Genomic DNA, 113,763 nt, shown 5'->3' on the forward strand with positions numbered 1-113,763 from the left:
GTTGCCGCCGTAGCGGTTGTAGGCCACCCAGGTGGAGTCCGAGGTCTGGAACAGGATCTTGGAGGTGCTGCTGTCGTCGCGGACGACGAACACGATCTCGTTCTCCGCGCCGGTGTCGTCGCGGTGCGCCCGCGCGTAGTACAGGCCGGACACGGCGTCCGCGGGCACGTCCCAGCTCAGCGACACGTCCCAGTTGCCGCAGTCGATCAGCGCGCTGCCGTCGGTGCCGCGCCGGCACGGGTCCTGGTTCTGCGGGCTGGTGCGGGTGATCCGCTGCTTGAAGTGCGCGCCGACGCCGCCGTACCAGCCGAGCCGGTAGATGTCGATGTAGTAGGAGGGCGCGCTGGTCAGCATCTTGAAGTCGACCCGGCCGCCGGGGTTGGCGCTGATGTCCGCGGTGAACCCGAGGATCGACTGGTCCCGGTAGGCGACCTGCCAGTCGGGGGTGCCCTGCCGGTCGTTCTCGCAGGCGACCTCGTTGACCACCGGCGCGGTGCACGGCGCGGCGGCCGCCTCGGGCGCGCGGAACGCGCTGACGACGACCAGCAGGGAGGCCGCCAGGGCCGTCACCACGAGCAGTCTCAGCAGGTCGGCCGCGAGCGCGGGCCTCGCCCGCGACGGGAGGGCGGTCATGGGTCACCTCTCGGACAAAGCTGCTGACTACTGGGAGTAACTGCCCGGACACTGCACCGACCAGCGGAGCGCCGTTGCTCCGATCGTCGTGGTCGTGCTGCTTCGCGTTACACCCCAGGGCAAGGAGGAGCGACGCCGATCGTCGAGCACCCGGTCGGCAGTCACGGAAAGTAGCCGAGGCACGACATGCCCCACCCGCGGACGGCGTGCCGCCCGCGGGTGGGGATGTCCGCCCTGGTGCGCTAGCGCGACACGAGGGGCAGGTCCAGCGCCGCCTTGAGCCCGTCGACCACCGTGCGCTGGTCGGCTTCGCCCAGGTCGTGGTAGAGCGGGAGGATCAGCGACCGGCTGGTGAACGCCTCGGTGACCGGCAGGTCGACGTGCGGGTGGCCCGCGTAGGCGGGTTCCAGGTGGGAGGCCATGATCCCGCGGCGCGCGGACACCCCGCGCTCGGCGAGCCGGGCCAGGACCTCGTTGCGGGACAGGGGCGCGTCCTCCGGGAGCACGACCCAGAACGACTGGTAGTTGGTCGTGCCGTGCTCCGGGTCGGTGACCGCGCGCAGGCCCGGCACGTCCACGAGCAGCTCGTGGTAGCGCGCCGCCAGCTCGCGCCTGCGCCGCACGATCGCGTCCAGCTTGGTCAGCTGCACCAGGCCGACCGCCGCCTGGATGTCGGTCATCCGGTAGTTGAACGCGGTCTCCAGGTAGCTCTCCACGACCGCGCCGCCGCCGCTGTGCCGCTCCGCCGCGCTGACGCTCATGCCGTGCTCGCGCAGCCGCCTGCCCCGCACGGCCCACTGCTCGTGGTTCGTGGTGAGCATCCCGCCCTCGCCGGTGGTGATCAGCTTGCGCGGGTGGAACGACCAGGCGGCCAGCTCCGCGTCCGCGCCGACCGGCACGCCCCGGTAGGTCGACCCCGCCGCGCAGGCCGCGTCCTCGACCACGGTGACGCCGCGCGGCCGGCACAGGGCGCGCACCTGCTCCACGTCCGCCGGCACGCCGGCCTGGTGCACCAGCAGCACCGCCTTGGTGCGCTCGGTGAGCACCTGCCCGACGGTGGCCGCCGACAGGTTGCCGGTCTCCGGCTCCACGTCGGCGAACACCGGCGTCGCGCCGCAGTAGCGCACCGCGTTGGCGGTGGCGATGAACGACAGCGACGGCACGACGACCTCGTCACCGGGCCCGACGTCGAGCAGGTGCAGCGCCACGTGCAGCGCGGTCGTGCAGGACGACAGCGCCACGGCGTGCAGCGCGGCCACGCGGCGGGCGAAGGCGTCCTCGAACGCGGCGACCTTCGGGCCCTGCGCGACCCAGCCGGACAGCACGGCGTCGGACGCCGCCCGCGCCTCCTCCTCGCCCAGCCAGGGCTTCATCACGGGGATCACCGGACCGCCTCGGCGGCGCCGTCGCCCAGCCCGACCCACCACTCGACCAGCCCGCGCAGGCCGTCCACGAGGCCGATCTCGGGCTTCCACCCGAGGTCGCGCGCCGCCGCGGAGATGTCGGCCAGGCGGCGGGTGACGCCGTTGACCTTGCGCTCCGGGCCGTGCTCCAGCGGCAGGTCCGAGTCCATCGCGGACAGCAGGGCCAGGGCCAGCTCCCTGAGGCTGGTCTCCTGGGCGCTGGCGATGTTGTAGACCTGGTCGGTGACCGGGGCCTTGGCGGCCAGGACGTTCGCGCGGGCGATGTCGTGCACGTGGACGAAGTCCATGGTCTGCGCGCCGTCGCCGAAGATCAGCGGCGACTCCCCGGCCGCGATGCGCTCCATCCAGCGGATGAGCACCTCGGTGTACTTGCCGTGGGCGTCCATGCGGGGGCCGTAGACGTTGAAGTAGCGCAGCGCCACGTAGTCCAGGTCGTACATGGCCTTGAAGCTGCGCAGCATGGACTCGTTGAACGCCTTGGCCGCGCCGTAGAACGTGTCGTTGTTGTACGGGTGGTGGCGCTCGGTGGTCGGGAAGGTCTCGGCCAGGCCGTAGACCGACGCCGACGAGGAGGCCACGACCTTCTTCACGCCCGCCGCCGCGGCCGCCTCCACGACCGTGAAGGTGCCGTCGACCAGGCACTCCAGCGCCAGCCGCGGTTCCTCGGCGCACTGGGTGATGCGGATCGCCGCGAGGTGGAACACCAGGTCGGTGCCCTGCGACAGCTCGGCGAGCAGCGCGCGGTCGTTGATGTCGCCCTCGACGACGGTGAGCCGGTCGCCCGCCGCGGCGGTCGCGTCGGCCAGGTTCTCCCTGCGCCCGCGCACGAAGTTGTCCAGCACCACCACTTCGGCGGCGCCGGCGGCGAGCAACTGGTCGACCACCGCGGAGCCGATGGTGCCCGCCCCTCCGGTGACGAGGGCGCGCTGCCCGCTGATCGGCTGAGCCGCTTCCGACATGGTGCTTTCCTTCCGGTGGTGCTTACGCGGTGACGAGGCGGTGGGGGGCGGGGTGGTCGACGGTGACGAACTCGCCGCCCGCGGCCAGGCTCGCGGAGGCGGCTTCGAGGGTGGCCAGCACGCGCAGGCCCGACCAGCCGTCGGTCAGCGGGGCGCGCTTCTCGGTGATGGAGGCGGCGAACTCCGCCATCACGCCGCGCAGCGCCTCCCGCTCCGGCAGCGCCGGGGCCACGGTGTCGCCGCGGCGGTACGAGATGATCGCCTGGCGGCGGTCCTCGTCGTCCTCGATGCGGTCGGCGCCCCGGTCGTGCACGGACAGGCGCTGGACGGCGTTGAGGTCGTCCCAGACGACCGTGCGGCGGGAACCGCCGACGACCATGGTGCGGATCTTGGTCGGGGACAGCCAGTTCACGTGCACGTGGGCCAGCACGCCGTCGGACAGCTCCAGGGTCAGGTGGCCGACGCAGGCGCGGCCCGCGCCGATCGGGTCCGAGCCGTGGGCGGAGACCCTGGCGACGCGCACGCCGTCGGGCAGGATCGCGTCGAAGATCGACAGGTCGTGGGGCGCGAGGTCCCAGAACACGTCCACGTCCGGCTGCACGAGGCCGAGGTTGATGCGCACCGAGTCGAGGTACTGCACGGTGCCCAGCTCGCCGTCGCGCACCAGCCGGCGCAGGTGCTGGACGGTCGGCGTGTAGACGAACGTGTGGTCCAGCATCAGGGTCAGGCCGCGGTCCTCGGCCTCGCGCACCAGCTCCAGGCCGTCCGCGTAGGTGGCCGCCAGCGGCTTCTCCACGAGCACGTGCTTGCCGGCGCGCAGGGCGGCCAGCGCGACCGGCAGGTGGGTGACGGCCGGGGTGGCGATGGCGACCGCGTCGACCGCCGGGTCCGCGAGCACGTCGTCGAGCGAGCCGGACACCCGGACCGTCGAGTAGTCGCCCAGCACGCGGCGGGCGCGCTCGGTGTCCAGGTCGCACAGGTAGCGCAGCTTGAGACCGGGGGTGGCCTGGGCGTTGCGCACCAGGTTCGGGCCCCAGTAGCCGGCGCCGACCACGGCGATGCCGATCGGCTGGTCCATCTCGTTCTCCCTCTCGCGGCCCTCGCCGGCGCTCCGGGTGGTCATGTCAGTACGCCCCCTGCCCGCCGAACACGGCGCGGAAGGTCTTCCACAGGATCAGCGCGTCCAAGGCGAGCGACCAGTCCTCCACGTAGCGGAGGTCGAGCCGCACGGACTCCTCCCACGACAGGTCGCTGCGGCCGGAGACCTGCCACAGACCGGTCAGGCCCGGCTTGACCAGCAGCCGGCGGCGCACGTCGGGGCCGTAATTGGCGCTCTCCTCCGGCAGCGGCGGCCGGGGGCCGACCAGCGACATCGTGCCGGTGAGCACGTTGAACAGCTGGGGCAGCTCGTCGAGGGAGTAGCGGCGCAGGACTCGGCCGACCACGGTGACCCGCGGGTCGCGCTTCATCTTGAACAGCACGCCCGCGCCCTCGTTGAGCTGCTGGAGCTTGGCGCGCAACGCGTCGGCGTTGGTCACCATGGTGCGGAACTTCAGGATGGTGAACGGCACGCCGCCCTTGCCGACGCGGCGCTGCTTGTAGAGCACCGGCCCCCTGGTGTCGACCATGATCGCCACCGCGACCGCCAGCAGCACCGGGCTGAGCACGGCCAGCAGCACGGCCGAGCCGACCTTGTCCACGGCCGTCTTGACCACGCGGCGGAACCCGGTGAACGACGGCTCGCTGACCCGCAGCAGCGGCATCCCCAGCACTCCGGTGACGTGCAGGCGGGGACCCGCGAAGTCCATCAGGGCGGGCGCGACGACCATCTCGGCGCCGGTGCCCTCCAGGTCCCAGGCCAGCCGCTGGAGGCGGCGGGGCGTCCAGTAGGCGTCGGGCGTGACCGCGACGATCCGGTAGCCGCCGCGGCGGACCTGCTCGGCCAGCTCGTCGAAGCGGCCGACGACCGGGACGCCCTCCAGCTCGACGCCGACCTCGGCGCGGCCGTCGACCGTGCACACCGCGTCGACGCGCCAGCCCAGGTGCGGCGCGCGGCGGGTGCGGGACACCAGGTCGGCGACCGTGTCGACGTTGCCCGCGGCCAGCACCGGCAGCAGGCAGCGGCCCTCGCCGCGGGCCCGGTGCAGCGGGCGGCGCAGGGCGTAGCGGACCGGGAACGCGACCAGCGCGACGGCGGGCCCGACCACGAACACCCACAGGCGGGCGCCGGGCAGCCCCGCCGCGAGCGCGCCCAGGCCGAGCGCGACGACGGAGCCGAACAGGCCGCGGCCGAGGCGGCGGAACTCCTCCGCGCCCTGGCCGAGCACCGTGGTGTTCCAGACCCGGTTGAGGAACAGCGAACCGAGCACCACCGCGACGGTGACCGCCTCCAGGGCGAGCATCGGCAGCGGCCCGAAGGACGCGTGCCGCGCCTGGAGCACGACGCCCGCCAGCACGACGACCAGGACGGTGCACAGGACGTCGGCGGCGATGACGCCGTAGCGGTAGGCGGGCTCCCAACCGCTGACGGTCGGGTGGGTGGCGCGTCGGGTGGCGTCGACCCGGGCCACGGGTCTGTGCCCCGCGTGCTGGACCTGCTCGCTCATCGTGGTGCTCCCCCGGTTGAGCCGGTACGGACGTGCATCGTTCGCAGGGCATCCCCGACGGACCCGCGTGTGATGTGCAGCAAATGTGCGGTCGGCGTTTTTCAACCTCGCGAACCGTCATTCGTCATGCGTCGGCCGCGCGTTACACATACCGGCAAGGTGGTCCAGATGGTGATTCATCAGTGCGGCACACGGCGCACACCGAGGAGGTTCGCGGCGTGACTTCAAGTCACCGACCGCACTGAGGCGGAAAAGCCCCACCGCACCGCACGTCCGCCGCCCCGCCGGCGTCCACAGTGGTCGGCACCGGCGTGGAGCAGGATCATCGCTCTCGGCCCGCGCCGCGTTACAGGGGTATTCGAATTCGGACCCGAGCCCACGCGGAAAGTAGCGGAAAAGGGCTCGACGAGCTACCGCCGGAGCCGCACCGCAGCGGACGGACATCACCCATTCACAGAGCGGGATCAGCTATTCGGCGCAACGGCGCGGGCACTTCGGGCGGTCACCTCGAACTATTTCCACCCACCCGGCCCAGCAAGGCGTGACCAACACCACTCCCCCGCCCGGACAATCTCCACGCCACCCGCCGCGCCCCGGCGCCCGGACCTGAACGCGGAACTCACCGGTCCTGAACGTTCGACACGGTGCACCTGAACGTTCGACTCGCGCGCGCGTCGAACGCCCGGGTCGGGTGTGTCGAACGTTCGGGCACCGCGAGTTCCGCGTTCGGGTCGGGCGGCGAGATGTGAGCGTTCGTTCACCCGGGGTCAGCGGGTGGCGATGAGGCGGGCCTTCTCGTCGCCCACGGCCACGACGTCGCCGTGCTTCAGCTGGGCGCCGCGACGGGTCTCGGTGCGGCCGTTGACCGTCACCTCCTCGTCTTCGACCAGCTCACGCGCGTGGGCGCCGTTGTCCGCCAGGCCCGCCAGCTTGAGGAACTGGCCCAGCCTGATCATGTCGTCGGAGATCTCCACCTCGCGGATGCGCACGCGCCCATCATCGCGCAAGGGTGCACATGCGTCCGCACGAGCACCCGGTTAACGAGGATTGCACGGACTCGAAACACGCCCGACATCACCCGGACGCGCTTCCGTCTAGGTTCCCGGAATGTGAGCACAGGCAGCTCGGAGCCGGAGCCCACCGGTGGCGCGGAGCGCAGGCGCCGCCGGTCGCTGCGGGGCGAGGTCGGCACGACCGGCGCGCGCTTCGGCTCGTCCACCCTCCGCCGCAGCTTGGACGACCAGCCGACCGGACAACCCGCACCGGCCAGGCGCCGCCGGTCGCTGCGGGGCGAGGTCGGCGCCACCGGCGCCCGGTTCGGGTCGGCCGCCCTGCGCCGCAGCCTGGAGGAGCGCGACGAGCACCCGGAGCACCTGGAGCGCGCCGAGGACCCGGAGCGCGACGGCTCCGGGGAACCCGTGGGCGGGTCGGGCGAACGGGAGGCGGGGTCGTGGGCCGGGGGCGCGCCGTTCCCCGAGTCGGACGCCGACACGCGGCCGATGGTCCCGGCCGGGCGCGAGCCCGAACCCGGGCCGGAACCCGAGCCCGTGGTCGAGGAGTTCTCCGGGCCGCTGGTCCGCCCCTACGCGTGGACGGGCGGCCGCACGTCCGCCGCCTACGACCTGCGGTTGGAGACGCTGGTCTCGCTGGAGGGCGGCGGCATCGCGATCGCCCTGCGCGAGAGCACCTCCGAGCAGCGGTCGATCGTCGAGCTGTGCGCGACCGGCCCGAGGTCCGTCGCGGAGGTGTCGGCGCTGCTGTCGGTGCCGCTGGGCGTGGCCCGGGTGCTCGTGGGCGACCTGATCGGCATGGGCGTGGTGGCGGCGCACGACAACGCCGCCGCGCCCGGCGGCGCCGACCTGGTGCTGCTGGAACGGGTGTTAGCGGGTCTGCGCAACCTCTGACCGCAGCTCGCCGAACACCTCGGCCAGGTCCGCCAGCCGGTAGTGCGCGTTGAGCCCGCTCGGGTTCGGCAGCAGCCACAGCCGGGACGACGCGATCGGCTCGGGCTGCGGCCCGACCGCGGCCTTCTTGCGCCCGAACGCCGTCCGGTAGGCCGTCACGCCCACCACCGCCACGAACCTCGGCCGGTGCCGCCGCGCCACCTCGGTCAGCCGCGCGCCGCCCGCCCGCAGCTCCTCGGGCGTCAGCTCGTCGGCCCGCGCGCTCGGCCTCGCCACCAGGTTGGTGATGCCCAGGCCCAGGTCGAGCAGCTCGTCCTGCTCGGACGGGTCGAACAGGCGCGGCGTGAACCCGGACAGGTGCAGCGCGGGCCAGAACCGGTTGCCCGGCCGGGCGAAGTGCCGCCCCTTCGCCGCCGACATCAGACCGGGGTTGATGCCGCAGAACAGCACGTCCAGCCCCGGCCGCAGCACGTCCGACAGCGTCACCCGATCACCACCGGCGTGCCGTCGACGACGAGCCGCCAGTCGGTGGACGAGAACGCGGCCGGGTCGATCTCGCCGCGCTCCCGCACCCACTCGATGAGCAGCTGCCGGATCTCCAGCTGCTGGTCGTGCAGCACCGGCGCGGTGGCGACGTGCGGGAAGTTGCCGCCGCCGGACTGCCGGTAGTTGTTCACCGCCACGGCGAACGCCTGGTCGGCCGCCACGGGCGTGCCGCCGTGGGCCAGACCGACCACCCGCTGCCCGACCGGCCTGGCCAGGTCGATGTCGTAGGTCAGCGGCGCGTCCAGCCCGGCGGCCACGTCGTAGAGGTAGTCGGGCGTGCCGTCGGCGTTGGTCAGCGCCTCCGGCCGGTGCGGACCGGGCGTGCCCACCGCCTTGAAGTAGGCCGCCGAGCGCTCCAGGTAGTCCTTGAGCTGCGCGCCGGTGAGCCGCACGCCGAGCAGCGTGTTGTCGTAGGCGTAGAGGCCGGCCACGTCGCGCACCGACACCTCGCCCGCCGGGATCGCCGCGGCCTTGTTGAACGGCGAGGCGAGGGACAGCACCGGCAGCGCCTCGGCCAGGGTCGCCTTGAGGGCCTCGCCCTGCACGCGGTTGACGAGGTCCAGCGCGGCGGTGTCCTCGTACCGGGAGGTCGCGGCGGACATCGCGGCCTTCGACGTGCCGATCCCGGAGTTCACGTAGGCCACGACGCGCTCGTGGTCGTCGCGCAGCTTGCGGACGATCACCGGGTCCTCGGGAACGGTGCTGGTGTCGAGCACCTGGGAGCGGGACGCGGTCGGCTGCCAGCCGTGCCGGCGGGTCCACTCCAGGTCGAACTCCACCAGGCTCAGCCGCTTGCCCCAGAACAGGGGTTCGGTCAGCAGGACCTGCTTCCCGGTGGCCCTGTTGGTGACGAACCGCTGCGCGATCTCGGTGTGCGCGTGGCCGACCAGGATCGCGTCGATGCCGGGCACCTCCTCCGCGACCAGCGCCGAGCAGTTCTCCGGGAACGGCAGCAGGTCGCCCAGCGACGAGGACAGGTCCGCGCCCGAGTGCGCGGCGACGACGACCAGGTCGGCGCCAGCGGCGCGGACCCGCGGCACCCAGTGGCGCGCCTGCTCCAGCACGCCCGGGAAGGTCATCTTCCCCTCGACGTGGGCCTTGTCCCAGATGGCGATGCCCGGGTTGGTCAGGCCGAGGACGCCCACGCGCAGCGGCGCCGCGCCCGTGCGCCACACGGTCTTGACCACGTAGGGCCGGAACGCGGGCCGGCCGGTGGCCGCGTCGACCGCGTTCGCGCCGAGCAGCGGGAAGTCGAGCTGCTTCTCGAACTCGCGCAGCAGGGGGATGCCGTAGTTGAACTCGTGGTTGCCCAGCGCGGCGGCGTCGTAGCCCAGCTCGTTCATGGCGGTGGCCATCGGGTGCGCCTTGCGGCGGCCGATGGGTTCCACCTTGGCGTAGTAGTAGGCCAGCGGGGTGCCCTGGATGGTGTCGCCCGCGTCGATGAGCAGGGTGCGGTGCGCGCCGCGCTCCTGGCGGACCGCCTTGACCAGGGTGGACAGCTTCGCCAGGCCGATGTCGTTGTGGCCGCTGTCGTCGAACTCGCGGTTGGCGAAGTAGTCCCAGTTGAACACGTTGCCGTGCAGGTCGGTGGTGCCGAGCACGGTCAGCGTGAAGCGGCGCGCGCCGGCGGACCGGTCGTCCGGGTCGGCGTGCGCCGCCGGGCGGAAACCGGCCGCGGCGAGCACGCTCGCGGCGCCGCCCGCGAGCAGGGCCCGGCGGTGCAGGGGGGATCCGGTCATGGGGTGACCGTAGCCATTGACGGTTGACCTCTCGACCGGGAGCGGCTCAGCCCGCGGTCCCGGTGTCGTCGGCCGCGTCCCGGCGACGGCGGCGGAGCGCGACCACGGCCGCCGCCGCGGCCAGCGCGACCACGATCGCGATCACGACGACCACCCACGTCGGCACACCGCCGCCCTCGTCGGCGGTGTCGGCGGTGTCGGCGACGGCGGGGGCGGACGAGGAGGTCTCGGGTGAGGACGTGGCGGCCTGGCCGGTCGTCGTCGCCACGGGTGGCGTGGTGGCGGTCGCGGCGGGCGCGGTGGGGGCCGGGGTGTCAGGGGCGCCGGTGGCGGTGGTGGCGGCGGGGACCTGGTCGGCGGGCGGCGCGGGCAGCGTGAAGGTGATCGTGCCGCTCACGAAGTCGCCGTCCAGGGACTCGACCCGCCAGTTCAGCGCGTGCGGCCCGGCGGGCGACCCGCTCGCCTTGAGCGGCACGACCAGGCTGTTGCCCTGGGCGGTGACCTCGCCCAGCGGCCACGCCGCGCCGTCCGGGCCGGTCACGGTGATGCCGGCGCTCTCGGCGGGCACCGGTTCGCTGAACGTCAGCGTCAGCTGCCGGGGCCGCTGCGGCAGCACGGCGCCGTCGGCCGGGTCGCTGGAGACCAGCTCGGTGTGGGCGAACGCCGGGGACGCGACCCCGAGCAGGGCCGACACGGCCAGCAGCGCCGAGAGCGCCAGTCGCTTCATACCGGTAGTTTCTACCGGGTCGGTGGTGCGCCCCGCCCGTCCGCGGGCGGCTGCCCGTCGGACTGCCGCCGGCCATCGCCGCCCCTCGCGGCGTCACCGACGAGGATCAGCTCGGCGGTGGAGCCGGTGGCCACGACCGTGGCGGAGTCGCCGGCGTCGAGGTCGTCCAGGTCGCCCTGACCGCCGTTGACCTGCGTGTCCCCGTCCACCCGGTAGGTCTGGACGTAGCCGTCGTCGCTCTTGACCGTGACGGACGAGTCGGTCACCTCGGTGACCTCGCCGTGCTGGAACTCGCCGTGCTGCGCGTCCCCGAACGGGCTACCCATGACCACCATGCCGGGGCCGCCGCGCATCCCGTAGCCGCGCGGACCGCCCATGCCCTGCTGGGCGGCCTCGGAGTTGCTCGCGGCGTAGATGACGCCGCCGCCCGCCGCCGCGATGCCCACGGCGATGGCGGCGGCGACGAGGGTCTTGCGGCCGTTCCAGCCCGGACCGGGAGCGGCTTGCGGCGGCGGGTCGCCCCAGGTCTGCTGCGGCGGGTCGCCCCAGGTCTGGTCCGCGGCCTGCGACGGCCGGCTGCCCGGGGCGGGGTCCGCGGCCCGCGGCGGGTGGTCACCCGGGGTGGGGTCCGCGGCCTGCGGCGGGTGGCCGCCCCGGGTCGGGTTCTCGGGTTCGTTGCTCATGGCGACCACCGTCCCGAGCCCGCCTGTGCGTGGGCTGTGCGGTTCTTGGGCGGCGGCTGTGCATCGGCCTCCGCGACCGCCACGACCGCCGTGACCTGCGGAAGCGGTTCACAGGTGGTACACAGGACCGGCACAGCAGGCGCTCATGGGTCGGGCCGACGATGGGAGCATGCGCTCAGTGTCCGCAGCAGGGGCATCCCCTGAACTCCGCCGCCCGGACGGCAGTCCGGTCCGCGTCCTCGTGGTGGACGACGAGTCCACCCTCGCCGAGCTGATGTCCATGGCGCTGCGGATGGAGCGCTGGGAGGTGCGCACCGCGCTGGACGGCACGTCCGCCGTGCGCGAGGCGCGCGGGTTCCGCCCGGACGTGGTCGTGCTGGACGTCATGCTCCCCGACTTCGACGGCCTGGAGGTGCTGCGCCGGCTGCGCGCCGACGCGCCCGGCCTGCCGGTGCTGTTCCTGACCGCGAAGGACGCCGTGGAGGACCGGATCGCCGGGCTCACCGCGGGCGGCGACGACTACGTCACCAAGCCGTTCAGCCTGGAGGAGGTCGTGCTGCGGCTGCGCGGCCTGCTGCGCCGCACCGGCGTCACCCAGGCGACCGCGGGCACCGAGCTGGTCGTGGGCGACCTGGTGCTGGACGAGGAGACGCGCGAGGTGCGCCGCGGCGGCACGTCGGTCGACCTGACCGCGACCGAGTTCGAGCTGCTCCGGTTCCTGATGCGCAACCCCCGGCGGGTGCTGTCCAAGGCGCAGATCCTGGACCGGGTGTGGAGCTACGACTTCGGCGGGCAGGCCAACATCGTCGAGCTGTACATCTCCTACCTGCGCAAGAAGATCGACGCGGGCCGGACGCCGATGATCCACACCATGCGGGGCGCGGGCTATGTCCTCAAGCCTGCGACCTAGGACGTGGTCGCTGCGCACGCGGCTGGTGGTGGGGCAGCTGGCCCTGCTCGCCGTGGTGTGCGCGGTCATCGGCGTGGTGAGCGGGTTCGCGCTGCGCGACTTCCTGATCGGCAAGCTGGACGAGGAGCTGGGCCACACCGCCGAGCGCTTCGGCCGCGCGCTGCCGCCGCTGCCCGGCGAGCGACCCGACGGGCCGCTGAACGGACCCGGGTCCGTCCCCGGCACGCTGGTGGTCGTGCTCAACCCGGGCGGCGAGCCGGCCGGGGCGCGCCTCGACGACAGCGCCGAGACCGAGGACCTGCCCGCCGAGGTGAGCGCGCTGGTGGCCGCCAGCACGGGCGCCGCGCCCCGCACCGTGGACCTGGGCGAGCGGGGCGAGTTCCGGGTGGTCGCCGCGACCACGCGGACGGGCGCCGTGCTGTTCACCGGCCTGTCGCTGGACGACGTGAACAGCACGGTGTGGCGGCTGGGTTTCATCCTCGGCGGGGTGTCGCTGGCCGGGCTGATGGCGGTGAGCCTGGCCGGGACGTTCGTGGTGCGCCGCGCGCTGCGGCCGCTGGACCGGGTCGCCGACACCGCCACCCGCGTGGCGGAGCTGCCGCTGCACCAGGGCGAGGTGGCGCTGGCCGAGCGGGTGCCCGAGCAGGACGCCAACCCCGGCACGGAGGTCGGCAAGGTCGGCCTGGCGCTGAACAAGATGCTCGGCCACGTCGGCGGCGCCCTGGAGGCCAGGCACGCCAGCGAGACGCGGGTCCGGCAGTTCGTGGCCGATGCCAGCCACGAGCTGCGCACGCCCCTGGCCGCGATCCGCGGTTACGCCGAGCTGACCCGCCGCAGCACCGACGAGGTGCCGCCGCAGGTGGGGCACGCCATGCGGCGGGTGGAGTCCGAGGCGGTGCGGATGACGTCGCTGGTGGAGGACCTGCTGCTGCTCGCGCGGCTGGACGCGGGCCGGCCGCTCGGCCGGGAGCCGGTCGACCTGTCGAGGCTGGTCGTGGACGCGGCCGGCGACGCGCGGATCGCGGGCCCCGACCACGAGTGGCGGCTCCGGCTGCCACCGGAGCCCGTCCTGGTGACCGGTGACCGGCACAAGCTGCACCAGGTGCTGGCGAACCTGCTGTCCAACGCCCGCGTGCACACCCCTCCCGGCAGCACGGTGGTGACGTCGCTGTCCACCGGTGGCGGCGCGGTGGAGGTGGCGGTCACCGACGACGGGCCCGGCATCCCGGAGGAGCTCCAGGGCGAGGTGTTCGAGCGGTTCGCGCGCGGCGACACGTCCCGCTCGCGGGCGGCGGGCAGCACCGGGCTCGGGCTGTCGATCGTGGCCGCCGTGGTGGCCGCGCACGGCGGCTCGGTGCGGGTGACGAGCCGGCCCGGCCGGACCACGTTCACGGTCCGACTGCCGCGCTGACCACCGCTCGCCCCTCCTCGCCGCTCACCCCTCCTCGCGCCTTGTCCCCTCACCCCTTTGTCCCTCACCCCTTGTCCCGCCGGCGTGCGGGCACGACGAACCCGAGTCCGGCGCGCGCGGCCGGGTCACGGCGCCGTGCACAGCCGGCTCACAGCGAGGGCACAAGGACCACCCAGCCCCGCCGGACACGCTCGGCCGCATGCGAGCGCGACTACCCCTGTTGCTGTTGTCGGCCGGGACGGCGGTGCTGTACCTGTGGCGCCTGGGCGATTCCGGGTGGGCCAACGCCTACTACTCCGCCGCCGCCCAGGCCGGGGCCCAGAGCTGGCACGCGTGGTTCTTCGGCGCGACCGACGCCCCGGGCGCCATCACGGTCGACAAGGCGCCGGCGGCGACGTGGGTGATGGGCCTGTCCGCCCGGCTGTTCGGCGTCAACGCGTGGAGCATCCTGGTCCCCCAGGCGCTGATGGGCGTGGCGAGCGTGTGGCTGCTGCACGCCGCGGTGCGCCGCACGGCGGGCGAGGCGGCCGGGTTGCTCGCGGGCGCGGTGCTGGCGCTGACGCCGGTCGCCGTGCTGATGTTCCGGTTCAACAACCCCGACGCGCTGCTGGTGCTGCTGCTCGTGGCGGGCGCGTACTGCGTGGTGCGGGCCACCGAGGACGCCTCCCCGAAGTGGCTGGTGCTCGCGGGCGCGGCGGTGGGCTTCGCGTTCCTGGCCAAGATGCTCCAGGCGTTCCTGGTGCTGCCCGCGTTCGGCCTGGTGTACCTGGTGTTCGCGCCCGCCGGGCTCGCCCGCAAGGTCGGGCACCTGGCCGCCGCGCTGGGCGCGGTGGTGGTCGCGGGCGGCTGGTGGGTGCTGGTCGTCGAGCTGGTGCCCGCCGGCTCCCGGCCCCACATCGGCGGTTCGCAGGGCGACAGCGTGCTCGAACTCGCCTTGGGCTACAACGGTTTTGGCCGGTTGACCGGCGAGGAGGTCGGCAGCGTCGGCGGCGGTGGCGGGTGGGGCGCCACCGGGTGGAGCAGGCTGCTCGGCGCGGAGATGGGCAGCCAGATCGCCTGGCTGCTGCCGACCGCGGTGGTGCTGCTCGTCGCCGGTTGGTGGGCCGCGGGACGGGGTGGAGCGCAAAGCACTGGAGCGCAAAGCACTGGAGCAGCACGCGTCGGGGCGCAACAGGACGGGGCGGAAAGCGTTGGCGCGCAACGGGTCGGTGCGGAACGCGTCGGGCTGGCGCTGTGGGGCGGCTGGCTCGTCGTCACCGCCGCCGTGTTCAGCTCCATGAACGGGATCATCCACTCCTACTACGCGGTGGCCCTGGCACCGGCCGTCGGCGGACTGGTCGGCACCGGCGCGGTCGCGCTGTGGCGCAGGCGGCGGGAACCCGCCGCGGCGGCGGCGCTGTCGGGCGCGGCGGCCGTGTCGGCGCTCCAGTGCCACCTGCTGCTGCTCGACTGGTCCGCGCTGCTCGCCTCGGTCGTGCCGGCGCTCGGCCTCCTGGCCGCGGTGGGCCTGTTCCTGGCCGCGGTCGTGCCGGCCGCGGTGGTCGTGCCGGTCGCGCTGGTCGCCGCGCTGCTCGGGCCGGGCGCCTACTCGGTCGCCACGGCCGCCACACCGCACTCCGGCGCCATCCCCAGCGCCGGGCCGGCCACGGGCGGTCGCGGCGGCGGGGCGTTCACCCTGCGGGTGGGCGGCGGCACGGGCGGCCCCGGCGGGCTGCTCCACGCCGCCGAGCCCGGTGAGGAACTGGTGGCGCTGCTGCGGAGCAGCACCGGCCACACGTGGGCGGGGGCGGCCGTGGGGTCGAACAACGCGGCCGGGTTCCAGCTCGGCAGCGGTGCGCCGGTGATGGCGGTGGGCGGCTTCAACGGCACCGATCCCGCGCCGACGTTGGAGGAGTTCCAGCGGCTCGTGGCGGACGGACGGGTCCACTACTTCCTCGGCGGCGCGGGGATGCCCGCCGAGAGCGGCAGCGACGCGTCCGAGCGGATCGTCGAGTGGGTCGAGGACAACTTCACCGCCACCGAGGTGGACGGCGTGGTCGTCCACGACCTCACAGCCGGGGCACAGCCATGACACACGGGGCGCCCAGCCCGCCCCGCGACGGTGACCCCATGACACCCGCGACGTTCACGACGACCACGGTGCTCGACGTGGTGGTCCCCGTCCACAACGAGGAAGTCGACCTCGCGCCGTGCGTGCGCAAGTTGCACGCCGACCTCACGCGGAGCTTCCCCTACACCTTCCGGATCACCATCGCGGACAACGCGAGCACCGACCGGACCGCCGAGGTCGCCGCCGGACTGGCCCGCGAGCTGCCCGGCGTGGCGGCCGTGCACCTGGCGCGGAAGGGCCGGGGCCGCGCGCTCAAGGCCGCCTGGTCCGAATCGGACGCCGCGGTGCTGGCCTACATGGACGTCGACCTGTCCACCGACCTGGCCGCGCTGGCGCCGCTGGTGGCGTCGCTGGTCTCCGGCCACTCCGACCTGGCGATCGGCAGCCGGCTCGCCCGCGGCGCGCGGGTCGTGCGCGGGCCCAAGCGGGAGGTCATCTCCCGCTGCTACAACCTGATCCTGCGCGGCGCGCTCGCCGCCCGCTTCACCGACGCCCAGTGCGGGTTCAAGGCCATCCGCGCCGACGTGGCGCGCCGGCTGCTGCCGCACGTGGAGGACACCGGCTGGTTCTTCGACACCGAGCTGCTGGTGCTGGCCGAACGCGCGGGCGCGCGCATCCACGAGGTGCCGGTCGACTGGGTCGACGACCCCGACAGCCGGGTCGACCTCGTCTCCACCGCCGTGGCCGACCTCAGGGGCGTGGCCCGGGTGATGCGCGGCCTGGCCACCGGGCGCATCCCGGTCGGCGAGCTGAGCGCCCAGCTGGGCAGGCAGCCGCTGGAACCGCGCACCCCCGGCGTCCCCGCGGGCCTGTTCCGGCAGCTGGTCCGGTTCGCCGCGGTCGGCGTGGTCAGCACCCTGGCCTACCTGCTGCTGTTCGTGCTGCTGCGCGGCGGCGTCGGCGCGCAGGGCGCGAACCTGGTGGCGCTGCTGGTCACCACCATCGGCAACACCGCGGCCAACCGCCGGTTCACCTTCGGCGTGCGCGGCAGGCGGCACGCCGGGCGGCACCAGTTCGAGGGGCTGCTCGTCCTCGGCCTCGGCCTCGCCCTGACCAGCGCCTCGCTCGCGCTGGCGCACCGGTTCGCCGCGCCCGGCGGCCACGCCGAGCTGGCCGCGGTCGTGGGCGCCAACCTGCTTGCCACCGTGCTGAGGTTCCTCCTGCTGCGCAACTGGGTCTTCCGCCCGCGCACACCCGCCACCACCGACACCCAGACCTTGGAGACCACCCGATGACCGCGACCCTGAGCGCACCCGCGCCGGCGGCGCGCCCCGCCCCCGCGCCGCAGCGGAACCGGACCACCCCCGCGCTGGTCGTGCTGCTGGCCGGCGCCGCGGTGCTGTACCTGTGGAACCTCACCGACTCCGGCTGGGGCAACAGCTACTACGCCGCCGCCACCCAGGCCGGCGCGCGGAGCTGGACCGCCTGGCTGTTCGGCGGCTCGGACGCGGGCGGCGTGATCACCGTCGACAAGCCGCCCGCCGCGCTGTGGGTCAGCGGCCTGGCCGCGCGGGTCTTCGGGTTCTCCAGCTGGACCGCGCTGGCGCCGCAGGCGGTCGAGGGCGTGCTGGCCGTGTGGCTGCTGCACGCGACGGTCAAGCGGACCTCCGGCCCGGTGGCCGGGCTGCTGGCGGGCGCGGCGCTCGCGGTGACGCCGGTGGCCGTGCTGGTGTTCCGGTTCAACCTGCCCGACGCGCTGCTGGTGCTGCTCCTGGTCGCGGGCGCCTACTGCACGGTGCGGGCGCTGGAGGAGGCGTCCGGCCGGTGGCTCGCGCTGGCCGGCGTGGCGGTCGGGTTCGCGTTCCTGGCCAAGATGGGCCAGGCGCTCCTGGTGCTGCCCGCGTTCACCGCGGCCTACCTGCTGGCCGCGCCGACCTCGTTGGGCAGGCGGTTCCTGCACCTGCTCGGCGCGGGGCTCGCGGTGGTCGTGTCCGCGGGCTGGTTCATCCTGCTGGTCGAGCTGTGGCCGGCGGGGTCCCGGCCCTACATCGGCGGCTCGTCCAACGACTCGCTGTGGGAGCTGGCGCTGGGCTACAACGGCCTGGGCCGCATCTTCGGCGGCTCCGGCGGCGGGGGCGGCGGCATGGCCAACGGCAACATCGGCTTCGGCGGCGGCACCGGCGTGGATCGGCTGTTCGGGGCGAGCATGGGCGGGGAGATCTCGTGGTTGCTGCCCGCCGCGCTGATCGGCCTGGTGGCCGGTCTGTGGTTCACCCGCCGCGCGCCGCGCACCGACCGCACCCGCGCCGCGCTGGTGCTGTGGGGCCTGTGGGTGCTGGTCAACGGCGTCGTGTTCAGCTTCATGAGCGGCATCACCCACCCGTACTACACGGTCGCCGTCGCGCCGGGCGTCGCCGCGATCGTCGCCATCACCGGGCGCGAGCTGTGGCGGGGCCGCCGGCACCGGCCGGTGCGCGTGGCGCTCGCGCTGGTGGTCGCCGCCTCCGGGTTCTGGGGCTTCGCGCTGCTCGCCCGCTACCCCGACTGGGCGCCCGCCCTCCGCTGGGCGGTGGCGGTGGCGGCCGTGCTGGTGTCCACCGCGATCGTGATGGGCGTGCGCCGGGTGGCCGCCCTCGCCGTGCTCACGGCGCTGCTGCCCGCCGCGGCGTTCGGCGTCGCCACCGCCGCCACCGCGCACAGCGGCTCCATCCCGATGTCCGGTCCCGCGCGGTACGCCGAGCAGGTGGGCGGCCCCGGCGGCGACCGCACGGCGGGCGAGGGCTCCGACGAGCTGATCGAGCTGCTGAGGAGCACCACCGGCACGTGGGCCGCCGCCACGGTCGGCGCGCAGGGCGCCGCGGGCCTGGCCCTGGCCTCCGGCAAGGCGGTGATCGGCATCGGCGGCTGGAGCGGCGGCGACCCCGCGCCCACGCTGGAGGAGTTCCGGCGCTACGTGGCCGAGGGCCGGATCGGCTACTTCGTCGCGACCGGCGGCGCGGGCGGCGGTCCCGGCGGGAACGGCGACATCCCGGAGTGGGTCGCGGACAACTTCGAGGCGACCTCGGTCGGCGGTTCGACGGTCTACGCGTTGAGCTAGCCGTTGCGGGACAGGGGCGGTGGCGCGAGATCGGGGGGCGCCACCGCCCCCGTCGACACCTCGGGCCGCCCCGTCCACGACCGGTACACGATCGCGACCGCGTGCGGGACCAGGTCGCGGCCCCGCCGCCACAGCCACGGCAGGCCCTTCAGCACCAGCCAGCCGACGTGGTGCAGGGCGGTGACCCGGGCGCCGCCCGCGCACACCTGGGACACCCGCCCCGGCACCTCGCGGCCCAGCTCCGCCAACCCCGCCGCGAACGCCGCCGCCAGCCGCCGGTGGCCCAGCTCCGAGGGGTGCAGCCGGTCCACCGCCCAGGTCTCGACCTCGTAGGCCCCCGCCAACCGGTCGAGGTCGACGCAGCCGGCGCCGTGCCGCAGCACGACCGCGTCGACCACCGCGTTCAGCTCGTCGATCCGGGCCCGCAGCGCCCGCCGCAGCGGGCCGGGCAGCCGGAACACCCGGCTGTGGTCGTGGAACCGCGCCGTGACCACCGCCGCGCCGGCCGCCGCCAGCGCGCCGACGACCGCGTCCAGGTCCGCGTGCAGCCGCCGGGCGTCGAAGTCCGACCGCAGGGTGTCGTTCATGCCCACCAGCAGCACGGCCGCGTCCGGGCGGGCCGCCAGCGCCGCGCCCAGCTGCTCGTGCCGCACCGAGGACACCCGCGCACCGGCGACCGAGGTGTTCAGGTACCGCGCGCCCGGGAAGGCCCCCGCGAGCAGCGCCCCGACGCCACGCCACCCACCGGGCACGGGGTCGCCGACCCCGGCCGTCGTCGAATCGCCCAGGACCACCAGGCTCGTCACCTTCTCGGCCACCGGGACACCATCGCGCAGCGACGTGACACCCCGGGTACGGGCAGCGGAACGCTACCGGAAGGCCGGGTACAGCGGCAGTTCCGCGACGACCGACCCGTACCGGGCGACCAGCGCCGAGACCACCTCGTCGGCGTGCGCCGCGACGTGCTTCGCGCCCAGCGCCAGCGCGTCGGCCCGCAGCCGCACCCATCGGGCGACGAGCACCTGGCCGCGCGGCGGCGAGTCCAGCGGCCGGTGGCCCGAGGGCAGCGCCGCGCTCAGGCCGGGCAGTCCGCGCCACGTGCCCAGCCACACCCACAGCAGCTGGGCCTCCAGCAGCCGGGGCCGGAACACGGCGTCGTCGTCCAGGTCCGGCCACACCGACGACACCTCGGCCCGCCACGCCGCGACCATCGCCTCCGACATGCCCGCGGGCAGGCCGTAGGCGCACCAGCACGACGGGAACGGCACCCGCAGGCACGCCGCGTCGAACACGACGTCCCGCACGCAGCCGCCCTCGAAGTCGAGGAAGCGCACGCCCCGGCTGGTCACCAGGTGGTTGTCCGGGCAGGAGGTGGACGGGCTGAACGCCCGCCGACGGGACGTGACGAACCCGCGCACGGCCTGCTCGGCGAACTCGCGCACCGGCCCCGGCGTCGGCACGCCCAGCGAGGCGGACAGCAGGTCGGGCAGGCCGGCCAGGGCCGCGTGCACGTCGACCGCGATCGGGTCGGCGCAGCACTGGCTGCCCTGGCGGCGCATCAGCGCGTCGAAGTCGGCGTCGCGCCCGGCGGTCGCCGCGTGCAGCCTGCCCATGGCGTGCGCCCACGCCAGCAGGCCCCGTTCGGCGGCCCGCGCGTCCGAGCCCAGCAGCTTCTCCGCGAGGCGCGGCGCCTTGCCCAGGTCCTCCAGCACGACCAGCCGCTTGCCGTTGTCCTGCGCCACCAGCTCCGGCGTCAACCGGTCCTCGCCGGGCAGCGCGGTGAGCAGCTTGTGGCTCACCACCTCGTGCGCGAACGGGTCGCGGTCGGCCACCGGCGACGGGTAGCGCTTGACCACCAGCGTGCGGGGCAGCGAGAAGGGGGTGCGGGTGACGCGGACGCGTGCGACCACGGACCGGCCCGCTCCCCCGAGGTCCTCGGGATCGGCCAACCGGACCGGCGCTCCGAACCTCCCGCTCAACACGGACTCCGCCGCCTTCACCGCGTCGTCCAGCTCGGAAGGGGCAGCGTCGTCGATGTCCTGCGGGCCGGCGGTGATGTCCAAGCTCATTGCCTCCGACCCTACTCCCGGTGGGGACCGACGTGACAGAACCCGTCCGGGCACCGTGACGGTAGTGCTCGCCCGGCACCCGGTCCACCCCCGGTCGGAATCAGCCGCCCGACAGCGGTCTGCCCACGTCACGGGCCCGGCCGTGCCGGTGGCGCACCGCCAGGACCAGCGCCGCGGCTACCACCACGCCGACCAGGTTCACCGCCAACTGGGCAACTGATTGGAGGCATATGTCCCACTCCCCGAGAACGGCGGCGACGGCCGCGTAGCCCGCCGCGGGCACGGTGGTGACCGAGATGAACACCCCGACGAGCGCCGCCGACTTGGCCGACGTCATCGACAGCATCCCGGCCGCGCCCGCCAGCAGGGCCACGATCAGGGAGAACGGGCCGACCTCGAAGACGAAGTCCACCTGGTGCCCGGCCAGCGCCAGGTCCCGGTCGAACAGGTCGGTGTAGGAGCCGAGCCACGCGCCGAACGCGGTGATCAGCATCGCCAGGGGGAACCCGACGGCGAGCGCGACGCCGGCGCGGCGCACCAGGTCCCAGCGCTTCAGGACCAGGCCGACCGCGATGGCGGCCAGCGGCCCGAACTCCGGGCCGACCACCATCGCGCCGACCAGGGTGACCGGGGAGTCGGTGACCACGGCGACCGCGGTGAGCAGGCACGCGATGGTCAGGAACGCCTGGAAGGTGGCGTTGAGCCGGGACTCCTCGCCGGTGCGGGCGAGGAGCTCCTCCCACACCACGGCGTCCGCGCCGTCGCCCGGCACGGACTCCTCGGCGCGGTCGGCCGAGTCGGACAGCGCGGTGTCGATGACCTCCAGCGTCACGCCGCCGTCGCGGTCCAGGCCGAGCGCGCACAGGGAGGCCACCACCTCGTCGGTGGCCTCCCGCGCGACGTCGGCCTCGACCACGTCGCCCTCGGGCCGGACGGCGGCGCCCGGCAGCAGCACCAGGTGCGTCACGCCGGGGTGCGCCTTGAGCAGGTCGAGCACCTGGTCGGTGCGGTCGACCGGGCTCACGGCCCGCAGGTGCAGCACGGTGTTACTGCTGCCCGTCCGCGCCGGGCTTGCCGGCGGACTTCTCGACGGGCTTGCCGGCAGGCTTGTCAGCGGCCTTGTCGACGGGCTTGGCGTCCACGCCCGCCTCCTTGCGCTGCTGCGGCGTGATCGGCGCGGGCGCCGCGGTCAGCGGGTCGTAGCCGCCGCCGCTCTTGGGGAACGCGATGACCTCGCGGATCGAGTCGTAGCCGCCGATCAGCATGGCGATGCGGTCCCAGCCGAACGCGATGCCGCCGTGCGGCGGCGCGCCGTACTTGAAGGCGTCGAGCAGGAAGCCGAACTTCTCCTGGGCCTCCTCCGGACCGATGCCCATGATCCCGAAGACCTTCTGCTGCACGTCCGCGCGGTGGATTCGGATCGAGCCGCCGCCGATCTCGTTGCCGTTGCAGACGATGTCGTAGGCGTAGGCCAGGGCGTTGCCCGGCTCCTCCTCCAGCCGGTCGGCCCACTCCGGCGTCGGCGAGGTGAAGGCGTGGTGCAGCGCGGTCCACTTGCCGCTGCCGACCGCGACGTCGTCGGTCTTGTCCGCGGCCTCGAACATCGGGAAGTCGACGACCCACGCGAACGACCAGGAGCCCTCCTCGATCAGGCCGACCCGGTGGGCGATCTCCACGCGGGCCGCGCCGAGCAGGGCGCGCGCGGTGTCCGGGTCGCCCGCGCCGAAGAACACGCAGTCACCCGGGTTGGCGCCCACGGCCTTGGCCAGGCCGTCGCGCTCGGCGTCGGAGAGGTTCTTGGCGACCGGGCCGCCGAGCGTGCCGTCCTCGTTGACCAGGACGTACGCCAGGCCCCGCGAGCCGCGCTGCTTGGCCCACTCCTGCCAGGCGTCGAGGGTGCGGCGCGGCTGGGACGCGCCGCCGGGCATGACGACCGCGCCCACGTACTGCGCCTGGAACACCCGGAACGGGGTGTCCTTGAAGTACTCGGTCAGCTCGGTCAGCTCCAGGCCGAAGCGCAGGTCCGGCTTGTCCGAGCCGTACTTGGCCACGGCCTCGGCGTAGCTGATCCGGCGGATCGGGAGGCTGACCTCGTGCCCGGCCAGCTCCTTCCACAGGGCGTGGATGATCTTCTCGGACAGGGCGATCACGTCGTCCTGCTCGACGAAGCTCATCTCGATGTCGAGCTGGGTGAACTCCGGCTGCCGGTCGGCGCGGAAGTCCTCGTCCCGGTAGCAGCGGGCGATCTGGTAGTAGCGCTCCAGGCCGCCGACCATGAGCAGCTGCTTGAACAGCTGCGGCGACTGCGGCAGCGCGTACCAGGAGCCGGGGCGCAGGCGGGCGGGCACCAGGAAGTCGCGGGCGCCCTCGGGGGTGGAGCGGGTCAGGGTCGGGGTCTCGACCTCGACGAAGTCCTCCGCGTGCAGCACCTCGCGGGCGATCCGGTTGGCCTCGCTGCGCAGGCGGACCGCCTTGGCCGGGCCGCTGCGGCGCAGGTCCAGGTAGCGGTGCCGCAGGCGGGCCTCCTCGCCGACCTCCAGGTGGTCGTCGAGCTGGAACGGCAGCGGGGCCGCCTCGTTGAGCACCTCCAGGGAGGAGGCGTAGACCTCGACCCCGCCGGTGGGCAGCTCGGCGTTCTCGCTGCCCTCGGGGCGGCGGGAGACCTCGCCGACGACCTTCACCACGAACTCCGAGCGGAGGCGGTGGGCGCGCTCGGCCATCTCGCCCTCGCGGAACACGACCTGGGCCACGCCGGAGGCGTCCCGCAGGTCGATGAAGATGACACCGCCGTGATCGCGCCTGCGGGCCACCCACCCGGTCAGGGTGACGGACTGCCCGGCGTGCTCGGCGCGGAGCGTCCCGGCCTCGTGCGTGCGCATCACGGGTACTGCTCTCCTCGGGGTAGCTCAACTGACGGTCGGTCGTCAAGGCTAGCCAACGGCCCCGTGGCCGGCGCCACCAGGTTTCTCCCGGGACCGGCGCGGGGTTCGCGGCGGCCCGGCGGGACGGCGGGCGGCCCTAGGATCGGCCGGTGCACAGACGCCCCCTCGTCAGCGCCCTGCTGGCCCTCGCCGCGGTCTGCTCGACCGCCTCCTGCGCGACCCGGGTCCCGGGCGCGCCGACCGCCGGGGAGGCGCCGGGGTCCTCGGCCGCCCCGAGGTCGTCGGCGGCCCCGGACTCGTCGGTCACGCCGAGAACCGGGGCGACCACCCCGTGCTCCTACGGCCCGGACGGCGGCGACGTGCCCAAGCCGGTGGACCCGCCCGCCGGGGACGAGGCGCCCGCGAGCGGCGCGGTGCGGTTCTCGGTGCGGACCGACCAGGGCGAGCTGGAGTTCGAGTTCGACGCGGCGAGCGCGCCGTGCTCGGTGCACAGCTTCCGCAGCCTCGTCGGGCAGTCCTACTACGACGGGGTGGGCTGCCACCGCGTCACGGTCAGCGGCATCTTCGTGCTCCAGTGCGGCGACCCGGGCGGCTCCGGGACGGGCGGGCCGGGGTACGCGTTCGACGACCCGGAGGCCGTGCCGGGCACCTACGAGCGGGGCGTGGTGGCGATGGCCAACGCCGGCCCCGGCACCAACGGCAGCCAGTTCTTCATCGTCCACCGGGACAGCGAGATCGCGCCGAACTACCCGATCATGGGTCGGGTCACCCGGGGCCTGGAGGTCGTCGACCGGGTGGCCGCCGCGGGCGTCGAGCCCGGTTCCGGGCGCGGCGAGGGTGACGGCCGGCCGCAGCTGCCGATCACGCTGACCTCGGTCGGGCAGGGCTGAGCAGGGCCGACTCCGGCGGCCGGCTCCGGGGCCGTTCCCCCCGGGGGCCTGACGCGGCCGGGGCCGTCCCCCCGCGAGGGAACGGCCCCGGCACTCGCCCGTGGAGCGGGTCAGGCGCTCGGCGCCAGGTAGAGCAGGCGGTTCGGGGAGCCCGAGCCGGGGCTGCCCACCACGCCGGTGGTCGCCTGGCCGACCAGGTAGCTCGCCACCTGGGCCGGGGTGGCCGAGCGGCTGCCCTGGAGGTAGCGGGCCGCCGCGCCGGCGACGTGCGGGGTCGCCATCGAGGTGCCGCTGATGGTGTTGGTGGCGGTGTTGCCGGTGTGCCACGCCGAGGTGATCGACGAGCCCGGCGCGAAGATGTCCACGACCGAGCCGTAGTTCGAGTAGCTGGCGCGGGCGTCGGTGTTGGTGGTCGCGCCGACGGTGATGGCCTCGGTCACGCGGGCCGGGGAGGAACCCGACGCGTTGGTGTTGCTGTTGCCCGCCGCGATGGCGTAGGTGACGCCCGCCGAGATCGAGCGGCGCACGGCCGCGTCGATGGTGGTGGACGCGCCGCCGCCCAGCGACATGTTCGCCACGGCCGGCTTGACGTGGTTGTTGGTCACCCAGTCGATGCCCTCGACCACGTCGGCGGTGGTGCCGGAGCCGGCGTTGTTCAGCACGCGGACGCCGTAGACGGTCGCGCCCTTGGCCACGCCGTAGGTGTTGCCGGCGATGGTGCCCGCGACGTGCGTGCCGTGGCCGTTGCCGTCCTGGGCGACGCTGTCGTTCTCGACCGCGTCGTAACCGTTGCGGGCGCGGCCGCCGAAGTCGCTGTGCGCGATGCGCACGCCGGTGTCGATGACGTAGACGTTCACGCCCGCGCCGGTGGAGGTGTAGCTGTAGGTCCGGTTCAGCGGCAGGGCGCGCTGGTCGATGCGGTCCAGGCCCCAGGTCGCGTTGGTCTGCGTGGCCTGGGTGGTGAAGACCTGGTCCTGCTCGACGTACTCGACGGCCGGGTTGGCCGCGAGCCGCTTGGCCGCCTTCTCGGGCAGCGACACGGTGAAGCCGTTGAGCGCCTTGCTGAAGACGGTGTCGACCTGACCGCCGTACTGCTTCGCCAGGCTGTCGGCGGACGCGGCGGAGCCGTCCTTGAGCTTGACGATGAAGTGGTTCTGCACCTTGTGCGCGGCGTCCGCGGCGCGGATCTCGCCCTCGGCGGCCTGCGCCGGGGCGGCCAACAGGGACGTCGCGGTGACGGCGAGCGCCGTCGCCCCGACACCGGCCAGGACCCGGACCTGTCGTGACTGTCGCATGCGGCTTCCTTCTTCCACGCGGTGGCCCGACCTCAACCCGAGGAGCTTGCAGGGCTCGGGTGGGTGACGTAGGGCCACCTTGCCCTCGCTGATAGTCACAACGTAAGCAACCTGGGGTTTACCCGGAAGTGTGAACTTTTCCCAGTTGTGTGGACTCCGTCAACAATCCGCACTACCTGCGGTTTCCCGAAAACTGGGAGACGTGGTACAAGCGTCGGCGCCACCGTCCGCCCATGCGCCTGGCACCGGTGACCGAGGAGAACCACCGGGCCGTGATCGGCCTGGAACTGCACGAGGACCAGCGGACGTTCGTCGCGAGCAACCTCAAGTCGATCGCGGACGCCCGGGTGCACCGCCCGAAGCTCGAACCGCCGGCGCTCCACAGCGGTGCCGAACCGGTCGGTTTCACGCTGCTGGAGCGGGACGAGCCCGGGGTGCCGCACATACCCCGGTTCATGATCGACCGGCGGGCGCAGGGCCGGGGCCTCGGCCGCGCGGGGCTCGCGGCGATCGCCGCGCGGGCCCGCGCCGAGGGGCGGTCGGAGCTGGTGCTGAGCGTGGTGCCGGGCAACGCGGTGGCCCGCGGCCTGTACGCCGCGTTCGGCTTCACCGAGACCGGCGAGGTGGACGGGGGCGAGCCGGTGGCGCGCCACCGGCTCGCCCCCTCGGCTCACCTGGTCGGCGACCAGTAGAGCAGCCGGCCCCACGACAGCGGGGTGGCCTCGTCGACCACGGCGGCGTGCACCCGCGCCGGCGTCGCCGTCGGGTTGAGCTGGAGGAACCGCAGGGTCACGCCGGTCACGTGCGCGGTGGCGAACGACGTGCCGCTGAGCGTGTTGGTCCCACCGGAGCCCCACGGCACGGTGATGTTCACGCCGGGCGCGTACACGTCGACCACGCTGCCGTAGTTGGAGAACGACGCGCGCGCGTCGGTCTGGGTGGACGCGCCCGAGGTGAGGGCCTCGCGCACCCGTGCCGGGGAGGAGTTCGCCGCGTCGGTGTTGCTGCCGCCCGCGGTCACCGACGCGGTGACGCCCGCCGTGATCAGCCGGCGCACGGCGTCGTCGACCGCGGTCGACGCGCCGCCGCCCAGGCTGAGGTTCGCCGAGGCCGGTTTGACGTGGTTGCGGGCGACCCAGTCGATGCCCGCGATGACGCCCGCGGTGGTGCCGCTGCCCGAGCCGTTGAGCACCCGGACGCCGCACACCAGGGCTTCCTTGGCCACGCCGTAGGTCCGGCTCGCGATCACCGCCGCGACGGCGGTGCCGTGGCCGTTGTCGTCCTGCGGGGCGTTGTCGTTGTCGATCACGTCCCAGCCGGCGCAGCCGCGGCCGGCCAGCTCCGGGTGCGCGGTGCTCAGGCCGGTGTCGATGACGTAGGCCCGGGTGCCGCGGCCGGTGGAGGTGTAGCTGTAGCCGCGGTCCAGCGGCAGGGCGCGCTGGTCGATGCGGTCCAGGTTCCACGGCGGGTTGACCTGCGTGGCGTGGGGCCGCACGACCTGGTCCTGCTCGACGTACTCCACGGCGGGGTCGGCGGCCAGCCGGCGGGCCTGCCGCTCGGTCAGGGACACCGCGAAACCGCGGAACGGGCCGGTGTAGGTGCGGGTGACCCCCCCGGCGAGCCGGGCGGAGGGGTCCGGCGCGCCGTCCCTGACCTTGACGACGTAGCTGCCGGGCACGGCGTCGGGCGAGCCCGCGTGCAGGACCGCGGCCTCGGCGTGGGCGGGGACGGTGATGGTGGCCAGGGCCAGGGCGGCGACGCCGAGGCCGGGCAGGAGCTTGCGCACGGCACGTCCTTTCCTCAGGGGTGGCGGGGCGGCTTTCCCGGGGGGCGGCGGGGCGGTCATCGGGTGGGCGACCAGTGGAGGAGGCGACCGCCCCACGGCAGCGGGGTGGCCTCGCGCACGACCTCGGCGTGCACCTGCGCGGGCGTGGCGGCGGGGTTGGGCTCCAGGTGCCGCGCCACCACGCCGGTGACGAAGCCCGTGGCCATGGACGTGCCGCTGAGGGTGTTCGTCGCGGTGTCGCCGGTGTGCCAGGCCGAGGTGATCGACACTCCCGGCGCGTACGCGTCGACGCCCGCTCCGTGGTTGGAGAACGGCGCCCGCGCATCGGCCCGGGCGCCGGCGCCGGCGGTGATCGCCTCGGCGACCCGGGCGGGCGAGGTGCCGCCGACGCCGGTGTTGGAGCTGCCGGCGCCGACCGCCGTGGTGACGCCCGCGGCGATCAGCCGGCGGACCGCGTCGTCCAGCGCGGCCGACGCGCCGCCGCCCAGGCTGATGTTGGCCACGGCGGGCTTGACGTGGTTGGCGATCACCCAGTCGATGCCCGCGATGACGCCCGCGGTGGTGCCGCTGCCCGAGCCGTCGAGCACGCGCACCGCGCAGATCCGCGCGCCCTTGGCCGCGCCGTGGGTGGCGCCGGCGATGACGCCCGCGACGTGGGTGCCGTGGCCGTTGTCGTCCTGGGCGACGTGGTCGCCGTCGACCGAGTCGTAGCAGTGCGAGGCCCGGCCGCCGAACTCGACGTGCGTGGTCCGGACGCCGGTGTCGACCACGTAGGCGGTGACGCCCCGGCCCGAGGTGGTGAAGCTGTAGCCGGTGTCCAGCGGCAGGGACCGCTGGTCGATCCGGTCCAGGCCCCAGGGCGCGTTCGGCTGGGTCTGGAGCGGGGCGGCGCGCACGACCTGGTCCTGCTCGACGTACTCCACGCGCGGGTCGGCGGCGAGGCGGCGGGCCTCCCGCTCGGTCAGGGTCGCGGTGAAGCCGCGGAACGGGCCGGTCGGGGTGCGGGTGATCCGGTCGGCGAACCGGGCGGTCAGCGCGTCGGCGGACGCGGTGTGGGACGCGGTGTCGGACGCACCGGCGGGCGCGGTGCCGACGAGCTTGACGATGTAGCTGCCGGGCACGGCGGTCGGCGAGCCCGCGTGCAGGACCGCGGCCTCGGCGTGGGCGGGCACGGGGACGGCGGCGGCCAGGGCGGCGGCCAGGGCCGCGCCGGCGAGGCCCGGTGGGGGCTTGCGCATGGGCGTTCCTCCGCAGGGTGGGGGAACCGGCGCGGGTCGCGCGCCGGGAACCCGAGTGTGCCGAACCCGGTCGCCCCGCGGGGCGCCCATCGCGGGCGCCGGTTCGGGGGAACCAGCACCTGTCAGTCATTGGACATCCATTCAACGCTGTGGAGAAATACCGACGAAGCCTTTGCGAAAGAACGCGATCCTTCTCCGCGCCGTTGCGGAGAACGCGTTCGACAGTTCGCGGTGGAACACCGTTCCACCCGCCACTGATGACGGTTTGACCAGCGCTTATGCCGCGTGAGGAGACCTCGTGTGCACGGGTGCGCGTGCGCCTGCACGTGCGCCCGCGTGCGCCCGCACATCCCCCCTAGGTGATCTTGTCCAACCCGATGTGCTCTACATCACCCCACGTAACCAAGGCTGTGCGCACCTCTCGGCGGAGGGCGGCGCGGGGGTGGCCCGGCGTCCGGATCGTCCCGAGCAGGACCTTCACACCACTGCTGTTAATGAGAATTCAAACATTCCACGACCAACGGGATTGGGCCGCCGATTCGGTTAAATTCGCGCCGGCGAACCCGATCGGCTGTACCGCACCGGCGATTTCGCGCGATAACGTCGCTCGCCTTGTCCACAGGGAGAACGGAGCGAAGATGCCAACGCCAGTCGTCGGACAGGAATCGCGACTGCGCGATCCCCGACGGGTCGACACGGGGGCCGATCCCTTCGCGGACGCATTGCGGGCCGCGATCCGGGCGAAGGGCCTCAGCCTGGAACGGATCCAGCACAAGCTCCGAGGGCGCGGCGTGGCCGTGAGCATCGCCGCGTTGAGCTACTGGCAGTCCGGCAGGCGACGACCCGAACGACCGGACTCGCTGACCGCCGTCAGCCACCTGGAGGAGATCCTGGAGGTCGGCGAGGGAGGGCTGAGCGCGCTGCTGGGCCCGCCGAGGCCGCGCGGCAAGGCCAGGCCGCGGACGCGCGTGCCGGGACCGGAGGGCTGGGTCGGCGAGAACGACTACGCCTCGATCGCGGAACTGCTCGCCGACGTCGACACCACCACCGACCAGGACCTGTGCCGGCTCAGCCTGCGCGACCAGGTCGAGCTGGCCATGGACGGCAGCACCCGCCGGGTGCGCTCGCGGCAGGTGCTGCGCGCCGAGCGGTCGGGCGTGGACCGCGTGCTGCTGGGGTACGACACCCGGCTGCCCGGCGACCCGCTGCCGGTCATCGGCACGCTGCGCTCGTGCAGGCTCGGGCGGGTGTCCGCCGACCCGCGCAACGGCCTGATGGTCGCCGAACTGCTGTTCGACCGCCCGCTGCGCCGCGGCGAGCGGACCGCCGTCGAGTACGAGTTGATCCACGTCGCACCGCACCACCCGACGTTCGACAACACCTACTCGCGCCGCTTCCGGCACCCGGTGCGCGAGTACGTCCTGGAGGTCAGGTACGACTCGCGGTGCCGGCCCTCGCGCTGCGAGCAGTTCACGACCGGTCTGACCGGTGGGGAACCGACCGACGTGCGCGAGACCCCGGTGGACACCTGGGGCTACGCCTACGCGGTGGCGCTCGACTTCGGTCCCGGTGTCGTCGGCCTGCGCTGGGACTGGTGATCCGGCGGGGACTAGTAGGAGCGCGGCAGCCGCAGGGTGTGCTGCGCCACGAAGTTCAGGATCATCTCCCGGCTGACCGGGGCGATCCGGGACAACCGGGACGCGGCCAGCATGGCGCCCAGTCCGTACTCGGACGACAGCCCGTTGCCGCCGTGCACCTGGATGGCCTGGTCCACCGCCCCCGCCACCGCTTCCCCCGCCGCGTACTTGGCCATGTTGGCCGCCTCACCCGCGGCCCGGTCCTCCCCAGCGTCGTAGAGAGCCGCGGCCTTCTGGGTCATCACCCTCGCCAGTTCGACCTGGATCGCGCACTGCGCCAGCGGGTGCGCGACGCCCTGGTGCGAGCCGATCGGCACGTCCCAGACCGTCCTGGTGCGGGCGTACCCGCTCGCCAGGTCGAGTGCGCGGCGGGCCATGCCGGTGGCGAAGGACGCCGCCATGATCCGCTCCGGGTTCAGGCCGGCGAACAGCTGGGCCAGACCCGCGTCCTCGGCGCCCACCAGCGCGTCGAGGGGCAGCCGGACGTCGTCGAAGAAGCAGGTGAACTGCTTCTCCGGTGACACGACCTCCATGGGGATGTGCCGGTAGGTGAAGCCGGGCGCGTCGGTCGGGACGATCACCAGCGACGGCAGCAGCCGGTTGCCGGTCGAGTCGACGTGCCGGGCCACCACCAGCACCGCCTCGACCTCGTCGACGCCGGAGATGTAGTACTTGCCGCCGTTGAGCACCCACTCGTCACCGTCGCGGCGCACGGCGGTGGTGAGCCGGTGCGAGTTGGAGCCCGCGTCCGGCTCGGTGATGGCGAACCCCATCTTCGTGGTGCCGTCCGCGAAGCCGGGCAGCCACCGGCGCTTCTGCGCCTCGGTGCCGAAGCGGGCGACGACCGTGGCGCAGATGGCCGGCGACACCACGGTCAGCAGCAGCGGGCACCCGGCGGCGGCCAGCTCCTCGCAGACCGCGGCGAGGTCGCCGATGCCGCCGCCACCGCCGCCGTACTCCTCGGGCACGGCCACCCCGAGGTAGCCGAGCCTGCCCGCCTCCGCCCACAGCTCGTCGGTCTTCTCACCCGACCTCGCCTTGGCGGCGAAGTACTCGTGGCCGTACCGGCGGCCCAGGGCGGCGACCGCCTCGCGCAGCGCCCGCCGCTCGTCGCCCTCGGTGAAGTTGATCGTCATGACGCCTCGGCCTCCACAACCGCGAGCACCTCGCCCGCACCGACCTGCCGACCTGCCTCGACGAGCACCCGCTCGACCACGCCGCCGTGCGCGGCGAGCACGCGGTGCTCCATCTTCATCGCCTCCAGCACGAGCAGCTCCGCGCCCGCCTCCACGCGCTGCCCGACCTCCACCGACACCCGCACCACGGTGCCCGGCATGGGCGCCGACGTCGCGCCCTCGACCCCCTCGGCCCGCGGTTCGGGGAACCGGGGCCGCAGCACGAGCGCCACCGGGCCCACCTCGACCACAGCCCCGTCGGCGAGGTCGCCGTGCACCGCGACCGGGAACGTCTCGCGCACCCCGCCCCGCTCCAGGGTGACGGCGTCCGGGGACGCGGACACCACGGTCGCGTCCACGTCCGTCACCACGCCCGCGCGGGTGTGCCGGTACTCGACCGCGACCTCCTGGTCGCCGTGCCCGAACACCACGCGCTGCGGCTGCGAGGGCACGTTGCGCCAGCCCGGCGGCAGGTCCGTGCGGCGGCGCTCGGCCAGCGCGAGCGCGGCGGCCAGCGCGGCGGGCCGCACGTCCACGTCGGGCGGCGCGGTGAGGCCGTGCTGGTCGAGGAACCCGGTGTGGGTGTCGCCCGCCTCGAACGCGGGGTGCCGCAGCACGCGCACCAGCAGGTCGCGGTTGGTGACCAGGCCGTGCAGCCGGGCCCGCTCCAGCGCGGCGGCCAGCTTGCGGACCGCCGCCCGCCGGGTCGGCGCCCACGCGATCACCTTGGCCAACATGGGGTCGTAGTGCACGCCGACCTCGCTGCCGTCCTCCACGCCGCTGTCGACGCGCACGCCGCCGGGCTCACCCCGGCCGGGCACCTCGAACCGGTGCAGGGTGCCGCTGGAGGGCCGCCAGTCGTGGGCCGGGTCCTCCGCGTACAGGCGGGCCTCGACGGCGTGGCCGCGCGGTGCGGGCGGCTCGTCGGGCAGTCGCTCGCCCTCGGCGATCGCGAGCTGCCACGCCACCAGGTCGAGCCCGAACACCTCCTCGGTGACCGGGTGCTCCACCTGGAGCCTGGTGTTGACCTCCAGGAAGTGGAACGCGCCGTCGTCGGTGCAGAGGAACTCCACGGTGCCCGCGCCGACGTAGCCGATGGCCCGTGCGGCGGACACGGCCGCGTCGAACAGCCGTTGCCGCGCCTCCGGGGTCACCGCCGGGCTCGGCGCCTCCTCGATGATCTTCTGGTGGCGGCGCTGGACGGAGCACTCCCGCTCGCCCAGCGCCCACACCGCGCCGTGGGCGTCCGCCAGCACCTGCACCTCGACGTGCCGCGCGCGTTCCAGCAGCGGTTCGCAGAACACCGTGCCGTCGCCGAACGCCGACTCGGCCTCGCGCCGCGCCGACTCGACCTGCCGGGCCAGCTCCGCGCGCGAGCGCACCACCCGCATCCCGCGCCCGCCGCCGCCCGCGGACGCCTTGACCAGCACGGGGAACTCCGCGACGGCGTCCGGGTCGAGGTCGGGCAGCACGGGCACGCCGACCGCCGCCACCCGCTCCTTGGCCGCGACCTTGGACCCCATCGCCCCGATCACGCCGGGATCGGGCCCGACCCAGGTCAGCCCCGCGTCCAGGACCGCGCGGGCGAACGCCGCGTTCTCGGACAGGAAGCCGTAGCCGGGGTGCACGGCGTCCGCGCCGGCGGCCAGCGCGGCGGCCACCAGCAGGTCGGCCCGCAGGTAGGTGTCGGCGGGCGCGGCGCCGGGCAGGCGCACCGCCGCGTCGGCCTCGCGCACGTGCGGCGCGCCCTCGTCGGGATCGGAGAACACCGCCACCGGCGAGACGCCGAGCTCGCGGCACGTCCGGATGACGCGGCGCGCGACCTCACCCCGGTTGGCGACCAGCAGCTTGCGGATCATCGCCACCTCACATCCGGAAGACGCCGTAGCCGTCGGCGCCCCTGATCGGTCCACTGTGGATCGCGGACAGGCACAGGCCGAGGACCGTGCGGGTGTCGCGCGGGTCGATCACGCCGTCGTCGTAGAGCCGCCCGGACAGGAACGGCGCCAGCGACTGCTGCTCGACCTGCTCCTCCACCATGCGGCGCATGGCGGCGTCGTGCTCGTCGTCGTAGGGCTGCCCCTTCGCGGCGGCCGACTGCCGCGCCACGATCGACAGCACGCCCGCGAGCTGCGCGGGGCCCATGACCGCGGACTTGGCGTTGGGCCAGGTGAACAGGAAGCGGGGGTCGTAGGCCCGGCCGCACATGCCGTAGTTGCCCGCGCCGTAGGACGCGCCCATGACCACGGTCAGGTGCGGCACGGCGCTGTTGGACACCGCGTTGATCATCATCGCGCCGTGCTTGACGATGCCGCCCTGCTCGTAGCGCGCGCCGACCATGTAGCCGGTGGTGTTCTGGAGGAACAGCAGCGGGGTGTCGGAGGCGTTGGCCAGCTGGATGAACTGGGTGGCCTTCTGCGCCTCCTCGCTGAACAGCACGCCACGCGCGTTGGCCAGGACGCCGACCGGGTAGCCGTGCAGGTCGGCCCACCCGGTGACCAGGCTCGTGCCGTAGTCGGGCTTGAACTCGTCGAACCGGGAGCCGTCCACCAGCCGGGCGATCACCTCGCGCGGGTCGAACGGCACCCGCTGGTCGGTGGGCACGAGGCCGAGCAGCTCCTCCTCGTCGAACAGCGGCGGCTCGACGGGCTTGGGCGCGGGGCCGAGCTTGCGCCGGTTGAGCCGGGCCACCACGCGGCGGGTGAGCCGGATCGCGTCCACCTCGTCCTCGGCCACGAAGTCGGCCAGGCCGGAGGTCGTGCCGTGCATCCGCGCGCCGCCCAGCGACTCGTCGTCGGACTCCTCGCCGGTGGCCATCTTGACCAGGGGCGGGCCGCCGAGGAACACCTTGGCGCGGTCCTTGACCATGATCACGTAGTCGGAGGTGCCGGGCACGTACGCGCCGCCCGCGGTGGCGTTGCCGAACACCGCGCTGATCGTCGGCACGCCCGCGGCGGACAGCCTGGTCAGGTCGCGGAACGCCCGGCCGCCGGGGATGAAGATCTCGCTCTGGCTCGGCAGGTCCGCGCCGGCCGACTCGACCAGCCCGATCAGCGGCAGCCGGTTGGCCAGCGCGATGTCGTTGGCGCGGAAGGTCTTGCGCAGCGTCCACGGGTTGCTCGCGCCGCCGCGCACGGTCGGGTCGTTGGCGACGACCACGCACTCCACGCCCTCGACCACGCCGATGCCGGTGACCACGCTCGCGCCCACCGGGTAGTCGGTGCCCCACGCGGCCAGCGGCGACAGCTCCAGGAACGGGCTGTCCGGGTCCACCAGCAGCTCGACCCGCTCGCGCGCGAGGAGCTTGCCGCGCGCGTGGTGCCGCGCGGTGTACTTGGACCCGCCGCCCGCGAGCGCCTTGGCGTGCTCGGCGTCCAGCTCGACGAGCTTGGCCAGCAGCGCCTCCCGGTTGGCGGCGTACCCCGGCGACCGGGTGTCCAGCGCGGTCCTCAACGTGCTCATGCCGTGTACCCCAATCGCCTCGCCGCCAGCTCGGTCATCACCTCGGTGGCCCCGCCGCCGATGCCCAGGACGCGCGCGTCCCGGTAGTGGCGCTCGACCTCCGCGTCGCGCAGGTAGCCCGCGCCGCCGTGCAGCTGCACGGCCTGGTCGACCACGTGCGAGCACGCCTCGACGGCCGCGTTCTTGGCGAAGCACACCTGCGCCACGACCTCCTCGCCGCGCGCCACGCGTGCCGCCACCTCCCGGGTGTAGGTGCGGGCGAGGTCGATGCGCTGCGCCATGCCCACCAGCCGGTGGCTCACCACCTGGCGGGCGATGAGCGGCTTGCCGAACGTCTCCCGCCGCCGGGCGTGGGCGACGGTGAGGTCCAGGGCGCGCTGCGCCGTCGCGTACGCCTGCACGGCCAGGGAGATCCGCTCCGCCTGGAACTGCCGCATGATCAGCCCGAAGCCGGCGCCCTCCTCGCCCACGAGGTTCGCCGCGGGCACGCGGGCGTCCACGAAGGAGAGCTCGGCGGTGTCGGAGCAGTGCCAGCCCATCTTCTCCAGCCTGCGGTCCACGGTGAAGCCGGGCGTGCCCCTCTCCACCACGAGCAGGCTGATGCCCCCGTGCCCGGGGCCGCCGGTGCGCACGGCCGTGGTCACGAAGTCGGCCCGCGAACCGGAGGTGATGAAGGACTTGGCGCCGTTGACCGCGTAGTGGTCGCCGTCGCGGCGCGCCGTGGTCCGCAGCGCCGCCACGTCCGACCCGCCGCCGGGCTCGGTGACGGCGAGCGCCCCGATCAGCTCACCCGCCAGCGCGGGGCGCGCGAACCGGTCGACCAGGCCCGCGTCGCCCGCGTCGATGATGTGCGGCACCGCGATGCCGTGCGTGAACAGCGCGGCGACCAGGCCGGACGAGCCGCCCGCCTGGATCAGCTCCTCGGTCACCACGACGGTGTCGAGCAGGTCGCCCGCGCCGCCCGCGGCCTCGGGGAAGCCGACGGCGAGCAGGCCGAGGGCGGCGGCGCGGCGGTGCAGGTCGCGGGGCAGCTCGCCGGCGCGCTCCCAGTCGGCCAGGTGCGGCACGACCTCCCGCTCGGTGAACCGGCGGACGGTGGCGCGCAGGTCGAGGCGCTCCGGTGTCCCGAACAGCTCGTCGGTGGTCACAGCAGGTCCTCCGGGATGTCCACGTGCCGGGCGCGCAACCACTCGCCCAGCGCCTTGGCCTGCGGGTCGAACCGGGTCGAGGACGCCACGCCGTCGCCGAGCAGGCCGCGCAGGACGAAGTTCAGCGCCCTGAGGTTGGGCAGCTCGTACCGGTCGACCTCGCCCGCCTCGGGCAGCAGCTCCTTGAGGCGCTCGACGGTCAGCTCGGCCCTCAGCCACTCGTACCGGGCGTCCGTGCGCACCCACACGCCCAGGTTGGCGTCGCCGCCCTTGTCGCCCGACCGCGCGCCCGCGACCAGGCCCAGCGGGACCCTGCGGGTGGGGGTGCTCATACCTCGACCACCTCCCCTCCCGGCAGCACGACCCGGTGCGGCACGGCCGCGCGCGGCACGTGCGCGGCCCGGTACACGCCGAACGGCGTGCCGTCGCCGGGTGGCGCGGTGACGTGGAAGCCCGGGTAGGACGCCAGCGCCAGCTCGACGCCGGCGCGGGAGAACGCCTTGGCCCGCGCCTGGTCCGCGGTCTTGATCGTGACGTGCAGCAACGCGCTCGCCGCCTCCTCGGTGTCGGCGTCGGCGCGGTCGGTGCGCGCCAGGGTCCAGGTCAGGTCGTCCGCGCCGAGCGCGGCCTCCAGCTGGCGGCGCACCAGGTCCGCCTTGGCGTCCACGTCCAGGCCGGTGAGCACGAACGTGGTGGAGTTGCGGAACCCGCCGAGGGTGTTGAGGCAGACCTTGAGGGTGTCCGGCGGCGGCGAGCCGCGGACGCCGGAGATCCGCACGCCGCGCTCGTGCGGGTCGAGCCGGATCGTGTCGAAGTGGCTCACCACGTCCGGTCCCGGGTACGCGGGGTCGCCGATCTCGTAGAGCAGCTGCGCGGTGACCGTGTCGACGGTGACCGCGCCGCCCGTGCCGTCGTGCTTGGTGATCAGCGCCGACCCGTCCGCCTCGACCTCGGCGATCGGGAAACCCGGCCGCGCGGCGTCGATCTCGGTGAAGAACGCGTAGTTGCCGCCGGTGGCCTGGGCGCCGCACTCCAGCACGTGCCCGGCGACGGTCGCGCCGGCCAGCCGGTCCCAGTCCTCGCGGCCCCACCCGAAGTGGGCGGCGGCGGGCCCGACGACCAGGGAGGCGTCGGTGACGCGACCGGTGACCACGACGTCGGCGCCCGCCTTGAGCGCCTCGGCGATGCCCCACGCGCCGAGGTAGGCGTTGGCGGTCAGCGCCTCGGGGAAGTCCGCGCGCACGTCGTCGCCGGTCACGCAGGCGACCTTCGCGCCGGTGCCCAGCGCGTCGACCGCCTCGGCGAGGCCCTCGGGGTTGAGGCCGCCCGCGTTGGAGACGACCTTCACGCCGCGTTCCAGCGCCTCGCCGAGGTTCTCCTCCAGCTGGCGCAGGAACGTGCGGGCGTAGCCGAGCCGCGGGTCCCTCGCCCGGTCGCGGCCCAGGATGAGCATGGTCAGCTCGGCCAGGTAGTCGCCGGTGAGCACGTCGAGCGGGCCGCCGCGCAGCACCTCGCGGAACGCGGAGAACCGGTCGCCGTAGAAGCCCGAGGCGTTGCCGATGCGGATCACGACTTCTCCCGTCCGGCGCCGGGCGGACCCGCGAACGCCTGGGCGATGGGCAGCCAGGCGTTCGCGACCGGGCCGACCGCGGTGACCGCGAGGTCGTCGCGGTGGCGGCGTTGCGTGGCGAGCAGGCAGAAGTCCAGGGCGGGGCCGGCGACCCGGTCCTCCGCGTCCTCCGGGCCCCACGCCCACGGTTCGCCGCCGGGCCCGGTCAGCTCGACGCGCACCGGCTCCGGCGGCACGGGCAGGCCGTTGACCAGGAACGCGAAGCCGAACGCGCGGACCGCGATGTGCGCGACGTGCCGGAGTCGCCGGGTGGGCTCGCGGACCGCCCCGAGCGCGTCGGCCACGTCCTGGCCGTGCGCCCAGGTCTCCATCAGGCGGGCGGTAACCATGGATGCCGGGCTCATCGGCGGCCCGAACCACGGCACCTTCACGCCCGGCGGCACGGCCGTCAGCGCCTCGGCCAGCTCCGCGCGGCTCGCGCGCCAGTCGTCGAGGGTGACCGGCTCGGCCGCGCCCCGGTCGACCAGGTCGGGCGTCGCGGTCCGCAGCAGCCCGGCGAACGCGGCCGGGTCGCGGGCGGCGAGCGCGGCGACGCGGTCGGTCCAGCGCAGGTGCGCGACCTGGTGGGCGATCGTCCAGCCCGGCGCGGGCGTCGGCAGCGACCAGTCGGCGTCGGCGACCAGGTCGTCGAGCACGCGGCTCTCGTCGCCCAGGTCCGTCAACAGCTCGTGGATCACCGCTGCCTCCCCAGGGTTGTCTCCAACATCCGGGCCCAGTGCCGGACGATGCGCCCGCGGCGCTTGCGGTCGTCGGTGAGCTGGTTGGCCAGGGCGAGGCCGCGCACCAGGTCCAGGGTGATCTGCACGGCCTCGCGCACGCCCGGCTCGCCCTCGTCCGCGCCCAGCAGCTCGACGGCCAGCCGGTGCGTCTCCCGGCCGAGCCTGGCCTCCAGCGGCACCACCACGGTCCTGAGGTCCGGGTCGGTGCGGGCCGCGACCCACAGCTCCAGCGCGGCGGTGAACAGGTCGCTGGCGTAGAAGTCGGCGATCAGCTCGACCACGGCGACCGTGGTGCGCCCGGTCTCGCGGGCGCGTTCCCCCAAGTGCTGGACGCTCTCCGCGCCCAGGTGCTCGACGGCGGCGGCGACCAGCTCGCCGCGGGTGCGGAAGTGGTGCAGCTGGGCGCCGCGGGACACGCCCGCGCGTTCCGCGACCACGGTCGTCGTGGTGCCGGACCAGCCCAGCTCGACGAGGCACGCGACGGTCGCCTCCATGAGCCTGCGCCTGGTCTCGCGGCTGCGGTCGGCCTGCCGCTGCCTGGTCTCGGTGGCCATGCGGGCGAGTGTTCCGCGCCACTTACAAACAGTCAAGACTGTTTGTAAGTGGCGCGGCCATGCGGTCGATGTGCCGGGTGTCACGCGGTGTGATGATGTCCGGCATGGTCGTGTCTCGGCGGGACTTGCTGCGGTGGACGGGGACGGGCGCGATCGGCGCGGTGGCCGGGACGGCCGGCGCGGAGGCGGGGACGGCCGGCGCGGCGCCGCGGTGGGCGCGGCTGCGGGAGCGGTTGGCCGGCGAGCTGCTGCTGCCCGGCGACGACGGCTACGACACCGCGCGGCTGCCGTTCAACAGCCTGTTCGACCACCACCGGCCGGCGGCCGTCGCCCGCTGCGCGCGCCCCGACGACGTGCAGCACTGCCTGGAGGAGGCCCGGCGCCACGGCGCCCGGGTGGCCGCGCGCGGCGGCGGGCACAGCTACGGCGCGTACTCCACCCCGGACGCGGGCCTCGTGGTCGACCTCGGGCCGATGTCCGGGGTCGAGGTGCGGGCGGACGGCACGGCGGTGGTCGGCGCGGGGGCCCGGCTCCGCGACGTCTACGCCGCGCTGGGCGCGGCGGGCCGCGTGGTCCCGCTGGGCAACTGCCCCTCGGTCGGCATCGCCGGGTTCACCCTGGGCGGCGGCCTCGGCTGGCTGGACCGCGCCTACGGGCTGACGTGCGACTGGCTGCGGTCGGCCCGCGTGGTGACCGCGGACGGCCGCCTGCTCACCGCCTCCGCCGGGTGCGAGCCGGACCTGTTCTGGGCGCTGCGCGGCGGTGGCGGCGGCAACTTCGGCGTGGTCACCTCGTTCGAGTTCGCCACCGCGCCCGCGCCGCCCGTGCTGACGGTGCTCCGGCTCCGGTTCCCGGCCGGGTCGGCGACGGACGTGCTGGGCGCGTGGCAGCCGTGGAGCACGGCGGCGCCGGAGGCCCTGTCGACCACGTGCGTGGTGCTGCCGGACGGCTCGGTCGACGTGACCGGCTGCGCCGTGGGGCCGGCGACCCCGGCGCGCGCCGAGGTCGCCCGGCTCGTCGACGCGGTCGGCGTCCCGGCGCCCCTGGAGGACGCCGAGGTCGACTACCCCGCGGCGGTGGGGATCATGACCGGCGGCCACCCGCCCCGCAACGCCTTCCGGGCGTCCTCGCGCATCGCGGACGGGCCGTGGGCCGACCCGGCGGCCGTCGCGGGAACCCTCGACGGCCGCCGGAGCGCGCTGCTGATCGTCGGCGCGCTGGGCGGCGCGATCGACCGGGTCGGCCCGCGCGGCACGGCCTACCCGCACCGGGGCGCGCCCACCTCGGTCGAGGTGTTCGGCACGGTGGCCGACCGCCCCGCGGCCGAGGTGACCCGCGAGGTCGACGAGGTGCAGCGGGCGCTGGCGCGGCTCGTCGGCACGGGCACCTACGTCAACTACCTCGACCCCCTCCAGGAGGACTGGGCCCGCACCGCCTACCGGCACAACCTGCCCGAGCTGCGCCGGGTGGCCCGGCGCCACGACCCGGACGGCGTGCTGCGGTTCCCCCGGTCGGTCACCGCGCGGTGAGGCCCCCGGTCACCACCCGCCCTGGACCATGGTCTGGAACAGCCACTTCCCGCCGCTCCTGACCAGCAGGTCGCCGTAGCGCACGACCTGCGAGTGGTCCCCGGCGGTGATGGTCGCGTCGGTGATCACGAACACCAGGTCGGCGCTGACGAAGTGCGGCGTGCGGACCGACTCCATCCCCACGTCGCCGTCGCCGAGGCTCGCCGCCATGTCCCGCAGGAACCGCTCCCGGTCCCACGACTGCGCCGACCCGTCCGTGACCGCGTTGACCGGGAACAACGCCATCCCCGCCATCGCCTCGACGTCCTTGGCGACCGCCAGGGCGTCCCACTCCTCGAACCACGCGAGCACGCCCGCGACATCCTCCTCGGTCGGCGCGAAACCCGCTCCACCACTCGGTACGGCACTCATACCGTACATTGTACCGTACGCCGTACGGAGAGAGCGGGCGTGATCGACCCAGGGCGGTGGAGGTCCACCGCGGAACCTTCGGCGTCAGGCGGGCGCGGCGGAGCAGTTGTGGCTGACCAGGCCGTTGGCCACGAAGTCGCCCGTGCCGGTGGTGATGTCGTGGAGGGTCCGCGCGGCGCCCAGGGACTCCACGGACACCACCTCCAGCCGGGAGGTCACCGGCACAGCCATGCCCTCCACCGCGTTGCCGCGCGGGAGCACCGGGCCGATCAGGTGCAGGAACCGCAGCCGCGCGGCCAGCCCGCCGACCACGCGCACGCCGCGCACCTCGACCACGTGCGGCACCTCCAGCCGCAGCAGCGCCCGCACGGCCGCGTCGAACACCGCGCCGTCCGAACTGGACATCACCAGCTCGCCGCCGGTGGAGCTGCCCCTGGCGTCGAACAACCCCGCCAGGAAGCCCTTCGACCACTCCTCGCCCGGCTCGGCCGCCGGCTCGGGCAGCTCGCCGTCCCGCGGCACCCACCCGCGCCCCCACCCGCCCGCGCGCCCGCCGGCGAAGTCGCGCACGCGCGCCAGCACCTCCGGGTCGCACGGCGGGCCGCCGCGCACCGCGCCCCACAGGTAGCCCCGCCGGTAGTCCGGCAGGTGCGCGGGCGGCGCGGCGAACCGGCCCGTGCCGACCAGGCGCGCGCCCTTCACCAGGTGCGGCCGCGACTCGGCCCCCTCGCACCGGCCCGGCGCGAGGTGCCGCCAGCCCTCGTCGGTGAGGAACCGGTGGTCGCCGCTCGCCACGACCTGCGTGCCGTCGCCCAGCACCAGCCGGTAGGCGGGCCTGGTGGTCTTCCAGTGCGCCCGCACGCGCGTGACCGCGAACCGGCCCTCGCGCGTGCCGAACACCTCCTCGCCGACCGACAGCTCGGAGAGGGGCCTGGTGCGGCCGTCGGCCAGCAGCACCGGCGTGTCGCCCGCCAGGCAGCGCGCGCCGGCGCGCACCGCCCGGCGCGGGTCGACCACCCGGGGCGACGGCAGGTCTCCGCCGGGTAACCCGTTGGGCACCGATTCGGCGTCCACCCCGGGGAGCGCGACGCCGACGGGACCCGGGGTTCGTACGCTGCGGACCAGCCCCGGCGGAATCCGCCGCCGGCCGGCCCCGTCCCCCTGCCCGTCCCACCTCATGCCACCATTCGAACACGTGTTCGAACAACGGTCAAACGGAGTTCCCTTGTCCCTGCTGGACTTCATCCTGTGGCCCTTCGACAACCCGGCGGTCACGTTCGCCGGCGTCACCACGAGTTGGGGCGAGGTGGTCGGTTTCGTCACCGGCGCGCTCTGCGTGTGGCTCGTGGCCCGGCAGAACCCGCTCAACTGGCCGATCGGCATCCTCAACAACCTCGCCTTCCTGGTGCTGTTCGCGACCTCCGGCCTGTACGCGGACTCCGGCCTCCAGGTCGTCTACATCGCACTCGCGCTGTACGGGTGGTGGGCGTGGCTGCGCGGTGGCGCGGACCACTCGGCGCTGCCGGTCAGCCGGACCACCCCGGCGCAGTGGTGGTCGCTGCTGGCGGCCGGCGTCGCGATCACGCTGCTGCTGGTGTGGGTGCTCACCTCGTTCACCTCCTCCACGGTGCCGTGGGCGGACTCCGCGACCACCGCGCTCTCGCTGCTGGCGACGTGGGGCCAGACCCGCAAGAAGGTCGAGTGCTGGTGGCTCTGGATCGCCGCGGACGTGATCTACGTCCCGTTGTACGCCTACAAGGACCTGTGGCTGACCGCGATCCTCTACGTCGGCTTCATGGCCCTGTGCGTGCTGGGGCTGCGCAACTGGACGAAGGCGCTGCGCGCGGACGAGCCGGTCCCCGCATGACCGACTTCGACCACGCGCTCGTGCTCGGCAAGTTCTACCCGCCCCACGCCGGGCACCACAACCTCATCCGCGCGGCGGCGGCGCGGAGCAGGCGCACCACGGTGACCGTGCTGGCCTCCCGCGTGGAGTCGATCCCGGTGGCCGACCGGGTGGCGTGGCTGCGCGCCGAGCACGCGGGCACGCCCGGCCTGGTGGTCCTGGGCGACGTCGACGACCACGAGATGGACTTCGACAGCGACGCCGTGTGGGAGCTGCACATGGGCGTGGCGCGGGCCGTGCTCGCCCGGCGCGCGATCCTGGACGGCGACCCGTCCTCGGCGGCCGTGGACGCGGTGTTCTCCAGCGAGCGCTACGGCGACGAGATGGCCAAGCGCCTGGGCGCGCGGCACGTGCTGGTCGACCTGGACCGGACGGCGTTCCCGGTGTCCGGCACGGCGGTGCGGGCCGACCCGCGGGCGCACTGGGACCACCTGGCGCGGCCGACCCGGGTCGGCCTGTGCGCGCGGGTCGTGGTGCTCGGGGCGGAGAGCACCGGCACGACCACGTTGTCCCGGCGGCTCGCCGAGCACCTGGGCGCGCCCTGGGTGCCCGAGTACGGCCGCGCCCACACCGAGGCCAAGCTCGCCGCCGCCCGCGCGTTCGACCCGGGCGCCGACGTGGGAAGTCTGGTGTGGACGGTCGGCGACTTCCAGGACGTGGCGCGGCGGCAGCGGGAGCTGTGCGACGCCGCGGTGTCCGGGCCGGTCCTGGTGTGCGACAACGACGCGTGGGCCGCGACCGCGTGGGCCCACCGGTACCTGGGCGAGCCGCGCCCGGACGTGGCGCCGGACGCCCACCGCCCCGCCCTGTACCTGCTGACCGACCACGTGGGCGTGCCGTTCGAGCAGGACGGGTGGCGGGACGGCGAGCACCTGCGCGCGTGGATGACCGGGTTGTTCCGGGAGGGCCTGGCGGCGCGGGGCGTGCCGTGGCGGCTGGTCACGGGATCGCCGGACCAGCGGCTGCGGCAGGCCCTGGAGGCCTGCGAGGAGGCCGTCGCCGGGCACTTCCGGTTCGCCGACCCGCTGGGCTAGACGGTGACCAGGACCTGGTCCAGCGACTTGCGGACCAGGTTGGGCACCACGCAGTCGTCGGCCGGGTAGCCGATCGGGACCACCGCGAACGCCTTCTCGTTGCGGGGTCGGCCCAGCACCTCGCCGAGGAACCCCATCGGCGAGGGGGTGTGGGTGAGCGCGGCGAGCCCGGCCAGGTGCAGCGCGGTCAGCAGCATGCCGACCGCGATGCCCACGGACTCGTCGACGTAGTAGTGCTTGCGGCGGGCGCCGCCCTCGTCCAGGTAGTAGCGCTGCTGGAAGACGACGACCAGCGCGGGCGCGTCGGTCAGGTGCGGTTTGACGTCGTCGGTGCCGAGCGGGCGCAGCGCCTCCAGCCACTCGTCGCCGAGGCGGCCCGCGTACGAGGCGCGCTCCTCCTGCTCGGCGGCCTCCCGGATGCGGCGGCGCACCGCGGGGTCCTTGACGAGGACGAACGTCCAGGGCTGCTGGTGGGCGCCGCTGGGCGCGGTGGCCGCGACCGCGACCGCGTCGAGCACGGCCCGCTCCGGCACCGGGTCGGGCGAGAACATGCGGACGGTGCGCCGCCGCGCCATGCGGTCCCGCAGGTCGGCGGCGGCGCGCAGGGACGACTCGACGGGCATCCGGGCGGGCCGGTAGGGCACCGGTTCGAAGGGTTCACCGTGGTTGGGTGTCCAGTTCGTGGTCACGCCGCGAGCCTCGCACCACGGCCGCGCCGGCTGAAGCGCCCAGCGCGAAATCCGCACCGAACCGTCCGGAATGCGGACAGCGGGCGGAGTTCGGGCAGTATGTGCGCCGTGCACGCCAAGGACCTCATCGCCGCGCACGGCCACGGCCACGGGCACGGCGGGCCCGCCGAACCCGCCTCGCGACGCGTTCGCCGGCTGCTCCTGGTCCTGCTGCTGCCGCTGGTGGCGGCCACGGCGGTCGGCGCGGTCCTGCTGTACCCGTTCGGGCACGAGCAGCCCACGGGCGCGGAGGCGGGCATCGCCCAGGTGCCGGTGCGCGGCGACGTGACCGCGGTGGCGGCGGGCGGGTGCGGCCCCGACGCCGACCAGCCGGGCGCGTCCGGGTGCGTGCTGGTCACCGTGCGGATGACCGACGGCGGAGCGGCGGGCCGGGACGTGCGGGTGCCCGTGCCGGACCAGCCGGGCACGCCGAGCTTCGCGGTCGGCGACGCGGTGGTGCTGTCCTACGGCGGCGGCAACCCGAACGACAGCTCGTCCTACCAGCTGGCCGACTTCCAGCGCGGCGTGCCGCTGCTGCTGCTGGGGCTGCTGTTCGCGGCGGCGGTGCTGCTGCTGGGCCGGTGGCGGGGACTGGCCGCGCTGGGCGCGCTGGCGTTGAGCCTGGTGGTGCTGGTGGTGTTCGTGCTGCCCGCGATCCTGGCCGGCGAGAGCCCCTTGGCGGTGGCCGTCGTCGGCGCGGGGCTGATCATGTTCGCGGTGCTGTACCTGACGCACGGGGTGTCCGCGCGCACCTCGACGGCCGTGCTGGGGACGCTGGCGAGCCTGGCGCTGATCGGCGTGCTCGGCGCGGTGTTCTCGGCGTTCGCCAAGCTCACCGGGCTCGACCAGGACACCGCGAACCTGGTGGGGCTGCTCGGGCACGGCATCGACACGCGGGGGCTGCTGCTGGCGGGCACGATCATCGGCGCGCTGGGCGTGCTGGACGACGTGACCGTGACGCAGACCAGCGCGGTGTGGGAGCTGCGGCGGGCGAACCCGTCCCTGGGGTTCGGCGAGCTGTACGCGGCGGGGTCCCGGATCGGCCGCGACCACATGTCGTCGGTGGTGAACACGCTGGTCATGGCCTACGCGGGCACGGCGCTGCCGCTGCTGCTGGCGTTCTCGATCTCGGGGCGCAGCCTCGGCGAGATCCTGACCGCGCAGGACGTGGCGCAGGAGGTCGTGCGGACCCTGGTGGGCAGCATCGGCCTGGTGGCGGCGGTGCCGATCACCACCGCGCTGGCCGCGTTCGTGGCGGGTCGTGAACCCGACGGGTCCGCCGCGGAGGAGCCGGAGGAGCGGGAGGAGCGGGAGGAGCGGGAGGAGCCCACGCCCTACCGCGCACCCGACCTGCGCCGGCACCGGGTGGCGGGCGACCTGCGCACCGGCTACGACCCGGCCAAGGGCCCCTGGCGACGACCCCGGCGGTCACCGGCGCCCGGCCCCGGTGGCGCGCGATAGGTTGTCCGGCGTGGGACGCATCAGGAAGGCCGACGAGACGATCAGCAGGGAGGTCGACTCGGGCATCGCGGAACTCGTCCCGGACCCGGACGTGCCCAGGGCGTGGACGCTGCGCCTGAACGGCACGCCCCAATCCCACGTCGACCTGGACGACCCGACCCACCTGGAGTTCGAGTACGTGCGCCGCCTGGGCCACGTGGCCGACCTGGTGGCCGACCCCGGCGCCCCCGTGCGGGCCCTCCACCTGGGCGGCGGCGCGTTCACCCTGCCCCGCTACATCGCCACCACCCGGCCCCGCTCCAGCCAGCAGGTGGTCGAGATCGACGCGGCGCTGGTCTCCCTGGTCCGCGGCGTCCTCCCGCTGGACCGCAACTGGCGGCTGCGCATCCGCACCGGCGACGCGCGCGCCGTGCTGGTCAGGGCCCCGGAGGCGGCCTTCGACCTGGTGGTGACCGACGTTTTCGCGGGCGCGCGCACCCCCGCCCACCTGACCTCGGTCGAGTTCGTCTCCCAGGCGGCCCGCACCCTGCGACCGGGAGGCGTCTACGCGGCCAACATCGGCGACGGCGGCGGCCTGTCGTTCGCCAAGTCGCAGGCCGCCACCGTGCGCGCCGTCTTCCCGCACGTCTGCGTGCTGGCCGAGCCGACCGTGTTCCGCGGCCGCCGCTTCGGCAACTTCGTCCTGGTGGCCTCGCACGCGGAGCTGCCGGTGGCCGACCTGACCCGCCGCACCGCGGGCGACCCGTTCCCGGGCCGGGTCGAGCACGACACCTCGCTGACCCGCTTCATCGGCGGGATGCCGCCGACCACCGACGCGAACGCCATCCCGTCCCCGCCGCCGCCGAAGGGCACGTGGGGCCTGGCGGACGACTGACGCGCCGTCAGTCCAGCGTCGAGACGAACCGCGAGATCGCGTCCGGGTTCAGCTTCTGCGCCAGCCGGCCCGACGGCGCCATCGACCCGAGCTTGTACAGCGGCCGGTCGGCCGCCGCCAGCCCCCGCGCCTCCGCCCGCAGCTGCGCCACCAGCAGCTCGGAGAACACCAGCCCCGGCGCGTCGCCCCGCCCGGCCAGCACGTCGGCCAGCCGGCGCAGCGGCAGGACGCCCTGCTCGCGCCCGCCCGTGCCGGCGTAGAGGGCCAGCGCCAGGTTGATCGCCTTCCCGCCGCCGCGCACGAGCAGCCCGACCGTCCGCGTGCCGCGCATGTCGGTCACCAGCAGGTCCAGCTGGTCGGCGGCGCGCAGGTCGACCGACCGCGTCCCGAAGGCGCGGACGGACAGCACGTGGCCCTCCAGCCACACGTGCCGCCACGCCTCCGAGACCGCCAGCAGCAACAGGGGCACGGCGAACACCGCCGCCGCGACCAACCCCGCCGTCCGCCCGGCGAGCAGCCCCAGCAACCCGCCGAACGCGGCGGCGACGATCAGCGCGCCGATCGCGACCGTCCGGGCGCGCTTGCGCACCGCTCTCGGGTCCAGCAGGTCCAGGGGGATCCGCTCGTTCACCGGCCCAACGCCTCCACCACCGACGTCACCACGTCCGCCAACGGCACCGGGCGCTGGTCGCCCGACGCCAACTCCCTGAGCTGCGCGACACCGGCCTCGACGTCCCGCTCGCCCAGCACCAGCGCGAACCTCGCCCCCGACCGGTCCGCGCCCCTCATCGCGCCCTTGAGGCCCCTGCCGCCGTAGGACAGGTCGAACCGCACACCGGCCGCCCGCAGCGGCGCGGACAGCGCGACCAGCCGCGACTTCGCGGTGCCCTCGAACACCGGCAGCTCGACGTGGCCGGCGGCCCGCGCGGCCGTGAACGAGGCGCAATCCGGCGGGAGGTGGTCGGGCACACCCTCGGGAGCGGGAAAAGCGCTCACTACAGTCCTCTGCGAGGTGCGGCCGGGGTGCCCTCGGCGCCCACGTCCACCAGGAACGGGTTGCCGGCGCGCTCGCGGCCGATGGTCGTCGTCGGCCCGTGGCCGGGCAGCACCACCGTGTCGTCGGACATCGTCAGCACCTTCGTGCGCAGCGACGTCAGCATCGCGCGGTGGTCACCGCCCGGCAGGTCGGTGCGCCCGATGGAACCGGCGAAGAGGGTGTCGCCGGACAGCACGAGCCGCCCGCCCTCCTCCGTGCCGGTGCGGAACATCACCGACCCGCCGGTATGGCCCGGCGAGTGGTCGACGGTCAGCCGCAACCCGGCCAGCTCCAGCTCGGCGCCGTCGGCCAGCTCGCGCACCTCGCGGGGCTCGCGCAGCTCCATGCCGCCGAACATCGCCCGCGACTGGGCGCCCATGCCCCGCTGCGGGTCCGACAGCAGCGGGCGGTCGTCCGGGTGGACCCACGCGGGCACGTCGTTGCCGTCGCACACCGGCGCGACGGAGAAGCAGTGGTCGAAGTGCCCGTGGGTGAGCAGCACCGCCACCGGGGACAGCCGGTGCTCGCGCAGCGCGGCGGCGACCGGCTCGGTGGCGCCCTGACCGGGGTCGACGATGACGCAGGCCTCACCCGCGCCCGCGGCCAGCAGGTAGCAGTTCGCCTGGAGCGCCCCGGTCGGGAACCCGATCACCAGCACGGGAGCACCTCTCAACGGCAACGGATCGACAACGGATCCCCGCGGACCCCTCAACCAGCCTATCCGGCACACACCAGCTATATACGAGCCCCCTAGACTGCTCACCGATCGTCGCCGTCGACGGGAAGAAATCCAGGGAGGTTTGAGGTGCCGACCAACGTGCAGCGCCGCGAGCAGGCCAAGCGGAAGCTGGAACGTCAGCTCGCCCGCAGGGTGGAGCGCGCGAAGCGGCGCCGGAGCTTCGCCATCATCGGTACGGTCGCCGCCGTGATCGTGGTCGCGGGCGGCGTCTACTTCTTCGCCTTCGTCCGCGGCTCCGACGACGCCAACACCGACGCGGCGAACAGCTCGACCTCGCCGTCGGCCCCGAACGACGCCCCGGCGTCGATCCCCACCGAGCTGCACCCGGCGGTCAAGCGCCCCACGCCCCTCGCGGCTCCGGTCAACTGTGAATACCCGGCAGGCGACCAGGCCGCGAGCAAGGAGGTCCAGGCTCCCGCGGCGGGACAGGTCTCCGCGGAGGGCACGGTCGGCGTCACGCTGGCGACGTCCGTCGGCGACCTCAAGCTGACCCTGGACCGCTCGCTGGCGCCGTGCGCGGTGAACAGCTTCGCCCACCTCGCGGAGCAGGGCTTCTACAACGACACCACGTGCCACCGCCTGACCACCTCGGGCATCCAGGTCCTGCAGTGCGGCGACCCGAGCGGCACCGGCAGCGGCGGCCCCGGCTACAGCTTCAAGGACGAGGTCTGGCCCGAGCTGACCTACGGCCGCGGCCTGCTGGCCATGGCGAACTCCGGCCCGGACACGAACGGCAGCCAGTTCTTCATCGTCTACGGCGACGGCCAGAACCTGGAGCCGAAGTACACGGTGTTCGGCACGGTCGACGAAGAGGGCCTGAAGAAGGTCGACGAGGTCGCCAAGGCCGGCACGGACAGCGGCCAGGGCGACGGCAAGCCGAAGACCCCGGTCGACATCAAGACGGGGACCGTGGTCGAGTAGCGAACGCCCGCCGAGCTAGCACCCGACAAGCCGGGACCACTCCGAAGCGGAGTTCGGTCCCGGCTTTTCGCTGTTCAGAGGCCTGACACCCCGGTAACTCCGCGTATTGATCCCCCTGAACCCCATCGGTCGAACCGGCCTCGGGTGGAATGCGCGCGGAAGTGGTCTGCGGGCTCCACCGGGAGATCCGGGGCCGGCACTGGGGGAACCGCACGAACTCGATCAAGATCATCCGGTTTCGCGAGGCCTTCAGCACCGTGTGGGCGCACGCGTGCACGGGCCCCCACAGCGACACCCTCGTCGGCCACCAGGACACCGCGCCCGTCGTCGAGGTGCTGTCCGGTCCCCGCATCCCCTGACCCGCCGGTTCGCGGACCCCCGGGGCCGGCGGTCCCGGGGGTCCGACCGGGTCAGGACGCCGAAGTCACGCGGTACACGTCGTAGACGCCCTCCACCGACCGCACCGCCTTCAGCACGTGCCCCAGGTGCTTCGGATCCCCCATCTCGAACGAGAACCGCGACACCGCCACCCGGTCCCGCGAAGTCGTCACCGAAGCCGACAGGATGTTCACCTTCTCGTCGGCCAACACCTTCGTCACGTCCGACAACAACCGGTGCCGGTCCAAGGCCTCCACCTGGATGGCCACCAGGAACACCGAAGAGGACGAAGGCGCCCACTCCACGTCCAGCAACCGCTCGGGCGTGCTCAACAGCTCGTCGGCGTTCGTGCAGTCCGTCCGGTGCACGGAAACACCGCCACCGCGCGTGACGAACCCCAGGATGTCGTCACCCGGCACCGGCGTGCAGCACCGGGCCAGCTTCACCCACACGTCGGACGCGTCGCGGACGATCACGCCGGCGTCCCCGGTCACCCTCCGCCGGGCCACCGTGGACGGCGTGGACCGCTCCGCCAGCTCGTCCTCGGCGTGGTCGACCCCGCCCAGCTGGGCGACGAGCCGCTGCACCACGTGCCGCGCGGAGGTGTGCCCCTCCCCCACGGCCGCGTACAGCGCCGACACGTCCGGGTAGTGCAGCTCCTTCGACAGCGCGCCCATCGAGTCGGCCGACACGAGCCTCTGCAGGGGCAGCCCGACCCTCCGGACCTCCTTCGCGATGGCGTCCTTGCCGACCTCGATGGCCTCTTCCTTGCGCTCCTTCGCGAACCACTGCTTGATCTTGGCCTTCGCGCGGGGCGACGCGGCGAACGACAGCCAGTCCCGGGACGGCCCGGCGCCCTCCGCCTTGGAGGTGAAGATCTCGACGACCTCGCCGTTCTCGAGCTTGCGCTCCAGGGCGACGAGCCGCCCGTTCACCCGGGCGCCGATGCACCGGTGCCCGACCTCCGTGTGCACCGCGTACGCGAAGTCGACCGGCGTGGACCCCGTCGGCAACGTCACCACGTCACCCTTCGGGGTGAACACGAAGATCTCCCGCGCCGCCAGGTCGAACCTCAGCGACTCCAGGAACTCGCCCGGGTCGGCGGCCTCCCGCTGCCAGTCCAGCAGCTGCCGCATCCAGGCCATCTCGTCGACCTCGACGCCCTTGCCGCTGTGGGTGCCGCGCGTCTCCTTGTACCGCCAGTGCGCCGCGATGCCGTACTCGGCCGTGCGGTGCATGTCGTAGGTGCGGATCTGCACCTCCAGCGGCTTGCCGTCCGGCCCGATCACGGTCGTGTGCAGCGACTGGTACACCCCGAACCGGGGCTGGGCGATGTAGTCCTTGAACCGGCCGGGCATCGGCTGCCAGAGCGCGTGCACCACGCCCATGGCCGCGTAGCAGTCGCGGACCTCGTCCACCTGGATGCGCACGCCCACCAGGTCGTGGATGTCGTCGAAGTCCCGACCGCGCACGATCATCTTCTGGTGGATGGAGTAGTAGTGCTTCGGGCGGCCCTCCACCTTCGCGGTGATCCGCGCGCCCTCCAGCTGCTGCGACAGCTCGTTGATCACGCCGCTGAGGTAGGTGTCGCGCGACGGCGCCCGGTTCGCGACCAGCCGCACGATCTCGTCGTACTTCTTCGGCTGGAGGATGGCGAACGCGAGGTCCTCCAGCTCCCACTTCACCGTGGCCATGCCCAGCCGGTGCGCGAGCGGGGCCAGCACCTCCAGCGTCTCCCGCGCCTTGCGGGCCTGCTTCTCCGGCGGCAGGAACCGCATGGTGCGCATGTTGTGCAGCCGGTCGGCGAGCTTGATGACCAGCACGCGCGGGTCCTTGGCCATGGCGATGACCATCTTGCGGATGGTCTCGGCCTCCGCCGCCGCGCCCAGCTTGACCTTGTCGAGCTTGGTGACGCCGTCGACCAGCAGCGCGACCTCGTTGCCGAAGTCGACGCGCAGCTGGTCGAGCGAGTAGTCGGTGTCCTCGACCGTGTCGTGCAACAAGGCCGCGACCAGCGTGGTCGTGTCCATGCCCAGCTCGGCGAGGATCGTCGCCACGGCCAGCGGGTGGGTGATGTAGGGGTCGCCCGACTTGCGCCGCTGCGGGCGGTGCTTCTCCTCCGCCACGTCGTAGGCGTGCTGGAGCAGCGCCAGGTCGGCCTTCGGGTGCAGGTCCCGGTGCACCGCGGCCAGCGGTTCGAGCACCTGCTTGACCGGTGCGGCCCGCTGCGCGGTGATACGACGGGCCAGCCTCGCGCGCACTCGCCTCGTCGCCGACGCGGGCCGCTCGGGCACCGGCTGCGCCGACTGGGCGGATTCGATGTCCTGGCTCAACCACGCTCCTCGGGTCTAGGAATCGAGGATAACTCCGTTGAGCCGGCAGCCTCGCAGAAGAACCGGTGAGCGGCACGCTTCACACGACGAGCAGCACCCGGGCTTCAGCCGAACGGGTCGCCGTCCACCTGCATGAACGCGCTCTCAGCGCCCAGACCGCCCCGTCCGGGACAAACTTGAGGAGCCATTCGGCGTGGAACCTCCGCCGGCGCCGCTAAACCGCCATCAACGCGCTGACGCCCCGCCCGGCCAGCCGCTCACGACCGCCCAACGAGGGGATCTCCAGCACCACCGACACCCCGGTCACCACGCCGCCGGCCGCCTCGACCAGCTCGCAGGCGGCCGCCGCCGTCCCGCCGGTCGCCAGCACGTCGTCCACGATCACAACCCGCTGACCGGGCAGAACGGCCTCGGCCGGCAGTTCGAGCGTCGCCTCGCCGTACTCCAGGGCGTAGGACACCCGGTGCGACACGGCCGGCAGCTTCCCCGGCTTGCGCAGCGGCACGACCCCGTACCGCCACCCGTACCCGAGCGCCGCGCCCAGCAGGAACCCGCGCGACTCGACGGCCGCCACCACCTGCGTGTCCGGGTGGACCGTGCCCTGGAGCCCGTCGACCACCGCGCGCAGCGCGTCGGGGTCGGCCAGCACGGGCGTGAGGTCCCGGAAAACGACCCCCGGTCGGGGGAAGTCCGGGACCTCACGCATCAGGCCGAGCGCTCGGTCGAGCTTCAACGGTGCTTCTTGCCGGTCGGCCGGCGGCGGGCGTCGGCCGGCTTGGTCGTGCGCGACGGCGCGCCCGCCGCGGCGGCCATCGCCTTCTCCCGCCGCATCTCGGCCTGCACCGCCTCGTCGTCGGTCGACTCCACGACCGTCGACTCGTCGGCGGCGGCAGCGGCGGCGGCCTCGGCCCCCGCCTCGCCCGCCGCGGCCTTGCGGGCCAGGTTGTCCCGCCGGGCCTGGACGCGGGCCGCCTGCGCCTTGTAGCGCGGGTCGCGCATCTTCAGGTCCACCGCGACCGGGGTGGCGATGTAGATCGACGACAGCGCGCCGACCGCCATGCCCGCCAGCTGCACCAGCGCCAGGTCCTTCAGCGTGCCGACGCCGAGCAGGCCGGCGCCGATGGCCAGCAGGCCCACCACCGGGAGCAGCGCGATCAGCGAGGTGTTGATCGACCGCATCAGGGTCTGGTTGACCGCCAGGTTGGCCGCCTCGCCGAAGGTGCGGCGGGTGAGGCCGAGCAGGCCCCGGGTGTTCTCCTTGACCTTGTCGAACACCACCACGGTGTCGTACAGGGAGAAGCCGAGGATGGTCAGCAGGCCGACGACGGTCGCCGGCGAGACCTCGAAGCCGACCAGCGAGTAGATGCCGGCCGTGATCAGCACGTCGTGCGCCACCGCGACCAGGGCGGCGATCGCCATGGACAGCTCGAAGTACAGCGCCAGGAAGATCGCCACGGCCACGAAGAACACGGCGAGCGCGATCAGCGCCTGGGTGGTGATCGCGCCGCCCCAGGAGGCGGACACGGCGCTGTCGCTGATCGTGTCGATGCCGCCGGTGGGCTGGAGGTCCTCGTTGAGGCCCTGCTTGACCCGCGCGATCTCGTCGGCGCTCAGCGTCTCGGAGCGGATCTGGATGGTCGCCGAGTCGCCGGTGCCGACGACCTGCACGGCCGTCGCGTCCCGGCCGACGGCCTCGGTGAAGCTCTCCTCGACCGCCTCGATGCCGATCTCGCCGGACGCGCTCTGCGCCGGGAGCTGCACCCGGGTGCCGCCGGTGAAGTCGATGCCCAGGTTGAAGCCCTTGAGCACGATCGACAGGATGCACACCAGCAGGACGGCGCCGAAGATCGCGTACCACCGCTTGCGCTTGCCGATGATGTCGAAAGCGCCGTTGCCGACGTAGAGGCGCTGGAAAACACCAAGCTTCTTGGGCCCGGCCACGTCAGGCTCCCTTCACCGCGGTGCCCTTGGCGGCGCGGTCCTCGATGGCGGCCTGGACGGCGCCGCCGAGGCCGGACAGCTTCGGGTTGGACAGCTTCTTCGACTTGGACACCATCGCGACCAGCGGGTGCGTGACCAGGAAGACCACGACCAAGTCGAGCACCGTCGACATGCCCAGGGTGAACGCGAAGCCCTTCACCTGGCCGACGGCGATCACGTACAGGATGGCCGAGGCCAGGAAGCTCACCGCGTCCGCGGACAGGATCGTGCGCCGGGAGCGGACCCAGGCCCTCGGCACCGCGGAGCGGAACGACCTGCCTTCCCGCACCTCGTCCTTCAACCGCTCGAAGAACACCACGAACGAGTCCGCGGTGATGCCGATCGCGATGATGAAGCCGGCGATGCCCGCGAGGTCGAGGGTGAACCCGATCCAGCGGCCGAGCAGGATCAGCACCGCGTAGACGACCACGCCGGACAGCACCAGCGACAGGATCGTCAGCAGGCCGAGCAGGCGGTAGTAGAACAGGCAGTAGACGAACACCAGCGCCAGGCCGATGCCGCCCGCGATCAGGCCGGCCTCCAGCGAGGCCAGGCCCAGCGTCGCGGACACCGTCTCGGCCTCGGAGGCCTCGAACGACAGCGGCAGCGAGCCGTACTTGAGCACGTTGGCCAGGCCGTTCGCCTCGGCCTGGTTGAACTGGCCGCTGATCTGCGTGCTGCCGCCCAGGATGGGCTCGTTGATGTTGGGCGCGGACACGACCTCGCTGTCCAGCACCACGGCGACCTGCTGCTGCACGTTCGCCGAGGTGAACTTGCCCCACTTGTCGCCGCCCTCGCCCTTGAAGGTGAGGTTGACGATGAAGCCGGCGCCCTGCGGGTCGGTGCCCGAGATGGCGTCGTCGATGTCCTCGCCGGTCAGCCGCGAGTACAGGCTGTAGTCGCTGTCCTCGACGCTGCCGTCGTTCGGCGGGAACACCGGGCCGAGGACGTACTTCTCGGTCTTCTCCCGGTTGCAGGTCAGCAGCGGCAGGTTCGGGTCGTCGTTGCCGAGCAGCGGGTCGACGGAGGGGCAGGTGAACGCGTTCAGCGCCTGCGAGACGGTCTGCGCGTCCAGCGTGGTCAGCTGCGCGTCCTGCCGGCAGGTGCGGGCCTCCTCGATGGCCCTGGGCACCTCTTCGGAGTACTGGCCGCCGAACACCGCGCGGCAGTCGACCTGCGGCTCGGCCGGCGCCGACGGGTCGGCGGGCGCGGGCGGTTCGGTGGCCGGCGCCGACGGGTCCGCCGGCGGCGTGCTCGTGCCCTCCGGCTGGGCGGCCCGCATCGGGGCCGGGCGGCCCTGCGCGGTCGTGGTCGGCGCGGAGGCCGTCTCCGACGCGGGGTTGCCGCTCGTGAGCGGGGCTTCGGAACCCGAGGTGGGCGGCGCCTCGGAGCCCGAGGTGGGCGCGGCGCTGCCGGTCGTGCTCGGGACGGGCTCCGCCGGGGCGTTCGGCACCGGGGCGCCGATGACCTTGCGGAAGTTCAGCTTCGCGGTCTGACCGAGGCGCTTGGCGCCCTCGCTGTCCGAACCGGGGACCGTGATCACCAGGTTGTCGCCGTCCCGGACGACCTCCGCGCCGCCGACACCCAGGCCGTTGACGCGCGTCTCGATGAGCTCGCGAGCCTGGTTGAGCGCCTCTTCCGTGGGTGCCTGACCATCAGGAGCCCGAGCGGTCAGCGTGACTCGCGTGCCACCCTGGAGGTCGATGCCGAGCTTGGGTGTCGCCTTGCCGTTCCCGGTGAAGAACACCAGGGAGTACAGCGCGACCACGATGAGGACAAATGCGCCCAGGTACTTCGCGGGGCGGATTTGCCCGGCCGGAGGTGCCACGGTCCGTCCGTCTCCTGATAGTTGACAAGGTCAGCGAGGGCGCAGCGTACCCGTCAAGGTGTGAGCTGCGCGTCACTGCCCGGAGCCGGCGCGTTCACAGTTGCCGGCCCCGGGCCTGGTGAGGGCGCCCGGCGGGGCGCCCCGCCCCTCCCTTCGGGGCTTACTTCTTGACGTCGTGCTGTGCGGGCTCCCTGACGTCCTGCGCCACGACGTCCTGGTCCGCGGTGGTCTCGTCCTCGACGTCGTCGACGACGGCGTCGGTGGTCTCGACCTCCGCGACGACCTTCTCGCGGACGGCCTGGCGCAGCCAGGTGGTCACCACGCCGGGGGCGACCTCCAGGTCGATCGTGGTGTCGTCGCTCGCGTCGGCGACGGTCGCGAACAGCCCGGAGGTGGTCATGATCCGGTCACCCGGCTCCAAGGACTTCAGCAGGGCCTGCTGCTCCGCGACCGCGCGCTTCTGCTTCCGGGCGCTGAGGAACAGCGGCACCGCGAGCAGCACGAGCATCAGCGGGAAGAGCAAGGATTCCATGATTCTCCGATCAGCCGGACGTGCGAGCCACGCGTAGGTGCGCCCGGAACGTCCGATTTTCTGGGGGGCTGGTCCTGATTGTGCCAGGTCAGCAATCCCGGTCACCCGCAGGCGTCACCCAACCACGTGACCGACCCGGGCTCAAGCCCCCCGGTCGACGCCTGACCAGCGGGGCCCGGTCCGGCGGACCGGGCCGGGTCGATCACGGGACGCCCGACCGGCCGGTTCCGACCGGCGTCGCCGACCGGCCGCCGACCCGCGCCGGCCTTCAGCCCGCGTCGTCGAACAGCGACCTGGCGCTCTCGCCGGGCGCCCGCGCGGGCGGCTGGAGGCCCAGGTGCAGCCAGGCCGAGGCGGTGGCCACCCGGCCGCGCGGCGTCCGGGCCAGCATCCCGGCGCGCACCAGGTACGGCTCGCACACCTCCTCGACCGTGGTCGGCTCCTCCCCCACGGCCACGGCCAGCGTCGACACGCCGACCGGCCCGCCGCCGAACGAGCGGACCAGCGCGCCCAGCACCGCCCGGTCCAGCCGGTCGAGCCCCAGCTCGTCCACGTCGTAGACGGCCAGGGCGTCCCGGGCCACCTCCAGGGTGACCGCGCCGTCCGCGCGCACCTCCGCGTAGTCCCGCACGCGGCGCAGCAGCCGGTTGGCGATGCGGGGCGTGCCGCGGGACCGGCGCGCGATCTCGACCGCGCCGTCCTCGCGGAGGTCGACGCCGAGGATCCCGGCCGAGCGGCGCAGGATGAGCTCCAGCTCGTCCGGGTGGTAGAACTCCATGTGGCCGGTGAAGCCGAACCGGTCGCGCAGCGGCCCGGTGAGCGCACCGGACCGGGTGGTCGCCCCGACCAGGGTGAACGGCGCGATGTCGAGCGGGATGCTGGTCGCGCCGGGGCCCTTGCCGACGACCACGTCGACGCGGAAGTCCTCCATCGCCAGGTACAGCATCTCCTCGGCGGGGCGGGCCATCCGGTGGATCTCGTCGATGAACAGCACGTCGCCCTCGACCAGGTTGGACAGCATCGCGGCCAGGTCGCCCGCGCGCTCCAGGGCCGGGCCGGAGGTGATCCGCAGGGACGCGCCCAGCTCGGCGGCGATGATCATGGCGAGGCTCGTCTTGCCCAGGCCGGGCGGCCCGGACAGCAGCACGTGGTCCGGCGGCGCGCCGCGCCTCATCGCGCCGTGCAGCACCAGCTCCAGCTGCTCGCGGACCTTCGGCTGGCCGACGAACTCGCCCAGGTCCCTCGGCCGCAGGGTCGACTCGACGTCCCGCTCGGCCGGGTCGGGCAGCGGGTTGAGGGCGTCCTCGTCCGCGTGGTCCCCGAGGTGGTCGCCGAGGTGGTCGCCGGGGCGGTCGTCCACGTGGTCCCCGGGGTGGGTCATCGCTTGCGCCCCAGCGCGGCGAGGGCCCGGCGCAGCACCTCGGAGGTGCCCAGCGAGCCGTCGGCGGACAGCACGGCGTCCACGGCCTGCTCGGCCTGCCTGGCCGGGAAGCCGAGGCCGAGCAGCGCCTCGGTGACGTGGTTGCGGACCTGGCCGGAGTCGCTCGCGGCGTCGGGCGCGGACGCGAGCTGCCCGACCTTGTCGCGCAGCTCGATGATCAGCCGCTCGGCGCCCTTGCGGCCGATGCCGGGCACCTGGGTGAGCACGGTGATGTTGCCCTCGGCCAGCGCCGCCCGCAGCTTGTCCGGCTCCAGCACGGCCAGCGTCGCCAGCGCGATCCGCGGCCCGATCCCGGACACCGTCTGGAGCAGCCCGAACAGCTCGCGGGCCTCGGCGTCGGCGAACCCGAACAGGGTCAGCGAGTCCTCGCGGACGACCAGCGAGGTGGCCAGCCGGGCCTCCTCGCCGCGGCGCAGCGAGGCGAGGGTCGCGGGGGTGGCCTGCACGGCGAAGCCCACGCCCCCGACCTCGACGACCGCGTGGTCGAGCCCGATGGACAGCACCTGCCCGCGCAGCGACGAGATCACTGGGCATTCCTCCCGGTCTTGGCGACGGCTTGCGCCAGTTTCGCGCGGTGCGCCCTGGCCAGTTCAGCCGCCCTCGCCTGCGCCTCCTCCATGCGGGTCTTCATGGGCGCCCGCCACAGGTGGCAGATGGCCAGCGCCAGCGCGTCCGCGGCGTCGGCGGGCTTGGGCGCGACCTTGAGCCCGAGCAGCTTGGTCACCATGGCGGTGACCTGGGCCTTGTCCGCCCGGCCCGAGCCGGTGACCGCGGCCTTGACCTCGCTGGGCGTGTGGAACACGACGGGCAGGTCCCGGCGCGCGGCCGACAGCGCCACCACGCCGCCCGCCTGCGCGGTGCCCATGGCGGTGCGCACGTTGTGCTGGCTGAACACCCGCTCGACGGCGACCACGTCCGGCCGGTAGGCGTCGAGCCACCGCTCGACGGCGTCGGAGAGCTGGAGCAGCCGCACGGCCAGGTCGGCGTCGGCGGGGGTGCGCACGACGTCGACCGCCACCGGGCGCACGGTGCGCCCGGGACCGCCGTCGACCACCCCGAACCCGCACCGGGTCAGGCCCGGGTCGACTCCGAACACGCGCACGGTCACATCTCCTCGGGCCGTTGGCGAACACCAGTTCGAAACTCTAGAGGTCCGTGATGACCCGCGTGTCGCTGACACGCGCACGGTGACCAACCGGCACCCCCAATCGACACAGCGTCACCAAACTCATTACAGTGGCTCGGTCCACCTGATCGACTCCAGCGGCGGCATGGGCAGTGGCGGCATGACAGTGGCGGCGTAGGCGGGGTGCCATGACCCTGAGGCGATTCGGCTTCATCGCCGTTGCCGTCTGCGCCGCGGTCCTCGTCCTGCTGTGCCTGGTCGTCTCCGGCGCCCTCGACCGGTCCACCTCGGTGGCGCTCGACAAGTTCACCCAGTTGACCGCCTCGGCCGCCGCGATGCTGTCGTACTGGCGCGCGGCCCTGCGGCGGCAGGGGGTGGCGCGGCGCTGGCGGCTGTGGATGGCCGCGGCGATGGCCAGCCTGGTGGTGGGCCTGTGCGCGTGGATCTGGGGCCAGGTGTTCCTGGGGGTGTCGCTGCCCTCGTCGACGCTGGCCCAGCTGGGGTTCATGCTCGTGCCCGCGCTGACGCTGTGCGCGGTCGTGGTGCTCTCGCACGGCGGCTCGGGCACGCTGCCCGGGCACCGCAGCAGGCTGGTGGTCGTGCTGGACGGGCTGATCGTGGTCGGCTCGCTGTTCGTGCTGACGTGGGTGTCGCTGCTGGAGTCGATGGTCCGGGCGTGGGCGACCTCGGGGCCGGGGTTCGCGACCGTCGTGGCGCACCCGGCGGCGTACCTGGTGATGCTGGTCGTGCTGCTGGTGTCCTCGTGGACGCACCGCTCGGTGCGGCAGCTGCCGGTGCTGTTCATCGCGTTGGCGGGCCTGGCGCAGTCGGCGTCGGGGTGGGGGTTCGCCTACCTGGTCAGCAAGGGCGCCACGGTCATCCCGACGGTCGCCGACATCGGTTTCATGGTGTGCCCGGCGCTGTTCTTCCTCAGCTCGATCGCGCCGGGCGGGGCCGGGCGGGAGCGGACCGCCTCGACGCGGCTGCGCGCGGGCGAGCTGCTGCACCTGCTGGTGCCGTACCTGCCGATGCTGGTCACCGGCCTGTTCATCGTGGTCGGCACGGCCACCGGGGTGCGGCTGAACCCGCTGGAGATCTACGTCGGCCTCGGCGTGGTGCTGCTGGTGATCGCGCGGCAGCTGCTGACCCTGATCGACAACGTGAAGCTGCTGGACCAGCTGCGCGAGAGCCGGGAGCGGCTGCGGCACCAGGCGTACCACGACCCGCTGACCGGGGTGGCCAACCGGGCGCTGTTCCGGGAGCGGCTGGACGCGGCGCTGGCCGGGCCGTCGCCGGTGGTGGTGCTGTTCATCGACGTGGACGGGTTCAAGGACGTCAACGACAACTACGGCCACGCCGAGGGCGACGCGGTGCTGCGGATCGTGGCGTCGCGGTTGCAGCACTGCGTGCGGGCGCAGGACGTGGTGGCGCGGCTGGGCGGCGACGAGTTCGGCGTGCTGGTGAACGGCTACCCGCAGCCGCCGGAGGAGATCGGGCGGCGGGTGCTGGAGGCGTTGCGGGCGCCGCACCGGACGGCGGCGGGCGCGCACGAGGTGCGGGCGTCGATCGGGATCTCGCACCGGGAGGCGTTCGACCCGTCGCTGACGGCGGACGACCTGCTGGGCAACGCGGACGCGGCGATGTACACGGCCAAGCGGCTGGGCAAGGGGATGGTCGTGGTGCACGGGTCGGTGGAGGCCGGGGCCGGGGTGGACGCCGGGATGAACCCGGAGATGACGTGAACGCGGGCGTGGGCTCGAACGGGGTGGGTGCGGACGGGACGGGCGCGGACGGGACGGGTGCGGACGAGGTGACCGCGGACGAGGTGATCGCCTCGCTCGGGTTGGCCGAGCTGCCGGTGGAGGGCGGGTGGTTCGGGCAGTCGTGGCGCTCGCCCGAGGCGTCCGCGATCTACTACCTGCTGCGCGAGGGCGAGTTCTCCGGCGTGCACCGGCTGGACCACCTGGAGGTCTACGCCCACCACCGCGGCGCGCCGCTGCGGATGCTGCTGCTGCACCCGGACGGCGCCGTGACCCGGCCCGTGCTGGGCCCGGACCTGGCCGCGGGCCAGCGACCGCAGGTGGTCGTGCCGGCCGGGGTGTGGCAGGCGGGCGAACCGGTCGGCGGGTGGTCGCTGGTGGGCACGGTGGTGGTGCCGCCCTACACCGATGACGTGGTGACCTTCGGCGCGGCCGACGCCCTCGCCCGCGCCTACCCCGACCACGCGGCCGACCTCCGCCGGCTGTGCCGGCTCTGAGCGGTGAGCGCCGACCGATCGCTCACCGCCTGCCGTCCGGCTCGGGTCAGCCCATCGTCTTCTGGCCGTCGATGGTCTCGCGGATGATGTCGGCGTGACCCGCGTGCTGCGCGGTCTCGGCGATGAGGTGCAGCAGGACGCGGCGGATGGTCCAGGACGCGCCGGGCTCGAACCAGGGGGCGTCCGGGAGCCGGTGGGCGGTGTTCAGGTCGAGGTCCCGGAGGACGCGCTCGGTCTTGCGCGCGGTCTCCTCGTACTCGGCGAGCACGCCTTCCAGCGTCTCGGCCTCGGTCATCCGGAAGGCGTCGGTCCAGTCCTGCTCCGCGAAGGAGCCCTGGTCCACCATCAGCTCGGCGCCGCCGACCGCGAAGCGCAGCCAGGACTCCTCGGTCTCACGGACGTGCTTGATCAGGCCGCCGACGGACAGCTCGCTCACGGTCGGCCGCGACCGGGCCTGCTCGTCGGTCAGCTCCCGGGCGGTGTGGCGGAGGAAGCCGCGGTGCGTCGCCAGGGTGCTCAGCAGGTCGGACAGCTCGGTGGTGGCGATCGCGGTGGTCATGGGGTCCGCCCTTCGATTCGGTGTTGGACCCAGGCTATGACCCAATGCGGACAACTTCGGTCCGCGATTCCTGGTGGTCTTCGAATGGGTCAGTCGAGGGCGGCGAACAGGCCGGTGCCCACGTGGCGCCGTGCCGCTTCCAGAACGACCAGCCGGAGACGGCGATCATCACGCACGGGGCGGTCCACACCGGACCGAAGAGCCAGGTCGGCGGGGCCCAGTCGGCTCGTCGTCAGGCGGCGTGCGGGATGGGCGCGTCGGCCAGCAGCGCCCGTCCGGCCGCCGTGAGCCGAACCGGCCCGCTCCCGGCCCCGCCACCGACCTCAGCCACACCCCCTGCCGCGATGAGCCCCGCACGGACCAACCGCGGGCCGACGAACTGGTCGCAGCAGCCGATGCCGTCGACCAGGAGCGCGCCGGCCGCGTACGCGCAGCGGCCGGCGGCGACAGCCCTCAGCACGGCCCGGTCCCTGGGGGTGAGGCCCAGCTCGGTCTCGGTGTCGGTGTCGGTGTTCATGGCGATCCCTCCGCGTTCAGGTGCTCTCGCGTCCTCACCTGTTCGACGGTTGAGACTGCCCCGGGTCGACGCCTCCGCGGAGGAGGAAGCGCCGCACCGGTCCCGACTTCGTGAACTCGACCGGCCACCTCCGCACGTCAGGCCGTTCGGCTCGCCCCTCACGTTCAGCCGTTGAGCCGTTCACCCGTTCAGCCCACCGCCGCGGAGGCCTGCCGGAAGGCGTCCACCAGCTGCGGCCACCGGCCGGTCCGGTCGCGGTTGATCGACAGCGGCGACGGGTGCGGCGCGTTGAACACCTTGAGCTTGTGCCCGCGGCCGGACAGGTTCCACCCGGTGCCCGCCGGTCGGCCCAGCACCACCACCGCCTTGAGGTCGGTCAGCATCCGCAGCAGCTCCACCAGGTACGGCACGGACGAGCGCAGGTCCGCCGGCGTGGGAGCGCGTCCACCGAGGTGCCAGGGAACCACGTTCCAGGCCGCGCACACCCGCCGCGACAGACCCGCCTCCGCCATGGCGGTGAAGCCGTTGGCGGCGGTCGGGTCGTCGTTGTCGAGGGAGTTGATCCCGGACCTCCGCGAACCCTCCCCCGGCGACTCCAGCAGCAGCAGGACCTTGCTGTTCACCCCACCGCCCGCCGGGTCGAACAGCGGGACGTCGACCTTGCGCTCGGACGCGATGCGCTGGGCGAACTCCGTCAGCTTCGCCATGTGCGGCGCTTTGATCAGAGCCATCTTCCGAGCGACGGTCACGGGGTTGCGGTGAGCCCTCGGAGCGGTGGGGAAGACATCCATGGTCAGCAGCGTCCCCGGACGGCCGAACGCCGACCATCCGCCGTCCGGGCGGCACCCCGCCCACCCGACCACACCGCGTGTCACGAACCCATCGCGAGTCGTACGTCCGGTCCATCGTGTCGTACGTCCTGGACGTACGACACGATGGACCGGAACGTACGACTCGCGCGGGGTGGAGGAGGGGGCGCGGGGGCGTCCGGTTGGTGGGCGCCCCCGCGAGACGGCGTTAACGCGGGAGGCGGTGGTCCGGGCCGAGGGCCGCGCCGCGGTGCGGCTTGTACTGGTCGTAGCCGCGCGGGTCGCACTGGAGGCCGCCGTTGACGCAGTGCGAGACCAGCGCCTGCAACGTCGGCGCGTCCCAGGCGTTCATGAAGTCGTAGTGCCAGGTGTAGCCGCGGCCCGAGGAGAGCCTCACCCGCGACATGTCACCGGACACCGGGAACGCCATCTTGAACTCCAGCATCGGCACCGGCACCGGGTGCGACGACGGGCAGACCAGGGTCGCGCGGTCCGGGTAGGCCATGTGCGACCTGTGGTCGGCCGAGTCGAGGTCGCGGCCGTTCCAGCAACTGGGGGCCTGGTAGCGGATGTTGAGCTGGCTGCCCGGCGCGCACCAGGACGGGATGTCCCAGTTGTGGAAGCTGTCGCCGCACTCCCAGCCCTCCACCGCGCCGGGCGCGGTGCGGAACTGGTCCTGGGTGGCCGTGGGGCTGCCGACCACGAACCTCAGGCCCGCCGGGAACGAGCGGACCTGCCGGTAGTCCAGGATGCCGGACTTGTAGTAGATGACCTGCGGTCCGGTCGGCGGCACGACCTGGTCGCCGTTGTAGACCGTCGGGAACCAGTACGCCGACTTGTCGTCCGGGGTCTTGCAGTTGGTCTGCCCGGCCTTGAGCGAGTCGTTGGTCGTGCTCGCGGTGGTGGTGGGGTTGCCGAGGAAGGTGTGCATGTGGGACGCGCCCGGCAGCCTCGGGAAGACGATCGGGTCGTCCGGGCGGTGGTGCGTGACCGAGCAGTTGGCCTGGAACTCGTGGTGCGTGACCAGGTCGTCCGCCTGGGCGGGCGAACCCGCCGAGAGCAGGGATGCGAGTAGGCCGGCCGACGCCGTGGCGACCAGCACGCTGAGTTTTCGGGACACCTGTGTCCTCCTGCCGACGTGCCTGCGTGGGTTACGTGGCTGGGAGAGCGCTCTCCGAACCCAGGTTGCCCGTTGCTCCACCTGGGTGTCAATAGGCAGCGCATTGACAGATCCGTAGTCGGTTCGTAACACTTCGAGCCGGGTTGAGAGAGCGCTCTCCCGCCTATCGGCCCACTCGAACACCGGCAGGAGACGCCATGTACCGCCTCCGATCCGCCGGCACGGTGGTCGCGCTGCTCCTGGGACTCGCACTCGTCCCGGGCACCGCGACCGCCGCGCCGGTCCTGCTCTCGCAGGGCAAACCCGCCACCGCGTCCTCGACCGAGGGCGCGGGCACCCCCGCGTCCGCGGCCGTCGACGGCGACGCGGGCACCCGCTGGGCCAGCGCGTGGAGCGACCCCCAGTGGCTGCGCGTCGACCTCGGCGCGACCTCGACCCTGAGCCGGGTCGAGCTGGACTGGGAGGGCGCCTACGCCACGAGCTTCCAGGTCCAGGTCTCGAACGACGGCAACGCCTGGACCGCGGTCCACACCACCGCCAACGGCACGGGCGGCAGGCAGGGCTTCGACGTGACCGGCTCCGGCCGGTACGTCCGCGTCCACGGCACCCAGCGCGCCAACGGCTACGGCTACTCCCTCTGGGAGTTCCGCGTCTACGGCACGCAGGGCGGCGGCGACCCCCAGCCCGGCAGCGGGGTCCGCGTCACCGGCTCCCAGGGCAACTGGCAGCTCACCGTCGACGGGCAGCCGTGGACGGTCAAGGGCCTGACCTGGGGACCGCCCGCCGCCGACGCCGCCCGCTACATGCCCGAGCTGAGGTCCATGGGCGTCAACACCCTGCGCACGTGGGGCACCGACGCCTCCACCCGCCCGCTGCTCGACGCGGCCGCCGCCAACGGCCTCCGGGTCATGAACGGCTTCTGGCTCCAGCCCGGCGGCGGCCCCGGCTCCGGCGGCTGCGTCAACTACGTCACCGACACCACCTACAAGACCGACATGCTCAACACCATCCGGCAGTGGGTGACGACCTACAGGGACCACCCCGGCGTGCTCATGTGGAACGTCGGCAACGAGTCCATCCTCGGCCTCCAGAACTGCTACTCGGGCGCGGAGCTGGAGAACCAGCGCGTCGCGTACGCCCGGTACGTCAACGAGGCCGCGCTCGCCATCAAGGCCATCGACACGAACCACCCGGTGACCAACACCGACGCGTGGACCGGGGCGTGGGCGTACCTGAAGGCGCACACGCCGGCGCTCGACCTGTACTCGGTGAACTCCTACGGCAACGTGTGCAAGGTCCGCGACGACTGGGTGGCGGGCGGCCACACCAAGCCGTACCTGCTCACCGAGGCGGGCCCGGCCGGTGAGTGGGAGGTGCCGAACGACGTCAACGGCGTGCCGGCCGAGCCCACCGACGTGCAGAAGCGCGACGGCTACACGCAGGCGTGGAACTGCATCACCGGCCACCGGGGCGTGTCGTTCGGCGGCACGCTGTTCCACTACGGCACCGAGCACGACTTCGGCGCGGTGTGGTTCAACCTGACCCCGGCGGGCAAGAAGCGGCTGTCGTTCTACGCGGTGCAGCGGGCCTTCGGCGGCGCCACCCCGGCCAACACGCCGCCGGTGATCTCCGCGATGAACCTGCCCACCTCGGTCCCGGCGGGCGCGCGGCTGGACGTCGACGTGGCGGCGAGCGACCCGAACGGCGACCCGATCACGTGGTCGGCGGCGTTCAACTCGAAGTACATCGACAACAGCGGCGGCCTGGCCGACACCCCGGTGCAGGTCAACGGCAACCGGCTCACCGTCACCGCGCCCGACCGGCTGGGCGTGTGGAAGGTGTACGTGATGGCCGAGGACGGCCGCGGCAACATCGGCATCGAGACCAGGTCGGTCCGGGTCGTCGCGCCGCGGCCGGCGGGCACGAACGTGGCCCTCAACCGGCCCACCACGGCCTCCTCCCACCAGCAGGTGGGTGACGGCGCCCCCTTCCCGCCGTCGAACGCCGTGGACGGGAACGCGGGCACGCGCTGGGCCACCGACTGGGCCGATCCCCAGTGGCTGCGGGTCGACCTCGGCTCGGTGACCACCTTCCAGCACGTGCAGCTGGTGTGGGAGGGCGCGTTCGGCCGCGCCTACGAGGTCCAGGTGTCCGACGACGGGAACTCGTGGCGGACCGTGCACGCCACGACCACCGGCAACGGCGGGGTCGACTCGATCGACGTGACCGCCAGTGGCCGCTACGTGCGGCTGCACGCCACCCAGCGGGGCACCGGGTGGGGTTACTCGCTCTACGAGCTCGGCGTCTACCGGCGCTGACCCGGGGAACGGGCGGTGGCCGGGAGGAGTGGGTCCTCCCGGCCACCTGCCTTGTGCGCGTCGCGGAGTGGGTCGCGCGCACGGAGGAGGGGCGTCCCGCGTCACGACCGCGGGGCGCCCCTCCCTGCCCGGGTTCAGCCGCCCTTGACCCGGCGGATGGTGTCCCGGTACCACAGGGCGCTGCTCTTGGGCGTGCGGACCTGGGTGGCGTAGTCCACGTGGACCAGGCCGAACCGCTTCTCGTAGCCGTAGGACCACTCGAAGTTGTCCATCAGGGACCACGCGAAGTAGCCGCGCACGTCCGCGCCCAGCTCCCGCGCCTTGGCCACGGCCGCGATGTGCGAGTCCAGGTACGCGGTGCGGTCGTCGTCCTGGACGAAGCCGGTGTCGTCGGCCTCGTCGTCGAACGCCGCGCCGTTCTCGGTGATCACCATGGGCACGCCCGGGTACTCCCGACCGATCTGCGCCAGCAGCTCGGTGAAGCCCTCGGGGATGATCTCCCAGTCCATCGCGGTCACCGGCAGGCCGAACCGCACGGTGCGGTCGACGGGCAGCCCGTCGGCGTCCTCGGCGTTGCCCTGCTCGTCGACGCCGGAGAACTTGTGGCTGGAGTAGTAGTTCACGCCCAGCACGTCGATGGGCTGCCGGATGACCTCCAGGTCGCCGTCCTGCACCGGGATCGCCACGCCGCGCCGCGCCAGGTCGGCCACCACGTCCTCGGGGTAGTGGCCCTTGACCAGCGGGTCGAGGTAGATGCGGCGGGACAGGCCGTCCGCGCGGCGGGCCGCCTCGCGGTCGGCCTCGCTGTCGGTGGCCGGCGAGGAGTGGCTCATGTTGAGCGTGATGCCGAACTGGGTGGGCGTGGTGGCCGCCTCGCGCATCCGCTGCGTGGCCAGGCCGTGGCCGAGCAGCAGGTGGTGCACCGCGTGGATGGCCGCGCCGAAGTCCTGCCTGCCGGGCGCCTGGCGGCCCTCGTAGTAGCCGAGCATGGCCGAGCACCACGGCTCGTTGAGCGTGGTCCAGTCGCGCACCCGGTCGGACAGGGCGTCGAAGACGAGCATCGAGTAGTCGGCGAACCGGTAGGCGGTGTCGCGGGCGGGCCAGCCGCCCGCGTCCTCCAGCTCCTGCGGCAGGTCCCAGTGGTACAGCGTGACCCACGGGTCGATGCCCTTGGCCAGCAGCTCGTCCACCAGCCGGTCGTAGAACGCGAGGCCGGCCGGGTTGACCGGGCCCCGGCCGCCCGGCTGCACGCGCGGCCAGGCCACGGAGAACCGGTAGGTGTCCACGCCGAGCGAGCCGATCAGCGCGACGTCCTCGGGCATCCGGTGGTAGTGGTCGCACGCGACGTCGCCGTTGTCGCCGTCGTGCACCATCCCGGGCGTCCGGCAGTAGGTGTCCCAGATGGACGGTGTGCGACCGTCCTCGTCGTGCGCCCCCTCGATCTGGTAGGCGGAGGTCGCCACGCCCCAGCGGAACGAGGCGGGCAGGGTGTCGATCGCGGGGTCGAGCCCGACGGTCGGCGCCGTGGTGTCCATGGATCTCCTCAGGAGGCCTTCGACCGGGTTGTCGTGGACCCGGTCTCAGAACCCGTCGTCGTGAACGGGGTGCAGCCAGCAGGCCACGGTGCGGTCGGGTCCCACGTGGTCGTGGGGCACGCCCAGCACCGGGACCTCGACACCGCAGCGCTCCATCGCGCGCGGGCAGCGTGGGTGGAACGAGCAGCCCGTCGGCATGGCCCGCAGGTCGGGCGGCGAACCGGGGATGCCGGTCAGCTCGCGCTTGGGGCCGCGCAGGGCGGGGAAGGAGTTCAGCAGCCCGTGGCTGTAGGGGTGCTTCGGGTCGCGGTAGAGCTGGGCGGAGCTCGCCTCCTCGACGATCCGCCCGCCGTACATGATCGCGATCCGGTCGGAGAACTCGACCAGCAGGGACAGGTCGTGGGTGATGAACACGACCGAGAAGCCCAGCCGCTCGCGCAGCTCGACCAGCTGGCGCAGGATCTGCCGCTGCACCACCACGTCCAGCGCGGTGGTCGGCTCGTCCATGATGACGACCTTCGGCTCCAGCGCGAGCGCCATGCCGATCATGACGCGCTGGCGCATGCCGCCGGAGAGCTGGTGCGGGTAGCTGTCCAGGCGGTCGGCGGCGATGCCGACCAGCTCCAGCAGCTCGCGGGCCCTGGCCAGGCGGGACGCGCCGGTGCTGCCCGGGTCGTGCGCCCTGATCACGTCGGTGAGCTGGGTGGAGACGCGCTGCACCGGGTTGAGCGAGTTCATCGCGCCCTGGAACACGATCGCGGTCTCCGCCCAGCGGAACCTGCGCAGCTCCGGCTCGGTCATCCGGAGCACGTCCACGGGGCCGTCGTCGGTGTGGAACAGCACCTCGCCGCCGCGGACGACGCCCGGTGGCGGCAGCAGCCTGGTCAGGCCGTAGGCGAGGGTGGACTTGCCGCTGCCGCTCTCACCCGCCAGGCCGAGCACCTCGCCCCGGTGCAGGGTGAGGTTGACGTCGCGGATGGCGTGCACGGCGTCGTCGCCCAGGCCGTAGTCCACGTCGAGGCCGCGGACCTCCAGCACGGCGTCGGTCACTTGGCCTCCTTGTCGAGCACGGGCGTGAAGCCGACGCGCATCCGCACGGTGCGGCCGTCGGCGGTCTTGACGCGGGTCTTCCCGCCACCGCGCAGCCGGGGGCTGACGAACTCGTCGATGCCGAAGTTGACCAGCGACAGCGCGGTGCCCAGCAGCGCGATGGCCAGGCCTGCGGGCACGAACCACCACCACGCGCCCTGGCCGAGCGCCTGCTGGCTCTGGGCCCAGTACAGGACCGTGCCCCAGTTCCAGCCGCTGCCCGCGCCGACGCCGATGAACGCCAGCGTGATCTCCAGCGTCACCGCGAAGATGACCGTGCCGACGAAGCCGGAGGCGATGACCGCGGTGAGGTTGGGCAGGATCTCGAACAGGATGATCCGCCAGGTGGACTCGCCGGTGGCCCGCGCGGCCTCCACGTAGTCGCGGCGGCGCAGGGACAGCGTCTGGGCCCGCAGCACCCGCGCGCCCCACGCCCACGACGTCAGGCCGATGAGCAGCGCGATGGTGAGGGTGCCGGTCTCGGGCAGCGTGGACGTGATGATGATCATCAGCGGCAGGGCCGGGAGCACCAGGAACACGTTGGACAGCGCGGACAGCACCTCGCTGCCGGCGCCGCCGAGGTAGCCCGAGGTCACGCCGACCAGCACCGACAGGATCGTGGCGACGACGCCGGCCACGAAACCGACGACGACGACGCTCTGCGTGCCCACGACGACCTGGCTGAAGATGTCCTGGCCTAGGTGGGTGGTGCCGAACCAGTGGGCCGCCGACGGCGGCTGGAGCAGGTCGTTGCTGCGCGCCGACGGGTCGTGCGGCGCGATCCACGGCCCGATGACCGCGATCAGGGCGAAGAAGCCCAGGAGCGCCAGGCCGGCGGTGGCCTTGGAGTTGGCCACGAACCTCAGCCGGCGGCGCTTGGGCGGCGTCGCGACCGGGGTCGCGGCCGCGGTGGTGGGTACGACGGTCACGGCTCAGCCCTCCCGTCGGGTGCGCGGGTCGAGCGCGAGGTAGGCCACGTCGGCGAGGAAGTTCGCCAGCAGCACGGACAGCGTGATGATCAGGAAGACGCCCTGCATGAGCGGGTAGTCCTTGGCCCCGACCGCCTGGAACAGCTGGAGGCCGAGCCCGGGGTAGGAGAACACGATCTCGACCAGCAGCGTGCCGCCGACGATGAAGCCGAGCGAGAGCGCGAAGCCGGACACGTTGGGCAGCAGCGCGTTGCGGGCCGCGTAGGCCACCATGACGCGCCGGTCGGACAGGCCCTTGGCGTGCGCGACGGTCACGTAGTCCTCGGAGGCCACCGTGACCATCATGTTGCGCATGCTGAGGATCCAGCCCGCCATCGAGGAGATCAGGATGGTGAGCGCGGGCAGCAGGCCGTGCCGCAGCACGCTGCCGATGAACTCCAGGTCCGGGTTGGGCACCAGGCCGGAGTCGTAGGCGCCGGAGGCCGGGAAGAAGCTGTTCGGACCGCTGAGCAGCGCGATCGCGATGAGGCCGAGCCAGAAGTACGGGATGGACGACAGGAACGTGGTCACCGGGATCAGGGCGTCGGCCCACGAGCCGCGCCGCCAGCCGATGCCGGTGCCCAGGGCCGTGCCGATGAGGAAGCCGAGCACGGTGGTGATGCCGACCAGGCCGAGCGTCCACGGCAGGCCGTCGCCGATGACCTGCGTCACCGGTGACGGGAAGTAGGTGAACGACAGGCCCAGGTCGCCGCGCAGCAGCTGCGCCAGGTAGGTGAAGTACTGGTCGAGCAGGCCGGCGTTCTTGTCCAACCCGAACAGGACGTACAGCGACTCCACGGCCTCGCTGGTCATCTGGCCGCGCGACCGGGTGATCAGGGCCTGCACGGGGTCGCCGGGGATGAGTCGCGGGATGAAGAAGTTGATGGTGATCGCGGCCCACGCGGTGAACAGGTAGAACGCGAGGCGCTTGAGGATGAAGCTCACAGCACCTCCTCGCGGCCGTCGGCCTCGACCACGCGGAGCTTCACGCGGTCGGACCCGGCCAGGTCCTCGCCGTAGAGCCAGCACGCGGCGAAGTGCGCCTCGCCGTCGCCGAGGGCGAACCTCGGGGGCGCCTTCTCCACGCAGACCTTCATCGCGTGCGGGCAGCGCGGGTTGAACCGGCAGCCGGGCGGCGGGGTGATCAGCGACGGGGGCTCGCCCGTGCCGCCGTCCTTCTCCTCGGCGGCGGGCCGGTCGGGGTCCGGCGCGGACTCGATGAGCAGCTGCGTGTACGGGTGGGCGGGCCGCTGCGTGACGGTCTCGCTGTCGCCGCCCTCGACGACGCCGCCCGCGTACATCACGAACGTCTCGTCGGCGAAGTAGCGGGCCGAGGCGATGTCGTGGGTGATGTAGAGGATCGCCAGGTCCAGGCGCTCCTTCAGGTCGCGCAGCAGGTTGAGCACGCCGAGGCGGATCGACACGTCGAGCATCGACACCGGCTCGTCGGCGAGCAGCACCTCGGGGTCCGCGCCCAGGGCGCGGGCGATGGCCACGCGCTGGCGCTGGCCGCCGGACAGCTCGTGCGGGAACTTGTCGACGTACCGCTCCGGCGGCGTGAGCTGCACGCGGGTGAGCAGGTCGGCGAGCGCCCGCTCCAGCTCCTCGGCCGTGCGGCCCTCGTTGCCGTGGATCTTCAGCGCCCTGGTCAGGTGGTAGCGCACGGTGTGCACGGGGTTCAGCGAGGCGAACGGGTCCTGGAAGATCATCTGGACCCGCTTGCTGTACGCCCGGAAGCGCTTGCCGCCCTTGGTGTCGACCGGTTCGCCGTGCAGCCGGACCGTGCCGGAGGTCTGGGGGTAGAGCTGCGCCAGCAGGCGGGCCACCGTCGACTTGCCCGAACCGGACTCGCCGACCAGCGCGGTGACCCGGCCGCGGTGCAGCCTGAGCGTCACGTCCTCGACCGCGCGCACGGAGCGCGTGGCCCGGGACAGCAGCTCGCGCCCGCGCTTGCGGACCGGGAAGTGCTTGGTCAGGCCGTCGGCCTCCAGGACCACCTCGGTGGTGGTCCCGGAGGCCGACGGTGCGGTGCCCGTGGTCATGCGGCCGGCTTCAGGTGCATGACGACGTCGAGCGCGTTCTCCAGCGTGGGCTGGATCGGCGCGTACGGGTTGGCGTCGTCCGGCCAGCCGATCCAGTTCTTGGTGCTGTACTGGCCGCCCGCGTTGGCCGCGGAGGTGATGGCGACCGGCATGTCGCGGACGTGGATCTGCTGGATCTTGTGCAGCGCCGCGGTGCGGGCGGCGTCGTCGGCGGCGTTGGCGTACTCGTTGAGCAGCGCCGTGGCCTCGGGGTTCTCGTAACGGCCGTAGTTGCCGTTGATGCCGCCCTCGCCGATCGGCTTGTAGAGCGAGCCGTCCATGATGTTCTGGTAGATGTCGTACGGCGTCGGGCCGTTGTTGGTCCAGTGCAGCGCGGCCTGGAAGTCACCGGTGTCGAGCGCCTTGGTCCAGCTGTCGGCGTTCGGCAGGTCGACGGTCGCCTCGATGCCGATCTTGGAGACGTTGTCCTTGATGATCTCCAGGTTCGTCACGTAGTCCGACCAGCCGGAGGGCACGGTCATCTTCAGCGTGACGGGCTGGCCCGACGGGTCCTTCAGCGTGTCGCCGTCGAAGGTGAAGCCGTTGTCGGTCAGCTCCTTCTTGGCGGCCTCGACGTCGACCGTGACGATCTCGTCCTTGAACTCGGGCGCGATGTACGAGGTGCCGGCGGGCGTCGGGATGCCGGTGATGTTGTCGACCTTCGGGTAGAAGTACCCCGCCTCGCCCTGGGTGAAGATGTCGTCGCGGTTGATCACCGTGTTGACCGCGCGGCGCAGCGCCGGGTTGTCCCACGGCTTGACCTTCGTGTTGAACCACAGGCCGTGGATGCCCAGCACCGGCGGGAACCAGAGCTTGTAGTGCTCGGGGTCCTTGGAGGTGTAGACGGCCTCGTAGTTCGGGATGAACACGAAGCTCCACTCGGCCGCGCCGGTGGCCAGGGCGGTGGTCTGCGCGTTGTTGTCGCTGTAGGAGGTGTAGCGGACCTCCTTGACGGCGGGCAGGTCCTGCCAGTACGAGTCGCGCACGGCCAGCGTGACGGTCTGCGGCGTGAAGGTCTTCAGCGTGTACGGGCCGCTGCCGACCGGGCTCTTGACCGTCTCGGTGGTCGGGTTGGGGATCGCGGACCAGATGTGCTTCGGCACGATCAGCTGCTCGAAGATCTTCTTCTGGTTGACGAACTGCGACCGCGGGAAGCCGACCTCGACCTTGTTGCCGGAGGAGGAGATCCGGTCGTAGGGGACCGACTCGATGTTCAGGCCCGGGTTGGCCTTGAGCAGCTCGAAGGTGAACGCCACGTCCTCGGCGGTCAGCGGCTTGCCGTCAGACCAGGTCACGCCGTCGCGGATGGTCAGGGTCAGCTTGCTGTAGTTGTCGGCCCAGTCCCACTCGGTGGCCAGCCACGGCTTGAACTCCTCCGTGGGGTCGGTCTCGTTGACCATCGCCAGCGGTTCGAAGAGGAGCCTGCGGTAGCCCAGCGAGCTGGCGGCCGACGAGTTGAGGAACGGGTTGTTGTTCTCGGTCTGCGGACCGTTGGGCATGCCGACGTTCAGCACGCCGTTGGCGCTGCTGCTCGCGCCGGGGTTCGAGGTCGAACAGGCTGCCGAGAACAGCAGTGCTGCCGCGACGGCGAGGGCGGACGTTCGCCTGAGTCGCATGGGTTCTCCTTGTCGGGGGCGGGGGGGGAGAGCGCTCTCGGTAGGGCGGACCGCGGGTGCCATCGCGGTTGGGACGCTCGACGCGTCCTCGTGTCGTTGCAGACCTAACCCCGGTGAGCCAAGTCACGTCAATCACGAACAGGTTACAAACTTAGTCTAATTTTAAGTCGCAAACTAAGGTTCGGCCCATGGCCCCGAAGCGCACCACCGTCCGCGACCTGCGCCGGCAGAACCGGGCGACCCTGCTGTCGACGCTGTTCTTCGACGGGCCCCTGAGCAGGTACGAGCTGTCGCGGCTGTCCGGGCTGTCCGCCGCGACGGTGTCGAACGTGACCGCCGAACTGGTGGAGGACGGGCTCGTGGTCGAGGCCGGGTCGGTCGACTCGGACGGCGGCCGGCCGCGCGTGCTGCTGCGCGTGAACCCGGCGTTCGGGCACGTGGTGGGCGTGGACGTCGGCGAGACCGGGATCAAGGTCGAGCTGTTCGACCTGGCGCTGACCCAGCTCGCCGCCCGCGACCACGCCCTGTCGCCCTCCTCGCCCGGCCCCGTCGCCTCGCTGATCGCGTCCTCGGTCCGGGAGGTGGTCGCGGCGGCCGGCATCCCGGTCTCGACCGTGCTCGGCGTCGGGATCGGCGTCCCCGGGACGGTGGAGCAGGGCGCGTCGGCCGTGGTGCACGCGCCCACGATCGGCTGGGACGGGGTGCGGCTGGAAGAGCTGATCCGGGCGGCCGGCGGCACGTGGCCGCTGTACGTGGAGAACGGGGCCAAGACCCAGGGCCAGGCCGAGATGTGGTTCGGCGCGGGACGCGGGGCGAGGCACGTCGTGATAGCCCTCATCGGCTCGGGCGTCGGGGCGGCCGTGGTCACCGACGGCGGCGTCTACCGGGGCGCGACCAGCTCGGCGGGCGAGTGGGGGCACACCACGATCGCGTACGGCGGCAGGCCGTGCCGGTGCGGCGCGCTGGGGTGCCTCGAAGCCTACGTCGGCGCGGAGGGCATCCTCGACCGCTACCGGAAAGCCAGGGGCCGCAACCTCTCCGGGGGCGACGAGCAGTCCACCGTGGCCGCCCTGATCACCGCCGCCGAGCACTCCCGCACCGCCGCCCGCGTCCTCGACGAGACCGCCGGCTACCTCGGCGCGGGCATCGCCAACCTGGTCAACCTGTTCAACCCCGAGCGCATCGTCCTGGGCGGCTGGGCGGGCCTGGCGCTGGGCGCGCACCAGCTGGACCGGATCGTCGCCGCCACCCGCGCCCACGCCCTGCGCCACCCGTTCGACCAGATCTCGATCCGCCTGGGCCACTTCGGCCCGGACGCCGTGGCCGTGGGCGCCGCCACCCTCCCCGTGGGCGCCCTCCTGGAAGGCGCCTCGGACCCGCGCAAACCGGCGCCGCACCCCAACATCGCCTGACCTCCTACCTACTCACCAGTTGCGAACTCGGGGTACCCGGACGTACGACTCGCGGGCCCTGGGCGTTCGACTCGCGCGCGAGTCGTACGTCCGGGTCCACCGTGTCGTACGTTCCGGTACCCCGAGTTCTGCGTTCGCGACGGTGTTGACAGGGAGGAGGGGGTGGGTGAGGGTGGATCGGAGAGCGCTCTCCGAGTAGGGGGATGTTGGTGGACGACGTCGAGTTGGACCTGCTGGTGGGGAAGCTGGACCTGGCGCGGAAGGTCCGGCTGCTGACCGGGGCCACCGCCTGGCGCACGGGCGAGGAGCCCGACATCGGGTTGCGGTCGATCGTCGTGTCGGACGGGCCGATCGGGGTGCGCGGCCAGCGGTGGGACGAGCGCAGCACGTCGCTGGCGCTGCCGTCGCCCACGGCGCTGGCCGCGACCTGGGACCTCGACCTGGTGGCGCGGCTGGGGCTGCTGCTCGCGGCCGAGGCCCGGCGCAAGGGCGTGGACGTGCTGCTCGCGCCGACGCTCAACCTGCACCGGTCGCCGTTCGGCGGTCGGCACTTCGAGTGCTTCTCCGAGGACCCGCTGCTGACCGCGCGCGTCGGCGCCGCCTACGTCACCGGCGTGCAGCGGGGCGGCGTCGCGGCCACGGCCAAGCACTACGTCGCCAACGACTCCGAGACCGAGCGCATGACCCTGGACGCCCGGGTCGGCGAACGCGCCCTCCGCGAGGTCTACCTCCTCCCCTTCGAGCACGCCGTCGAGGCCGGGGTGTGGGTGGTCATGTCCGCCTACAACGGCGTCAACGGCGTCACCATGTCCGAGAGCCCGCTGCTGGACGAGCCGCTCAAGGGCGAGTGGGGCTTCGACGGCGTCGTGGTGTCCGACTGGGGCGCGGTCCGCTCCACGGCCGCCTCCGCGAACGCCGGGCAGGACCTGGCCATGCCCGGCCCGGACAGCCCGTGGCGCGACGACCTGGTCGCCGCCGTGGAGCGCGGCGAGGTGCCCGAAGCCGCGGTCGACGCCAAGGTCGAGCGGCTGCTGCGGCTGGCCTCGCGGGTGGGCGCGCTCAACGGCGCCCGGCCGACCCCGCCGCCGCGGGTGGAGGACCCCCTCGGCCTGCTGCGCGAGGCGATCGCCAAGAGCACCGTGCTGCTGCGCAACGACGGCGTCCTGCCCCTCTCCCCCGGCGCGAGGGTCGCCGTCCTCGGCCCGAACGCCGCCACCGCCCGCATCCAGGGCGGCGGCAGCGCGGGCGTCCACCCCGGCTCGGTCGTCTCGTTCGTCGACGGCCTGCGCGAGGTCGCCGAGGTCGCGCACGCGCCCGGCGTCCGCCTCGACCACCGCCCCACGCCCCTCACCACCGCCGACACCCGCCACCCGGTCACCGGCGAGCCGGGCGTGCTGGTGCGCGTGCTGGACGCCGACGGCGTCGAGCTGGCCTCCGAGGACCGACTGCTGGGCCGGGTGCTGGAGGTCCCGCCGGTCGAGGGCGCCCGCGCGGTCGAGGTCCGCGGCGTGCTCACCGCGCGCACCGCGGGCGAGTGGAGCTTCTCGGTGGCCGGGTTCGGCCGCCTCACCCTGGACGTGGACGGCGAGCGCGTGCTGGACGAGCACGTGCCGCTGGAGACCGACGACCCCGCGGTCATCCACCTGACCCCGCCGCACCGCCGGGTCACCGCCCGCCTCGACGAGGGCCAGGAGGTGGACCTGGTCGCCCGGCGCGAGCTGCTGGAGCACACCGGCACCGCGACCGCGCTGGCCGCCGACCCGCCGGAGCTGGGCGCGGACGAGGAGCTGGCGCGGGCCGTCGGGCTGGCCCGGGACGCCGACGTGGCCGTGGTCGTGGTCGGCACCACCGACGAGATCGAGAGCGAGGGCTTCGACCGCGCCTCCCTCGCCCTGCCCGGTCGCCAGGACGAGCTGGTCCGCGCGGTGCGCGCGGTCAACGACCGGACCGTGGTCGTGGTCAACTCCGGCGGCCCGGTGGAGCTGCCGTGGCGCGACGAGGTGGCCGCGGTGCTGCTGACCTGGTTCCCGGGGCAGGAGGCCGGGCACGGCCTGGCCGACGTGCTGTCCGGGGCGCGGGAGCCCGGCGGCCGGCTGCCGACGACGTGGGCGGCCGGGCAGGCGGACGTGCCGGTGTCGGACGTGCGGCCGGTGGACGGGGTGCTGCGCTACGCCGAGGGCCCCGACATCGGCCACCGGGCGTGGCGTCGCGCCGGCGCCGCGCCCGCCTACTGGTTCGGCCACGGCCTGGGTTACACGACCTGGGCTTACGAGCACGCCGAGGCCGCGCCGGGCGGCGCGCTGGTCCGGGTGCGCAACACCGGCGGGCGGCCGGGTCGCGAGCTGGTGCAGGTCTACGCGGAGGGCGGCGGGCTCGTCGGCTGGGCGCACGCCGAGGCGGGTCCCGGCGAGGCCGTGGAGGTGCGCGTGGAGCTGCCGGACCGGGTGTTCCGACGCTGGACCCCGGGCGGCTGGGTGGTCGACCGGGACGTCTCCCTGCTGGTGGGGCGCAGCGCGGGCGACACGCCGCTCAGGATCGGAGAGCGCTCTCCAGACGTGGCAGAATGAGCGCATGAGCAGATCGCCGTCGACCCCGCCGACGTTGGAGGACGTGGCGCGGGTCGCCGGCGTGTCCAGGGCCACCGTCTCCCGGGTCGTCAACGGCACCCGGAACGTGGACCGCAAGATCCAGGAGGTCGTGCGCGCGGCCATCGACGAGGTCGGCTACGCGCCCAACCGCGCGGCCCGCTCGCTGGTGACCAAGCGGGCCGGGACGATCGCGCTGGTGGTCTCCGGCGCGGGCGAGCCGGGCGAGGAGGGCGCGTTCGCCTCGCGGGTGCTCTCCGACCCGTTCTTCGGCCGGGTGGCCAGCGGCGTGCTGGGCTTCCTGCGCACGCGCGGGGTGCACCCGGTGCTCATGGTGTCCGACACCGAGCGCGCCCGCGAGGACGTGCTGGCGTTCCTGCGGCAGGGCAGCGCGGACGGCGCGCTGCTGGTCTCCACGCACGCCGAGGACCCGCTGCCCGCCCGCCTGGTCGACGCGGGGCTGCCCGCCGCGCTGTTCGCCCGGCCCGCGCGGCCGATGCCGATCAGCTACGTCGACCTCGACCACCAGGCGGGCGCGAAGCTCGCCGCGGACCGGTTGGTCGGGCGCGGCTGCCGGCAGGTCGCCACGATCTCGGGGCCGCTCGACGTCCCGGCGTCGCAGGACCGGCTCACCGGGTTCCGGGATGCGGTGGCGCGTCACGGTTCCCCGTACGTCCCGATCGCCGAGGGCGGGTTCACCGCGGGCAGCGGCGAGGCGGCGATGGAGCGGCTGCTGGCCGAGCACCCCGGCGTCGACGGCGTGTTCGCGGCGAACGACCTGATGGCGCAGGGCGCGTTGGCGGTGCTGCACAAGCACGGTCGCCGCGTGCCCGAGGACGTCGCGCTCATCGGCTTCGACGACAGCGGACCCGCGCTGACCTGCCGGCCGCGCCTGACCACCGTGCGCCAACCGGTCGAGGACATGGCCGCGGAGATGGCGCGACTGCTGCTGGACCACGTGGACGACCCCGCTTCGCCGCCCAGGTCGGTCATCTTCGAGCCCGCGCTGGTGGTGCGCGAGTCCGCTTGAGCGGCAAGAGTCCGCTTGAGCCGCGGGAGTCCGCTTGAGACGTCCGTTGACGTTCTCGCAACCTCGGCGTTACGCTCCGAGAGAGCGCTCTCTCAAGCGCCTCCGGTGCCACGGAGGCACAGCTCCGGGCCTCTGCCGCCCCTTACCTAGTCAGGTAGGACCATGAGCTCTCCCCGTTCCCGTTTCGGTGTGATCACCGCCGCGCTGGCCGTCGGCCTCGCGGCGGTGATCAGCCCCCTCTCCCCTGCCGCGCAGGCCGCCGAGTGCGGCACCTCGAACGCGGCGCTGAACCGGCCGGCGACCGCGTCGTCCGCCGAGAACGGCGGCACCCCCGCCTCCGCCGCGGTCGACGGCAACACCGGCACCCGCTGGTCCAGCGCCTTCACCGACCCGCAGTGGATCCAGGTCGACCTGGGCTCCGCGCAGCAGGTCTGCCGCGTCTCGCTGAACTGGGAGGCCGCCTACGGGCGCGCGTTCCAGGTGCAGCTGTCCGACAACGCGTCCACCTGGAACACCGTCTACTCCACCACCACCGGCGCCGGCGGCGTGCAGAACCTGACCGTGGCGGGCTCCGGCCGCTACGTCCGGGTGCACGGCACGGCGCGGGCGACCGGTTACGGCTACTCCCTGTGGGAGCTCTCGGTCAACACCGAGACCACCGGCGGCGGGCCGGTCATCCCGCCGACCGACCCGCGCAACCCGGACTTCGGCCCGAACGTGCTGGTGTACGGGCCGGGTTACGACCGGGCGGCGATGCAGAGCAGGCTCGACGCCATCTCCGCGCAGATGAAGACCAACCAGTTCGGTTCCGAGCGGTACGCCGTGCTGTACAAGCCCGGTGTGTACGACGCCGACGTGAACCTGCGCTTCTACACCCAGGTGGCGGGCCTCGGCCTGCGCCCGGACGACGTGCGGCTCAACGGCCACGTGCGCGTCGAGGCGGACTGGTTGCAGCAGGGCGACAACCCGAACAACCTCGGCAACGCCACCCAGAACTTCTGGCGCCAGGCCGAGAACATGTTCGTCAACCTGCCGGCCGGCCAGATCGAGCGGTGGGCCGTGTCGCAGGCGGCGTCGTACCGGCGGATGCACCTCAGCGGCCAGGTCCAGCTGTGGAACGGCGGTGACGGCTGGGCGTCCGGCGGTCTCATCGTGGACAGCAAGATCGACGGCCTGACCGTGTCCGGTTCGCAGCAGCAGTTCCTGACCCGCAACAGCAACCTCGCGGGCGGCTGGTCCGGTTCGGTGTGGAACATGGTGTTCGTCGGCTCGCCGGGCGCTCCGCCGCAGCACTTCCCGAACCCGGCGCACACCACCGTCGACACCACGCCGGTCGTGCGCGAGAAGCCCTTCCTGTACTTCGAGAACAACGAGTACAAGGTGTTCGTCCCGGCGCTGCGGCAGAACTCGCGCGGCACCAGCTGGGAGAACGGCGCGCCCGCCGGCCAGTCCCTCTCGCTGGCCGACTTCTTCATCGTCAAGCCGGGCACGCCCGTCGCGACGACGAACGCGGCGCTGGCGCAGGGCAAGCACCTGCTGCTGACGCCCGGCGTGCACCGCCTGAACGACACGATCAACGTCACCCGGCCGGACACCGTGGTGCTGGGCCTGGGTCTCGCGACCCTCTCCCCCGACACCGGCAAGCCGGCCATGGCGGTGTCCGACGTGGACGGTGTGAAGCTCGCGGGCTTCCTCGTCGACGCGGGCGTGCAGAACTCCCCCGTGCTGCTCCAGCTGGGCCCGGCGAACTCGTCGGCCTCGCACGCCGCCAACCCGACCTCGATGCACGACGTGTACCTGCGCGTCGGCGGTCCCCAGGCGGGCAAGGCGACGGTCTCGCTGGAGGTCAACAGCGACAACGTGATCATCGACCACACGTGGGTGTGGCGCGCCGACCACGGCACGGGCCCCACGGGCTGGAACGCCAACACCGGGCGCAACGGCGTGATCGTCAACGGCGACAACGTGACCGCGTACGGGTTGTTCGTCGAGCACTACCAGCAGTACAACACGATCTGGAACGGCAACGGCGGCCGCACGTACTTCTACCAGAACGAGCTGCCGTACGACCCGCCGAACCAGGCCGCGTGGATGAACGGCTCGCAGCTGGGCTGGGCCGGGTACAAGGTGGCCGACCACGTCACCACCCACGAGGGCTGGGGCATGGGCGTGTACTCGTTCAACCAGGCCGACCCGAGCATCCGGACGGCGAACGGGTTCGAGGTGCCCAACCGGCCGGGCGTGCGGATGCACGACCTGGTGACGGTGTCGCTGGGCGGTGTCGGCACGATCGACAACGTGATCAACGGCATCGGCGGGGCCGCGAACCTCGCCACGCAGCAGCGGTACGTGGTCAACTACCCGTGAGTTGAGCGCGCTGTGGACGCACGGTGAGCTCGAACGCCCCGCCGGGTCCTCCCCGGCGGGGCGTTCCCCTGTCCAGGGCGGTGGCGCGGCGGTTGCCGCCCCCCGCGAAGTGCGGTCCACCCCTCGGGGAAAGCCCCTAGGATCGGCCGTCGTCGCCGGCTGATGGAGAGCACGTGTCGCGTCCCGCCCTGTTCACGTTCGCCGGAGCGCTCCGGGTCCTCGGCAGGTACGAACGGCCGGTGTTCGACAGGGCCGACGTGGCGCTGGGCGGCGCGATCCTCGCCGCCGGCGGCGACGTGCTGGGGCTGATCGACCCCAAGAACGAGGCGATGGGGTCGCTGCGCAAGGCCCTGGACGGCGTCTCGGCGAAGCTGACCGGCCTGTCCGGGGTCAACCGGCAGGAGCTGGTGGCCGCCGCGCACACCGTGATCGCGGTCGTGTCGGTCTTCGAGGTGTACCGGGAGCACGTGGGCCCGCGGTTCGACGAGCTGGGGGTGACCGACCGCGAGAAGTTCCGGGCGCTGGGCGTCGAGCCGGCCGGCGGTCGCGAGGAGGTCCACCAGCTCCCGGCGCTGGCGGCGCTGCGGGTGCCGGCTCCCGGGGCGACCAGGGGGTTCCGGGAGAACCTCGACCACGGCCTCGTGCACTTCTTCGTCAGGGCGAACGAGCTGGTGGTCAACTTCCTCGCCGGGTTGAGGGTCGACGTGCACGCCCCGCCGCCGACCGGCGAGATGCACGACCGGTACGTGGACCACTACCTGCGGCTGGCGGCGGAGGTCCCCGAGTTCCAGGTCTGGGCGCTCATCGGTGAGCACTCGGCGACCCGGACCGAGGTCAGGGCCGTGGGCGCGGAGGTCCTCGGCGCGCTGTCGGCCCAGTCGGTCTCCATGGAGCGGCTGACGCGGGTGTTGTCGCTGTTCACGCCCGGCGAGCTGCCGTGGGACCGCGCGTACCGCCGGAAGCTGGAGAACGTCGCGGTCGCCGCCCTGGCCAAGCCCCTCCTGCGCACCGGGTCCCACACCTCTCCCCCGCGCACCGCGTTCCCGTCCGTCGAACGCGGTTTCGTCGCGCCGGCGTACCGGGTGGTCGTCCACGACGACGCGTGCGCGCCCTCCTCGGAGAGCTGGTGGAACGAGAACACCCGGGTCGAGCAGGACATCGACGCCTTCTTCGCCGCCCACCTGGCGAGCCCGGACAGCACCGCCCTGCCCCTGCTCGTCCTGGGCCACCCCGGCGCGGGCAAGTCGCTGCTGATGAGCGTCCTGGCCGCCAGGATGCCCGCGCTCGGGTACGCGGTGGTCACCGTCCAGCTCCGCAAGGTCGACGCGGAGGACTCCGTGGTGCGGCAGGTCGAGACCGCGCTGGAGGACGTGCTGTCGGAGCGGGTCGACTGGGGCAGGCTCGCCGACGAGTGCGGCCGGGACAGCGTCCCCGTGGTGCTGCTGGACGGGTTCGACGAGTTGGTCCAGGCGAGCGGGGTGACCCGGTCGAACTACCTCCAGCAGGTCGCCGAGTTCCAGGAGCACCAGGCGGACCTGGGGCGGCCGGTGGCGGTGGTCGTCACCTCGCGCCCGCTGGTCGTCGACCGGGCCCGGATCCCGGTCGGCACGCCGGTGCTCAAACTGGAGCCGTTCGACGCCGACCGCGTCGAACGGTGGCTGGGCGCCTGGAACGAGGCGAACGCGTCGACCCCCGGGTTCCGGCCGCTGGGGCGGGACGAGCTCGGGCGGCACGAGGACCTGGCGGGCCAGCCGTTGATCCTCCTCATGCTCGCCATCCACGCCGCCGACCCGGAGAACCCGCGGCTCGACGACCGGGGTCTGTCGAAGGCCAAGCTCTACGAGCGCCTGATCGACTCGTTCGTGCGGCGCCAGGCACGGGACAAGGACCGGGTGCAGCCGCCCCACCAGGAGGTCGAGCGGCGGGTCAAGCGGAGCAGGACGCAGTTGAGCGTCGCGGCCCTGGCCATGTTCAACCGGGGCAGGCAGCACGTGACCGACGTGGAGCTGGACAAGGACCTGTCGGCGATCTTCCGCGCTCCGGAGACCCCTCGGCGCAGCACCTTCGACGACCCGCTCACCCTGGCGGACCGCACCGTGGAGGAGTTCTTCTTCATCCACTCCGCTCAGCTGAGCCGGCACGGCGGCCACCGCCGGACCTACGAGTTCCTGCACGCCACGTTCGGCGAGTACCTGATCGCCGAGGTGTCGTTGACCCTGCTGGGGAACGTCCTCGCCCAGGAGCGGCTGCGCGCGTCGGACCCCTTCGGCGGTGACCGCCCGCTGGACGACGGCCTGCTGTTCGCGCTGATCTCGCACCAGGCCTTCACCAAGCGGAAGCCGATCCTCGACTTCGCGACCGGGTTGTTCCAGGCCCTGGACGACGGCGCGCGGGCCGGTCTGCTCGACGTGCTCGACGCCCTGGTCCGCTCGGTCCACGAACGGGCGAAGCGGGACGAGCACCCCGACTACGCCCCCTCGCCGGCGCACCTGGTGGCCAGGGTCGCCACCTACTCGGCGAACCTGGTCTGCCTCCGGGTGGTGCTCGGCGGCGCGCCGGTGCCGCTGAGCAACTTCTTCTCCGAGGATGAACTGGCCCTTTGGCGTTCTACGGTCCGACTGTGGCAGTCCGGTCTGGACGAGGACGGGTGGCGGAGCCTGCTCGAAACCCTGACCGTCGTCCGGGGCGACCAGGTCCGCCACGTCGCCTTGAGGAGGGGATCCGACAACGACCAGTACGTCGACGAAGCGCAACTCCTGGACGATCCCGTGCTGGAGGGAACAGCTCGGGCGGGCAGCCAGTTCGTCAGCCAGGACTTCTCCTTGGACGCCGACGGGCAGGAACTCCTGGACAGGGTGGTCCAGTGGATCGCCATGACCTCGGGCCTGTCCGGGGAACGCAGCAGCCTGCCCTGGGACGAGAAGAACCTCGAACACGTCCTCGACCGGGCCGCGGAGGGTGTTCGACTGACCCCCAAGGCGCAGGCCTGCCTCCTCTTCGCCCTGTCCAGGGAGGCCTGGCGGCTGCCCCGCCACACCGTGGCACGAGCCCTGCGCGTCCTGGATGCCTGGCAGGAGTTCCCCTTCGAGTTCGTCTCCACCATCTGCTCGCACCCGGAACTGCTGGACGAGCAGGAGGATCTGGTGGACCGCGTCCTGTCCATGATCCCGGGGCAGTCGGCTTACAGGGTCGGGCTGCTGGTGACCACGTGGCTGGCGGACCGGAAGGAGAAGGGCGCGAAAGCCGGTCTTCACCGCCTCATGGAGCGGTTGGAGGAGAAAGCACGGGAACGCTTATTCGAAGACTGGAACAGCGCGTACGTACCGACGGAGATCATCGAGTACCTCGCCGGCGTGGACGCCACCACGTGGTCGTTCGACCGGCAACTGTTCGCCGTGCTGGGAACCGTCAGCGACGCACTCCTGCGAAAAACCGAACCGCGCCACTTCCTCGCTCTCGTCGAGAGGTTCACCACCGACCCTCACGAGTCCTCCCCGGACGACGAGGACGTCGTGCGGTTCATCGGGCGATACCTGGCGGAACAGGGAGAAACGCCGGGAGCGCCGGACCTGCCCGCCGCCCTCGCCGCCCTACGGGACCTGGTCGGCTGAGCGGATGACCACCTCCACGAAGGCCCGCACGACCTCGCTGCGCGTCTCCGGCATCCACGCCACCGCGATGCGCAGCGGCTCGACGTCGGTGATCGGGCGCCACGCCAGGTCGGGGTGGGCGTAGTAGAGGGCCATCGACTCCGGGCCGATGCACACCGCCGCCCCGGTGGCGACGTGCTCCAGCATCTCCTCGACGTTGTCGTTCTCCGGGCCCCACACCGGTTCCCGGCCGTCCGGGCGCGGGTTGACGGCCCACCAGTCGACCCACTCCCTGGGCGCCCTGCGCGTCCACATCAGGGGCTCGTCGCCGAGGTCCGCGATGGTGACCTCCGCCTTGGCGGTGAGGGGGTGGTCGCTGGACAGGGCGACGTACCTCGGTTCGGTCGCCACCACCCGCGCGTCCAGGCCCTCGGTGTCCGCCGGCAGCCACACGAACGCCACGTCCACCAGCCCCTGCCGGAGGGCGTCGGGCTCGCCGCCCCAGTCGAAGCGCTTGGGCTCGATGGTCACCTCCGGTCGCTGCCCGGCGAACGCGGCCCTGGCCCGGCGGGCCACGCCGCCGCCGCCGGAGGCGACGAAGCCGACCCGCAGGACGTTGCGCTCGGCGGCGGCGGCGGAGCGGACGGCCCGGGTGGTGTCCCACCAGTCGCTCAGCACGTGGCGGGCCAGGGGCAGCATCTCGGCCCCGGCCGCGGTCAGGCGGATGTCGCGCCCGGTGCGCACGAACAGGTCCGCGCCCAGCTCCTCCTCCAGTTGGCGGATCTGCCTGCTCAGGGCGGGCTGGGACACGTACAGGTCCCGTGCCGCCCTGGTGAAGCTCAGCCGGTCGGCCACGGCCACGAAGTAGCGCAGCACCCGCGTGTCCACGTCGAGGGGACTCATGCCCAAAGGGTATGGGCACGGGTATGGGGCTGTCGCCGACACCGCCGGTCACGCCGGGCCGGTCACTTCGGGCAGAACACCGCGCTGAACAGGCCGATCACGGCTTCGGCGGGCACCTCTCCCGGCAGCGGGTTGTACGAGAGGACCGCTCGCCTGCCGTCGTCGGCGCGGACGGCGTAGGTGAGGTAGCCGATCAGCTCGCCGCCGTGGCCCCAGACCGAGGTGCCGCACGGCAGGTCGTAGCGTTGCAGGCCCAGGCCGTAGGCGAAGATCGAGCCCGTGGCTTCGGTGGTGCGCATCTCCGCCAGGGCCGGCTGGCTGATCAGGTCGCCGCCCAGCAGGGCGTCGAGGAACCGGGTGAGGTCGCCGGCGGTGGAGATCATCTCGCCCGCCGCCCAGTCCAGCGACGGGTTCATCAGGGTGGCGTCCACCAGGCGGCCGTCCACCTCGGCGTAGCCGCGGGCGTGGGGGCGCGGCAGGCCGGGGCGGTGGCCCGGCACGCTGGTGTGCCGCAGGCCCAGGGGCGTGATGATCCGATCGGCGACCTCGACGCCGTAGGGCCGCCCGGTGACCCGTTCGACGAGCGCCCCGGCCACGACGTAGTTGGTGTTGGAGTAGCGCCAGCTCGTGCCCGGGTCGAAGTTCGACGGGTGGCGGAACGCCTCGGCGAGCAGCCGGCGCGGCGAGTAGGGGCGGAACCGCTCGACGCCGCGCCAGCGGTTGGTGGACCAGCCCTCGCCGTGGGCGTAGTCGTAGAGGCCGCTGGAGTGGTTCAGCACCTGGCGCACCGTGATCTCGTCGCCCTTCGGCACGCCGTCGACGTACCGGGAGATCGGGTCGTCCAGGCCCACCCGGCCCTCGTCCACCAGTTGCAGCACGACGGTCGCCACGAACGTCTTGGTGACGCTGCCGATGCGGAAGTGCCCGTCCTCGCGGGCCTCCCCGGCGGCGTGCGCCCTCGTGCCGGCGTCGTCCTCCACCCGCACGAGGGCCGCCGAGGCCCAGCGGTTGTCGACCCAGGTGTCGAGCTGCTCCAGGGGGGAGGCGCCGGCCGCGGTGAGGACCACGGCCAGCGCCACAGACTTGATCATCATGGGGTCGACGCTACGGAGGGGCGGGAGCGGCGACCATGAGGCGGACCTCAGTGTTGTCCGGGGGGAGAACCGGAGGGCGCCGCGGCGGGGAACCGGCGGGCCCCTGCACAGGACCTCACCCCCGGGCGACCTCCGGGGACCGGGCGAGCCGCTGCGGCGCGCGGTAGGCGCGGTCCCACAGGGCTTCCAGCGGGCCGCGCGAGAACCTGGACAGCCACCAGGACGCGCCCACCACCAGGAAGGCGGAGACGGTGGACCAGACCGCGACCGTGAACCAGACGCCGCCGAAGCGGGTCGCCAGGCCCAGGCCCCACGGGTAGCAGAGCGCGGACGCCAGCAGGTTCTGCGCGACGTAGCAGCTCAGCGCGGCGCGGCCGACCGCGCCCAGACCGGCGCGCAGGACGCCCGGCTCGGCCCGCATCCGGTTGACCAGCCACGTGATGCCGCCCAGCAGGCCGAACGCCACGAGCGGCGCGCACGCGTAGCGGTCCACCGCGAACCAGTCCGGGCCAGCCAGGGTGGTGAGCACGTTCAGCGGCACGCCGACGCCCAGGCCCCAGACCACGAGGCGGCGCTGGAGGCGCAGGCCGCGCGGTGAGTCCTCCAGCGCCCCGGCCTGGAACAGCCGCGCGCCCACCAGGAACAGCACCGTGCTCAGCGGCAGCACGAAGAACGCCTCGCTGCGGAAGTGGGCGAAGTGCTCGACCCGGTCCTGGACCTGGGTCCACCAGCTGTCGACCGGCAGCACCGGTCCCCCGGTCAGCTCGGCCGCGCCGGACACCAGGGCGAGGGTGACCAGGGCGACCAGCGACACGTGCACCAGGCCGACGCCGATCGCCCAGCCCCTCACCACGCGCGTGCTCCGGCCGACCAGGAAGGCGACCGCGACGGACACGACGGCGTAGAACACCAGCACGTCGAACTCGAAGATCAGCACGTAGTGCAGCAGGCCCTCGACGAGCAGCAGGGCCGAGCGCCACAGGTACCAGCCGGGCCAGCGGGCGCCCCGCCGCAGCGCCGACCGGTGCTGGATGGCCAGCCCGATGCCGAACATGATCGACAGCAGGGCGAGGAACTTCCCGTTCGACAGCAGGCGCAGCAGCGCCCCGCCGTCATCGCCCGCACCACCCATGAGGTTGAGGAACCCCGTTGCCCCGTCCGGGTGCGTGAACACCCACACGTTCGTGCCTAACGTTCCCAGGATCGCCACTCCGCGCAGCACATCCAGCGCCGCAATTCGACCGCTCATACCCCGAACGTATGATTGCGGCCGTCCCCGGCACGTCCTTCGACCGTACTCGCCGGAGTCCTACCTTCGGAGGACCCGCGCAGCCCGCGTGATCGGGGGTGGGGGCCAGGAGTCGTTGCGCGACAACGTACTTGGTCACGGCCGGGCGCGGTCAGGCACGGTGGGCGCCTGGCGACCGGAACGCGGCGGCGGCGGAGACCGGCGGCGGACCCAGGCAGCGGCGAGCCGGCGGTCGGTCAGCGGGTCGCGGGCCGGCGGTGGGTCGGCGGCGGCGGCCGGTCAGCGGGTCGCGGGTCAGCGGCGGCGGGCCGCTTGGCGGCCCATGGCTGCCGCGCCCAGGATCAGGAGGATCGCCGTCAGGCCCCAGCGGCGCTGGTCGCGCACGTTGTTGCGCAGCGCCGGCTCCTCCGTGTTCTTCCGCTCGGGGAGCTTCATGTCCTCCGGCGGCCCCGCCGGCAGGGCTCCCGGCACCGGGCCCGGGGGTTCCGGCGCCGCCGCCGGCCTGGTCGGCGGCGAGGTGGTCGGGGGCGTCGTGGGTGTGGTCGTGCGTCGCGGCGGTGGCGGGACGACCGGGAGGGGCGCCGGTGTCGTGGTCGGCGGCGACGGGGTCGTGGTGAGGGGCGGGGTCGTGGTGGGCGGCGGGGTCGTCGTGGGGGGCGGGGTCGTCGTGGTGGGGGGTGTGGTCGGGGTCGGGGTCGGGGTCGGGTCGGGTGGGTCGACCACCGGGGGCGCCGCCAGGCAGCCCGACGAGTCGATGGTGTTCAGGCTGCGCCGCGAGGTGATCTCGGTGACCGTGCCCGACCCGTCCAGCGCCACCCGGTACAGCACGCTGCGGCCGTCGAGGCGGTTGTTCGTCACGTAGAGCGAGCCGTCGCGGCTCAGGGTCACCGCGCCGTAGCTCGACCCGCCCGGCAGCCTGCCGACGCCCGGCACCCTGGTCACCCGGCCGGTGGTCGGGTTGATCGCCACGACGACGGAGCCGCGCCCGTGCGTGGACACGCCGTAGAGGAGGCCGTCGGCGGCGTTGTGGTCGAAGTCGTCGACGCTCAGGCCCTCGGCCGACCGCAACGTCGCCTCGTGCGAGATGCGCCCGTACCCCGGGCTCGCCGGGTTGATGTCGACCGAGTACAGCCACGGCCCCACCCGCACCACCAGCCGCTCGCCCACCACCGCGCCGGCCACCGCGTGCCGCAGCAGGTGCACCGGCTCGGTCGGGGTGCCGACCAGCCTGCCCGCGCGGTTCAGGGCGACCAGCCGGCCGTCGTCGTCCACGCCGTAGACGAGGGCCTGCGCGTGGGAGTAGCCGATGGCGTTGAGACGCCGGTCCAGCGTGCCGAGCGGGGTGGACGAGCCCTCCGGGAACCGCACCTCGAACACCGAGGACGGCCCGTGCCCACCGGCCTCCACCTGGATGGTGGCGCAGGCGGCGAGCGCGAGGAGCTCGATCATCCGAATCGCTCGATCGCGGCTTCGAACGCGTCCGGCGACACCCCCGCGCCGCCGCCGAACGGGTTCTGGAGCTGGTAGGTGGCGTAGAGCAGGAGGGTGATGGTCGCGGCGAGGGTGGCCACGATGAGCACGTGCGTGCGGATGAGCGGGCCGCCGAACAGCAGGGCCAGGATGATCGACAGCACGCTGCCGGTGATGAGCACGAACCACACCACGGTGGTGACCTCGCCGCCCGCCGCGTCGAGCCGGGCCTGCCGCGCCTCGTAGACCTCCCACAGCTGGTCGGTCGCCTCGGCCTTGCGGCCGACCTGCCACTCGTCCTCGGTGGGCGCCTGCGCCACGACCCGGCGCAGCTCGTCGAGCTGCGCCCACCCGGTCGAGGTGGCGAAGTCCGCGCCCGTCTGCATGCCCGGCCACTCCTCGTTGATGACGGTCACCGCGTAGGCCCGGGAGAGTTGCCGGACCTCCTCGCCCGTTCCCGTACCCAAAGCGTCGCTCGCCCACGACGCGGCCACCAGGCTGTCCGCCTCCTGGTACGCGGAATCACCCGCTTGAGTGACGGCGTCGAAGAGGGCGATGAGCACGAAGGCGACCAGCACCGCCTGGAGGCCGGCCACGATGGTGAACACCTGGCCCGCGGCCTCGTTGTTGTCCGGCCGGCCGCCCTCGTCCCCGTAGCGGCGGATCAGGTAGGCCACCAGGGCGGCGATGACGGCCGCGCCGCCGACCCACAGCAGACCTGTGACGTACAAGCTCATTTCGGCCCTCTCGCACCGCGGAATGAATTGCACAGATCCGCAATTCCGACGTTCGACCAACGTAGTGATCGCCCGACCGCAGGAACAAGCTCGTTCATCCGTGTGCCGAAAAATGCCAATCCGTCAGGTGATATAGGCGCGCTGCGCCACCGCCAGGGGCGTCAGCGCTCCGCCTGGGTGCGGACTCACCCCCCTATTAGGGGTAATCGCATGATCCGAAAGTGTCAGGAGCTTTGCGACGGACAGTCAGCAAGCGCTACCCGGTTCGGGTGCTCCGCGCTCACCCGGCGAACAGCAGCGCCAAGCCCCCCGAGGTGTACCCGACCATCAACACCAGCAGCGGGACCTGGCCGGTCAGGTGCCGCTGCGGCGGCAGCAGGCGCAACGCGCGGTCGTGCGCGGACACCACGCCGAGCAGGTGGCCCGCCAGCACCGCCCCCACCTGCACCGACGCCACCAGCGCGGGCGCGGCGAGCGCGTCGTCCGGCACGAAGCCGGTCACGCCGAGCAGCAGCGCCACCGCCCGCTGGCCCTCCACGGCGAGCAGGGAGAAGTAGTGCGCCACCACGTACCCCGCGACGATCGGCACCAGCGAGTGCGCCAGCTCGCCGCCGAACGCCCGGCACGCCAGCAGGTAGCTCCCCGCCACCAGCAGCACCGCCGCGAGCAGGCCCGCGGTGTCCGGCGCGCCCAGCCGCTCCCAGCTCGGCGCGGAGCCGATGCCGTCGAACGCGGTCGACCCGAGCAGCACCGCGACCACCGCCACCAGCCCCGGCCGCACGGGCGTGGCGACGAGCGCGCGGAACGGGTTGCCGCGCAGCGGCGACAGCGCGCCCAGCAGCGTGGAGAACACCTCGAACCCGTCGGCCCGCTCGAACCAGGCGTCGCCGAACACCACGCCGCCCGCGACGCCGACCGCGGCGTGGGCGACGAGGAACCACGGCAGCGCGCCCGGTTCGACCAGCTCCACCCAGGTGAACGCGAACAGGCCCACCGCCGCGGGCCAGTGCCCGAGCCGCTCGGGGTAGGCGCGGCCGAGGGAGAACCGGGCGGCCAGGCGCAACGGGTTGAGCACCCGCCACACCGGCCCCACCAGCACCGACAGCAGCGGCACGCCGACCCAGAGCAGCACGAACACCAGGTGCGGCCACGCCGGTCCGGGCACGAGCACCAGCCCGACCGCGACCGCGAGCCGCACCGGCCACCAGTTCCGGACCGGCGCCCGCGGGGCCGCCTCGAACCTCGGTTCGGTCCACAGCAGCCCCAGCGCCAGGAACGACGCCAGCAGCGCCACCGCCGCGCCCTGGAGCACCAGGTCCAGCGGCAGCGGCAGGTCGTGCCGCGCGCCGACGCCGTGGGCGAGGGCGATCACCGCACCACCAGCTGGACCAGCAGCGCGTCCGGGTGCGCCTCCACGTCGAACGTGCCGGTCCGGTCGGCGGTGAACCGCAGCTCGGCGGGCCTGCCGTCCTCGGCGGCGGCCAGCACGTCGAACCCGTGCACGTGCACCTCCGCGGGCTCCCGGCTGGTCACGGTCAGCTCGACGGCCCGACCGAGCGCCACCTCGACGCGGTGCGGCGACGCCTCGTCGACCGACAGCCGGAGCACCAGCGGCTCGGCCGGGGCCTCCGGGGCCTCCGCGGGCGCCGCTGAGCACCCCGCGAGCACGAGCACGGTCAGCAGCAGCACGCGGATCACCGGGGGATTTCCCTTCTCATGCGGTCGAACCCGCCGGCGGCCAGGCCGAGGCCGCCGCCGAGGGTCAGTGCCACGAGCAGCCGGTCCAGGTTCCCCGGACCGGCGAACGGCAGTTGCGAGAACCGGAAGCTGTCGAAGTCCGGGATGCCCGCCACCACGAGCATCGCGCCGACCACGGCCGCCACGAACGCCGCCGCCGGTCTGCGCCGCGCGGCCGCCACCACCGCCACGACGGCCAGCGGCCAGGCCACCAGGCCGACGCCGCTCGCGCCGAGCAGCAGCGGCACGAACGACCCGCCGGTCACCGCGAGGGTCGAGCCGACCGCGTGCCACGCGTGCGCCGCGGTCACCGCGACCACGCCCGCCGCCAGCGGCCACCGACCGCGGCCGAGGGCCCGGCCGCCGAGCGCGAGCGCCGCGCAGAGCAGCAGCCACCACAGCGGGTTGGGGCCCGGCGCGGTGTCGACCCGGCCGCGGACCACCGCCGCCCCGCCGTTCAGCGGGACCTCCCACTCCGGCGCGGAAGTGCGCTCGTCGCGCCGGCGGGCGGTCTCGCCGGGCCCCACCTCGCGGTCACCGACCAGCAGCGCGGTCGCGCCGCCGTTGTGGACCTCCAGCTGCGTGCCGTGGTTGACCATGCGGGCCGTCACGCCGGGCAGCGGCGGGTCGATCGCGGTCACCCGGCTCAGGTGGTCCTGCGGTGTGAGGCCGCCGGCGTGCGCGTGGGCCGGTGCGGCGGGGCCGAGCAGCAGCGCGAGGACGAGGAGGGCGACCCTCACCGGCGGGCGGTCGGGACGAGCAGCACGGCCACCAGCAGGGCGTGCAGCGCGGCCATGACCGGCGCGCCGGTCCACATCTCGGTGACGGCCGGCAGCGCGCCGTGGTCGACGGCGGCGGCCGCGAAGTACGCGACCCACGTCACGAACGAGGCCGCCGCGGCGAACACCCGGTAGTGCGCGAGCCGGTCCTCGGCGGGCCGCAGCCTCACCAGCAGCACGTCGATGACCAGGCCGGCCAGCAGGAAGCCGAGGGCGGTGCTGAGGTTGTCGTAGTTGGCGACCGCCGTGCTGAGCAGCATCACCACGAACGCCAGCAGCGTCGCCGTGCCGAACGGCAGCCGGAACCGGCGCGCGGCCAGCAGCAGCGGCGCCACCAGCACCAGGTTGGTGACCATGATCGACGCGGCCAGCCTGCCCGCGGCGCTCGACCCGCCGTCGGCCTTGTCGAAGCTGAACGCCCGGACGATCTGCTCGCTCCCGTAGACGGTGGCGTCGGCGTACTGCGCGAACAGCAGCACCAGCGACGTGGCGAACGCCAGCCCCAGCGCGGCGGGCAGGAACTGCTTCAGCGACGGCTCGACCAGCGACCGGTCGCCCCACGCGGTGCACAGCGGCGTCGACACGATCAGGACCATCGAGCTGATCAGGCCCAGGTGGGTCGGGCTGAACAGGATGTCGATGCCCTGCTCGATGCCGATGAACGTGTGCCACAGGTAGTCGCCCACACCGCAGGCGGCGAACACCGGCAGCGCGAGCACCGCGGGCCCGTAACCGACCGGGACCGCGGCCAGGCCCCGCGCGCCGCCCTGGTGGTTGCGCCACACGACCCAGCAGATCCACGCGGCGGTCGCGGCGAAGCCCGAGTAGAACACCGCGTGCCACGGTGTGAAGAACGTCTCCAGCTCGGGCACGTTCGAGTGCGCCCACGCGTCGAGGAACAGGCCGACGGAGAACCACGTCCCCAGCAGCACGGTGACCAGGTCGGTGCGGTAGCCGGCCCGTGGTCGGGTCGCGGCGTCTACTTCCCCCAGTTGCAGCATGGGGCCAGCCTCCCAGCACGGGCGGGCAGCGGGTAAGCGGGCCAGCCCCACCCCGTGGTGCGGTTAACCGCACCACGGGCGTCCGGTGACCGCAGGCGTCCGGTCAGGACCACGGGCGTCCGGTCCGGGGGTCGCCGGCCGGTCCTCAGGCGTTGAGGTAGCGCAGCACCGCGAGCACGCGCCGGTGGTCGTGCGGGCTCGCCGACAGGTCGAGCTTGGCGAAGATGCCGGTGCAGTGCTTCTCCACGGTCCGCTCGGTGATGAACAGCCGCTGCGCGATGGCCTGGTTGGTGCGGCCCTCCGCCATCAGCGCGAGCACCGCGCGTTCCCGCTCGGTCAGCCTGCTGTCGCTGTCGTCGCGCCGCCGCCCCAGCAGCTTCCCCACCACGGCCGGGTCGAAGGCGGAACCGCCCGAGCCGACCCGGCGGACCGCCGCGGTGAACTCGGCCAGGTCGGACACCCGGTCCTTGAGCAGGTAGCCGACGCCGTCCGCGCCCGCGTCCAGCAGCTCCGCCGCGTAGCTGACCCGCACGTACTGGGACAGCACGAGCACACCGGTGCCCGGGTGCCGCGCCCGCAGCCGCAGAGCCGCCCGCAGGCCCTCGTCGGTGTGCGTGGGCGGCATCCGGATGTCCACCACGGCCACGTCCGGCCGGTGCTCCTCGACCACCGCCAGCAGCGCGGGCGCGTCCTCGACGGCCGCGACCACGTCGAAGCCCTCCTCGACCAGCAGCCTGGTCAGGCCCTCGCGCAGCAGCGTCGAGTCCTCCGCGATCACGACCCGCACGGCAGCACCACCCGCACGCTCGTGCCGCCCGCCTCCGCGCCGACCACCCGCATCGTCCCCCCGTTCGCCTCCACCCGGTCGCACAGGCCGCGCAGGCCCGAGCCGTCCGCCGGGTCCGCTCCACCGCGGCCGTCGTCGTCCACCCGCACCAGCAGCCGCCCGCCGTCGTGGGTGATCGCCACCCTGGCGCGCGTCGCCTCGGCGTGCTTGGCCACGTTCGCCAGCGCCTCCGCCACCACGTAGTACGCCGTGGTCTCCACCTGCGGCGGCACCTCGTCCGGCAGGTCCAGCTCCAGCTCCACCCGGTGCTCGGCCAGCGCGGTCAGCTCGCGCACCGCGCCGTGCAGCCCGCGCTCGGTCAGCACCGGCGGGTGGATGCCGTGGCACACGCCGCGCACCTCGTCGATGGTCTGGAGCACCGCCTGCTTGGCCTCGGCGGCCAGCGCCCGGCCGCGCTCGGGCGGCACGCCCTCGGCCAGCCCCAGCGTCATCGCCACGCTCAGCAGCCGCTGCTGCACGCCGTCGTGCAGGTCGCGCTCCACCCGCCGCCGCTCGTCCTCCGCCGCCCGCAGCACCCGGCCGCGAGACTCGGCCAGCTGCCGCACCTTGGCGCGCAGCTCGGCGGTGAGCCGCTCGTTCTCCAGCGCCAGGCCGACCGCGGCGCACGCGGCGTCCACCAGTTCCAGGTCCAGCACCGGGTCGTGCAGCAGCACGGCGACCGGCTTGCCGCCCCGGTCCACCCTGGTGTGCGCGGGATCCGGCTCGACCGGCCGCCCGTCGGCGTCGACGTAGCGCTCCTGGTCGGCCACCCAGTAGGCGACGCGCAGGCTCGGGTCGTGCAGCGTGGCGGCCAGCGCCTCCTGCACGCCCGCGCGGCGCGGGTCGCCGCTGAGCCGCACCACCAGGTCCGCCACGCCGCCGCGGTCCATCCGGCGGCGCAGCAGCCCGACGAGGTAGGTGAGCGGGATGCCGCTGAGCGCGAGCGTCAGCACCACCACGGGCGGGTCGAGGCCCGCGCGCTCCAGCGGCTCCCACCCGACGAACACCATCACGGCCACGGCGCTCGCGCCCAGCAGCGCGGTCAGCGTCCGGCGCTGCGCCACGCTGCTGATCGTCCAGCGGTGCCCCTGGAGCGCCAGCACGGAGAACCCGACGACGGCGGTTATCGGCGCCTCCCACCGCAGCAGCTCGGCCGCCCACGGCTCGATGGGCGAGAAGTACGCCGCCACGATCAGCACCGCGCCCTCGGCGTACCCGGCGGCCACCGTCAACCGCCGGGGCGCGGTCAGCAGCCTGCCGGTCGGGAACGCCAGCACCGCGTGCGCCAGCACGGCGGGCCACTGCTTCGACAGCAGCAGCAGCGGCTCGGACCTGTCGTGCACCACCAGGTAGTCGAGCGACCAGCCGATCCCGACCAGGACGAGCAGCACGCCGATCCGGTTGCGCGGCTGCGCGTGGCGGCCGACCAGGCCCGCGAGCACGTAGACCACGCCCACCGCGACGATGGCGGCCTGGAGCAGCATGGTGTCCAAGGTAGCGGCGCGGGCGGTCGGGATCGGCGGGAACCGGCTGCCTCGGGGTGGTGTTCGGCTGGGTGGGGGCGGTCGGGTCGGCGGGGTTGGCCGGGTCGGTGTCGAGGCGCCGTCGGGAGGGCGGGGGCTCGGTGTCCTGCCCGGCGGTGGCGGTGGAGGTGTGCAGGACGGTGCGCCGACCCGCGGCCGGGTTGACAGCGTGAGGTGTGAGTGATTGATTACTCCTATGCCCGGGAAGACGAGCGAGCGTCGGCTCTCCACCGCCGAGGAGCGCCGCGAGACGGTGTTGCGGACCGCGCTCGGCGCGTTCGCGGCCCGCGGCTACTACGGCACCACCACCGGTGAGGTCGCCAAGTCCGCGGGCATCTCGCAGGCGTACGTGTACCGGCTGTTCCCCGACAAGGAGTCCCTGTTCGTCGCCGTGGTCGAGCACTGCTTCGCGCGGATCAGGGAGAGCCTGGCGGACGGGGTGGCCGGGGCGAGCGGCAGCACGCCGGAGGCGGTCCTCGACGCGATGGGCGAGGCCTACGCGCGGTTGATCGCCGAGCAGCGGCCGTTGCTGTCGGTCCAGATGCACGCCCAGTGCGCGGCGCTGTCCGAGGGGGCCGTGCGCGAGGTCGTGCAGCACGGGTACGCCCGGACGGTCGAGTACGTGCGCGGCGCGTCCGGGGCGGACGAGGCGAGGGTGCAGGAGTTCTTCGCCAAGGGCATGTTGTGCCACCTGGTGGTGGCGGCCGCGGCGGACGAGGTGGACGCGCCCTGGGCCCGGACGCTGTCCGCCGGGATCCGCCACTACTGAGGGCGCGCTGCCGCATCCACCGCTGCCGAGGGCGCGCCCCTGCCGGGGGGCGTTGACGCGGGAGCGGGTTGATCCCTACGTTCGGGGGACACCGCCTCGTCAACGTTGTCGAGGGAAGGCACATCGTCGTGACACTCAGTCGACGCGGTTTCCTGGTGGGCGGCGGCGCAGGTCTGGGCCTGGGGCTCGGACTGGGCGCGCCGGGCACCTCCGGTCAGGCCGGGGCGGCCACCTGGGAAACGGTCATCAGCGGTTCGTTCGCGAACTACGGCACGTTCGAGTCGGTCTGGAACCACCGCTACCCGTGGGGATCGGACCACAACGGGACGGCGCGCATGTACGGCAGCGCGACGGATCGCAACCACGTGTACCTGGAGGGGTCCACGCTGGTGCTCAAGGCGACGCGGATCAACTGGGACGAGGGCAACAGCTCCGCCGACCCGCACCTGCCGATCCGGTACCACTCGGGCGCGGTGCACGCCAAGCAGCACGTGCTGGTCGACGACCAGTTCCCGAGCTGGGAGGTCAGGGGCCAGTTCCAGGCTCCGTCGGCGCGGGGGACGTGGCCCGCGTTCTGGTTGACCGGCGTGAACTCGTGGCCGCCGGAGAGCGACATCCTGGAGTACAAGGGTGACGCCCGGAACTGGTTCAACACCTACAAGAACGCGGGCGGCGGCTGGTCGAACACCATCCGCCCGGTGGCGAGCCCCGGGTCCTGGCACGAGTACCGGGCCTGGATCGCCAAGGTGAGCGCCACGGACGTGGACGTCCACTACTACCTGGACGGCACGTGGGTGGGGCAGCACCGGGGCGCCAACTTCGTCGGCAAGCCGATGTGGATCATCATCAACCTCCAGATGGAGGGGTCGTCGGGCGGCTCCGGCCCGACCTCCGACACCCTCTACCGGGCCCGGGACCTCTACGTGGGCCGCAACCGGGCCTGACCCCGCGTGTCCTCCACTCCGGCATCGCGTGTCCTCCACTCGGACATCGCGAGTCGTACGCTCCGGTCGACCGTGTCGTACGTTCCGGCCGGGCGAGTCGTACGTTCCGGTCCACCGTGTCGAACGCTCGGGACCCCCGAGTTCTGCGTTCGCGATGCCGGAGCGGGGACGCGCGCGTGTCAGGCGTCCAGGAACGGGATCAGTTGTTCCTCCTCGTAGGTGAGGTGCGCTTCGAGGTCGGTGATCAGGCGGTCGACGTCGGCGCGGAGGGTGGTCGGGTCGTTCCGGTCCAGGGTCTGCTGGAGTTCGGTCAGCAGGGCGGAGATGCGCTCGTGCTCCTGGCGGAGGCGGTCGATGGTCGGGGTCAGTTCCGGGAACCTGGTCTCCAGCGCGGGGAACGTGCCGGTGTCCTCCGCGGTGTGGTGGAAGCGCAGGCCCTGGCACGCGGTCAGGCAGTTCACCTTGAGCTGCGCGCCCAGGGTGTTGCCGGAGGCCGCCACCTCGCGGCGGATCGTCCGGAGTTCGCGGCGGAAGGCGTCGTGGATGAGCCTGAGGGCCGCGCCCCAGCTGGACGCGTTCGGCGGGCCGCCCGCGACCTGTTCCAGGGCGACCACGGGGATCGGCCTGGTGGTCTTGGTCTGGTACTCGGCCCAGCCCGGGTCGGCCTCCACGGCGCGGGCCCAGATCTCGTCCCGTTCGGGTCGCGCGAGGACGGTCGCCTTGGCGTCGTAGGTGAAGACGCCGTCCTCCACCTGGACGACCGGGTTCGCCTTGAGGTTGTGGAACCAGGCCGGGTGGCGCGGGGCGCCGCCGGCCGAGGCGATGACCAGGATGCGGTCGCCGTCCGGCAGGTAGCCGACCGGGGTGGTGTGGCGGTTGCCCGACCTGGCGCCCGTGGTGGTCAGCAGGATGAGCCTGCCGCCCTCGAACGGGCCGCCCACGCGGCCGTTGTTGGCGCGGAACTCGTCGATCACCTGCTGGTTGAAATCCATGCGGTTGCTCCTGGGGTTTTTGGGCGTGGCGGAAGTGCCACGGATTCATTCAGCCGTGTTTGTGCGCTGATGTGCGATTGGTGTTGCGGGGGGTGGCGTGGTGTCAGCGCGGTGCCGGCGCATTAGCGCTGGGCACGCTGGGGCGGTTGTTCAGGCGGGTGTGCTGAGAACGCGCGTGAACGCCTTGGTGAACGCCCTGGTGTGGGTACGTCGCGCAGGTGGGCGCAGGGGTGCGCTGGGGTCGCAGGTGGTCGCGTTGAGGCGACGCAAGGCACTGCTGTGCGCGGAAACCCAAAGGGGGCGGTGGGCCTCGGGCCCACCCGGTGGTCACGCCGTTGCCGGGTGACTCTCTCGTGCTTGGCTCAAGGCCGACCCGGCAGTCACGGGCGTGAGTTTATAGGTGGTTGGGCGGTGCGGCAAATGGTTTTCGGGATAAGAGCGGTCGCTCGCCGCTGGGCAGGCCTCCGGGGAGGAAAAGCTGCTTCCGCTCGTGTCCTCCCGTATGGCCTGGGCGCAGCCCAGGCCATACGGGAGGACACGAGCTCGGTGGTGGTGTGCGAGGGGCTCGCGGGGTGGGGTGGAGTCCAGCTCGCGTGATGGGGGTCGGTCAGGCTCGCATGACGGTGGCGATGGGGATCCTGGCTGCGCGCAGGGCTGGGATCAGGCCGCCCAGGATGCCGGCCACCAGGCCCGCGATGACGCCTGCCACGCCTGCTTGCCAGGGGAACTGCACGTCGGTCAGGGAGGGGAAGCGGGAGCTGAAGAGGGTGCTCGCCGCTTGTAGCGCTGCCGCGCCCGCGCCGATGGCCAGGGCTGCGGTCAGGAGGCCGGTCAGGAGGGTTTCCGCCAGGACTATGCCCGCCAGGAGGAGGCGGGGTGTGCCCACGGCTCGGCGCAGGGCGAATTCCTCCACGCGTTCGCCCACCGTTGCCAGGCCCACGTTGAGGATGCCGGCCACGCCGATCAGCAGGACCAGGGCCGCCATGCCCAGGAAGATCCAGCGCATCAGGGCCAGTTGGGTGGACATGCGTTCCAGCGTCTCGACCGTGGTGGCGGCGATGGCTTCTTCGCGGGTGCCGGACGCGATGAGCCTGGCCCTGAGGGTGTGCTCGACCTCGGTGGCGGTCGGGGCGATGAGGACCTGGAGGCCCTGGCCGCTCCGGGGGTCGGCCAGGTCGGCGGCGGGGAGCCAGTTGAGCAGTTCGTCGGAGCGCACGTACGCGGTGGGGCGGTAGCCGCCGTCGTCCACCACGCCGATGAACCGGGGGGTGGGGTTGTCGGTGGCCCCGTCCAGGCGCATCTCCGCCGGGACGTTGTAGCGGGTGAAGGCCTTGGCCGCGTGGTGGTTGAGGACCAGTTCCGGTGACAGGGACGGTGGTCCGGTGAAGTCCAGCCACTGGCCCTGGGTGGGGCGGAACGGGCGGAACCGGCGGATGTCGCCCGTCAGGCCCACCAGTTCCAGCTCGACGGCCTGGCCCGGCGGGTTGTCGGCGTCCCCGGCGTCCACGGAGCGGCAGCCGTTGGCGTCGCAGGTCATCGCGGGGCCGAAGGAGGGTTCGTCGACGGGGCCGCCGCCCTCGTTGACGGGTTTCACGCCCGGTTCGCCGATGATGGCCCTCGTGGCGGTCATGGCCACGGCGTCGGTGCGGTCGCGGAGGACCTCCAGGGCGACCGGGACCGTCCGGCCCTCCGGGGACAGGTACACCTGGCGCGTGCCGTCCTTGCCCTGCTGGAGTTCCACGTCCTCCAACATGGCCCGGTTGGCGATCACCGAGCCCGCTTGGACGGCCACCACCGCCAGGACGCCCATGAACAGGCTGATCATGGACAGGAACGTGCGCAGCTTGCGGGCCTTGATGCCCTGCCCGCCGATGATGAGGGACGACCGGAGCCGGCCCGAGAACCTGATCACGCGAGCACGCCCTCGGTCAGGTGGAAGGTCCGGCCCATCTTGGCCGCGTGGTCGCGGTCGTGGGTGACCAGCACGAAGGCGCAGCCCTGGTCCGTGGTCTGGCGCAGGACCTCCACGACGAGGTTGCCCGTGTCGGTGTCGAGGGCGCCGGTGGGTTCGTCGGCGAGGATGACGCGCGGTTCCCTGACCAGCGCGCGGGCGATGGCCACCCGCTGCTGCTCGCCGCCGGAGAGCCTGGGCGGTTTGTGCTCGGCCAGGTGGGCGATGCCGACGCGGTCGAGGGCGGCCAGGACCTTCGCCTTGCGCTTGCGGCGGGGCAGCCAGCCCTGGCCGTTGACCAGGGCCATGGCCACGTTCTGCGCCGCGGTGAGGTGCTTGAGCAGGAAGAAGCGCTGGAACACGAAGCCGAACTCGGCGCTGCGCAGCGCGGCGGCCCGGCGTTCCGGGAGGCGGGTGATGTCCTGGTCGCCCAGCAGGTACCGGCCGTCGTCCGGGCGGTCGAACAGGCCGATGAGGCTGAGCAGGGTGCTCTTGCCCGAACCCGAGCGGCCGAGGATGGCGACGCTGTCGCCGCTGTGCACGGTCAGGTCGACGCCGGCCAGGATGGTGCGCGGCTCCTCCTGGCCCTTGAGCGTCTTGGTGATGCCCGTCAGGGTCAGCAGCGGGGTCACTCGCCGGCCGCCCGCGGCAGGTTGGGGCCGGGCACGGCGAGGGTCTCGTCGCCGGTGAGGCCGGACCTGATCTCGACGACCTTGCCGTCGGTCAGGCCGAGTTCGACGTCCTTGGTCCGCTTGGCGCCGTCGGGGCCGACCACGTCGACCTTGCCCTTGCCCTGGCCGCCCGCGACCGCCTCGATCGGGACGACGAGCACGTCCTGCGCGGTCGCGGTGACCAGTTCGAGGGTGGCGGTCGCGCCGTTGATCAGCCGCACGTCGGCGGGCGCGGTGCAGACCAGGCGCAGGCCCGTGGGTTCCGAGGGCGAGTCGGGCGGCGCGTCCGGCGGCTGCGTCGGGATCTCGGTGTCCACCGTGGGGTCGGTTCGCGGTGGCGGCGCGGGCGCGGTGCCCTGCGGCAGTGCGGCGATGGTGCCCAGGAGGGCGCAGGCGAAGGGGCCGGGGCCGTTCTTGATCTGCGCCTGCACGGTGCCCTGCGCGGCGTCGGAGATCTGGTAGGCCTGCTCGCCGTTGATGTCGGCGACGATGCCGTAGCCGGCGTACTTCGCCGAGGCGATGGGCATGCCCGCGGTGACGGTGGCGCGGTCGTCCACCAGGCGACCGCCGAACGTCGCGCCGGCGGGCACGTCCACGTTGTTCGGCTTGCCCCGGTCCCACACGGTGGCGAAGCGGGTCGGCTTGGTCGGCGTGCCGGCCGGTTCCGGGACGGTGAGGTAGCGCACCTGGCCCGCGACCGGCGAGGCGATGCCGAACACCGGGTTCATGGTGACCGTGCCGGTCAGGCTGACCTCGTTCGACAGGTCCTGCCTGGTCGGCTTGGCCGTGGTCTGCACGGTGCCGCGCGGCGCCAGGTCCGGGTTCAGCGGCTCGGACCCGGACGAGGTGCACGCGGCCGCGGTGAGCGCCACCGCGGCCAGTCCGCACGCGCGGACGAAGGCGTTGTCCAACACCGATCCCCCCAAGCGATGATCTCGCCAACTTACCGGTATGACGCCGGTGGGGGTGGCTGGGTTGCCCGCGCCTACTGCACGGCGTGCAGGTTGCCGTCCGCGCCCTCCAGGCAGCGCGCGCTGCCCGCGCCGCTGGTGACGAACTCGGTGAGGCAGCCGCCCAGCTGGTCGTGGGCCGCGGCGTTCGGGTGGAACGACTGCTGCGCCAGGTGGAGCCCGATGGCGTCGAGCCCGCCGTTGACGAGGGCGTTCGGGTCGACGGTGAGCCTGCGCTGCCACTCGCCGTTGGTGGTGGAGCCCTTGGTGCACGCCTCGCGGTTCTCCGTGGCGCGGGACAGGTCGAGGAACTTCACGCCGGCGCGGGACGCCACGCCGCGCAGCGCCTCGCTGAGCTGCGGCACGGCCACGGTGCGCCCGTACCCGGCGTCGGCCAGCCGCAGCGGGCAGCCCTGCGGGCCGTGCAGGATGCGGTCCATCCGCTCGGTCACCGGGGAGGCGTAGGAGGTCAGGACCAGGTCGTACTGGCTGTTGTCGTAGCCCGCGGAGCCCATGGCGGCGCGGACGTCGCGCAGCGCGTCCTCCACCTTCGGCGCCATCGCGGCGAGCCTGCCCGGCCACTCGCGTTCGAGCTCGGCGCGGCAGGCGGGGCCGAACGGGTTGGCCCACGCGATCACGCAGTCGACCATGGTGTCGGCGAACTCCGGGTCGTCGTTCGCGCCGACCTGGACCACGACCGCGGTCACCCGGAACTCGCGGGCGACGTCGATCAACCGCCGGGCCTGCGAGCCCTCCGTGTAGTGCACGGTGTCGGCCAGCGAGACGTTCGCCGAGTCCGCGCCCGAGCAGGCCAGGTTGACCGTGCGGTCGGCCAGCCGGGTGCGGTGCACCATGGCGACGGTGGAGCGGTGGCACCAGTTGCCGTTCTCGCCCTCGGTGCCGTCCTCGTAGGAGCCGGCGCCCTCGCCGGACATGGCGCTGTCGCCGAGGGAGACGACCGCGGTCGGCCGGTCGTCGACCGCGCCCGCGGTGAGGGGGATGGTGACCAGCGCGCCGCCGGCCAGGACGAGGGCGCCGGTCACGGCGGCCCAGAGCTTCCTCGACACGGCGGGCCTCCACTGGGTGATCGGTCGGTCAACCGACCGTAAGCGGTCGGTCACGGGGTGACAACAGGCCGTTCGGTTGGTCCTGCCGGCGGTTCGGCAGTCCGCAGGGGCGCGCCGCCGATCGGCGGTCCGCGCCGGTCGGGCCTTTGCGACGCTGGGTCTCCGTCGTCGAGGAGGCCCGTGTGCGCGCACTCCTGGTTGTCTCGCTGCTGCTCGGTTCGCAGGTCGTGGGCGTGGCGCACGCCGCGACGCTCACCGCCCGGGTCAACTTCTCCGACGTGGCGACCGCCCCGCCGGCCGGGTACGCGCGGGACTTCGGCGAGCCCTACGGCCCGCGCGGCAACGGCCAGACCTACGGCTGGGTGGCGCTGGGCACGACGACGCCGCTGTCGCTGGTCGGCAACGGGCGCAACCGCGGTGGCGGCGGTGACGTGCGGCTGGCGACGCTGGTGCACGCCCAGCTGCCCGCGTCGTCGCCGGGCGTGCCCACGCCGGGCAGCTGGGAGATCGCCGTGCCCGCCGGGGCGTACCGCGTGACGGTGTCGGTCGGTGACGCGGGCACGGCCGTGGACAGCGCGCACTGGTTGAACGTCGAGGACCAGAACGCGGTGGCGGCGTTCAAACCGACGTCGACCGCGAAGCACGCGTCGGCGACGCGGGTGGTCGTGGTGACCGACGGGCGGTTGACGCTGTCGCCGCGCGGCGGGTCGAACACCAAGCTCAACCACGTGGACGTCGACGGGCTGCCGGACGGGTCGCCGTCGGTGCGCGCGGTGACGCCGGCGAACCTGGCGACCGGTGTGCCGCCGACCTCCGCCGTGGTGGCGGACCTGCGGCTGCCCGCGGGTGCGGTGGACCCGGCGACGCTGTCCTCGACGACGGTGCGGCTGACCAGGGTGTCGGACGGGGCCGCGGTGCCCGTGAACGTGATCACCAGCGGGGGCGGCGACGTGGTCAACGCGTCGCCGCTCGCGCCGCTGGCCGCCTCGACGGCGTACCGGTTCGCGGTGACCGACGGGGTGCGGGACGTGGCGGGCAACGCGTTCCGGCCGTTCTCGTCGGTGTTCACCACCGGGACCGCGCCGGGCGGCGGGCCGGTCGCGTTCCAGCAGGTCTTCGGGGTGGCGACCGGCGCGCCGTTCACCAGCGTGGCGTTCGGGCCGGACGGCAGGCTGTACGCGGCGACGTTCACCGGGCAGATCAGGCGCTACCCGGTCAACGCCGACGGGACGCTCGGCGCCGCGACGGTGATCGACGCCGTGCGGGCCCACGCGGTCGCGGCGGGGCTGCCCGGCGCGCCGAACCGGACCGTGATCGGGCTGGCGTTCGACCCGGCGTCGACGCCGTCCGCGCCGGTGCTGTGGGTGACCGACAACTTCGGCGGCACGTCCAACGCGCCCGACTGGTCGGGCAAGGTCGCGCGGTTGAGCGGGCCGGACCTGGCCACCTACACCGAGGTCGTCACGGACCTGCCGAGGTCGATCAAGGACCACGAGACGAACTCGCTGGCGTTCGGGCCGGACGGCGCGCTGTACCTGACGCAGGGCTCGATGAACGCCATGGGCGCGCAGGACTCGACGTGGGGCGACCGGCCGGAGCACCTGTTGAGCGCGGCGGTGCTGAAGCTGCACCCGTCGCGGCTGCCGGCGGCGCTGCCGGTGAACGTGCGCACCGGGGCCGGCGGCTCTTACGACCCGTACGCGGCCAACGCGCCGTTGACCATCCACGCCACGGGTGTCCGCAACGCCTACGACCTGGCCTGGCACCGCAACGGGCACCTGTACGTGCCGACGAACGGATCGGCGGCCGGCGGCAACGCGCCCGCCACGCCGTCGCCGCTGCCCGCGTCGTGCGCCTCGCGGCCGGACGGCCCCTACACCGGGCCACCGGTGCCCGCGGTGACGAACAACCCGCAGGCCGAGACGGACTACGTGTTCGACGTGAAGCCCGGGAAGTACTACGGCCACCCGGCGCCGGTGCGCTGCGAGTGGGTGCTGGCGGGCGGCAACCCGACGTCGGCGGCGGACCCGTTCCAGACCGACGCCTACCCGGTGGGCACCCCGCCGGACCGCAACTTCGACCTGGCGGGCACCTACGACGCGGGGGTGCACGCCTCGGCGAACGGGGTCGTCGAGTACCGGGGCGGCGCGTTCGGCGGCCGGCTGGACGGGAGGCTGCTGGTGGTGCGCTACTCCTCCGGGCAGGACGTCCAGTTCTTCGACGTGGCCGCGAACGGCGCGCTGTCCAACCGGACCACCGGCGCCACCGGGATGACCGGGTTCAACCAGCCGCTGGACATCGCGCAGAGCCCGGCCACCGGGTTCCTGTACGTGACGGAGCTGGGCGCGAACCGGATCACGCTGCTGCGGCCGGCGGCGTGAGGCTCAGGGCGCGGCGTGCTCGGCCCGCCGGGTCGGGTACCAGGCCTCGCCCGCGGGTTCGCCCGCCATGTTCCAGCTCCAGGAGGTGACGGGGGTGATCCGGACGTAGGTGCCGGGGCCGATCATGCCGACCCGGTCGAAGGGCTGCTCGGCGCGGCCGTAGACGCGGATGCCCCGGGCGATCAGCGGGTGGGCGGAGACCATGTCGTCGAAGACGAGCGCGACCCTGTCGTTGCCCGCGCCCACGTTCCGGAACTTCCTGGTGCGCCGGAAGGACTCGCCCGGACCGCCGACCCAGAAGTACGTGCCGTCGAACTCGCAGGCGACCGGCGCCACGTCGGGTTGGCCGCTCCCGTCGACGGTCGCGAAGCGGGCGAAGGGGCGGTTGCGGAGGTAGTCGAGCTCCGCCTCGTCGAACGACACCGGTCACTCCTGTCCGAAGGGGTGGCCGAGGATATACCGGGCCACCCGGACGGAGCAGTGGATTTTTCTGTCGAGCGCTGACGCTTTCACCCTGTTGTCGCAGCGTGCCAAGCATATTCGCCCTGGCGAAAGGGTATCCGAAGCTCCCCCACCCGGTTTCACCGAGGAGCGCGAAGATGGGCACCTCAACCACACTGCGCGGGAGGTCGTGATGGCACACGTGGGCGACCTGGTCGACATCCGCAGCGGAGACGAGTTCTACCAACCCGTACCCTTCGGCCTGGTGTACCCGACCTGCACGGCGGACGGCTCCGCGCCGCCCAGCCAGCGGGGCCGCACCTGGGAGCACCTGACGTCCTCCGGCCGCGAGCTCCGGCCGGCCGGCGGGTGACCCCCGGCACGCACCCACCGACGGGGTCGTAGGCACGAGCCTGCGACCCCTTTTCCTTCGTGGGACCGGGAAAACGACGGGACCGGGGCCGGTCGGCCGCCGTGCGGTGGCGGTTCCGGGCGGGCCGCGATCCACGACGCGCCGACCGGTGGCACCGAGTTCACGGCTCCCGAGTGGACGGTCGGGCACGTCCGCGCGGCAGAGGACGAGCTGCGCGGGCAGGGCGTCGAGGCGCCGGCCGCCCGGCTCGCCCGCTGACCCGGTTCGGATCAGCTCGCCGCCAGCATCCCGTCGTCGACGACCAGGTCCAGGCCCTCGACCCAGCGCGCCACCGCGGCGGGCTCCGGCCGCACCGGGCCGCGCAGCCGGGCCAGCACGAACGGCGGCTCCGAGCTGTCGCTCTCCACCGCGACCGCCCAGCCGCGCTCGGCGTCCCACAGCAGGGCCACGTCGCGGTCGGGGAAGCCGGGCAGCCTGCCGTCCAGGGCCAGGTAGGCGGTGTCCTCCTGCACGTAGGAGGACTCGCCGGTGAGCCCGAGCGCACGGGTCACCCGCAAGGCATATGCCCGCAGAGCACGGATCGCGTTCTCGTCGAACTCCCAGTCCATCGCGCACCCCCGAACCACCGGTGGATCACGCCGTCCTCACGGCGCGATCCGGGGTAGCCCGGAAGAGTGGGTGCGAAACATCCGTGTCTCGTTTCACATAGCAGAGTGCGACGACCGGGTCCGGCGCGAGGTGCGGGCCCGGCGCCGGGGACGGCCGCGCCCACCGCTCGGCGCCGGCTGTGCCCGTGCCGGTGTCAGCGCCGTGATCACCGGACCACCGCGCCCCCTCCCGGATCATTGCGCCGTCGGGCCGCCGGGGGCGACCGCCGGGCGCGGGCGCCGCTTGCTCCTCGTGGGCCGGCGGCGTTTTCCGCGGTGCGGCCACGGGTAAGGGGTGCTCACCCGACGACTGCGGAGGACACCCATGTTCCGGCGGACCACGGCCGCGCTGGCCGCGCTGCTGTTGACGGTGACCGGCTGCGACGCGGTGGGCGGCCTGCCGGACGTCGCGCCCGGTGGCGGCGGCACCGTGGACCGGGTGCCGCAGGGCACCGCGGACGCGCCGACCGCGCGGACCCTGCTGGCGGGCCTGCCGGTGGCCGAGCCCGGCCGGATGGAGGGCTACGCCCGCGACTGCGACGACGGCGCCGGGTGCGTGTTCGGGCGGCCGTGGGTCGACACCGACGGCGACGGGTGCGACCAGCGCAGCCAGGTGCTGGCCCGCGACCTGACCGACGTGCGGCGCAAGGAGGGCCGGTGCGGCGTCGAGTCCGGGACGCTGCTCGACCCGTACACCGGGGAGACCGTGACCGGCGTGTCGAAGATCCAGATCGACCACGTGGTGCCGCTGGCGGAGATGTGGCGCAGCGGCGCGGCCGGGTGGCCGCAGGACCGGCGCGTGGCGGCGGCCAACGACCTGCGCAACCTGATCGCCGTGGCCGGGCGGGTCAACCAGGCCAAGGGCGACCAGAGGCCCGAGGAGTGGATGCCGCCGAACGAGGCGTACGCGTGCCAGTACGGGCGGGTCTACGTGGGGGTCAAGGCGGAGTACGGGCTGACCGTGACCACGGCCGAGCGGGCCGCGCTGGAACGCGCCCTGGCCTCGTGCGGCTGAGGCCCGGGGCCCCGGGCTTGGGGCTCGGGCCCCGGGCTCGGGGCTCGGGGCTGAAGGTCAGGGGCGCGGGGTCCGCACGGCGATCGCGGCCACGTCGTCCAGGTACTCGGCGGTGAACCCGCCCTCCACCGCTTCCGTCTCGGCGACCACGACGGTCGTGCCGTCGAGGGTGTCCGAGTCGTAGTGGTGGGCGGTGAACGGGACGTCCGGCATCAGCAGCAGGGAACCGGGGAGCGGCGCGATGTCGCCCGTGCCGTGGACGTCCTCGACCCGCTTGAACTCGCGCGCCACGTCGGGGTCGCCGAACTCGACCCACGCGACCGAGACCACGATGGTGCCGCCCCGGTCGTCGGTGAGGGTGAACAGGGCCCGGTCGAGCGCGACGCACGGCGTGGCCGCGAGCAGCTGCTGGACCTGGCCGAACGAGTGGGGCGCGCACTCGGTGTCCGAGCGCTCGGCCCGGTCCACGACGCGCAGCCCGGAGTCGCGCCAGATCTCGTCCGGGTCCGCGGGCGCGGCGAGCCCGCCCGCCCCCGCCGCGACGGCGCCCGCCAGCACGGCCGCCGTGACCACACCACCGGTCCCCACCACGTCGCCTCCTCCAGCCGCTCTCCCCCGCAGGTACCCGGTTGGCAGGCGAATCCCACCACCGCGCCGGTCACCTGCCGAACGCCCGCACCACGGCCGCCATGTCCGCGGGCGCGCCGTCGTCGGCGGTCCGGTAGTGGTCGAGCAGGACGCGCATGAGCCGGTCGTCGGTGCCCGCGGCGTTCATGGCGTCCGCGATCAGGGAGCTGTCCTTGGCCGCGCCGTCGACGCCGAAGGAGGGCGTGAAGTCGTGGTCGATCATGGCGCGCCCCTTGGCCTGGGCGTAGGCGCTGTCCACCGGGCCGCCCGCGATGGCGTCCAGGAAGGTCGACGGGTCGAGCCCGAGGCCGCGCGCCAGGGCCACCGACTGGGCGGCGGCGGCGGTGATCGACAGGACCCACGCGTTGGCGACGAGCTTGAGCCGCTGGCCGTCGCCGGGCCGCTCGCCCGCCCACGCGGTGCGGGCGGCGATGGCTTCGAAGACGGGCTCGACCCCGGCGCGGAGCCGCGGCGGGGCGGCGGCGAGCACGGTCAGCTTCCCCTGCTCGGCCGGTTGGCGGGTGCCGAGGACGGGCGCGTCGACGAAGCCGACGTCGTGCTCGGCGGCGAGGCGGGCCAGGCGCTCGCCGCCGTCGAGGCCCACGGTCGCGCACTGCACCCACGTGGGGCGTGCCCCGGAGGGCTTGAGGGGCTTGAGCGACGGCAGCGCGGCGGCCATCACCTCGGCGGTCGCGTCGGCGTCGAAGAGCATGGTCAGGACGACGTCGGCGCCCTGGACCGCGGTGGCCGGGTCCTCGGCCACCGCGGCGCCGGCCTCGGCGAGCGGACGGGCCTTGTCGGCGCTGCGGTTCCACACGACCACGTCCAGGCCGGCGCGCAGCAGGCTCCGCGCCATGCCGGCGCCCATCAGACCGGTTCCCAGCAGTGCTACGAGCATGGGGACAAGATCTCACCGGTGCGGGGGCGGCGCACTCGGAAGAGGTGGTGAACGCCCGACCGGCTACCCGGGGCCGCACGACACGAGCCGTGGCCAGGTCACGGCAGCGTGGGCAGGTAGGTGGGGGCCCGGCGCGCCGGGGCCGCTCGTTCGAAGGACGCCGCGAACCGGAGGACCTCCGCGTCCGCCCCGTGGCCCGCCATGAACGACACGCCGATCGGCAGGGGGCCCGCGAAGCCCGCCGGGACCGTGGCGTTCGGGTAGCCCGAGACGGCCGCGGGCGTGGAGGAGCCCAGTTCGTAGGCGTCGCCGTTGGCGTGGTCGGTCTTCCAGGCGGGGCCGTTGGTCGGGGCCATGATCACGTCCAGGCGGTGGGCGGCCAGCACCTCGTCGATCGACCGGCGCGCCAGCTCGGTCGCGGTGCGGCGCTGCTCGCGGTAGGTCGGGTCGGTGATCGGCGGCGCCTGCTCGGCTTCGAGGAACAGCTCCTGGCCGAACTCGCTCAGCTCGACCGGGTCGGCCTCGTTGAACGCGATCAGCTCGCGCAGCGTCTTCGGCGCGCCCGGCCTGGTCTTGAGGTAGCCCTCCAGGTCGTGCTTGAACTCGGTGGTCAGCGCCGGGAACTCGACGGCGTCGATGCGGTCCTGGTAGGGGAGCTCCACCTCGACGACCACGGCGCCCCGCCGCCGCAGCACGTCCACCGCCTCCCGCACGACCCGGTCCGCCTCGGCGTTGCGGCCGGCCTTGCGCCACACGCCGACCCGGGCGCCGCGCAGGGCGTCCGCGGTGAGCCCCCGGGCGTAGTCCGCGCCGCGGCCCTCCAGCGCCGACATCAGGATCGCGGCGTCCACGACGTGCCGCGCCATGGGCCCCGCGGTGTCCTGCCGCGCGGAGATCGGCACGATGCCGTCGCCGCTGACCTTGCCCAGGGTCGGCTTGAGGCCGACGACGCCGTTCTGGCCCGCCGGGCACACGATCGAGCCGTCGGTCTCGGTGCCGACCGCGACCTGCGCCAGCGACGCCGCCACGGCCGCGCCCGAGCCGGACGACGAGCCGCACGGGTTGCGGTCCAGCACGTGCGGGTTGTTGGTCTGCCCGCCGACGCCCGACCAGCCGGACGTGGAGCGCGTGGAGCGGAAGTTCGCCCACTCCGACAGGTTCGCCTTGCCCAGCACCACGGCGCCGGCCGCGCGCAGGCGCCGGACCAGCTCGGCGTCGTCGCGCGGCGGCACGCGCAGCGCCCGCGAGCCGGCCGTGCTGCCCGAGCGGGTGTCGATGTTGTCCTTGAGCAGGACGGGGATGCCGTCCATCGGCCCGCGCGCCTGCCCGCGGGCGCGCCGCCGGTCGCTCTCGGCCGCCTGGCGCAGCGCGTCCGGCTCCACCGCGAGCACCGACCGGACCCGCCGGTCCACGGTGTCGACGCGCCGCAGGTAGGCGCGGGTCAGCTCGACCGCGGTGAGGGTGCCCGCGTCCATCCGGCGGACCAGCTGCGGGATCGTGGCCGCGTCCAGGTCGAGGGCCGGGCGCGGGTCGGCGAGGGCGGGCGGTGCGGTGACGAGCACGCACAGCAGCGCCACGAGCAGGGATCGCATGAGGTCCAGCCCAGACCCGCGCGCCGACCAGGTCAACCCGCCGAAGGTCGCTACTCCGGGATCTCCGGTGGCGCCCCGGCGAGGCGGGCGTGCAGGCGTTCGCGGATCTCCTCGGGCGTGTAGGCGCGGCGCTTGCGCTCCGCGCGGGCGATCACCGCCCCGGTCGCCGCGACACCCGCGACACCGGCCAGGCCGAGCAGCTTCCACCACCTCATCTGCCTAGGCTACCGGGATGGCTGGAACGAAGATCGGTCTGGACGAGGCCGTGGAGCTGACCCGCACCGGTGACGTGTGGCTGTTCCGCGGCAGTTCGGTCGCCGACCGCGCGATCCGGGTGACGACCAACAGCCCCGTCAACCACGTGGGCATGACCGTGGCGGTCGAGGACCTGCCGCCCCTGATGTGGCACGCCGAGCTGGGCCGTTCGCTGCCCGACGTGTGGACCGGCGCCCACCACCGCGGCGTGCAGCTCCACGACCTGCGCGAAGCGGTGCTGGTGTGGGCCCGCAGGTACGGGCAGCGGGCGTGGCTGCGCCAGCTGGACGCGCCCACGACCGGGGAGCAGGACGACGCCGTGCTGAGGACCGTCGCCCGGCTCAACGGCACGCCGTTCCCCTCCACGGCGCGGCTGGCCACGCGGTGGCTGCGCGGTCGCGTGCCGAACCTGCGGCGGAAGGTCGACTCGACCCTGGAGACCGCGTACTGCGCCGAGGTGGTGGCCGTGACCTACGAGGCGATGGGCCTGCTGCCGGCCGGGCGGCGGGCGAACTGGTACGACCCGGGGCGGTTCTGGAGCGGTGACGAGCTGGAGCTGCTGGGCGGCGCGCGGCTGGGCGAGGAGATCGCCGTGGAGATCCCGGGCTGACGCCGGGCTGCTCCCGGGTTGGCCCCGGGCCGGCCCCGGTCCGCGGGGGCGATGCGCGGAAAACCGGGGTGCGGGACCGGCCGCCGCCCTAACATCCGATCGTGAGCTGGCGTTGGGGTGTGGCGTTGGTGGCTGTCCTGCTGGCGGGGTGCGCGGCGGACGACGAGCCGGCCCCGACCGGCCTGCTGGGCGCGCTGGCGGGGGTGCGGGCCGACGACGGCGCCGCCGAGTTCGTCGAGTACGGCGACGTGGCGGCCGTGCGCGCGCTCGCGGACCGGGACCCGGAGCGCTTCCGCGGTCTGGTGGGCTACGGGTACTCCCGCGTCGCCGCGGCGGGCGACCGGCTGCCGGACGTGGTCGGCTTCGACCCGTCGCGGGCCACGTCGGCGCTGAGCGTGGGTCAGGTGGCGCGGGCCTCGGTGCTGCGGGCGGAGGTCGACGTGGCCGCGGTCGAGGCGAAGCTCGCCGAGCTGGGCGGGAAGCGCGGCGGGGAGGGCGACTGGACCACCGCGGGCGACGGGGAGGTCTCCCCCGGCAGCCCGTTGGCGCGGGTGGGCGTGGTGACCGGGTTCCAGCGGGTCCGCGTGGAGGCGGGCTCGGTGGCCCACGCCACCACCGGGGAGGCGCTGAGGTGGGTCACCGAGCCGGGCGACCGGACGCTGGCCGACGACCCGATGATCGGCGAGCTGGCCCGCTGCCTCGGCGGGGTGGCGGTGGCGGTGGTCACCAAGCCGAAGACCGGCCTGCCGGTGGCGGTGGGCGTGCGGGCGACGCCCGACGGCGAGGCGACCGAGGTGGTGTGCGTGCCCGACGAGAACCCGAAGGCGCTCGCCGGGCGCGTCCAGGACACCCTGGAGAACGGTTCGGCGGGCGGCGGGCCGTGGTCGGCCGTGCTGCCCGACGCGCGGGCCGAGCAGCCCGCCGACCAGACCGGCGTGGTGCGGGTCCTCGTGCCCGCCGGGACGGGGACGGTGGCC

At 73.5% G+C, this 113,763-nt stretch carries 99 protein-coding genes and 3 pseudogenes (2 of these 102 running past the window's edge); 31 read left to right on the top strand and 71 right to left on the bottom strand.

The window, feature by feature from the left end; all coding sequences use genetic code 11:
* The 6 genes from ABD223_RS09960 to ABD223_RS09985 form a co-directional block, all read right to left on the bottom strand.
* Window positions 1–633, bottom strand: partial view of a DUF4082 domain-containing protein gene (locus ABD223_RS09960; protein ID WP_344035731.1) — the beginning only. It extends 4,215 nt beyond the left edge of the window; only the first 633 of its 4,848 coding nucleotides appear in the window; it begins with the start codon at window positions 631–633; its stop codon lies beyond the left edge, outside the window.
* A gap of 242 nt (window positions 634–875) precedes the next feature.
* On the bottom strand, window positions 876–2,018 hold the full coding sequence (locus ABD223_RS09965; RefSeq protein ID WP_344035732.1) for a DegT/DnrJ/EryC1/StrS family aminotransferase: 1,143 nt from the start codon (window positions 2,016–2,018) through the stop codon (window positions 876–878).
* On the bottom strand, window positions 2,015–3,016 hold the full coding sequence (locus ABD223_RS09970) for an NAD-dependent epimerase/dehydratase family protein (RefSeq protein ID WP_344035733.1): 1,002 nt from the start codon (window positions 3,014–3,016) through the stop codon (window positions 2,015–2,017). The genes ABD223_RS09965 and ABD223_RS09970 overlap by 4 nt, the downstream gene beginning before the upstream one ends.
* Window positions 3,017–3,038: 22 nt before the next feature.
* Window positions 3,039–4,139 carry a Gfo/Idh/MocA family protein gene (locus tag ABD223_RS09975; protein ID WP_344035734.1) on the bottom strand — a complete coding sequence of 367 codons (1,101 nt, stop codon included), beginning with the start codon at window positions 4,137–4,139 and terminating at the stop codon, window positions 3,039–3,041.
* A 1-nt stretch (window position 4,140) separates the two neighbouring features.
* Entirely contained in the window at window positions 4,141–5,622 is a 1,482-nt protein-coding gene (locus ABD223_RS09980; protein ID WP_344035735.1) for a sugar transferase, read from the bottom strand.
* 767 nt (window positions 5,623–6,389) lie between these two features.
* The gene (locus ABD223_RS09985; protein WP_344035736.1) at window positions 6,390–6,611 is read right to left on the bottom strand and encodes an RNA-binding S4 domain-containing protein; all 222 of its coding nucleotides are present in this window, start codon (window positions 6,609–6,611) and stop codon (window positions 6,390–6,392) included.
* A gap of 120 nt (window positions 6,612–6,731) precedes the next feature.
* Here ABD223_RS09985 and ABD223_RS09990 point away from each other — a divergent pair, with 120 nt between their 5' ends.
* On the top strand, window positions 6,732–7,526 hold the full coding sequence (locus tag ABD223_RS09990; protein WP_344035737.1) for a DUF742 domain-containing protein: 795 nt from the start codon (window positions 6,732–6,734) through the stop codon (window positions 7,524–7,526).
* Here ABD223_RS09990 and mug read toward each other — a convergent pair.
* Genes mug through ABD223_RS10010 form a run of 4 tightly spaced genes read right to left on the bottom strand, consistent with a single transcriptional unit; the run spans window position 7,503 to window position 11,221 of the window.
* Window positions 7,503–8,012 carry a G/U mismatch-specific DNA glycosylase gene (gene mug / locus ABD223_RS09995; RefSeq protein ID WP_344035739.1) on the bottom strand — a complete coding sequence of 170 codons (510 nt, stop codon included), beginning with the start codon at window positions 8,010–8,012 and terminating at the stop codon, window positions 7,503–7,505. The genes ABD223_RS09990 and mug overlap by 24 nt on opposite strands.
* Window positions 8,009–9,811 (bottom strand): bifunctional metallophosphatase/5'-nucleotidase, encoded by a 1,803-nt coding sequence (locus tag ABD223_RS10000; protein WP_344035740.1) that lies wholly within the window; start codon window positions 9,809–9,811, stop codon window positions 8,009–8,011. Before ABD223_RS10000 ends, mug begins: the two co-directional genes overlap by 4 nt.
* A 46-nt stretch (window positions 9,812–9,857) precedes the next feature.
* Window positions 9,858–10,538: a copper resistance CopC family protein gene (locus ABD223_RS10005; protein WP_344035741.1), complete on the bottom strand. Its 681-nt coding sequence runs from the start codon at window positions 10,536–10,538 to the stop codon at window positions 9,858–9,860.
* Between the two features lie 11 nt (window positions 10,539–10,549).
* Window positions 10,550–11,221: a hypothetical protein gene (locus ABD223_RS10010; RefSeq protein WP_344035742.1), complete on the bottom strand. Its 672-nt coding sequence runs from the start codon at window positions 11,219–11,221 to the stop codon at window positions 10,550–10,552.
* Between the two features lie 169 nt (window positions 11,222–11,390).
* On the opposite strand from ABD223_RS10010, the gene ABD223_RS10015 reads away from it, so the two are divergent.
* The 5 genes from ABD223_RS10015 to ABD223_RS10035 all read left to right on the top strand — a co-directional run bounded on the left by ABD223_RS10015 (window position 11,391) and on the right by ABD223_RS10035 (window position 18,689).
* Entirely contained in the window at window positions 11,391–12,131 is a 741-nt protein-coding gene (locus tag ABD223_RS10015; RefSeq protein ID WP_344035743.1) for a response regulator transcription factor, read from the top strand.
* Window positions 12,109–13,542: a sensor histidine kinase gene (locus ABD223_RS10020; protein WP_344035744.1), complete on the top strand. Its 1,434-nt coding sequence runs from the start codon at window positions 12,109–12,111 to the stop codon at window positions 13,540–13,542. Before ABD223_RS10015 ends, ABD223_RS10020 begins: the two co-directional genes overlap by 23 nt.
* A 199-nt stretch (window positions 13,543–13,741) precedes the next feature.
* Complete coding sequence (locus tag ABD223_RS10025) at window positions 13,742–15,613, top strand: ArnT family glycosyltransferase (RefSeq protein WP_344035745.1); 1,872 nt, start codon at window positions 13,742–13,744, stop codon at window positions 15,611–15,613.
* A 38-nt stretch (window positions 15,614–15,651) separates the two neighbouring features.
* Window positions 15,652–16,887, top strand: a complete 1,236-nt coding sequence (locus tag ABD223_RS10030) for a bifunctional glycosyltransferase family 2/GtrA family protein (protein WP_344035746.1) — start codon at window positions 15,652–15,654, stop codon at window positions 16,885–16,887.
* Complete coding sequence (locus tag ABD223_RS10035; protein WP_344035747.1) at window positions 16,884–18,689, top strand: ArnT family glycosyltransferase; 1,806 nt, start codon at window positions 16,884–16,886, stop codon at window positions 18,687–18,689. Before ABD223_RS10030 ends, ABD223_RS10035 begins: the two co-directional genes overlap by 4 nt.
* On the opposite strand, the gene ABD223_RS10040 is transcribed toward ABD223_RS10035, so the two are convergent.
* The 4 genes from ABD223_RS10040 to aspS all read right to left on the bottom strand — a co-directional run bounded on the left by ABD223_RS10040 (window position 18,686) and on the right by aspS (window position 23,640).
* Window positions 18,686–19,507: a GDSL-type esterase/lipase family protein gene (locus ABD223_RS10040; RefSeq protein WP_344035748.1), complete on the bottom strand. Its 822-nt coding sequence runs from the start codon at window positions 19,505–19,507 to the stop codon at window positions 18,686–18,688. The genes ABD223_RS10035 and ABD223_RS10040 overlap by 4 nt on opposite strands.
* A 51-nt stretch (window positions 19,508–19,558) precedes the next feature.
* Complete coding sequence (locus tag ABD223_RS10045; RefSeq protein WP_344035749.1) at window positions 19,559–20,758, bottom strand: hypothetical protein; 1,200 nt, start codon at window positions 20,756–20,758, stop codon at window positions 19,559–19,561.
* A 100-nt stretch (window positions 20,759–20,858) separates the two neighbouring features.
* Entirely contained in the window at window positions 20,859–21,800 is a 942-nt protein-coding gene (locus ABD223_RS10050) for a DUF389 domain-containing protein (RefSeq protein ID WP_344035750.1), read from the bottom strand.
* 4 nt (window positions 21,801–21,804) lie between these two features.
* Window positions 21,805–23,640: an aspartate--tRNA ligase gene (gene aspS, locus ABD223_RS10055; RefSeq protein ID WP_344035751.1), complete on the bottom strand. Its 1,836-nt coding sequence runs from the start codon at window positions 23,638–23,640 to the stop codon at window positions 21,805–21,807.
* Between the two features lie 149 nt (window positions 23,641–23,789).
* Here aspS and ABD223_RS10060 point away from each other — a divergent pair, with 149 nt between their 5' ends.
* Window positions 23,790–24,530, top strand: a complete 741-nt coding sequence (locus tag ABD223_RS10060; RefSeq protein ID WP_344035752.1) for a peptidylprolyl isomerase — start codon at window positions 23,790–23,792, stop codon at window positions 24,528–24,530.
* 110 nt (window positions 24,531–24,640) lie between these two features.
* Here ABD223_RS10060 and ABD223_RS10065 read toward each other — a convergent pair whose 3' ends face one another.
* Entirely contained in the window at window positions 24,641–25,825 is a 1,185-nt protein-coding gene (locus ABD223_RS10065; RefSeq protein WP_344035753.1) for a S8 family peptidase, read from the bottom strand.
* Between the two features lie 233 nt (window positions 25,826–26,058).
* On the opposite strand from ABD223_RS10065, the gene ABD223_RS10070 reads away from it, so the two are divergent.
* Window positions 26,059–26,517 carry a GNAT family N-acetyltransferase gene (locus ABD223_RS10070; protein WP_344035754.1) on the top strand — a complete coding sequence of 153 codons (459 nt, stop codon included), beginning with the start codon at window positions 26,059–26,061 and terminating at the stop codon, window positions 26,515–26,517.
* Here ABD223_RS10070 and ABD223_RS10075 read toward each other — a convergent pair.
* Both ABD223_RS10075 and ABD223_RS10080 read right to left on the bottom strand, forming a co-directional pair.
* The gene (locus ABD223_RS10075; RefSeq protein WP_344035755.1) at window positions 26,496–27,611 is read right to left on the bottom strand and encodes a S8 family peptidase; all 1,116 of its coding nucleotides are present in this window, start codon (window positions 27,609–27,611) and stop codon (window positions 26,496–26,498) included. The genes ABD223_RS10070 and ABD223_RS10075 overlap by 22 nt on opposite strands.
* A gap of 56 nt (window positions 27,612–27,667) precedes the next feature.
* Window positions 27,668–28,849: a S8 family peptidase gene (locus ABD223_RS10080; RefSeq protein ID WP_344035756.1), complete on the bottom strand. Its 1,182-nt coding sequence runs from the start codon at window positions 28,847–28,849 to the stop codon at window positions 27,668–27,670.
* A gap of 791 nt (window positions 28,850–29,640) precedes the next feature.
* Between ABD223_RS10080 and ABD223_RS10085 the strand changes: the two genes are divergently transcribed.
* Complete coding sequence (locus ABD223_RS10085; protein WP_344035757.1) at window positions 29,641–30,447, top strand: hypothetical protein; 807 nt, start codon at window positions 29,641–29,643, stop codon at window positions 30,445–30,447.
* Window positions 30,448–30,458: 11 nt separating this feature from the next.
* Here ABD223_RS10085 and ABD223_RS10090 read toward each other — a convergent pair whose 3' ends face one another.
* The 7 genes and pseudogenes from ABD223_RS10090 to ABD223_RS10120 all read right to left on the bottom strand — a co-directional run bounded on the left by ABD223_RS10090 (window position 30,459) and on the right by ABD223_RS10120 (window position 39,174).
* Window positions 30,459–31,616 (bottom strand): acyl-CoA dehydrogenase family protein, encoded by a 1,158-nt coding sequence (locus ABD223_RS10090; protein WP_344035887.1) that lies wholly within the window; start codon window positions 31,614–31,616, stop codon window positions 30,459–30,461.
* 2 nt (window positions 31,617–31,618) lie between these two features.
* Complete coding sequence (locus ABD223_RS10095) at window positions 31,619–33,520, bottom strand: acetyl/propionyl/methylcrotonyl-CoA carboxylase subunit alpha (protein ID WP_344035758.1); 1,902 nt, start codon at window positions 33,518–33,520, stop codon at window positions 31,619–31,621.
* Window positions 33,521–33,527: 7 nt separating this feature from the next.
* Window positions 33,528–35,123, bottom strand: a complete 1,596-nt coding sequence (locus ABD223_RS10100) for an acyl-CoA carboxylase subunit beta (RefSeq protein ID WP_344035759.1) — start codon at window positions 35,121–35,123, stop codon at window positions 33,528–33,530.
* Window positions 35,120–36,271: an acyl-CoA dehydrogenase family protein gene (locus tag ABD223_RS10105; RefSeq protein WP_344035760.1), complete on the bottom strand. Its 1,152-nt coding sequence runs from the start codon at window positions 36,269–36,271 to the stop codon at window positions 35,120–35,122. Before ABD223_RS10105 ends, ABD223_RS10100 begins: the two co-directional genes overlap by 4 nt.
* A pseudogene (locus tag ABD223_RS10110) lies at window positions 36,268–37,841 on the bottom strand (acyclic terpene utilization AtuA family protein). Before ABD223_RS10110 ends, ABD223_RS10105 begins: the two are co-directional and overlap by 4 nt.
* Window positions 37,838–38,578, bottom strand: coding sequence for a TIGR03084 family metal-binding protein (locus ABD223_RS10115; protein WP_344035761.1), 741 nt, complete (start codon window positions 38,576–38,578; stop codon window positions 37,838–37,840). The pseudogene ABD223_RS10110 and the gene ABD223_RS10115 overlap by 4 nt, the downstream one beginning before the upstream one ends.
* Window positions 38,575–39,174: a TetR/AcrR family transcriptional regulator gene (locus ABD223_RS10120; RefSeq protein WP_344035763.1), complete on the bottom strand. Its 600-nt coding sequence runs from the start codon at window positions 39,172–39,174 to the stop codon at window positions 38,575–38,577. Before ABD223_RS10120 ends, ABD223_RS10115 begins: the two co-directional genes overlap by 4 nt.
* A gap of 104 nt (window positions 39,175–39,278) precedes the next feature.
* On the opposite strand from ABD223_RS10120, the gene ABD223_RS10125 reads away from it, so the two are divergent.
* Window positions 39,279–40,703 (top strand): FAD-binding oxidoreductase, encoded by a 1,425-nt coding sequence (locus ABD223_RS10125; RefSeq protein ID WP_344035764.1) that lies wholly within the window; start codon window positions 39,279–39,281, stop codon window positions 40,701–40,703.
* Window positions 40,704–40,712: 9 nt separating this feature from the next.
* Here the strand turns inward: ABD223_RS10125 and ABD223_RS10130 are convergent, their stop codons facing one another.
* Window positions 40,713–41,114 carry a nuclear transport factor 2 family protein gene (locus ABD223_RS10130; protein ID WP_344035765.1) on the bottom strand — a complete coding sequence of 134 codons (402 nt, stop codon included), beginning with the start codon at window positions 41,112–41,114 and terminating at the stop codon, window positions 40,713–40,715.
* An 84-nt stretch (window positions 41,115–41,198) separates the two neighbouring features.
* Entirely contained in the window at window positions 41,199–42,188 is a 990-nt protein-coding gene (locus tag ABD223_RS10135; protein WP_344035766.1) for a hypothetical protein, read from the bottom strand.
* A gap of 151 nt (window positions 42,189–42,339) precedes the next feature.
* Here ABD223_RS10135 and pnuC point away from each other — a divergent pair, with 151 nt between their 5' ends.
* Entirely contained in the window at window positions 42,340–42,981 is a 642-nt protein-coding gene (pnuC, locus tag ABD223_RS10140; protein ID WP_344035767.1) for a nicotinamide riboside transporter PnuC, read from the top strand.
* Window positions 42,978–44,054, top strand: a complete 1,077-nt coding sequence (locus tag ABD223_RS10145) for an AAA family ATPase (protein ID WP_344035768.1) — start codon at window positions 42,978–42,980, stop codon at window positions 44,052–44,054. Before pnuC ends, ABD223_RS10145 begins: the two co-directional genes overlap by 4 nt.
* Here the strand turns inward: ABD223_RS10145 and ABD223_RS10150 are convergent.
* Complete coding sequence (locus ABD223_RS10150; protein ID WP_344035888.1) at window positions 44,051–44,677, bottom strand: nitroreductase family protein; 627 nt, start codon at window positions 44,675–44,677, stop codon at window positions 44,051–44,053. The two genes, ABD223_RS10145 and ABD223_RS10150, sit on opposite strands and share 4 nt — an antisense overlap.
* 165 nt (window positions 44,678–44,842) lie before the next feature.
* Here ABD223_RS10150 and ABD223_RS10155 point away from each other — a divergent pair, with 165 nt between their 5' ends.
* Window positions 44,843–46,243 carry a YibE/F family protein gene (locus ABD223_RS10155; protein ID WP_344035769.1) on the top strand — a complete coding sequence of 467 codons (1,401 nt, stop codon included), beginning with the start codon at window positions 44,843–44,845 and terminating at the stop codon, window positions 46,241–46,243.
* Window positions 46,244–46,253: 10 nt separating this feature from the next.
* Window positions 46,254–47,117, top strand: a complete 864-nt coding sequence (locus ABD223_RS10160; RefSeq protein ID WP_344035770.1) for a spermidine synthase — start codon at window positions 46,254–46,256, stop codon at window positions 47,115–47,117.
* A 7-nt stretch (window positions 47,118–47,124) separates the two neighbouring features.
* Here ABD223_RS10160 and ABD223_RS10165 read toward each other — a convergent pair whose 3' ends face one another.
* The 3 genes and pseudogenes from ABD223_RS10165 to ABD223_RS10175 form a co-directional block, all read right to left on the bottom strand.
* The gene (locus ABD223_RS10165; RefSeq protein ID WP_344035771.1) at window positions 47,125–47,748 is read right to left on the bottom strand and encodes a hypothetical protein; all 624 of its coding nucleotides are present in this window, start codon (window positions 47,746–47,748) and stop codon (window positions 47,125–47,127) included.
* Window positions 47,745–47,999, bottom strand: a pseudogene (locus tag ABD223_RS10170) (His/Gly/Thr/Pro-type tRNA ligase C-terminal domain-containing protein); the annotation flags it as partial. The pseudogene ABD223_RS10170 and the gene ABD223_RS10165, both read right to left, overlap by 4 nt.
* A 113-nt stretch (window positions 48,000–48,112) precedes the next feature.
* Window positions 48,113–48,811 (bottom strand): MBL fold metallo-hydrolase, encoded by a 699-nt coding sequence (locus ABD223_RS10175; RefSeq protein WP_344035773.1) that lies wholly within the window; start codon window positions 48,809–48,811, stop codon window positions 48,113–48,115.
* Between the two features lie 147 nt (window positions 48,812–48,958).
* Between ABD223_RS10175 and ABD223_RS10180 the strand changes: the two genes are divergently transcribed.
* Together ABD223_RS10180 and ABD223_RS10185 are read left to right on the top strand one after the other, a co-directional pair.
* Window positions 48,959–49,813: a peptidylprolyl isomerase gene (locus ABD223_RS10180; RefSeq protein ID WP_344035774.1), complete on the top strand. Its 855-nt coding sequence runs from the start codon at window positions 48,959–48,961 to the stop codon at window positions 49,811–49,813.
* A 149-nt stretch (window positions 49,814–49,962) separates the two neighbouring features.
* Window positions 49,963–50,172: a hypothetical protein gene (locus tag ABD223_RS10185; protein WP_344035775.1), complete on the top strand. Its 210-nt coding sequence runs from the start codon at window positions 49,963–49,965 to the stop codon at window positions 50,170–50,172.
* Window positions 50,173–50,223: 51 nt separating this feature from the next.
* Here ABD223_RS10185 and ABD223_RS10190 read toward each other — a convergent pair whose 3' ends face one another.
* The 8 genes from ABD223_RS10190 to ruvC form a co-directional block, all read right to left on the bottom strand.
* Entirely contained in the window at window positions 50,224–52,524 is a 2,301-nt protein-coding gene (locus tag ABD223_RS10190; RefSeq protein WP_344035776.1) for a RelA/SpoT family protein, read from the bottom strand.
* Between the two features lie 214 nt (window positions 52,525–52,738).
* The gene (locus ABD223_RS10195; RefSeq protein WP_344035777.1) at window positions 52,739–53,257 is read right to left on the bottom strand and encodes an adenine phosphoribosyltransferase; all 519 of its coding nucleotides are present in this window, start codon (window positions 53,255–53,257) and stop codon (window positions 52,739–52,741) included.
* On the bottom strand, window positions 53,254–54,465 hold the full coding sequence (gene secF, locus ABD223_RS10200; RefSeq protein ID WP_344035778.1) for a protein translocase subunit SecF: 1,212 nt from the start codon (window positions 54,463–54,465) through the stop codon (window positions 53,254–53,256). Before secF ends, ABD223_RS10195 begins: the two co-directional genes overlap by 4 nt.
* A 1-nt stretch (window position 54,466) precedes the next feature.
* On the bottom strand, window positions 54,467–56,332 hold the full coding sequence (gene secD / locus ABD223_RS10205; RefSeq protein ID WP_344035779.1) for a protein translocase subunit SecD: 1,866 nt from the start codon (window positions 56,330–56,332) through the stop codon (window positions 54,467–54,469).
* 160 nt (window positions 56,333–56,492) lie between these two features.
* On the bottom strand, window positions 56,493–56,864 hold the full coding sequence (gene yajC, locus ABD223_RS10210) for a preprotein translocase subunit YajC (RefSeq protein ID WP_344035781.1): 372 nt from the start codon (window positions 56,862–56,864) through the stop codon (window positions 56,493–56,495).
* 268 nt (window positions 56,865–57,132) lie between these two features.
* Window positions 57,133–58,245 carry a Holliday junction branch migration DNA helicase RuvB gene (gene ruvB / locus ABD223_RS10215; protein ID WP_344035783.1) on the bottom strand — a complete coding sequence of 371 codons (1,113 nt, stop codon included), beginning with the start codon at window positions 58,243–58,245 and terminating at the stop codon, window positions 57,133–57,135.
* Entirely contained in the window at window positions 58,242–58,832 is a 591-nt protein-coding gene (ruvA, locus tag ABD223_RS10220) for a Holliday junction branch migration protein RuvA (RefSeq protein ID WP_344035784.1), read from the bottom strand. Before ruvA ends, ruvB begins: the two co-directional genes overlap by 4 nt.
* Window positions 58,829–59,407 carry a crossover junction endodeoxyribonuclease RuvC gene (gene ruvC / locus ABD223_RS10225; RefSeq protein WP_344035785.1) on the bottom strand — a complete coding sequence of 193 codons (579 nt, stop codon included), beginning with the start codon at window positions 59,405–59,407 and terminating at the stop codon, window positions 58,829–58,831. Before ruvC ends, ruvA begins: the two co-directional genes overlap by 4 nt.
* Window positions 59,408–59,619: 212 nt before the next feature.
* Here ruvC and ABD223_RS10230 point away from each other — a divergent pair, with 212 nt between their 5' ends.
* Complete coding sequence (locus ABD223_RS10230) at window positions 59,620–61,173, top strand: diguanylate cyclase domain-containing protein (protein WP_344035786.1); 1,554 nt, start codon at window positions 59,620–59,622, stop codon at window positions 61,171–61,173.
* 68 nt (window positions 61,174–61,241) lie between these two features.
* On the top strand, window positions 61,242–61,688 hold the full coding sequence (locus tag ABD223_RS10235; RefSeq protein ID WP_344035889.1) for a cupin domain-containing protein: 447 nt from the start codon (window positions 61,242–61,244) through the stop codon (window positions 61,686–61,688).
* 46 nt (window positions 61,689–61,734) lie between these two features.
* On the opposite strand, the gene ABD223_RS10240 is transcribed toward ABD223_RS10235, so the two are convergent.
* The 5 genes and pseudogenes from ABD223_RS10240 to ABD223_RS10260 form a co-directional block, all read right to left on the bottom strand.
* A complete protein-coding gene (locus tag ABD223_RS10240) occupies window positions 61,735–62,247 on the bottom strand; it encodes a DinB family protein (RefSeq protein ID WP_344035787.1) in 513 nt (170 codons plus the stop codon).
* Window positions 62,248–62,281: 34 nt separating this feature from the next.
* A pseudogene (locus tag ABD223_RS10245) lies at window positions 62,282–62,464 on the bottom strand (tryptophan-rich sensory protein); the annotation flags it as partial.
* A gap of 15 nt (window positions 62,465–62,479) precedes the next feature.
* Window positions 62,480–62,764 carry a hypothetical protein gene (locus tag ABD223_RS10250; RefSeq protein ID WP_344035789.1) on the bottom strand — a complete coding sequence of 95 codons (285 nt, stop codon included), beginning with the start codon at window positions 62,762–62,764 and terminating at the stop codon, window positions 62,480–62,482.
* A gap of 188 nt (window positions 62,765–62,952) precedes the next feature.
* The gene (locus ABD223_RS10255) at window positions 62,953–63,471 is read right to left on the bottom strand and encodes a uracil-DNA glycosylase (RefSeq protein WP_344035790.1); all 519 of its coding nucleotides are present in this window, start codon (window positions 63,469–63,471) and stop codon (window positions 62,953–62,955) included.
* 310 nt (window positions 63,472–63,781) lie between these two features.
* Complete coding sequence (locus tag ABD223_RS10260; RefSeq protein ID WP_344035791.1) at window positions 63,782–64,693, bottom strand: DUF1996 domain-containing protein; 912 nt, start codon at window positions 64,691–64,693, stop codon at window positions 63,782–63,784.
* A 197-nt stretch (window positions 64,694–64,890) separates the two neighbouring features.
* Between ABD223_RS10260 and ABD223_RS10265 the strand changes: the two genes are divergently transcribed.
* Entirely contained in the window at window positions 64,891–67,011 is a 2,121-nt protein-coding gene (locus ABD223_RS10265; RefSeq protein WP_344035793.1) for a discoidin domain-containing protein, read from the top strand.
* Between the two features lie 134 nt (window positions 67,012–67,145).
* Here ABD223_RS10265 and ABD223_RS10270 read toward each other — a convergent pair whose 3' ends face one another.
* The 6 genes from ABD223_RS10270 to ABD223_RS10295 are packed head-to-tail and all read right to left on the bottom strand — an operon-like array spanning window position 67,146 to window position 74,300.
* Entirely contained in the window at window positions 67,146–68,546 is a 1,401-nt protein-coding gene (locus ABD223_RS10270; protein WP_344035794.1) for a GH1 family beta-glucosidase, read from the bottom strand.
* A 45-nt stretch (window positions 68,547–68,591) separates the two neighbouring features.
* Window positions 68,592–69,596, bottom strand: coding sequence for an ABC transporter ATP-binding protein (locus tag ABD223_RS10275; protein ID WP_344035795.1), 1,005 nt, complete (start codon window positions 69,594–69,596; stop codon window positions 68,592–68,594).
* Entirely contained in the window at window positions 69,593–70,564 is a 972-nt protein-coding gene (locus ABD223_RS10280; protein WP_344035796.1) for an ABC transporter permease, read from the bottom strand. The genes ABD223_RS10275 and ABD223_RS10280 overlap by 4 nt, the downstream gene beginning before the upstream one ends.
* 3 nt (window positions 70,565–70,567) lie before the next feature.
* On the bottom strand, window positions 70,568–71,548 hold the full coding sequence (locus ABD223_RS10285) for an ABC transporter permease (protein ID WP_344035797.1): 981 nt from the start codon (window positions 71,546–71,548) through the stop codon (window positions 70,568–70,570).
* Complete coding sequence (locus ABD223_RS10290; RefSeq protein WP_344035798.1) at window positions 71,545–72,645, bottom strand: ABC transporter ATP-binding protein; 1,101 nt, start codon at window positions 72,643–72,645, stop codon at window positions 71,545–71,547. The genes ABD223_RS10285 and ABD223_RS10290 overlap by 4 nt, the downstream gene beginning before the upstream one ends.
* Window positions 72,642–74,300: an ABC transporter substrate-binding protein gene (locus ABD223_RS10295; protein WP_344035799.1), complete on the bottom strand. Its 1,659-nt coding sequence runs from the start codon at window positions 74,298–74,300 to the stop codon at window positions 72,642–72,644. The genes ABD223_RS10290 and ABD223_RS10295 overlap by 4 nt, the downstream gene beginning before the upstream one ends.
* Before the next feature lie 188 nt (window positions 74,301–74,488).
* On the opposite strand from ABD223_RS10295, the gene ABD223_RS10300 reads away from it, so the two are divergent.
* From ABD223_RS10300 to ABD223_RS10320, 5 genes are all read left to right on the top strand, one after another.
* On the top strand, window positions 74,489–75,712 hold the full coding sequence (locus ABD223_RS10300; RefSeq protein ID WP_344035800.1) for an ROK family transcriptional regulator: 1,224 nt from the start codon (window positions 74,489–74,491) through the stop codon (window positions 75,710–75,712).
* 203 nt (window positions 75,713–75,915) lie between these two features.
* Window positions 75,916–78,279, top strand: coding sequence for a glycoside hydrolase family 3 C-terminal domain-containing protein (locus ABD223_RS10305; RefSeq protein ID WP_344035801.1), 2,364 nt, complete (start codon window positions 75,916–75,918; stop codon window positions 78,277–78,279).
* A gap of 4 nt (window positions 78,280–78,283) precedes the next feature.
* Window positions 78,284–79,327 (top strand): LacI family DNA-binding transcriptional regulator, encoded by a 1,044-nt coding sequence (locus ABD223_RS10310; RefSeq protein ID WP_344035802.1) that lies wholly within the window; start codon window positions 78,284–78,286, stop codon window positions 79,325–79,327.
* Window positions 79,328–79,489: 162 nt separating this feature from the next.
* On the top strand, window positions 79,490–81,694 hold the full coding sequence (locus ABD223_RS10315; protein ID WP_344035803.1) for a discoidin domain-containing protein: 2,205 nt from the start codon (window positions 79,490–79,492) through the stop codon (window positions 81,692–81,694).
* Window positions 81,695–81,867: 173 nt separating this feature from the next.
* Window positions 81,868–85,305 carry an NACHT domain-containing protein gene (locus tag ABD223_RS10320; protein ID WP_344035804.1) on the top strand — a complete coding sequence of 1,146 codons (3,438 nt, stop codon included), beginning with the start codon at window positions 81,868–81,870 and terminating at the stop codon, window positions 85,303–85,305.
* Here ABD223_RS10320 and ABD223_RS10325 read toward each other — a convergent pair.
* From ABD223_RS10325 to ABD223_RS10375, 11 genes are all read right to left on the bottom strand, one after another.
* Entirely contained in the window at window positions 85,285–86,187 is a 903-nt protein-coding gene (locus tag ABD223_RS10325; protein ID WP_344035805.1) for a LysR family transcriptional regulator, read from the bottom strand. The two genes, ABD223_RS10320 and ABD223_RS10325, sit on opposite strands and share 21 nt — an antisense overlap.
* Before the next feature lie 62 nt (window positions 86,188–86,249).
* Window positions 86,250–87,281 carry a serine hydrolase domain-containing protein gene (locus ABD223_RS10330; RefSeq protein WP_344035806.1) on the bottom strand — a complete coding sequence of 344 codons (1,032 nt, stop codon included), beginning with the start codon at window positions 87,279–87,281 and terminating at the stop codon, window positions 86,250–86,252.
* Between the two features lie 115 nt (window positions 87,282–87,396).
* The gene (locus tag ABD223_RS10335) at window positions 87,397–88,530 is read right to left on the bottom strand and encodes a DUF418 domain-containing protein (protein WP_344035807.1); all 1,134 of its coding nucleotides are present in this window, start codon (window positions 88,528–88,530) and stop codon (window positions 87,397–87,399) included.
* 294 nt (window positions 88,531–88,824) lie between these two features.
* A complete protein-coding gene (locus ABD223_RS10340) occupies window positions 88,825–89,979 on the bottom strand; it encodes a DUF6923 family protein (protein WP_344035809.1) in 1,155 nt (384 codons plus the stop codon).
* Complete coding sequence (locus tag ABD223_RS10345) at window positions 89,976–90,737, bottom strand: bestrophin-like domain (protein WP_344035810.1); 762 nt, start codon at window positions 90,735–90,737, stop codon at window positions 89,976–89,978. Before ABD223_RS10345 ends, ABD223_RS10340 begins: the two co-directional genes overlap by 4 nt.
* Window positions 90,738–91,017: 280 nt before the next feature.
* Entirely contained in the window at window positions 91,018–92,109 is a 1,092-nt protein-coding gene (locus tag ABD223_RS10350) for a hypothetical protein (RefSeq protein ID WP_344035811.1), read from the bottom strand.
* Window positions 92,106–92,435 carry a hypothetical protein gene (locus tag ABD223_RS10355; RefSeq protein ID WP_344035812.1) on the bottom strand — a complete coding sequence of 110 codons (330 nt, stop codon included), beginning with the start codon at window positions 92,433–92,435 and terminating at the stop codon, window positions 92,106–92,108. Before ABD223_RS10355 ends, ABD223_RS10350 begins: the two co-directional genes overlap by 4 nt.
* Window positions 92,432–93,214, bottom strand: coding sequence for a hypothetical protein (locus tag ABD223_RS10360; RefSeq protein ID WP_344035814.1), 783 nt, complete (start codon window positions 93,212–93,214; stop codon window positions 92,432–92,434). The genes ABD223_RS10355 and ABD223_RS10360 overlap by 4 nt, the downstream gene beginning before the upstream one ends.
* A complete protein-coding gene (locus tag ABD223_RS10365; protein ID WP_344035815.1) occupies window positions 93,211–94,254 on the bottom strand; it encodes a hypothetical protein in 1,044 nt (347 codons plus the stop codon). Before ABD223_RS10365 ends, ABD223_RS10360 begins: the two co-directional genes overlap by 4 nt.
* A 145-nt stretch (window positions 94,255–94,399) precedes the next feature.
* Window positions 94,400–95,041, bottom strand: a complete 642-nt coding sequence (locus ABD223_RS10370) for a response regulator transcription factor (RefSeq protein WP_344035816.1) — start codon at window positions 95,039–95,041, stop codon at window positions 94,400–94,402.
* A complete protein-coding gene (locus ABD223_RS10375; RefSeq protein ID WP_344035818.1) occupies window positions 95,029–96,564 on the bottom strand; it encodes a sensor histidine kinase in 1,536 nt (511 codons plus the stop codon). Before ABD223_RS10375 ends, ABD223_RS10370 begins: the two co-directional genes overlap by 13 nt.
* 235 nt (window positions 96,565–96,799) lie before the next feature.
* Here ABD223_RS10375 and ABD223_RS10380 point away from each other — a divergent pair, with 235 nt between their 5' ends.
* Window positions 96,800–97,372: a TetR/AcrR family transcriptional regulator gene (locus ABD223_RS10380; RefSeq protein ID WP_344035819.1), complete on the top strand. Its 573-nt coding sequence runs from the start codon at window positions 96,800–96,802 to the stop codon at window positions 97,370–97,372.
* Window positions 97,373–97,500: 128 nt separating this feature from the next.
* Window positions 97,501–98,316: a glycoside hydrolase family 16 protein gene (locus tag ABD223_RS10385; protein ID WP_344035821.1), complete on the top strand. Its 816-nt coding sequence runs from the start codon at window positions 97,501–97,503 to the stop codon at window positions 98,314–98,316.
* Window positions 98,317–98,495: 179 nt separating this feature from the next.
* On the opposite strand, the gene ABD223_RS10390 is transcribed toward ABD223_RS10385, so the two are convergent.
* From ABD223_RS10390 to ABD223_RS10410, 5 genes are all read right to left on the bottom strand, one after another.
* On the bottom strand, window positions 98,496–99,308 hold the full coding sequence (locus tag ABD223_RS10390; RefSeq protein WP_344035822.1) for a nitroreductase/quinone reductase family protein: 813 nt from the start codon (window positions 99,306–99,308) through the stop codon (window positions 98,496–98,498).
* Between the two features lie 607 nt (window positions 99,309–99,915).
* Window positions 99,916–101,220, bottom strand: a complete 1,305-nt coding sequence (locus ABD223_RS10395; RefSeq protein ID WP_344035823.1) for an ABC transporter permease — start codon at window positions 101,218–101,220, stop codon at window positions 99,916–99,918.
* A complete protein-coding gene (locus tag ABD223_RS10400) occupies window positions 101,217–101,891 on the bottom strand; it encodes an ABC transporter ATP-binding protein (protein WP_344035824.1) in 675 nt (224 codons plus the stop codon). Before ABD223_RS10400 ends, ABD223_RS10395 begins: the two co-directional genes overlap by 4 nt.
* The gene (locus tag ABD223_RS10405) at window positions 101,888–102,844 is read right to left on the bottom strand and encodes an efflux RND transporter periplasmic adaptor subunit (protein WP_344035825.1); all 957 of its coding nucleotides are present in this window, start codon (window positions 102,842–102,844) and stop codon (window positions 101,888–101,890) included. The genes ABD223_RS10400 and ABD223_RS10405 overlap by 4 nt, the downstream gene beginning before the upstream one ends.
* Before the next feature lie 71 nt (window positions 102,845–102,915).
* Window positions 102,916–103,947: a GDSL-type esterase/lipase family protein gene (locus ABD223_RS10410; protein ID WP_344035827.1), complete on the bottom strand. Its 1,032-nt coding sequence runs from the start codon at window positions 103,945–103,947 to the stop codon at window positions 102,916–102,918.
* Between the two features lie 182 nt (window positions 103,948–104,129).
* Between ABD223_RS10410 and ABD223_RS10415 the strand changes: the two genes are divergently transcribed.
* Window positions 104,130–106,328, top strand: coding sequence for a PQQ-dependent sugar dehydrogenase (locus ABD223_RS10415; protein ID WP_344035828.1), 2,199 nt, complete (start codon window positions 104,130–104,132; stop codon window positions 106,326–106,328).
* 3 nt (window positions 106,329–106,331) lie between these two features.
* On the opposite strand, the gene ABD223_RS10420 is transcribed toward ABD223_RS10415, so the two are convergent.
* Window positions 106,332–106,751, bottom strand: a complete 420-nt coding sequence (locus ABD223_RS10420; protein WP_344035829.1) for a PPOX class F420-dependent oxidoreductase — start codon at window positions 106,749–106,751, stop codon at window positions 106,332–106,334.
* Between the two features lie 211 nt (window positions 106,752–106,962).
* Here ABD223_RS10420 and ABD223_RS10425 point away from each other — a divergent pair, with 211 nt between their 5' ends.
* Window positions 106,963–107,142: a hypothetical protein gene (locus ABD223_RS10425; RefSeq protein WP_344035830.1), complete on the top strand. Its 180-nt coding sequence runs from the start codon at window positions 106,963–106,965 to the stop codon at window positions 107,140–107,142.
* 269 nt (window positions 107,143–107,411) lie between these two features.
* Here ABD223_RS10425 and ABD223_RS10430 read toward each other — a convergent pair whose 3' ends face one another.
* Entirely contained in the window at window positions 107,412–107,750 is a 339-nt protein-coding gene (locus ABD223_RS10430; RefSeq protein ID WP_344035831.1) for a DUF6292 family protein, read from the bottom strand.
* 364 nt (window positions 107,751–108,114) lie between these two features.
* On the opposite strand from ABD223_RS10430, the gene ABD223_RS10435 reads away from it, so the two are divergent.
* Window positions 108,115–108,804: an HNH endonuclease family protein gene (locus tag ABD223_RS10435; protein ID WP_344035832.1), complete on the top strand. Its 690-nt coding sequence runs from the start codon at window positions 108,115–108,117 to the stop codon at window positions 108,802–108,804.
* Window positions 108,805–108,861: 57 nt separating this feature from the next.
* Here the strand turns inward: ABD223_RS10435 and ABD223_RS10440 are convergent, their stop codons facing one another.
* The 4 genes from ABD223_RS10440 to ABD223_RS10455 all read right to left on the bottom strand — a co-directional run bounded on the left by ABD223_RS10440 (window position 108,862) and on the right by ABD223_RS10455 (window position 112,136).
* The gene (locus ABD223_RS10440) at window positions 108,862–109,395 is read right to left on the bottom strand and encodes a hypothetical protein (protein WP_344035834.1); all 534 of its coding nucleotides are present in this window, start codon (window positions 109,393–109,395) and stop codon (window positions 108,862–108,864) included.
* 67 nt (window positions 109,396–109,462) lie between these two features.
* On the bottom strand, window positions 109,463–110,329 hold the full coding sequence (locus ABD223_RS10445; RefSeq protein ID WP_344035835.1) for an NAD(P)-dependent oxidoreductase: 867 nt from the start codon (window positions 110,327–110,329) through the stop codon (window positions 109,463–109,465).
* Window positions 110,330–110,427: 98 nt separating this feature from the next.
* On the bottom strand, window positions 110,428–111,921 hold the full coding sequence (locus ABD223_RS10450) for an amidase (RefSeq protein WP_344035836.1): 1,494 nt from the start codon (window positions 111,919–111,921) through the stop codon (window positions 110,428–110,430).
* A gap of 50 nt (window positions 111,922–111,971) precedes the next feature.
* Window positions 111,972–112,136 (bottom strand): hypothetical protein, encoded by a 165-nt coding sequence (locus ABD223_RS10455; RefSeq protein ID WP_344035838.1) that lies wholly within the window; start codon window positions 112,134–112,136, stop codon window positions 111,972–111,974.
* A gap of 17 nt (window positions 112,137–112,153) precedes the next feature.
* Here ABD223_RS10455 and ABD223_RS10460 point away from each other — a divergent pair, with 17 nt between their 5' ends.
* Both ABD223_RS10460 and ABD223_RS10465 read left to right on the top strand, forming a co-directional pair.
* Window positions 112,154–112,786, top strand: coding sequence for a hypothetical protein (locus ABD223_RS10460; protein WP_344035839.1), 633 nt, complete (start codon window positions 112,154–112,156; stop codon window positions 112,784–112,786).
* A 101-nt stretch (window positions 112,787–112,887) separates the two neighbouring features.
* Window positions 112,888–113,763 carry the 5' portion of a hypothetical protein gene (locus ABD223_RS10465; RefSeq protein WP_344035840.1) on the top strand. The gene runs 54 nt beyond the window's last position, so only the first 876 of its 930 coding nucleotides appear in the window; the start codon lies at window positions 112,888–112,890; its stop codon lies off the right edge, out of view.

This window comes from Saccharothrix xinjiangensis, from assembly GCF_039527585.1.
GTDB classification, from domain to species: Bacteria; Actinomycetota; Actinomycetes; order Mycobacteriales; family Pseudonocardiaceae; genus Actinosynnema; species Actinosynnema xinjiangensis.

What these genes read in the sequence shown, in the direction of transcription:
- ABD223_RS09970 (WP_344035733.1), bottom strand. Translation starts at nt 3,016, where the DNA reads ATGTCGGAAGCGGCTCAGCCGATCAGCGGGCAGCGCGCCCTCGTCACC.
- ABD223_RS09975 (WP_344035734.1), bottom strand. Translation starts at nt 4,139, where the DNA reads ATGACCACCCGGAGCGCCGGCGAGGGCCGCGAGAGGGAGAACGAGATG.
- ABD223_RS09980 (WP_344035735.1), bottom strand. Translation starts at nt 5,622, where the DNA reads ATGAGCGAGCAGGTCCAGCACGCGGGGCACAGACCCGTGGCCCGGGTC.
- ABD223_RS10000 (WP_344035740.1), bottom strand. Translation starts at nt 9,811, where the DNA reads ATGACCGGATCCCCCCTGCACCGCCGGGCCCTGCTCGCGGGCGGCGCC.
- ABD223_RS10005 (WP_344035741.1), bottom strand. Translation starts at nt 10,538, where the DNA reads ATGAAGCGACTGGCGCTCTCGGCGCTGCTGGCCGTGTCGGCCCTGCTC.
- ABD223_RS10010 (WP_344035742.1), bottom strand. Translation starts at nt 11,221, where the DNA reads ATGAGCAACGAACCCGAGAACCCGACCCGGGGCGGCCACCCGCCGCAG.
- ABD223_RS10015 (WP_344035743.1), top strand. Translation starts at nt 11,391, where the DNA reads ATGCGCTCAGTGTCCGCAGCAGGGGCATCCCCTGAACTCCGCCGCCCG.
- ABD223_RS10020 (WP_344035744.1), top strand. Translation starts at nt 12,109, where the DNA reads ATGTCCTCAAGCCTGCGACCTAGGACGTGGTCGCTGCGCACGCGGCTG.
- ABD223_RS10025 (WP_344035745.1), top strand. Translation starts at nt 13,742, where the DNA reads ATGCGAGCGCGACTACCCCTGTTGCTGTTGTCGGCCGGGACGGCGGTG.
- ABD223_RS10030 (WP_344035746.1), top strand. Translation starts at nt 15,652, where the DNA reads ATGACACCCGCGACGTTCACGACGACCACGGTGCTCGACGTGGTGGTC.
- ABD223_RS10035 (WP_344035747.1), top strand. Translation starts at nt 16,884, where the DNA reads ATGACCGCGACCCTGAGCGCACCCGCGCCGGCGGCGCGCCCCGCCCCC.
- ABD223_RS10045 (WP_344035749.1), bottom strand. Translation starts at nt 20,758, where the DNA reads ATGAGCTTGGACATCACCGCCGGCCCGCAGGACATCGACGACGCTGCC.
- ABD223_RS10065 (WP_344035753.1), bottom strand. Translation starts at nt 25,825, where the DNA reads ATGCGACAGTCACGACAGGTCCGGGTCCTGGCCGGTGTCGGGGCGACG.
- ABD223_RS10070 (WP_344035754.1), top strand. Translation starts at nt 26,059, where the DNA reads ATGCGCCTGGCACCGGTGACCGAGGAGAACCACCGGGCCGTGATCGGC.
- ABD223_RS10080 (WP_344035756.1), bottom strand. Translation starts at nt 28,849, where the DNA reads ATGCGCAAGCCCCCACCGGGCCTCGCCGGCGCGGCCCTGGCCGCCGCC.
- ABD223_RS10095 (WP_344035758.1), bottom strand. Translation starts at nt 33,520, where the DNA reads ATGATCCGCAAGCTGCTGGTCGCCAACCGGGGTGAGGTCGCGCGCCGC.
- ABD223_RS10100 (WP_344035759.1), bottom strand. Translation starts at nt 35,123, where the DNA reads ATGAGCACGTTGAGGACCGCGCTGGACACCCGGTCGCCGGGGTACGCC.
- ABD223_RS10120 (WP_344035763.1), bottom strand. Translation starts at nt 39,174, where the DNA reads ATGGCCACCGAGACCAGGCAGCGGCAGGCCGACCGCAGCCGCGAGACC.
- ABD223_RS10125 (WP_344035764.1), top strand. Translation starts at nt 39,279, where the DNA reads ATGGTCGTGTCTCGGCGGGACTTGCTGCGGTGGACGGGGACGGGCGCG.
- ABD223_RS10130 (WP_344035765.1), bottom strand. Translation starts at nt 41,114, where the DNA reads ATGAGTGCCGTACCGAGTGGTGGAGCGGGTTTCGCGCCGACCGAGGAG.
- ABD223_RS10145 (WP_344035768.1), top strand. Translation starts at nt 42,978, where the DNA reads ATGACCGACTTCGACCACGCGCTCGTGCTCGGCAAGTTCTACCCGCCC.
- ABD223_RS10150 (WP_344035888.1), bottom strand. Translation starts at nt 44,677, where the DNA reads ATGCCCGTCGAGTCGTCCCTGCGCGCCGCCGCCGACCTGCGGGACCGC.
- ABD223_RS10155 (WP_344035769.1), top strand. Translation starts at nt 44,843, where the DNA reads ATGTGCGCCGTGCACGCCAAGGACCTCATCGCCGCGCACGGCCACGGC.
- ABD223_RS10185 (WP_344035775.1), top strand. Translation starts at nt 49,963, where the DNA reads ATGCGCGCGGAAGTGGTCTGCGGGCTCCACCGGGAGATCCGGGGCCGG.
- yajC (WP_344035781.1), bottom strand. Translation starts at nt 56,864, where the DNA reads ATGGAATCCTTGCTCTTCCCGCTGATGCTCGTGCTGCTCGCGGTGCCG.
- ruvB (WP_344035783.1), bottom strand. Translation starts at nt 58,245, where the DNA reads ATGACCCACCCCGGGGACCACGTGGACGACCGCCCCGGCGACCACCTC.
- ABD223_RS10230 (WP_344035786.1), top strand. Translation starts at nt 59,620, where the DNA reads ATGACCCTGAGGCGATTCGGCTTCATCGCCGTTGCCGTCTGCGCCGCG.
- ABD223_RS10240 (WP_344035787.1), bottom strand. Translation starts at nt 62,247, where the DNA reads ATGACCACCGCGATCGCCACCACCGAGCTGTCCGACCTGCTGAGCACC.
- ABD223_RS10250 (WP_344035789.1), bottom strand. Translation starts at nt 62,764, where the DNA reads ATGAACACCGACACCGACACCGAGACCGAGCTGGGCCTCACCCCCAGG.
- ABD223_RS10255 (WP_344035790.1), bottom strand. Translation starts at nt 63,471, where the DNA reads ATGGCGAAGCTGACGGAGTTCGCCCAGCGCATCGCGTCCGAGCGCAAG.
- ABD223_RS10265 (WP_344035793.1), top strand. Translation starts at nt 64,891, where the DNA reads ATGTACCGCCTCCGATCCGCCGGCACGGTGGTCGCGCTGCTCCTGGGA.
- ABD223_RS10270 (WP_344035794.1), bottom strand. Translation starts at nt 68,546, where the DNA reads ATGGACACCACGGCGCCGACCGTCGGGCTCGACCCCGCGATCGACACC.
- ABD223_RS10290 (WP_344035798.1), bottom strand. Translation starts at nt 72,645, where the DNA reads ATGACCACGGGCACCGCACCGTCGGCCTCCGGGACCACCACCGAGGTG.
- ABD223_RS10295 (WP_344035799.1), bottom strand. Translation starts at nt 74,300, where the DNA reads ATGCGACTCAGGCGAACGTCCGCCCTCGCCGTCGCGGCAGCACTGCTG.
- ABD223_RS10300 (WP_344035800.1), top strand. Translation starts at nt 74,489, where the DNA reads ATGGCCCCGAAGCGCACCACCGTCCGCGACCTGCGCCGGCAGAACCGG.
- ABD223_RS10305 (WP_344035801.1), top strand. Translation starts at nt 75,916, where the DNA reads ATGTTGGTGGACGACGTCGAGTTGGACCTGCTGGTGGGGAAGCTGGAC.
- ABD223_RS10310 (WP_344035802.1), top strand. Translation starts at nt 78,284, where the DNA reads ATGAGCAGATCGCCGTCGACCCCGCCGACGTTGGAGGACGTGGCGCGG.
- ABD223_RS10315 (WP_344035803.1), top strand. Translation starts at nt 79,490, where the DNA reads ATGAGCTCTCCCCGTTCCCGTTTCGGTGTGATCACCGCCGCGCTGGCC.
- ABD223_RS10325 (WP_344035805.1), bottom strand. Translation starts at nt 86,187, where the DNA reads ATGAGTCCCCTCGACGTGGACACGCGGGTGCTGCGCTACTTCGTGGCC.
- ABD223_RS10330 (WP_344035806.1), bottom strand. Translation starts at nt 87,281, where the DNA reads ATGATGATCAAGTCTGTGGCGCTGGCCGTGGTCCTCACCGCGGCCGGC.
- ABD223_RS10335 (WP_344035807.1), bottom strand. Translation starts at nt 88,530, where the DNA reads ATGAGCGGTCGAATTGCGGCGCTGGATGTGCTGCGCGGAGTGGCGATC.
- ABD223_RS10340 (WP_344035809.1), bottom strand. Translation starts at nt 89,979, where the DNA reads ATGATCGAGCTCCTCGCGCTCGCCGCCTGCGCCACCATCCAGGTGGAG.
- ABD223_RS10345 (WP_344035810.1), bottom strand. Translation starts at nt 90,737, where the DNA reads ATGAGCTTGTACGTCACAGGTCTGCTGTGGGTCGGCGGCGCGGCCGTC.
- ABD223_RS10365 (WP_344035815.1), bottom strand. Translation starts at nt 94,254, where the DNA reads ATGCTGCAACTGGGGGAAGTAGACGCCGCGACCCGACCACGGGCCGGC.
- ABD223_RS10375 (WP_344035818.1), bottom strand. Translation starts at nt 96,564, where the DNA reads ATGCTGCTCCAGGCCGCCATCGTCGCGGTGGGCGTGGTCTACGTGCTC.
- ABD223_RS10380 (WP_344035819.1), top strand. Translation starts at nt 96,800, where the DNA reads ATGCCCGGGAAGACGAGCGAGCGTCGGCTCTCCACCGCCGAGGAGCGC.
- ABD223_RS10390 (WP_344035822.1), bottom strand. Translation starts at nt 99,308, where the DNA reads ATGGATTTCAACCAGCAGGTGATCGACGAGTTCCGCGCCAACAACGGC.
- ABD223_RS10425 (WP_344035830.1), top strand. Translation starts at nt 106,963, where the DNA reads ATGGCACACGTGGGCGACCTGGTCGACATCCGCAGCGGAGACGAGTTC.
- ABD223_RS10430 (WP_344035831.1), bottom strand. Translation starts at nt 107,750, where the DNA reads ATGGACTGGGAGTTCGACGAGAACGCGATCCGTGCTCTGCGGGCATAT.
- ABD223_RS10435 (WP_344035832.1), top strand. Translation starts at nt 108,115, where the DNA reads ATGTTCCGGCGGACCACGGCCGCGCTGGCCGCGCTGCTGTTGACGGTG.
- ABD223_RS10445 (WP_344035835.1), bottom strand. Translation starts at nt 110,329, where the DNA reads ATGCTCGTAGCACTGCTGGGAACCGGTCTGATGGGCGCCGGCATGGCG.
- ABD223_RS10450 (WP_344035836.1), bottom strand. Translation starts at nt 111,921, where the DNA reads ATGCGATCCCTGCTCGTGGCGCTGCTGTGCGTGCTCGTCACCGCACCG.
- ABD223_RS10455 (WP_344035838.1), bottom strand. Translation starts at nt 112,136, where the DNA reads ATGAGGTGGTGGAAGCTGCTCGGCCTGGCCGGTGTCGCGGGTGTCGCG.
- ABD223_RS10460 (WP_344035839.1), top strand. Translation starts at nt 112,154, where the DNA reads ATGGCTGGAACGAAGATCGGTCTGGACGAGGCCGTGGAGCTGACCCGC.